The following is a 112,834-nucleotide window of genomic DNA, read 5'->3' on the forward strand; positions in this document are numbered from 1 at the left end:
GGCTGGAGGCTTCGTCTCCATGTCCAGCCAAAAGCTGCAGGTAAAGGCTCGACCCGCTGTTTCCGACACAAAGCGCAACTCTTGCAGTGTCTGCGTATCGAGCGTGGAAGAGCGCAGATTTCCCCGCTGATTTTTGTAAACGCACTGACCGTCAGAGTCGGCAATGGACAGGCCGAAAGGAGCCTGTTCCAGTATTGCCTCGATATCGAAGCCTGCCGGACGGGCCGGGTTTGTCGGCTTCATCGTGCCTACCTGCCCAGATATTCACGTCGCGCCAGTTGCAGGGCCTTTGAGATCTTGTCTTCTGCGGCTTCTGCGGGAGTGGGAGTGCGGCGTGGCGTGTGTGTCTCGGTGAGGATCGGAGCACTGGGTTCCGAGGGAGCGTCGGTCTGAGCCTGGCTCATGATTGAACCGCGCCAGCGTTCGACCACGGCATGGACGAACTCGCGTCGCGAGCCGGGGTTGATATCCTTGGGAAGCGCCGCCGCGGCCTCGCTTCTGGGGAGCAGTTCTTCAGACAGTCGGTTGAAGACGAACTGGACCGGGAGCGGCATGCCCTCGCCGAAGCCGATCACCTCGCCTGTACCGAGCGACGGTACGAAGTCCACCAGATTGGCCGTTGCGTCGGAGACAGCCGATTTCAGCAACGCCTGGTCCCGGTCATTCGCCATGCGCATCGCGAAGAGTGTGTTGCACTGCGAGATGATGGTTGCATCTAGCTCCGCCGGCCGCTGGGTCACCAGGCCGAGGTAAACTCCGTACTTGCGACCCTCCTTGGCGATGCGTGAAAGCGCATTCTTGCTCGGAAGGAAACCGACGCTCGGGTCGGCGGCAGCGAAACGGTGCGCCTCTTCACACACGAGCAGCAGCGGCATGGCGCCGTCGCTCCACATGCCGAAATCGAAGGCAAGCCGCGATATGACGCACACGACGGCGTCCACGACCTCTATCGGCAGACTGGCAAGCTGTATCACGGTTGCCGGTCGACCATTTGCCTCGAGGCGGAAAAGCTCGGTCAGGATCGTCACCATCGTGTCGCCGCCGGTTGTAGCGTTGGCAAACATGAAGGCGTAGCGTGGATCGTTCTTGAGCGTTTCGATACGGCCGATCAATCGGTGATGCGTCATGCGCGAAGAGCGGTTTTCCAACTTGCCCATACGCTCGTCGATCAGCGCCAGAAGGTCCTGCATCAGATAGGGAACCGGCGTGTCTGCGGTGAAACCCGACTGCCGCGGCTCGACTTTCCGCAATGCGCTCGTGCGCTCCATGCTGTGTCGGCGGTTGAGATACTGGGTTTTTGCGAGTGGTATGAGTTCCGACAGAATGTCCTGCTCTGCCGGAACGGGTGGCTTGCCCGCATAGAGAACGTCGGAGAACTCTTCGAAATTGAAAAGCCAGAAAGGCAGGCGCAGATTTTTTGCACCAACGAGATTTGCCTCGTTTCCGAACACGCTGCCATATTCATTATGGTGATCAAGGATCAGAACGCGCAGTTCGCGCCAGGTTTTGATGACCTGCCGAAGGATGACTGCAAGCCCACTGGATTTACCAACGCCGGTGGATCCGAGAACGGCAAAATGTTTGGTAACGAGATTTTCGACATCCACATAGGCCGGAACACTGGTGTCGTTGTGCAGACGACCGATCTCGGCGAACGTTGTCTTGTCGCCACGGAAAATCAGTCTCAGCTGTTCACTGCTGATAATGCGAGCCCGGTCGCGGATGGCGGGATAAGCGCCAACGCCTCTTCGAAAGCGCTGCCGGCCGGTTTCGTCCCGAGAGATTTCACCCACCAGATCGACGCGGGCGATGGCACGCGGATCGGGGCTGGAGCCCGCCTGCGGAGTTTTTAACGAGACTTCGGTCACCACTCCCAAGAGTTCGCGCGTGCCCGCGGCGATTGCCATGAATTTCCCGACCGTGGTGCGAAGCTCTTCCGTCGTTCCGATGATCGGAAGCTCGATATAGGCCTCCGACCCCTTGACCGAGCACACGTGGCAGCCCGATGCATTCTGTCCGGATGCCGCACTTGCGAAACCGTTTGAGTGCTCAACCATCGTGTCCTGTTCCTGCAACCTATCGGGATTTTGTTGTTTTGCAGTCGCGTAGGACGGGAGTTTGCCATGCATTTCATAATTATTGCGTTAAGACGCGACGGTTCTGACCGAAATCCTCGCAAAATGATGGAATAATTTTCCTGCCTCGCACGTCTCTTAGCTGAAGCATGCCGTCAGGCGTGTCAGCCAACCATTTTTGCCAGCGCAGAGGGAGGAACCACATGACGCGCATTGCCGAAACGACCAGAGCTCACAACGAGGCAGAGCCTGCCGAAGAGAAAACAGTCGGTGTGGTTCATTCAGGGCGCCGCAACTTCTTGAAGAACACCGGTCTTGCCACCATGGCAGCGATGGTCGGAGCCTCGATACCGTTTCACCGCAACATGCCTGCAGGACTGGTGCCAGCTGCGTTCGCCCAGGACAGCGACGTGCTGGCCGGAAAGGACGGACTCACGCTTCTCAACGATCGTCCGGTCAACGCCGAGACGCCGGCAGAACTTCTTGATGATGCAGTGACGCCCACAAGCCGGCATTTCATTCGCAACAACGGCATCCCCCCGCAGGATGTGGATCCGGAGAGCTGGACGCTGACAATCGACGGCTTCGTCGACAACGAGCTGAAGCTTTCCATCGCCGATCTGCGCGATCAGTTTGAAGTGGTGACGCTGCAATTGACACTGGAATGCGGCGGCAATGGCCGCAGCGCCTTTAACCCGCCAGCGAAGGGCAATCAGTGGACCTATGGCGCCGTTGCCTGCTCGGAATGGACGGGTGTTCGTCTTAAAGATGTGCTCGAAAAGGCGGGCGTTCAGTCGAACGTCGTTTACACTGCCCATTACGGCGCAGACGGCCATCTTTCGGGTAACCCAGACAAGCTGCCGATTTCGCGTGGCCTGCCCATCGAAAAGGCCATGACCGACAATATTCTCATCGCCTTCGAGATGAATGGCGAGGCACTGCACCCGATGAATGGTGCGCCGCTGCGCCTCGTGGTGCCGGGCTGGCCGGCCTCAACCGCCCAGAAATGGCTGACGCGGATCGAACTGCGCGACCAGGTACACGACGGCCCCAAGATGACCGGCACCTCCTATCGCGTGCCTGCCTACCCGGTGGCGCCCGGTCAGGACGTTCCGGAGGAGGACTTTGTCATCATCGAGCGCATGCCGGTGAAATCGCTGGTCACCTTCCCGGCCAACGGTTCTGACATCGGCATGGAAACGGATGTGCGCGGTCATGCATGGTCGGGCGATCGTTCCATCACCAAGCTCGACATTTCCATTGATTTCGGCACGACCTGGCAGACAGTGGAACTGGACGATCCGGCCAATGACGGTGCGTGGCAGAACTGGCGCACCAAGGTAAAATTCCCGCAGGCCGGCTACTATGAAATCTGGGCGCGGGCGACGGACAGCGAAGGCGACATGCAGCCTTTCGCGATCGCCTGGAACCCCAAGGGGTATCTGAACAACACCATGCACCGGGTGGGTGTGCGCGCCAGCTGATTGTACAGCGCCCGGCGCTAAACGTCCTGAAACCGTGAGGCGGCGGAGTGCCGCTTCACGCACAAATTTCCATGGAGATCTGAAGAATGAACTTTGCTCGCGTTCGGCTGGGCCTCGTCGCATTTGCTCTTCTTGCCACTGCACCCGCATCGGCGGATGTTCAGGCCAGGCTGGCCGATGCTGATATCGCAAAGGGTGAGAAACTCTTCAAACGCTGCGTTGCATGCCACACGATCGAGAAAGGTGGAAAGAACAAGGTCGGCCCCAATCTCTACGGCATCGTCGGAAAGCCGGTTGCGCAGGTCGAGGGCTATGCCTACTCACCGGCGATGAAGGCCTATGGCGGGGAGTGGACGATGGAAAGGCTGGACGCCTATCTGCTTCAGCCGCGCGCGGAGGTGAAGGGCACCAAAATGGCGTTTGCCGGCCTGAAGAAGGAAGAGGATCGCGTCAACCTGATCGCTTATCTAGGCACGTTCTCCGAAACGCCCGTTCAATCTGGAGCCGCAGTGGAAGAGGCCGCCCCGGCCGAGCAGACAGCGAGCGCGGAACCCGTGAAGGGGGACGCTCAGGAGATCGAAGGTGATTTCGGGCTTCTGAAGGTCGCGCCGGGGGTCGATACAACCTTTTATGCCTGCACGGCCTGCCATTCGGAGATGATTGTCGCGCAGCAGGGACTCACCCGTGAGGGCTGGGACGAGATGCTTGAATGGATGGTCGACGAGCAGGGCATGGACGATATTCCGGAGCCGGACCGCACCGAGATACTCGACTATCTGGCGACGCATTATAATGAGGACCGCCCCAACTTCCCCAGTCAAAACTAGGGGATTTTGTAGTCAGTCGGACTCGCCTGACTTCCGCATCATTGCGGAAAAACGAACAAATGGAACAGGGCCCTACGACCGCTTCACCCGCCCTGGATGAAGCGGTGCAATGGTTTGCGCTACCCGCAGGATGTGGCCCGCGCCGTTGCGTCCTTCAGGGCGATCACGGTGTGGGGCTTTGCCATTTTGCGTGTTGCCTGCTCCAGATAGGCAGTTATCGCGGCAAACTTTCCCGCATCCATGCCGGTGGCAACGATACGATAGCGGCGATTTGGCACTTCCCATGCCGCGCTTTGTAGCTCAGGGGCCGAAGCCGGCTCTGTCAGGGGGTCTTCACTCGAAAAGACTGTCAGCCGGCAACCCTCGCGCCCTGCGAAGTGGGCCGCCATGCCACTCGGCACTTTTCTGACAGCCACAAGCGTGAGATTGGCCGCGGAAAGATCGGGAAACGCCGCGAGCTGTTCGCCTGAAACGGTTTGGAAAACGCCTTCCTGTGAGACAAATTCCTGCGCGGTGAAAGTCTCGTGAACGGCGAGAGGGCCTTCTGACGTGCGCGTGTCCGGGCGATGGAACGGGTAAGCGATGGCGACGGCAAGCGCTATGGAAGCCGCCAGGGCCGGCCCGGCCCACCACATCCCCCATGAGCGTGCACCCCATGAGCGTGCAAACCTGCGTGCCGAACCGCGATCGTCGTTTCGGGCGGATGGATGCGTTACAGGCTGCGGCTTCAGGGCTTTCAGGCTGGTGGAGACTTCACGGATTTCGGCCAGCATGGCTTTCAGTTCCGGCTCGGTTTCGAGACGGTGCGCGAAAGCTGCACGGCCCTCGGTCATTTCGCCGTCGTGAAATTCGTTGACTTTGATGAAGTCCTCTTCCGTTATTTTGTTCATGGGGTCTGCTTTGTCTGCTCTTCATTCTGTCCGTCGCCATTCACGCGACGCAAAAGTTCCCTGCGAGCTCTGCTGACGCGGCTCATGACCGTACCGATTGGCACGCTCATCACCTCCGCCGCTTCTGCATATTTGAAGCCCATTATATCGATCAGAAACAGCACCTCCCGAATCTCGGGCGGCAATTTTTCGAATGCGAGACGGATCAAAACGTCGCGACCGTGGCTGCCTGTTCCGTCACTCTCATCCATAAGACGTTTTTGCACTGCGATATATTCACGGCGCACACGTCTTTTTCTGAGTTCGTCATATTGCAGGTTGCGGATGACGCGAAACATCCAGGGGCGTAACTCTTCCACGCGTGCAGGGCGTGTTTCGTGACGCAAGGCGCGTTCAACAGCATCCTGGACAAGGTCGTCCGCGCTTTCTGCGGGCCCGCAGATCGAGCGCGCATAGGCGCGTAGCTCTGGAAGAAGCAGTTCGATCTGCGAAATGTCGCCCATTTTCTGCTGGCCGCGTTCCCCTGATCTCCGGGTCCGTTCGCGGCGTGGAATGAGTGTCGCGATCCGAAGGTGTCTTCTTTGCAAACTAAACCCGTGCTTCTGTTTGTGGCAAGGTGAGGTGGGTTGACAGGGTGGTGAATATTATGAAACGATCCAAACATAATGTTTCTATCGTAACATATTGATCGGGTGCCCGCTCTGCGGGTGATTCCGAAACCACGGACGCTGCAATGATCGACGCTCTTGCCCGAAATACCGGCACGCAACTCAAACCCGAATGGTTCGAGGACGTGTCCGTCAACCGCACGGCGGCCGAACGCCGGGCGGGCACTCTGGCCGCGCGACGGTCGGTCAAGAAAGCCTATCAGGCGGCATGGCTTGTAAAGGCCATCACCTGTATCGACCTCACCACGCTTGCCGGCGATGACACGCCGGGCCGTGTTCGCCGGCTCTGCGCCAAGGCGCAGCGCCCTGTGCGCGAGGATATTCTTGAAGCTCTGGGCCTTGCCGATGCCGGCATCACGACCGGCGCCGTCTGTGTCTATCCGACCATGGTCGGCCATGCGGTCAAGGCGCTGGAAGGCAGCAACATTCCCGTTGCATCGGTGGCAACCGGGTTTCCCGCCGGTCTGATGCCACTGCCGCTGCGGCTTGCCGAAATCCGCTATGCGGTGGAAGAGGGCGCGCATGAGATCGACATCGTCATCACGCGAGAGCATGTGCTGACCCAGAACTGGAGCGCGCTTTATGACGAGATTGCCGCCATGCGCGAGGCCTGTGGCGCGGCGCATATGAAGGCCATTCTGGCGACCGGCGATCTGAGTACGCTCACCAATGTCTACCGCGCTTCGATGGTCGCCATGCAGGCGGGATCGGATTTCATCAAGACGTCGACCGGCAAGGAAGGCGTGAACGCCACACTGCCGGTGAGCCTGACCATGGTGCGGGCGCTGCGCGACTATCGCGAATATTCGGGTCAGATCGTCGGGTTCAAGCCGGCGGGCGGCCTCAAGACGGCCAAGGATGCTCTCGCCTGGCTCACGCTCATGAAAGAGGAATTGGGCAATCGCTGGCTGGAGCCGGACCTGTTCCGCATCGGCGCGAGCTCGCTTCTGGGCGACATCGAAAGGCAATTGGAGCACTTCGTGACCGGCCGCTATTCAAGCGCCAACCGTCACGCGGTCGCATGAGGATCAAAGACATGTCTTCCATCAAGGATATTCTGAGCACCATGGAATACGGCCCCTCTCCAGAAGCCAATGGCGATGTTGTTGCGTGGCTCGACACCCATGGCCGCTCCTTCGGCCATTTCATCGATGGGCGCTTTGTCAAACCGAAGGGCGCGCGCCAGATTGCTGTCTCCAATCCGTCGGATGGTTCGCAGCTGGCTGAGATCGCCTGCGGCACGGCAGAGGATGTGGACGCCGCCGTGAAAGCGGCGCGTGCAGCCTTCGGCAAATGGTCGAAGCTCTCCGGCCATGAACGCGCGAAATACCTCTACGCCATTGCCCGCCATGTGCAGAAGCGCTCGCGATTTCTGGCGGTGCTGGAAACCATGGACAATGGCAAGCCGGTGCGCGAGACGCGCGACATCGACATTCCGCTGGTCGCCCGCCACTTCTATCATCACGCCGGCTGGGCCGAGATGGTGGAGGACGAGTTTCGTGGCTTCTCGCCCGTGGGTGTGTGCGGGCAGGTGATCCCGTGGAATTTCCCGCTATTGATGCTCGCATGGAAGATCGCGCCGGCGCTGGCCGCCGGCAACACGGTGGTGCTGAAACCCGCCGACCTGACGCCGCTGACGGCTGTCGCCTTTGCGGAGATTTGCCATGAGGTGGGATTGCCCGCCGGTGTGGTGAACATCGTTCAGGGCGATGGCGAAACGGGTGCCGCCATCTGCGGCCATGAGGGCGTCGACAAGGTGGCGTTCACCGGTTCCACGCAGGTGGGCCGCGTCATCCGAGAACAGATCGCCGGTTCCGGCAAGAAGCTCTCGCTGGAGCTGGGCGGCAAGTCGCCGTTCATCGTGTTCGAGGACGCCGATATCGATGCGGCTGTCGAGGGCGTGGTGGATGCGATCTGGTTCAACCAGGGCGAAGTGTGCTGCGCCGGCTCGCGGCTGATCGTGCAGGAAGGCATCGCCGAACGCTTTCATGCCAGGCTGAAGGCGCGTCTTGAAACGCTGCGCGTCGGCGACCCGCTCGACAAATCCACCGATGTGGGTGCTATCGTTTCGCCGCTTCAGGTGGAGCGGATTTCCGCGCTGGTGGCAAAGGGTGTCGAGGAAGGCGGGCAGCTCTGGCAGGCTTCGGCCCCGCTGCCTGAAAAGGGCAATTATATTGCACCCGGTTTCTTCACCGATGTCGAGCCTGCCGCGACCGTCTGCCAGGTGGAGATATTTGGCCCGATCGCCGCCTCCATGACCTTCCGTACTCCGGACGAGGCCGCAGCACTCGCCAACAACAGCCGCTACGGGCTGGCCGCCTCCGTCTGGTCGGAAAACATCAATGTGGCGCTGGATCTCGCCGCGCGCGTGAAAGCCGGCGTGGTCTGGATCAACTGCACCAACATGCTCGATGCGGGCGCAGGGTTCGGCGGCTATCGCGAGAGCGGTTTCGGCCGCGAGGGCGCGCGCGAGGGGCTTTACGAATATCTCGCCGCCGACTGGGAGAAGAAGCTCTCCGCTCCCAGGGCATCGGAAGTTTTCATCCCCTCCGCGTCTCCGGCGGGTGAGGGCAAGGTTCTGGTCGAGGGCATCGACCGGACGATGAAGAACTATATCGGCGGCAAGCAGGCACGGCCCGATGGCGGCTATGTCTATTCTGTTGCCGGCAAGGGCGGTGTGCTGATCGGGCAGGCCGGCATCGGCAATCGCAAGGACATTCGCAACGCGGTCGAGGCGGCTTCCAAGGCCGCCGGCTGGGGCGGTGCGACAGGCCACAACCGTGCGCAGGTGCTCTACTATCTGGGTGAAAATCTGGAGGCGCGGCGCGAAGGCATGCAAGCGCTTCTGTGCGAGAGCACAGGCATGAGCGCGAAGAAGGCGACCGAGGAATTCGATACGGCATTGCGCCGCATCTTTTATTACGCCGCGCAGGCCGACAAGTTCGACGGCGCGGTTCACTCCACCCAGTCGCGCCATGTGACGCTTGCCATGAACGAACCCTTTGGCGTGATGGGCATTGCCTGCCCGGACGAGGCCCCGCTTCTGTCGCTGGTTTCGCTGGTGTTGCCGGCCATAGCCATGGGCAACCGGGTTGTGGTGGTGCCGTCTGCGCGTCACCCCTTGATTGCCGGCGATTTCTATCAGGTGCTCGACACGTCCGATGTGCCGGGTGGCGTCGTGAACATCGTCACCGGCGAGCGCGATCTTCTGGTGAAGACGCTTGCCGAGCACGACGAGGTGGCCGCGCTCTGGTATTTCGGCTCGGCGGAAGGAAGCGCCATGATCGAGAAGGCATCGGCCGGGAACCTGAAGTCGACCTGGGTCAACAATGGGCGCATGCCGAACTGGCTCGATGATGCCGAAGGCCGCGGACGCGACTATCTGCGCCGCGCCGTTCAGGTGAAGAACATCTGGGTTCCCTACGGCGCGTGACGCGCGCCTTACGTTCTACCAAGCGGCGTTCTGAAGGAATAAAATTCGCACCGGCCCCGCAGATTTGCCGATCCGGTGCGAACATTTTGCTCATTGTGGGATTCAAATGTCTCGCAGTCACCGTGTTTGCCGGTTAGATTAGCCACGAAACTGCGGGTTCATGGCCTCGGGTTCATGGCCGCGCGGGGTGGAATACGCAAAGGACAAGCAAGATGAGAGCATCCCTGAAAGAGACGGGCCTGGGTTTCCGCAGCCTGACGATAAGTGTGGCTTTCGCCATTGTTGGCGCGACCGGCGCCATGGCGCAGGACAACGCAGACCCTTCCGCCGTCATTCGTATCGGTTCGCTCTACGAGCCGCAAAACCTCGACAACACGGCAGGCGCCGGGCAGGGCATCAACGAAGCCTTCAACGGCAATGTCTATGAAGGGCTGTTTCAGCTCACCGACGATGGCGACGTGGTGGAAAAGCTCGTCTCCGATTTCGAAATGAGCGAGGACGGGCTCACCTACACCTTCACCCTGCAGCCGGATGTCACCTTCCACTCGGGTGACCCGCTGACGGCGGCCGATGTGAAACACAGCATCGAGCGCGTCACAGCCGAGACCTCGCAGAGCTCGCGCAAGCGCAGCCTGGCGAACATCGAGCGCGTGGAGGCAAAGGACGACAACACGGTTGTGGTCACCCTCAAGGAGCGCTCCATCTCGCTGCCTTACAATCTGACCTATGTGTGGATCGTCAACGATGCCGCCGAGGATCTCACCTCCAGCGAGGACGGCACCGGCCCCTACAAGCTCGACAACTGGCGTCGGGGCTCCAGCATCACGCTGTCGCCCTATGAAAACTACTGGGGCGAGAAGCCGAAGAATGGCGGCGTGACCTTCTCCTATTTCAAGGAGGCGACCGCCCTCAACAACGCGCTTCTGACCAATGCGGTGGACATCATCACCAGCGTGCAGAGCCCCGATTCCCTGATGCAGTTTCAGGACAATCCTTCCTTTGTGGTGACCGATGGCCAGTCCACCACCAAGGAAGTGCTCGCCTATAACGACCGCGTCGCCCCCTTCGACAATGTGAAGGTGCGCAAGGCCGTTGCCCGTGCCATTGACCGCGAGCGTCTGTTGAATTCCATCTGGGGCGATTACGGCACGCTGATCGGCTCCTTCGTACCGCCAACGGACCCGTGGTATGTGGATCTGAACGACGTGGACCCTTACGACCCGGAAAGCGCCAGGGCGCTGCTGGCGGAAGCGGGCTATGCGGATGGTTTCACTTTCACGCTCGACACGCCGAACTACGATCCGCATCCGATCGTCGCCCAGTTCCTGCAGAACGAACTGGCCAAGGTCGGCATCACAGTGGAGATCAATATCATTACGGCCAATGAGTGGTACACGAAGATCTATCAGGCGCATGATTTCCAGGCGACACTGCAGGAGCATGTGAACCACCGCGACATCGTGTTCTACGGCAATCCCAATTTCTACTGGGGCTACAACAACCCGGAAGTGGTCGAGCTGATTGCCTCTGCGGAAGCCAGCAGCACCGAAACCGAGCGTGATGAAAAGCTCACGCAGGCAAACCGCATCATCGCCGAGGATGCTGCCAGCGGATGGCTTTATCTCTATCCGCAGATTGTGGTATCGACCGCGTCGGTCAGCGGGTATCCGGTCAACGGCCTGAACTCGCAGTTCTTCGCATACGATATCGTCAAGCAGGCTCAGTAACCGATCCGGCGAGCAGCCATACGGTTCCACACTTGGTGGAATTGTCCTGAGGGAGGTTCCGATCCTCGTTTATATCGCCCGGCGGCTCGCCATTCTGTTCTTCTCGCTCCTGGCGGCCTGTGTCGTTCTGTTCATATTGCTCAGGCTCCTGCCTGGAGATCCCGCCAACGCGCTGATCTCGGTCGGCGCCGACGAAGCGCAGATCGCAGCAGCGCGGCGGCAGGTCGGTTCCGATCTGCCGCTTGCCCAGCAATTCATCCAGTTCATCACCAGCCTGGCGCGTTTCGATCTCGGCACGTCTTTCGTTAGCCGCACGCCGGTTCTGCCCGAGATCATGGACCGTCTGGCAGTCACGCTGCCGCTGACCGTGCTGTCGTTCCTGCTGGCGCTGGTGATCGCCGTGCCGCTCGGCATCCTCTCGGCGGTCAAGGCTGACCGCTGGTATGGCGCAGCCATCTCGGTCGTCTCGCAGCTAGGCATCGCCATCCCCGTCTTCTGGGTGGGCATTCTTTTCGTTACGCTGTTTGCCGTCAATCTGCGGCTCTTTCCTTCCGGCGGCTTTCCGCCGCGCGGCTGGGAAACGCCGGTCGAGGCGCTGCGCACGCTGTTTCTGCCGATCCTCACCATCGCCATCGTGATGTCCGCCTCGCTTCTGCGCTATGTGCGCTCGGCGACACAGGATGTGCTTGGAAGCGACTATCTGCGCACGGCGCGGGCGCTTGGCGCAGGCTTCTCCGAAGCGCTGGTGCGCCACGGCATCCGCAACGGCGCGGTGCCGGTCATGTCCATCCTCGGCATCGAGCTTGCCACGGCGCTGCTTGGTGCGGTGGTGGTCGAGCGGGTGTTCAACCTGCCGGGGCTTGGCTCCATGCTGCTGCTTGCCATTGAACAGCGCGATTTCCCCAACATTCAGGGCGTACTCTTCATCTCCACGCTGCTCGTTCTGTTGATCGGCTTCCTGGCCGATCTCGGCCAGCGGCTGGTCGATCCGAGACTGCGGGAAAGCCGGGGAGCGCGGTCATGAGCGGACAGGTTGAAACGGTCACGATGGCGTCGAGGCGTGGCTCGCTCACGCTCACCGTGGGGCTTGTTCTCGTCGGCCTGCATGTGGCGGTCGCGCTGCTGACGCTGGTGTGGACGCCCTACGACCCCACGGGCATGGCCGGCGGGCGGCTTGAAGCGCCGTCGCTTGCCCACTGGGCCGGCACGGATCGTCTCGGGCGCGATCTCTTCACGCAGATCATGATCGGCTCGCGCATCGCGCTGATCGTCGGCTTCGGTGCGGTGGCCATCGCGGCGACAATCGGCGTCACGCTTGGCGTTCTGTCGGCCTTCGCCACACGTTATCTCGATGACATTCTGGCAGCCGCCTTCGACATTCTGATCGCTTTCCCAACGCTGCTTCTGGCAATGCTGGTGGTCGCCGCCACCGAGAGCGCCAGCCTGTTTTCGGCCACGCTGGCGCTGGGCATCGCCATTTCGGCCATCGTCGCGCGGCTGACCCGCATTCTCGCCAAGCGCATCCTGTCGATGGATTACATCACCGCGGCGCGCACGGCGGGAGCCTCCTGGCCGAGCATCGTCTTCCGTCATCTCCTGCCCAACATCTGGCCGATGCTGGCGGTGAATTTCGCGTTGCAGTTCGGCCTCGCGGTCATCGCAGAGGCTTCGCTCTCCTATCTCGGTCTTGGCGCACCGCCGCCCAACGCCTCGTGGGGACGCCTGCTGCAGGAGGCGCAGGGCACCGTCTACACCGCGCCCTTCGGGGCCATTGCGCCGGGCATCGCGCTGGTCACGCTGGTGATCGGCATGAACCTGCTGGCCGATGGACTGCGCGATGCTGGCGATCCGACCCGGAGGGGCCGGCGATGAGCCTTCTCGATATTCGCGGCCTGACGCTGTCCACCGGCGGTCAGACGCTGGTTTCCGACGTGTCGTTTTCCATCTCGCCCGGTGAACGGCTTGGCCTGATCGGCGAATCCGGTTCCGGCAAGTCGCTTTCCGCACTTGCCGCCATCGGCCTCCTGCCGCCTGGCTTCCGGGTCGAGGGCTCCATCCGGCTCGACGGCCACGAGGTGGTGGGAGCATCCGAAAGCGCGATGATCGCCCTGCGTGGTGCGGCGGCGGCCACCGTGTTTCAGGAGCCGCTCACCGCGCTCAACCCCTTGATGAAGGTGGGCCGGCAGGTTGCAGAGCCGGTCATCCGCCGGCACCGTCGCGCGGGCGAAACGGTTGATCGCGCAGCCGTCGCCCGCGAGGTGCGGTCGCTGCTCGAGCGTGTTTCCCTGCCGGACATCGACCGGATCGTGAAGTCCTATCCTTACGAGATTTCCGGTGGACAGCGTCAACGCGTGGCCATTGCCATGGCGCTCGCCTGCCGCCCCAAACTGCTGATCGCGGACGAACCCACCACGGCACTTGACGTGACCACACAGGTGGAAATCCTTGATCTTCTGTCCGGTCTGGTGCGGGAAGAGGGCATGGCGCTTCTCTTCATCAGTCACGATCTGCCCGTGGTGGCGCGCGTGACGGAGACTGTCGTCGTGCTGCGGCGCGGAGAGGTCATCGAACGGGGTGAGGTTCACGCCGTGTTCGATGAGCCGAAACACGAATACACGAAGGCGCTGGTCGGCGCGGCGACCGCGTTCGACAAGGCGCTGGGGCCTGCACGATGAGCCTTATTTCACTCGAGAACGTCTCCTTCGGCTATTCACGCAAACAGCAGGTGCTGCACGATGTCTCGTTCAGCCTTCAGGCTGGCGTGAATGTCGGCCTGGTGGGTGAATCCGGCTCCGGAAAATCAACCATCCTGAAGCTTCTGCTCGGGCTGGCGCGTCCGACTGGCGGACAGATTCAGTTCGGCGACACCGAGCTCAACCCCGGCAATCGCGCCTTCATGCGCGATTATCGCAAGGCGGTTCAGGCGGTTTTCCAGGATCCCTATTCCTCGCTCGACCCGCGCCAGAAGGTGCAATCGATCATCGCCGAGCCATTGCGGGCGCTGCGTATCCCGGGCTCGCATCAGGAGGCGATTGAAAGGGCGATCCACGATGTGGGTCTGCCGGCAGACGCCATCGACCGCTATCCGCATGAGTTTTCCGGCGGTCAGCGCCAGCGCATCGCCATCGCGCGCGCCATCGTCGCGCGGCCGCAACTCATCCTTGCCGATGAGGCGGTGAGCGCGCTGGATCTCTCGACGCGGGCGCGCATCGTCGATCTTCTCAAGGCGCTTTCGGAAGAGATGACGATCCTGCTCGTTTCGCACGATCTGGCGGTTGTCGCGGCGCTTTGCGAGGAGATCGTCATTCTTGAGAACGGGCGGGTGGTCGAAAGCGGCAGGACTGCCGAGATTCTGGCAAATCCAAAACACCCCTATACGCAAAAGCTGCTTGCCAGCGTGCCGCGGATGCCGACCTGAGACCGGCACCCGCCAATCCTGACTTTAATCGTCGATTTCGACCCATAGCGGCTGATGGTCGGACCCCTGCGCGTCCATGTCGATCCATGCGCGCCTGACGCTCGCGGCCATGCTGCTGCTCACCACGCAATGGTCGATGCGCACGCCCGAACTGATGAAGCTCACGCCTTCGTCCTCGTCATTGCCGGCAGCCACCCATGCATCGGTGAAGCCGCCGTCCTGCACGAGGCGACCATGCTTCTCGGATCGGTCGCCGATCAGCAACGCATATTCCTCGCTGTCGGGCGTGAAATTGAAATCGCCCATTGCGATGGTGCTTTCGGGCACGGGCGGCGGCGGGATTTCATACCAGTCGCCCGCGATCTTTCCGCCCCATGCCGAACCACGATGGGAGGCGTTGAGGAGCAGGTCCATCGCATGATGCACCTGCGGCAGCCGCGTCTGCGGGCCGATATGATCGAAATGGACCGAGCAGAAGCGCAGCGGGCCGGCGTCCGTCACGATCACCGTTTCAATCATTGCGCGCTGCTGGTGATACTGGTTCGTCAGCGCCATCTTGGGCAGAAGATGGTTCATGGAGGAGAGGATCGGCCAGCGCGAAAGCACCATGTTGCCGACCTGCCGCCGGCGATGCGTGACCGTGCCGTCATCGGCGACGATCGAGGCGTCGATGTCGATGCCGGGACCATAGACCCAGTGATAATCGGGCAGGCGTGCGCCGATCTCCTGCGCCTGATGGACGAGGCCGGTGCGCGGGAAGTGGGTTTCCACTTCCTGCAGCGCGATCAGGTCCGCGCCCTCGAGTTCCGAGACGATGCGGTCGAGGTTGAACTGCTCGTCCTTACCTTTGGAATACTGGATGTTGTAGCTGACGAGCTTCATTGAATGGCTCCGGCAAAATGGGGTTGGCTGACTGCGGCGGGTTTGTCGGCACGTCCGGCTGCCGCCACGATGCGTTTTTCGGTCGAGGGGTCGAAGAGATGCACGCTTTCAGGCGCAATCGAAAGCGAGCAGGGTGTGCCCGGCTTCGGATGACTGCGCCCGGCGGAATGGAGCACGAAATCGCGCCCGGCGAGACGGCCGTGCATGAGCCGGCCGCTGCCCTGTTCTTCGGAGAAATCGAAGGCGACGGTCAGAAGGTGCGGGTCGTTGGCTTCCGGCACGATCTTCAGATCCTCGGGGCGCAGGCCCACGATCACCGACTGGCCGGCGATGCTCCTGCCGATGTTGGGATCTATCGAAAGACGGAAGCTGGTGTTGTCGATCACGGCGAAGGTTCCGTCTTCGGACACGCCGCAGGGCAGGAAATTCATGGCCGGCGAGCCGATGAAACCGCCGACATAGACGCTGGCAGGCGCGTGGTAGACCTCTTCGGGCGTGCCGACCTGCTCGATCCGGCCCCCGTTCATCACCACAAGACGGTCTGCGAGCGACATGGCTTCCACCTGATCATGCGTCACGAAGACGGAGGTGGCCTTCAGCGCGCGGTGCAGGCGGCGGATTTCAAGACGCATCTGCACGCGCAGCTTGGCGTCGAGGTTGGAAAGCGGCTCGTCGAACAGGAACACTTTCGGCTCGCGCACGATGGCGCGGCCCATGGCAACGCGCTGGCGCTGGCCGCCCGACAGCTGCGCCGGCTTGCGGTCGAGAAGCTGGTCGAGACCGAGGCTTTTTGCCGTGGCTTCCACCTTCTGCATGCGTTCGGCCTTGCGCATGCCGGCAACCTTCAGGGCATAGCCGATGTTCTGTGCCACGGTCATGTGCGGGTAGAGCGCGTAATTCTGGAACACCATGGCGCAACCGCGCTCACGCGGTTCCAGCCTGTTGACCACCGTGTTTTCGATGGCGATCTCGCCTGCGCTGATTTCCTCAAGCCCGGCGATCATGCGCAGAAGCGTGGACTTCCCGCAGCCCGAAGGGCCGAGAATGACGATGAACTCGCCATCGTGAATGTCGAGGTCGACACCGTGGACGACCTGGTTCTTGCCGTAGAATTTCTCGACTTTGCGAATGTTGATATCGGCCATGACGACAGCCTTTCTCCAGACTATTTTTCGGTGCTGATGAGGCCGCGCACGAACCAGCGTTGCATCAGGACAACGACGAGCAGCGGCGGCAGCATGACGATGAGTGTTCCGGCCATGGCGACGTTCCAGTCGGCAATGGCGTCGGGGCCGGGGATGAGACGGCGCAGCTCCATCACCACCGTGGAGTAGTTGGCCCGGTCGGTGATGATCAGCAGCGGCCACAGATACTGGTTCCACGCATAGACAAACATGATGGTGGCAAGAGCCGCGATGTTGGTGCGCGACAGCGGCAGCAGAACCTCGATGAAGAAGCGGAACGGGCCGGAGCCGTCCATCTTGGCCGCTTCCACCAGTTCGTCGGGAATGGTGAGGAAGAACTGGCGGTAGAGGAATGTGCCGGTCGCCGTCGCCACCAGCGGCAGGATCAGACCGGTGTAGGAGTTCAGCATGTTCCATTCGAGCGAGAGCTCCACACCGGAGATCTGCGCGATGAGCCAGCTTATGCCCGTTGCGTCGAGGATGGTCTGGAACGGGTAGAGCGCGTTGGCGGCCACCGAGTAGGTGGGCACGATGCGCACTTCCAGGGGCAGCATCAGCGTGATGAAGATGACCCAGAAAAACACCATGCGCAGGCGGTAGTTGAAGAACACGATGGAGAAGGCGCTGATGGCCGAGATGATCACCTTGCCGATCACGACGGCGATGGCGACGATCATCGAATTCATGAACTTCACGCCGAATTCTGCGCGGGTCCATGCGGCGGTGAGGTTGTTCCATAATTCGCCGCCCGGCAGGTAGTGCACATTGGGTGAGTTGACCTCGGCCACGGTCAGCGTGGCGGCAACGAATGCGAGCCAGATCGGAATGATCAGAAGCAGGGCGCCGGCGATGAGGATTACATGCGTGAGGATATTGAGGAGGGGGGTGCGTTCGATCATGGCTTGCTCCTCACGTGTAGTGCACGCGGCGTTCGATGAAGCGGAACTGGAAGAAGGTCATGAGGATGACGAGCCCCATGAGCACCAGCGATTGGGCCGCGGCACCGGAATAATCGAGCCCCTGAAAGCCATCGACATAGATCTTGTAGACCATGAGCTCGGTTGCCCTTGCGGGGCCGCCCTCGGTCAGAATGTCGACGATGCCGAAGGAGTCCGTGAAGGAATCCGTCATGTTGATGACCAGCAGGAAGAAGATGGTCGGCGCGAGGAGCGGAAGCTGCAGGTCGAGCATGCGGCGCATCACTCGCGCGCCGTCCATGGATCCTGCCTCGATCAGCGAGCGCGGAATGGACTGGAGACCTGCAAGGAAGAAGATGAAGGAGTAAGAGACCTGTTTCCATGCCTGGGTGATGATGATCGCCGTCATGGCGTCGACACCGGAGAGCGCCGGGTTCCACAGGCCGGGCGACAGCGTGTTCAGATAGGCAAAGACGCCGGATTGCGGATTGAAGAGAAAGCGGAACGCGAGCGCGGCGGCAGGAGCGGCGATGGCATAGGGCCAGATCATGCCGACGCGGAAGAAGCGATAGCCGCGCAACTGCCGGTCGGCGAAAAGCGCCAGCACCAGCGCGATTGACATGGCAAGCCCGGTCGAAAGCACGGCGAAGACGATGCTGCGCGAGATCGAGGCCCAGTAGGTTTCGTCGGAGAACACGGCCTTGAAATTGTCGAGCCCGACCCATTGATTGCCGCCGCCGAAGGGCTGCTCAAGAGTGAAGGCCCAATACATGGCCTGTGATGCCGGCCAGTAGAAGAACACGAAGATGATCAGCAACTGGGGGGCGATGAAGAGATAGGCCAGCCAGTTGGCCTTGAAATAAGCGCGCTTTTGCATGGACGTTCCGGGGGTTGCGGAGACAGGCGGAAAAGGAAGCGCCACGGCTCATCGAGCCGTGGCGCGCCGGATCTGGCCTGTGTCAGGGGAGCGTCTTGCCCGCGTAGGTGCGCTCGAATTTGCGCAGCATCGCGTTGGAGCGCTCAACGGCATCGTCCAGTGCCTCCTGCGGGGACTTCTGGCCGCTCAGAACAGCCTGCATCTGTGAGGTCCACTCGGCGCGGATCTGCACGAAGCTGCCGAGGCGGATACCGCGGGTCAGTGGAGTGACCGGCGAATAGGTTAGCGATTCAATGGCTTTCTCGCGGCCCTTGTAGGGGCGTTCGTCGTAAAAGCCTTTCTTGACCAGGTAGTCGAAGCCTTCATCGGTCACCGGAATATAGCCTGTCACCGTGCTCCAGAACTCGGCGGATTCGGGCTTGGCGAGGAATTTGAAATACTCGGCAGCGCCGCGATACTGCTCATCGGTCTTGCCGGACAGCGTCCAGAGCGATGCACCGCCTACAACCGAGTTCTTGCGCTCCGTGCCCTCATAGACCGGCAGCATGGCCACGTCCCAGAGGAAGCCCTCGCCGACCTGCTCGGTCACGGCCTGGTGGCTCGCGATGGAGCCGAAGTAATGCGCGCACTCGCCGGCGGCGAAGGCATCGCGGGTAGAGAGACCGGTTTCGCGGGTCTTGATGACCAGAAGCCCCTCGTCGATCCAGCGCTTGATGTCTTTCATGTGCTTGGCGTGAAGCGTGGTGTTGAACACCACTTCGGCGTCGAGACCGTCATAGCCATTGTTCTTCGTGGCGATCGGCTCGCCATGAACCATGGAAAACTGCTCCAGATCCACCCATGAGGATGGCGCGTAACCGGAGGGGCATGCGCTGCCAGATTCCTTCAGCTCGCGGAGAACCTGCTCATACTCTTCCCAGGTCTTCGGCGCCTCGTCGCGGCCGATGGATTTGTAGGCGTCGACGTTCCAGTACATCATTGCCGTTGAGGAGTTGAACGGCATGGACCAGAGGCGACCCTGCGAATCCGCATAATAGTTGGCGATGCCCGGGAAATAGGAGTCCCAGTCGATGTCGATGCCGTGGTCTTCCATCAGCTTGTAAGCCGGATAAACCTGACCGGAGAGCATCAGGTCGGGTGCGGAAACCTCGACACCCTGCACAATGGTCGGGTGCTTTTTGGCGCGGAAGGCGGCGATGGTGTTCTGCAGGGCCGTGGCATAGTCACCCTGGCTGACACAGCTGATCTCGTATTTGTCCTGCGAGGCGTTGAAACGATCGCAGGTGGCCTGAACCTGGTCACCGAGCTGTCCGGTCAGACCGTACCAGTATTCAAACTTCACCTTCTCGGCCATGGCGGATGTTGTCAGTGCTAACAACGCGAGCGTGCTTGCGATGAGTGTCTTTTGCATCTTGGTTCCCTCAGATGGAAAGAAGCGGTCACCGGCATCAGCACCGGTCGCGCCTTGGCCTATCGGTGCGCCTTGACAGTCGGGTGACCGCACAATGAAACTTATTTGACAGTGCCCGGCTATCTTATTAGCCGGCCACTTTTTCGCGTTCAGCACCGTCTTCCACATGTCTGCGGCGCTTGCCGAACAGGCCGTCGGCCATTTCCGCGTGGCGATGAATGTAGTCATGGAAATGCACGAGCGTGCTGTGCTCGTCCGCCAGAACCACGGCGTACTGAGCTGGACCATCGAGGCGCAATGGCTCACCCGGCATGCCCGGCAAATGGGCGTTGACGTCATAATGGTTGCCGGAGATCGTGGTCAGCGGGATGCCATGCCACAAGCCTGTCGTCTGCCGGTGCACATGTCCGGCAATCACCTGACGAATGTCGGGATGTGCCTTCAAAACGTCGAGAAACCGTTCCGATTGCTGCAGCTTGATCTGGTCCACGGGCATGTGGAGATCGTTTGCATGGTGATGCATGACGATGATGACAGGCCGATCCTTCGCTTCTTCAAGGCGCGCGGCGAGCCATGAAAGGCGCGTTTCGCAAAGCACGCCGCTGACAATTTCCGGCTCCGAGGTATCGATGACGATGACGCGGTAGCCCTTGGCGTCTATGGCCTTCTGGATATGACCGTTTTCATCGTCGTGCAGGGTGCCGAACACCTGCTTGAAACGATCACGGTGATCGTGATTTCCGAGCGTGAGCACGACCGGCATCTTGAGCTGGTCGATCATCCGGTCGAGTATCTCATAAGCGGGCACCTCGCCGCGGTCGGCGAGGTCACCAGCGAAAATGCAGAAATCCGCATCGCCGTGGTTGATGTTGGCGCTGTCGATGGCGGCCTGAAGGCGCCTGGTCGTGTCCAGCCCGTTTGTGGCGACCCCCTCCGGAGAAAGATGGATGTCGCTCATGACGATGAATTTCAGCATGACTGCCCCGCTGTCGCTTGTGTGATTATCCGGGCCTGATGGCCGTTGGACAGCGGGTAACATCGCCCTGTGTCGGGCGGCTGACAGATTTGTTGCGGCAGTATTACAATGCAGTGTCGGGTGCGGCTGAAGCGAGTGTCACGCTTCCGGTTTGATGGCGTATTTCTCGATCATGGTCTCGAGATAGCTGGCCGCTTCGTCACCCTTCAGGGCATCGCCCCACAGGCGTTCGGCGATGTCTTCATGCAGGGTCATGGCTTCGGGCGCCGAGGTGATAAGTGCCACACCAACACGGATATTTGGTTGCTCCCCGAGCCGGAACGGGCTGATCGCCAGAACCGAACGGTCCTGCTGGCGGAAGATCTGAAAACTGGTTGCAGGAACAGGCTCGCGCACGATGCCGATCTGAATACCGATGGGCTGCTCGCGCAGCATGGATAGGATGTATTCCGCTTCACGGCGGGCCTGCAGGCGGCGTTTGTCAACGACATCCGGGGGCAGGTCGTGCCGGCCGATCAGCCCGTGCAGCAGAAATCCCTCCAGATCGGCCGAGGCGATGAGGCTCACGATTAGCGGTCGGCGCAGACGAAAGGCCTTCTTGCGCGCGCGCAGAATGTCGATCAGCGCATCGACCACCTCTCCTGCGCTGTCGTCGGGATCGACCTCCGCCGGAACAGATTCACGCAGCACCTCTTGCAGGGCATCGTCGTAGGCATCCGAGGTCAGAAGATAAGAGACCGGGCTGAACAGACCGATCACCTGCTGGCAATCGTCTTCGAGTTGCCGCATGCGCTCGAAAAAGGCGATGGCGCTAGACACATACTCTACGCCAACACCCATGAGACTGGGTAGCGAGACGCCCAGAACGTCAGCGATGCTGGTCAACATCTCGATCTTGCGGATTTCGCCTTTTTCCGCGCGATAGAGCGCAGCGCGCGAGATGCCCAGCTTTTCGGCCAGTTCGTCAGGTGCGAGCCCTCTGCCGAGCCGGTAAGCACGCAGGCGGGCGCCAATGTCGCTGAATCTGATCAAGTCGCCCTGAGACGCGCTGTTTTGTGACACGCTTTTTTCTCGCAAGTTCCCGTGCCTTCCGTTATCGGGTGAGCTGTGCCGGCTTGTCAACGCATCTGCTCAAATTCACATCAGAAGCTCATAAATTGGACAAAAATGCAAATCGTCTCATTTTTGAGAATTTCCGTTGACAGGCTTTTTTGGGGCTCGTAGTCTGCTTGTTTAAAAAGCAAAGGAGAGGCGGAACAATGAAACATCTCATTCGCAAACTGGCTGCAACGACTGTTATGGGCGTGGCTGGCGCGGCATTCGCGACAGGCGTCTGGGCAGCGGATTTCGTGGCCAAGATCGGTCATCTGGAATCGGCGCAGCAATCGCGTCACGTTCATCTTGAGAAAGTGGCCAAGCTGGTCAATGAACGCACCGATGGCGCGGTTGAATTTCAGCTTTTCCCGCAGGGCCAGCTCGGCCAGCAGCGCGAAATGACCGAAGGCGTCCAGCTCGGTACGCTCGAGGCGACGGTGGCTCCTGCTGCCTTCCTTGGCGGCTTCAACCCCGCCGTTTCCATCATGGACATTCCTTTCCTGCTTCCCGACAATGACGAGACCGCTCAGAAGATCCGCGGTGGCGCGTTCGGCGAGGCGCTTTGCGACAGCTTCAATTCGCGCGGTGTGACCTGCATCGGCCTGTGGCCCAACGGCAAGAAGAACTTCACCTCTTCCAAGCCGCTCGCAAGCCTCGAGGACTTCGCCGGCCAGAAATTCCGCGTGATGGATTCCAACATCCTGATCGAGCAGTTCAACTCGCTTGGCGCTTCGGCCATCGCGTTGCCGTTCGGCGAGCTCTATACCGCGCTGCAGACGGGCGTTGTCGATGGCGAGGAAAACCCGCTCGACACGATCCAGCGCATGAAGTTCTACGAAGTGCAGAAGCACCTTGTCCTGTCCGACCACGGAGCGATGGAGGACGTGATCCTTTTCAACCCGGCCTGGTGGGCAAGCCTTCCCGAAGAGCATCAGAAGACCATTGTCGACGCCTTCAACGAAGTCATTCCCGAATTGATCACCCACAAGGCCGAGGCTGTCGCTGCAGCACTTGAGGAGATCAAGGCATCCGGCATCGACATCCGCGAGATGAGCGATGACGAGAAAGCTGCATTTCGCGACAAGATGTATCCCGCCGCACGCGCCGCCTATATCGAGCGTGCGGGCGAAGAAGGCGAGAAGCTGATCGCCATCTATGAGAAAGAGTATGAGGCGGCAGGCGCACAGTAAGCGCCGCCTCCAACCTGAACCGAAGCTTTGACGTTCACATGCCGGGCTCCGCGGAGAGCCCGGCAGCGGCTTCCTTTTTTCAAGAGCGCGGCTTCATTTGCAGGGATTGAGACGTTGAAAGCACTTGCCATCATCAGGACTGCAGAGCGCATTGCAGCGGTGTCCATCTTTTTGACCATGGTCGCGCTCTATTCTGCAAATGTGCTGGCCCGGCAGGTTGGCGGCACCTTTGCCTCCGAGTTCGCCTGGGTCGAGGAAGCCGTGCGGCTGATGAGCCTCTTCCTCGTTTTCCTCACGGTCGGCCTCGCGCTTGAAAAGGGGCGCCATGCCGGCGTTCACACCTGGCGCGACCGCATCGCGCGGGCGACGGGGCTGCCGCTCAGAAAATTCATCGATGCGGTCGGCTTCGTGTTCTGCATTTATCTCGTCTGGCTCGGCTACCAGATGACCGCCTTCGTTTACGGCATGGGCCAGAAGAGCCCGACGCTGAACATCCCGGTCTTCTGGATCTATCTCGCGCCCACCATCGGTTTTGCGCTCATGGCGCTGCGATTTGCACTCAGCTTCTTTGGCCGCATCGATCGTTTCGCCGGACAGGCGTCGGAGGAAGAATGATTCTTTTCGCACTCGTCATCATTGTTGCGGTCCTGCTGCTGGTCCTTGGTTTCGAGATGTTTCTCGTGCTGGGCGTGCCGGCGCTCATGATCAAGGAATTCTTCTACGGCAACCTGCCTGATCCGGTGGTCATTCAGAAGGTTCTCGGCGGCATCAACCACACGACGCTTCTGGCCATTCCCTTCTTCATCCTTGCGGCCGAGCTGATGGGCGAGGGGCAGATCGCCCGCCGCCTCACCGGGCTCGTCAAGGTGCTGGTCGGCCATCTGCGCGGTGGCATGGGCTACACCACAATCGGCGGCTCCATGGCGTTCGGTTCGGTCTCTGGCTCTGCGCCGGCCACCGTCGCTGCCATGGCGCGCATGGTCTATCCGGAGATGCGCAAGGCCGGGTTCAGCGACAGATTCTCGCTCGGTCTGATCGTTTCAAGCGCCGAGACGGCGTTGCTCATTCCACCGTCCATCACCTTCATCATCTATGGCTGGATGACGGGCACTTCTGTTGCCAAGCTGTTTGTCGGTGGTCTTGCCGTGGGTCTGGTGCTTGGTCTCGCCTTCGCCATCATGGCGGCAATCGAAGCGCGCCGCTCCGGCGTCGAGCGCGGCCCACGCACAAGCTGGAAGGAGCGTGTTATCGCAATCCGCGACGCCGGCTGGGCGCTCGGCATGCCGATCATCATTCTGGGCGGCATCTACAGCGGCTATTTCACACCCACCGAGGCCGCGGCGGCCAGCGTCGTCTACGCCATTTTCGTGGAAGGCGTGATCTTCCGCGAGCTGACCTTCCGCAAGCTTTTTGCCGTCACGGAGCGTGCGGCCATCTCCACCGCCATCATCTTCATCCTGCTGGCGATGGGCGGCCTGCTCTCCTACTTCATCACGCTGGCGCAGGTGCCTTCGGCGATCACCGCGTTTCTCGACGCAATCCATGCCGGGCCGGTCATGTTCCTGTTGATCGTGAACATCAGCTTCCTGATCGCCGGCATGTTCATCGATCCGAATTCGGCGCTCCTGATCCTCGTGCCGCCGCTTTATCCGGTGGCTCTGGCGCTCGGCATCGATCCTGTCCATTTCGGCATGATCGTCACGCTGAACATCTCCATCGGCATGATCACGCCGCCCTTCGGGCTCGACATTTTCGTGGCATCCTCGACGCTCTCCAAGCCGGTTCTCACGATCATTTCGGGCCTGTGGCCCTTCATCATCGCGAACCTCATCGTTCTGGCGATCATCACCTATGTGCCCGACATTTCCACCTTCCTGCCCAACCTCGTGTTCGGCTGACGGGAATGCCAGAAAGGATTGAAACGATGGACGACGTGCCGTCAATCAAGGCTTTCGAGCTACCGCTCTCGGTCAAGAGCAATGAACCGGTCAATGGCGAATATCGTCTTCTGGTTCTTGCGGCGCCACACGACATATTGAAGCGCTGCCGCGCAGGGCAGTTCTTTCATCTTCTGTGCCCGCAGGCGGGTGGCGAAACGCCCTATCTGCGCCGGCCCATGAGCATTTACGGCTTCTATCCCGAGAAGGGAGAACTGCATTTCCTCTATAAGGTGACGGGTGCCGGCACCCGTGCGCTGGCGTCACTGGCGCTGGGCGACAGGCTGAATGTTCTCGGTCCCCTCGGCGAGCCTTTCACCATTGCCGACGACTGGCAGGATCTTGTGCTGGTGGCGCGTGGTGTGGGCCTTGCCACGCTTGCCCCGCTGGCGCTGGAGGCCAACCGGCTTGGACGCAGGCTCACCGCAATCTGCAGCGCGCGCCACCCCGACTATCTGATGTCGACGGATTATTTTGCGTCGCTCGGAGCGGATGTCATCACGCTGACCGACGCGGAAGGCACGTCCGATCTCGACAATCTGGAACGGGTCATCGAGGGGCTGATCGCGGACGGACGCGCCAACGCGTTCTACACCTGCGGCTCCAACCGCATGCTCAGGCTGTTGCAGACCATCGGCGAACGCCACGGCATACCCGGCCAGATCGCGCTGGAGCAGCAGATGGCCTGCGGCATCGGCATGTGCCATTGCTGTGTTCGCCCGTTCAATCGCGGCGACCGACAGGTGCATCTCAGGGTATGCCGCGAAGGCCCCGTCTTCGACATGATGGAGGCGATCGCATGGTAGATCTTTCGGTCGATATCTCCGGGCTCAAACTCAAGAATCCGATCATGCCTGCATCCGGCACCTTTTCCGAGGATCTCGCGGAGGTGTTCGATCTCGACCGGCTTGGCGCGCATGTGACCAAGACCATCACCCGTGGCTGGCGCGACGGCAACCCGACACCGCGCGTCTGCGAGGTGAACGGCTCGATGCTCAACTCCATCGGGATTCCGAGCAAGGGCGTGGGTGCCTTCATCGAGAAGGTCGTGCCGTTTTACGCCCATTACGAGACGCCGCTGATCGTCTCCATCTCGGGCAACACGGCGGATGAATTCGCAACGCTGTGTTCCGAGGTGAGTGTGCCCGGCGTTGCGGCCATCGAGGTCAACATCTCGTGCCCGAACATCGAGGAAGACGGCAAGGCGTTCGCCATCCGCCCGTCCTCCACCCACGACGTGATGCGCAAACTGCGCGCGGCGACCGACCTGCCGCTCTGGGCAAAGCTCACACCCAATACGGGCGAGACCTCTGAAGTGGCGCGCGCTGCGGAAGAGGCTGGCGCCGATGCGCTGGTGGTGGCCAACACCATTCTGTCCATGGCCATCGACATCAACACGCGCCGGCCCAAGCTTGGCAATCTGATGGGGGGACTGTCGGGCCCGAGCCTCAAACCCATCGCGCTGCGCATGGCCTATCAGTGTGCGCGGGCGACCAACATTCCCGTCATCGGCTGCGGCGGCATTTCCACGGTGGAAGACGTGATCGAATATCTGATCGCCGGGGCAAGTGCCGTTCAGGTGGGCACGGCCACTTTCATTCACCCGACGATCATGCTGTCACTGATCGATGGTCTGGAAGACTGGCTTTCCAATCAGGGGCTTTCCTCGGTAAAAGACCTGATCGGCACCGTGATCGATGGCGAACAAGATGAGTCTGTCGTCTTCATGGAAGCAGCGCCATGAACGCCCAGCCCGCTCCTTTTGCCGATGTCCGGGCTCAGGATCACGCGCTCGCCGCGCGTCTTTTTGATGATGTGGCGCGCCTGTCTCCCGATGTGGAAGGCGTCAGCCGCCCGGCCTTTTCCGAGATCGAGACGCAGACGCTGAAATATCTCGAGGATGTTGCTAAGGCCGAGGGGCTGGCGGTCTGGTACGATGCAGGCTGCAACGCGCTTTTCTCGCTGCCAGAGGATCGCGATGCGGAGCGTGTCGTCGTCGTCGGCTCCCATGTGGACAGCGTGCCTTTCGGCGGCAATTTCGACGGGCTGGCCGGTGTTGTCGCAGGGCTCATCTGCCTGATCCGCGCCCGGCGCGAGGGACGTCGTTTTGCGAAACCGGTGCATGTGCTCGCCATGCGCGGCGAGGAAAGCGCCTGGTTCGGGCCGTGTTACATCGGCTCGAAAGTGCTGACCGGCACGCTTTCAAAGCGCGAGCTTGAAGAGACGCACAAGGGCGATGGCCGCACGCTGGAAGAGCACATGGCCGATATCGGCCTGCCGGTCGAAGATATCCGGGCGCAAAAGCCGCTCATGGATGTCAGCCGCATGGAGGCCTATCTCGAACTTCACATCGAGCAGGGGCCGCTGCTGATCGGCAAGAACATTCCGGCAGCCGCCGTCTCGGGAATTCGCGGCAATATCCGCTATCGCTCGATCACCTGCCATGGTGAGGCGGGCCATTCAGGCGCTGTGCCGAAAGCCTATCGGCGTGATCCCGTTCTGGCGATGGCGGATCTTCTGGTGCGGCTCGACGAGAGCTGGACGACGATCCTGAACAAGGGCGACGATCTTGTGCTCACCAGCGGCATCGTGGCGACCGATCCGGAAAAACACGCCATGTCGCGCATTCCCGACCGTGTGTCGTTCAGCCTCGACATCCGCAGCCAGAAGCCGGAAACGCTGGATGACATGCGCGCGCTCTTGCAGAGCGAGATCAAGGAGATCGAACGCGACCGCCGGGTGCGGTTCGAGCTTGGCGAAGAGCTTCGTGTCGAGCCGGCGCTTTGCGACAGGCGGCTCGTCGCAGGCCTCGAAGAGGCGATGCGTCAGGTAGGGCAGGAGCCCTTCGTCATGCCAAGTGGCGGCGGACACGACGCTGCCGTGTTCGCTGGCGCCGGCGTTCCTGCTGCCATGGTGTTCGTGCGCAACCGCAATGGCTCGCACAACCCGCAGGAAGCGATGGAGATCGACGATTTTCTTGCCGGCGTGGATATCCTCTCTGCTTTCCTTGCGAGGGCGGAGTGATGGTGCGTTTTCTACAGGAAACGAATCTCCTCATTGCCGGGCTGGCTCAGGCGGGAGATTGCTGTTAGCGAAAAGGCCCGAACAACGAACAGGACCACGACATGTTCTCCAACACCTTTCCCGACCGCACTGCCATTTCGCAGATGGTCGCCCGCATGCTTCTGGAGATCGAGGCGGTGCACTTTCGCGCCGAGCAGCCGTTCACCTTCACGTCTGGTCTTGCAAGTCCGGTCTATATCGACTGCCGTAAGCTGATCTCCTATCCGCGCGTTCGCGCCGCGATCATGGATTTCGCGGCCTCGGTCATCTTCCGCAATGTCGGCTTCGAGCAGTTTGACGCCGTGGCGGGCGGCGAGACGGCCGGCATTCCCTTTGCCGCCTGGCTTGCCGAACGCATGGGCCTGCCCATGCAATATGTGCGCAAGAAGCCAAAAGGCTTTGGCCGCGATGCGCAGATCGAGGGCGCATTGAGTGAAGGCGCGCGCGTGCTTTTGGTCGAGGATCTGACCACCGATGGCGGCAGCAAGATCAAGTTTGCCGAGGCCGTAGCCCGCACCGGCGCGCAGGTCACCGACACCTTTGCCGTGTTCTATTACGACATCTTCCCCGACACGCCGAAGCGGCTTGAAGCTGCCGGCATGCGGTTGCATCATCTGGCCACCTGGTGGGATGTGCTCGCTGTCTGCAAGGAAGAAAATCGCTTTTCGCCGGAAACGATCGCTGAGGTCGAAAAATTCCTGAATGCGCCGACCGAATGGTCGGCGAACCATGGCGGCATTTCAGAACTGCCGCAGTAAATCCCAAAGGACCTGGATCATGTTTGAGACGTTTTTGAAGGATCTGAACGAGCAGGGCGGAAGCGTTCGCGCCTATGAAGGCTGCGCGGTCAAGGCCCATGCCCGCATCACCAGCGAGCCGGAAAACGCCGCTGCCCTTCTGCTCATCGCCTATGCGGCGCAGCGTTTCGTGGAAGCCTATGACGACCAGCCGCTCACCATGACGGCTGCCGATGAGGAGCTCGAGCTCTTCACCGAGATCGTCAACACGCTGGATGCGGCTTTCAAAGACGGGTCCGAGGCCGACAGGCTTTCTGCCCTCAACAAGGTTTCGGCGCGTCTCGCCGCGACGATGAAGGCCGGTTAACAGGCGTCAAGGCATTGGCATGTTTCACGCTCGCCGGGTTTCTCCGGCGAGCGATTTCGTTGCGCGCCGGTCACGGGCAAATACCCGTTTCCTTTCCTCTACGCATGCGATAGCTTCGCGCCGAATTCGCATGGGAGCCGGGTTTGCATCTGTATCTGAGGTTTTGTGACGCGCTGGATCGTCTGGCATCGGCGCTCTGTGTTCTTGCCTGCCTGGCCTTGACGGCCAGCGTGCTTGCCATCGTGGTGATGCGCTATGGTTTTGGCATCGGCTTCATCGAGTTGCAGGATTTCGCCTCCTACACATTTGCCGTGCTCCTTATTTTCTCCGTACCGGTATGCCTGCGAAGAGGCGGGCATGTGCGCGTTGAGGTTCTTTCAGAGAACCTTCCGCCCGTTTACACGCGAATTGCGGACACGGTTGCGGTGTTTCTGTTTCTTGTGCCGGTTTTCGGGCTGATCATCTGGGCTGACTGGGCTGACCTTGCCTATTCCTGGTCCATCCGCGAGGCTTCGGTGGAAACGGGCGGCCTGCCGGGACTGTTCCTCGTCAAGACCGCTCTGCCGCTTGGGGCTGCAATGATGATCCTGCAGGGCATCGCCATGGTGTTGCAACCCGGCGCTGACCGACCCGCCGAAGACGAGCCGATCCTATGAACCCGTCCGACCTGTTTCTGTGCCTGATGCTGGTCGGGCTTTTCGCCGGCATCCTCAGCGGCATACCGGCCATGCTCGCCATTGCCGGAGTGCCCTTTGTCGTTGCGGTGATTGCCAGCCTTTTCGGCGCGTTTGATCTTTCCTTTCTGGATTTCTTTCCAAGCCGCGTCTGGGGCGTGATGAGCAACACGCTTCTGATGGCGGTGCCGCTTTTCATCCTCATGGGCGTGGTGCTCGAGCGATCACAGCTTGCCGAGCGCATGCTGGAAGTGCTGCGCGAAATGCTCGGTGCCTCGCCGCGCGGCCTTGCCCTTTCCGTTCTGCTCTTCAGCGCGCTCATTGCGGCCTCCACCGGCATTGTCGGCGCCACGGTCGTGATGCTCGGGCTTGTCAGCCTTCCGGCCATGCTGCAGGCGGGCGTTTCGCCGCGCGTGTCGAGCGGCATCATCTGTGCCAGTGGTACGCTGGGCCAGATCATCCCGCCTTCCATCCTGCTCGTGCTTCTGGGAGACCAGATCGGCAACACCTATCTGGAGGCGCAGCAGAAAGCCGGGAATTTCGCGCCCGACGCCGTGTCGGTGGGCGATCTTTTTGCCGGGGCCATCCTGCCGGGGCTGATGCTTGTTGGCCTCTATGGCGTTTACATCCTCTTCACACTGCGCGGTACACGCGGGGAGCCTCACAACGCCACCCGAAAACGGGTTCCGCTGAGCCGTATACTTGGCGTTTTCCTGCCGCCGCTCCTGCTCATTCTGGCAGTGCTGGGGTCGATTCTTGGTGGTGTTGCGACCACAACGGAAGCGGCCGGCCTTGGTGCCGTTGGCACGCTCCTGCTTGCTGGTTACACGCGCGGCGGTGTGGGCCGCGCGGGGCAGGGTGTCATCCTCTCCGCCGTTGTTGCGGGCGGTGTTCTGGTTCTTCTGCGCGCATCTGGGCTTGTGCCTCCGTCCGCGCTTGGCACGCCTGCCGGTTTCATTGCGCTCCTTTCTGCTGCGCTGATCGCCGCAGGCGTCGCCTTTTCCGGCTGGCGGCTGCTGCGGGCCGATATTCTCGTTCCCGCCGTCATCGATACGCTGCGCATTTCTGGCATGGTGTTCGGCATCGTCATCGCGGCCTCCATGCTGTCACTGGTGTTTCGCGGTTTCGGTGGCGACGAGCTGGTGGCCGGCTTTCTGGAGCAGGTTCCGGGCGGCAAATGGGGCGCGCTTGCCCTCGTCATGGTGGTTGTCTTCTTCCTCGGCTTCATTCTTGAAGCGGTGGAGATCATCTACATTGTCGTGCCGCTGCTCGGCGCGCCGATCCTGGCAACTGACTTCTCTCCCGTCTGGTTCGCAGTTCTGTTGGCGATGAACCTGCAGACCTCGTTTCTGACCCCGCCTTTCGGCTTCGCGCTGTTCTATTATCGCTCGGTTGCGCCCCGCAGCATCACGACCATGGAGATCTACCGATCAGTGATCCCGTTCGTGGCCATACAACTCGTGGCTCTGGCGCTTCTCATCACGTTCCCGGCTGTGGTTACATGGCTGCCGGACATGCTCTTCAGATAGTCGTCGTTCAGGAGGAAACCCGACATGAAACGCAGAACATTTCTTACGGCTGGTGCCGGTGCCACGGCTGTGGCACTCGCCACACCGGCCATCTCGCAGGGCAAGATCGAATGGAACCTGCCCACCAGCTTCCCCAAGAATGCGCCGGGCGTCGGCACCAACGTCACCAACTTCGCCGAGAAGGTCGCCGCCATGTCCGATGGCCGGTTGAGCTTCAAGGTCTTTGGCGGTGGCGAACTGGTGCCGCCGTTCGGTGTTGAAGATGCCGTGCAGCAGGGCAAGGCCCCGGTCGGCCACAACCCGCCCTATTATGCCGCGGGCAAGAATCCGTCGCTTCACTGGTTCACCGCCGTGCCTTTCGGCATGACGGCAGCCGAGCATTACGCGTGGCTGCGCTATGGCGGCGGTCAGGAGCTGTGGGACGACATCTACGCCCAGCGCAATCTCAAGCCGCTCTATTCCGGCAATTCCAACACGCAGAGCGCAGGCTGGTTCAAGTCAGAGATCAAGTCGCTGGAAGATCTCAAGGGCCTCAACATGCGCATTGCCGGCCTCGGTGGCGAGATGTACCGCAAGCTCGGCGTCAACGCCGTTCTCATGCCCCCGCCGGAAATCTTCCAGGCGCTGCAGTCAGGTGCGCTTGATGCGGCCGAATGGGTTGGCCCATTCCTCGATCAGGCGTTCGGTCTGCAGAAGATCACCAAGAACTGCTACCTGCCGGCCTATAACGAGCCGAGCGCGGCGCTCGCCATTGTCTTCAACAAGGACGCATGGGCCGAGCTTTCGCCCGACCTTCAGGCGATCTGTGAGGCGGCGGCTCTTGCTGCAAGCCAGGAAGCGCTGGCCCAGTTCGATTACCACAATGCCCGCGCCATGGCGGCGCTTGAAGCCGAAGGCGTTGTCTTCCGCGATCTGCCGGACGATGTGGCCGAAGGCCTCAAGAGCGCGTGGGAAGAAGTTCGTGACGAGCTGACTGCCCAGAGCGAGGACGTTGCCCGCGTGCGCGAGAGCTATGACACCTTCCTGGCCGAAAGTGTGAAATACGCCAACGCCATGAACATGCCGCTTCTCAAGCGGCGCTAAGAGAAGCAGCTTGCGCAGTGGGCGAATGTTTTCGCCCACTGCAATCCAGAGTGCAGCATTCGTCGCAGTGACACGTCTGCCGAAATGTGACACGAAGCTTCCATGAAACCGATGCGTGACATGCTGAAGGATCGCCTCGCGACTGGCCTGATCGCCGGTCTTCTGGCCTATTTCCTCATCATGCAGGGTTTTGCCGCCACCTTCGCCCAAGGGGCGATGGCAGGCAGCGGTGGCATTCCCGGTTTCATCATCTGCACACCGAGCGGCATTGGCCTTGCCCAGAGCGATGGGTCAACACCGGCACGCAGTCTGCATGATTGCTGCACAGCGCTCTGTCAGACAGGTTGTGCGGTGTCGCCGGCTCTGCCAGGTGAGCATGTCGGGCTCGACTGCACCTGCGATGACGTCTTCTCTGTTGCACGCCTGCCCGGTGCGCCTGTTCTGCACCCTGTCGCGCAGGGTCTTCTTGCCGAAGCACGCGCGCCACCGGCTTTCTCCATCTGACGCACTGAATTTTCAAAAACGACCACGAGCGACCGTGGCCGCTATTTGCGCTTATGGAGACAAGACATGCGCTTTATGACCCGTATCCTTGCGGCAGGAATGCTGTTCATTGCAGCCCCCGCATCCGCCGGCGATTACACGCTCGGCAAACTGGAGATCGCTCAACCCTGGACCCGCGCGACACCGCCCGGTGCCAAAGCCGCGGGCGGCTTCGTTACAATCGTCAATGGCGGTGAAGAGGACGACCGTCTGGTCAGCGCCGAGGCCGCTTTTGCGGGCCGCGTGGAACTGCACACAATGGACATGACCGATGGTGTCATGAAGATGCGTCATCTGCCCGATGGCATTCCGGTGCCGGCGGGCGAGACGGTCAGGCTTGCGCCGGGCGGTCTGCACGTGATGTTCATGGAGCTCAAGGAACCGATTGCCGAGGGCGCTCCGGTTCCCGTGACACTGACCTTCGAGAAGGCTGGCAAAATCGACGTGGAGATGTCCGTTGCGAAGCCTGGTGCGCCCGCTCCCGAAGGACACGGCCACATGCATGGCGAGAGCACGAACTGATGTCTCGCCGTTCGCTCTCGATTTTGGCCGGCGCGGTTCTCGCGCTGGTCCTCGCCATCATTGCGGTGGCGACAATGAACATCACCCCCGGCGGCAGGCCTGGCGGGGGGAGCGGCACTGCCGATATCGGCGGAGCGTTCACGCTCACCGGTGAGGATGGGGAAACCGTCACCGAGACCGACTTCCTCGGCAAGCCGACGGCGGTCTTCTTTGGCTTCACCTTCTGCCCGGATGTCTGTCCGACGACGCTTTTTGAGCTGTCAGGCCTGATCGAGGCGCTCGGCCCCGATGCGGACAGGCTGAACTACGCCTTCGTTTCCGTAGACTGGGAGCGCGACGGCCCGGAAGAGCTCGCCCGATACACCTCGAGCTTTGATGATCGGATCCGGGGGCTTTCCGGAACAAAGGAGCAGATCGAAGCCGTAACCCGGGCTTACCGCGTCTATTACAAGAAAGTCCCGACGGAAGGCGGCGAATACACGATCGATCATACTGCATCGGTCTATCTCATGGATGAGGACGGTGGTTTCGTTGGCACGCTTTCCTACGGGGAAGCGCACGATTCCATGCTTGAAAAACTGAAGCGCCTGGCAAGGGAAAGCTGAGGGGGGATCATGAGCAATATCGATACACAGGAGCGCTCCGCTTTGCCGACGCAGGATGCGACCGGCAAGACGCTGGCCCGTAAATTCTATCTGGCGGCATGGCGCTGGCATTTCTATGCCGGTCTCTATGTTGCGCCTTTCCTGGCGATGCTGGCCGTCACCGGGCTGATCATGCTCTGGGTGAGTGCCATTGATGGGCGTGACGGCGAGAAGATTGCCGTGACGCCGCGTGGTGAGCAGACCAGCATTCTTGCGCAGGCATCGGCGGCACAGACAGCGCTGCACGAAGGTCATCTGGTCGAGTATATCGCGCCCGCCGCCCCCGACCGCGCCGCCGTTTTCCGCGTGGAAAGCGGAGGTGAGGCGATGATGGTTGCCGTCGATCCCTACACGGCGGAGGTGCTCGAGATATGGAACCGACAGGCCGGCTGGTACGACTTTGCTTCCGACATTCACGGGACGTTGCTGATCGGCGATCTGGGCGACCGATTGATCGAGATAGCCGCCGGCTTTGGAATCGTCCTGATAGCCACTGGGCTGTATCTGTGGTGGCCACGTGACGGGCAAAGGCCTGGCAAGGCGCTTCAACCTGATTTCGGCGCGCGTGGCCGCGCGTTCTGGAAGTCGCTGCACAAGACCACCGGGCTCTATGCAGCGCTGCTTCTCGTGGTGTTCCTTCTCAGCGGCCTGTCCTGGGCCGGGATCTGGGGGGAGAAGTTCGTACAGGCATGGAGCACCTTCCCGGCAGAAAAATGGGACAACGTGCCCCTGTCCGACAAAAGCCATGCGTCCATGAACCAAGGCGCGACCAAGGATGTGCCATGGGCACTGGAGCAGACGCCGCTCCCGGCCTCCGGTTCCGACGCCGGTCGTGCCGGCGTGCCGGGCTCCGCTCCCTTCAACCTCAATCAGATGGTCGCGTTCGGGCGCAGCCTTGGCTATGAGGGGCGGTTCCGCGTTGCCACGCCGCGCGGCGATACCGGCGTGTGGACGCTGGCGCAGGATTCCATGAGCAACGATTCCACCAACCCCACCTCCGACAGGACGGTGCATATCGACCAGTACACCGGCAATGTTCTCGCAGATGTGGGCTTTGCCGACTATTCTCCCGCGGGCAAGGCGATGGCTGTCGGCATTGCTTTCCATGAGGGCGACATGGGGCTGTGGAACCTCGTTCTCAACACGGTGTTCTGCCTGTCCGTCGTCTTTCTGTCGGTCAGCGGGGTCGTCATGTGGTGGATGCGGCGGCCGGCGCGAGCAATGCGGCTGTCGGCACCGCCCCTGCCGGCGAACCTTCCCCTTTGGAAGGGCGCTGTGGTGGTGATGCTTCTGGTCTCGCTGCTCTTCCCATTGGTCGGCATCACGCTGCTGGCGCTTCTCGCGCTCGATATTCTGGTGATCCAGCGCGTCAAGCCGCTTGCACGCCTTCTTGCCTAGAATGCTGCGTGAAAGTGGTAGGGCCGGGCGGCGCTTTCCGATTGAGCGCCGTCCGCTCTCGTTCTATGATCGGCATGAATGGAGAGTGCGATGCATAGTGAAAAGCCCCCGAGAGTTTCATCTCTGATCAACAAGGTGCTGGCCAATGCGCCGCAGCCGAACGACATTCGTCTTCTCGCGCAACGATTGCATGATCATGCGTTGGAGCCCCGTTCGACGCCGGAGGAAACCAGAGCTCTTGTGGAAGACCTCGGCTACAAGACCATCTCGGCCTTCTGCGAGGCGGCCGGTCTTCCGGCGCACCTTGCCGATCGCTGGGAGCGTTTCGGCATTTCCGGCGAGATGCGTCAGGTGCTTCTGCTTCTGGCTGCCCAGCGGCGCGCCATGGTGGAAGCCGTGCGTGAATTCGAGACCATTACGCATGTTGGCCTCGACGATTTCATGCGCGAGCGCGGGCTGATCTGATCGTCTGCGGGGCGTTTAGAGCCCGTCCCCTTCCGCACGGTCGAGCAGCATTTGCGCTGTCGCTGCATCGGTGATGAGCGCGGCAGCCGACACCGTGCGCAAGGCGGCAAGAATGGCGGAGACCTTCTGTTCTCCGCCGGCGGCGAGAATGACATGCGGAATGCGCGCCACCACATCAAGGTCTATGGCCATGATGCGCTGGTTGACCTCGTGGTCGACCATTTGCCCCGCCGCATCGACGAAATAGCACAGGATGTTCGCCACCGCGCCTTTGTCGCGCAGCGGTCCGATCAGTGCTTTGGGCACAATGCCATGGCGGAAGATCGTCGCCTCGGGTGAAATCGCTCCGACGGTCAGAAGTGCCATGTCTGCCTTGGCGGCCCGCTCGCGCACGTCGCGCAGCGATGGTTGCTCCCAGAGACGTTCACGCAGATCGGGGTCGTCCACCACAACCGGTGCGCTGATCTGGTAGCTGTCCACCTTGAAGCGTTCGGCCACCTTGGTTGCGACGATGGATGGGTTGATCCACTGAGAATGCGGCAGGCTTCCCACGAGACCGATGACTGTGGAGCCGGTCAAGTCGCGCTGAGCCATGAAGCTCAGGCTCGAATGCAGCGTGGCGCCGCCGCCGATGGCCAGCGTCATGCCAGGCTTCATCTGCTCTTCGAGGTAGCGCGCCACGGCGTGCCCGATGGAGCGTTCCAGATTGTCTTCTTCCTCGGGGGCGGGCACTACAATCGCGCTTTTCAGGCCCCAGCGCCTTTCAAGCTTTCGCTCGAGCGCCACTTGATCGGCGGTCTCGGCATTGATCGTGGTCACCACCATGTGGCTTTCTGTGCTTGCGGCCAGCGCTCGCATGACCTTCATGCGGCTGACATTGAGCAGGCTGGCAATCTTTTCCTGCGTCAGACCTTCCACATGATAGAGCCACGCCATCTTCACATTGAGATCGGCGGAGGACAGCGTCGGCTCGTCTGCCGGCTTCTTTTTGCTTTTTCGCGGCACGGCGGTGATTCCCTCTCTCATCGCGCAATGGTTTTAGCACAAGGCAGTTTCGCTCGTGGTCCATTTGAGCGGCAAAAATGCGAAATTTTATTGCGTTCTTTTGTTATTGACGAAAAACATATGTTCATATTCAATATGGGGGCGCTTTTGTTACAAGCCTGTCATATTGCGCATGCAGGGGAGGAGCTCCGGTGCAAATGCCCGGAGATGCAAACAGAGGAGTTATCCCATGGGACGCCAGTCCACGATCCGTTCGGTTGCGCTCGCAGCCGCACTGCTCACATCCACAGCCGCTTTCGCCGACAACCTTGTTCTCTACACCTCGCAGCCTGATGCCGATGCTGCAGAGACCGTCGATGCTTTCAAGGCCGCCAATCCAGGCGTCGAGGTCGAGATCTTCCGGTCCGGCACCAGCGACCTGATGACCAAGCTCGCTGCGGAGTTCGCCGCTGGCAGCCCGCAGCCAGACGTGCTTCTGATCGCCGATGCAGTGAGCATGGAAACGCTCAAGAAGGACGGCCACCTGATGGCCTATCCCGAGGCCAATGTGGACGGTTTCGAGGAAGCCGCGTATGACGCCGAAAAAACCTATTTCGGCTCGAAGCTCATCACTACCGGCATTGCCTACAACACGGCAGCGGCTGAAAAGCCCGAGCATTGGTCTGATCTGACCGGCGAGGCCTACAAGGATCTCACCATCATGCCGAGCCCGCTTTATTCGGGTGCCGCAGCCTATCTTCTGTCAGCTTTCGTCAACCGCGACGATCTTGGCTGGGACTATTTCGAGAAGCTGAAGGAAAACGGCCATGTCGCCGTGCGCGGCAATGGTGCTGTTCTGAAATCCGTCGCAAGCGGTGAGAAAGCCTATGGCATGCTCGTCGACTTCATGGCCATGAACGCCAAGAAGGACGGCTCGCCCATCGAGTTCGTGTTCCCCGAGGAAGGCGTGACCGCTGTCACCGAGCCGGTTGCCATCATGTCAACCGCGAAGAACCCGGATGTGGCCAAGAAGTTCGTCGACTTCATTCTCTCCGACGATGGCCAGAAGCTGGCGCTGAAGCAGGGCTACCTGCCGGCAAAGCCTTCTGTCGGTTCGCCGGACTGGCTGCCCGAGGGCACCAAGATCAACGTCATGACCGTTGATGTGAAGAAGGTGGTCGATGAGATCGCCGGCAACAAGGAGAAATTCTCCTCCATGTTCGGTGGCTAAGGAAACACCTTAATGACCGCAATACGTAAGGAACGTCAGGGCCAGGATATGGCCCTGACAGCGGGGATCGTCGCGCTTATCGTCATCTTTTCGCTGTTGCCCATGGCGCGGCTTTTGCAGGAAATCATCCTGCCCGGCGGTCAGTTCTCGCTCGATATCATTCGCAACGGTCTGATCGACGATACGACCTGGCGCGCCACCTGGAACACGCTGGTGGTCGGCCTTGGCGGAACACTCTTTGCCCTGGTGCTCGGTGTGGCCGTTGCCATTCTGGTTTCGCTGTCGGATGTGCGCCAGCGTCAGGCTTTCGTCCTGTGCTTCGTCACGCCGCTCATGATTGCGCCGCAGGTGACCGCACTCGCCTGGCTGCAGCTCTTCGGCCCATCCAGTCCATTGCTCAACATGCTGGGCATGGCGCCTCCGCTGGGCACGCGCAATCCGCTCTATTCGCCTGAAGGCATCATCTTTCTGCTCGGTATCCAGTATGCGCCGCTCGTCTTTCTGATCGTGCGCGCCGGCATGCGCAAGCTGCCGCGTGAGCTGGTCGAGGCCGCGCAGTCTAGCGGGGCCGGCTGGGTTCGGGTGCTTGGCACCATTATCCTGCCGCTGATGACGCCCTCCATCGTGGGCGCGGCCGCACTCACCTTCGTTTCCTGTGTCGGCAATTTCGGCATTCCCGCCTTCCTGGGTATTCCGGCAAACTATCTTGTCCTGCCGACGCTCATCTATCAGCGTCTGGCCGGTGGCGGACCGGATGTGCTCTCCGAGGTGGCGTTCCTTTCGGTGCTCATCGGCGTGATCGCCATGGTCGGCATTGTCATGCAGGACCGCATCGCAAGCCGTCGCGATTTCCGCATCACCTCCACCTCGCTGCCTGCCGCGCCCTACCAGCTCGGCGTCTGGCGTGTGCCGGTGGAGTTCGGCATGTGGGCTTTAATCGCGCTCATTCTCGTGCTGCCGCTGGTGGGACTCATCCTCACATCGCTGGTGCGGGGCTACGGCGTGACACTGACGGCTGAAACGGCCACGCTGGAGAACTACTATTTCGTGATCTTCCAGCATGCAGCGGCAAGCCGCGCCTTTCTCAACAGTCTCTATCTATCGGCAGGAGCATCGATTTTCGCCGTCTTCGTTGCCATTCCGCTCGGCTATGTGATCGCCTGGGGCAACAAGCGCTGGATCAAGGCACTCAACCTCGCGATCGAGCTGCCCTATGCGCTGCCGGGCGTGGTGCTGGCGATCGCCTCGCTACTTCTGTTCCTGAAGCCCATGCCGATCACCGGCATTCAGATCTACAATACGGTCTGGATCATCCTCTATGCCTATCTCGCGCGCTTCCTGATCCTGGCCGTGCGGCCGACGATCACGGGCTATTTCCAGCTCGACCGGGCGCTCGAAGAGGCGGCACAGGTGGCCGGTGCGGGCCTGTTCACGCGGATGCGCACCATCATCTTCCCGCTCATCGCTCCGGCGGCCATTGCGGGCGGCCTGCTGATCTTCATGACAGCGCTGTGTGAGCTGACGGTGTCGGCACTTCTGTGGTCCTCAGGTTCGGAGACCATCGGCGTTGTCATCTTCTCCTTCGAACAGGGTGGCGATTCCAAATATGCGGCGGCGGTTTCCGCCATCATGGTCGCAACCACCTTCCTTCTGATGCTGCTCGCCAGCCTCTTTGCAAACAAACTACCGGACGGAGTTCTCCCATGGCGGGACTGAGCATTAAGAACGTCACCAAAACCTTCGGCGAGGCCAAGGCCCTCGACAATGTCTCCATTGATGTTGCGGATGGCGAGTTCCTCGCCGTTCTCGGGCCTTCGGGCTGCGGCAAGACCACGCTTCTGCGCATGATTGCCGGCTTTGAAACGGTCAGCGGCGGCAGTATCCACATCGGCGACCGGCAGGTCTCGTCGCCAGAGGCGAACATCCCGCCGGAAAAACGCCGCGTCGGCATCGTTTTCCAGAATTATGCGCTCTGGCCGCACATGACGGTGTCGGAAAATATCGGTTATGCGCTCAAGGTGGCGCGGGTTCCGAAGGCCGAGCGCGAGGAGCGGGTCAAAAACGCGCTGGCTCTCGTCAATATGGAGCAGTATGGCGACCGCCGTCCGGCCAATCTGTCGGGCGGTCAGCGGCAGCGCGTGGCGCTGGCGCGCTGCCTCGTGGCGGAGCCGCGGCTGGTGCTGTTCGACGAGCCGCTGGCCAATCTCGATGTGCATCTGCGCGCCTCGATGGAAGACGAGTTTGCCGACTTCCACAAGCGCACGGGCACGACCATTCTATACATCACCCACGACCAGGCCGAGGCCATGGCGCTGGCAGACCGCATCGCGGTCATGGATCATGGCCGTCTGATGCAGCTTGCCACGCCGCGCGAGCTTTATCATGAGCCGGCAAATGAGATGGTCGCTTCCTTTATCTCGCAGGGCATGGTCCTGCCGGCCAATGTTGAAACGGCAGAGGTTGACGGGCAATGCCGCGTCACCGTGCTGGGTCAGGAGCTGGTCGTGCGCTGCCGCAAGGGCGAGAAGCCGCGCAAGGACGCGCGCATTTGCTGCCGCGCTTCACAGATCCAGTCGGTTGGCACCAGCCAGCCGGGCTTCGAAGGCACCATCACGCGGGCGGTCTATCGCGGCGGTTCGGCGCGCATCGAGTTCGAGCCCGAGGCAGCCCCGCATCTCGGCCTGCATTTCGATCAGCCCGATCCGGTGTCTTTCGCGGCGGGAGAGCGCGCCAAGCTTGCCATCACATCGGGCTGGCTGATCCCGGCCGATGGGGCCGCCTGATGTTGCAGGTCGATCTTCAGGGCGGGTTCGGTGAGAAGGGGCGCACCAGCGTCGTCGTCAGCGACGGCAGCACGCGCGTCATGCTCGATGCCGGCATAAAGGTTGGGGCGACGGGGGATGAGTATTACCCTGTTCTCGCTCGCCCGGTGGCTGAGATCGACGCGCTTTTCATTTCCCATGCCCATGAAGATCACATCGGGGCGCTGTGCCATCTGCGCCGCCAGGGATATGCCGGCCCGATCTACATGACCGAGGAAACGCGTGCCGAGATGCCGGCGACACTCGCGCAATACGCGGACCCTGCAGATCTGGCGGAATACATGCCGCAGTCAGAGCAGATTCGCCTGTTCCGGCCAGGCGAGACACTAACCGTCGGTGCACTGAACGTGGAAACCGGCGCATCCGGCCATGTGGTTGGAGGCGTCTGGTTCTGTGTGGAGGGGGCGGGGCATCGCGTCGTTTATACCGCCGACATCGTGCCCGAGAGCGCGGTGTTCCCAATGCAACCCTTGCCCGCCTGTGACCTGCTCATTCTTGACGCCTCCTATGGCGCTGATCCTATCCCGGGGGCAGAGCGTGCGCGGCAGATCGGGGAATGGGTCGCCGGATATGCCGATGGCTGTCTCCTTCCCACGCCGCTTTCCGGTCGCTCACTCGAGTTGATGGCGGCCATCGGCGTGCCCTTCGCCATCGAGGCGGGCATGCGTGCGGCCCTGTCGGCGCAAATTCATGCACCGGACGCCGTTCATAAGGATCGGGTCAAGGTTCTGTCGGAGCGATTGGACGCCGCGCGCGACTGGAATGTCGGTGAACCCCTTCCAGCCTGCCCGCTTCTTGTTCATGACGGAATGGGCGTGGCGGGTCCTTCGCGCCCCGCGCTCGAAGCAGCGGAAAGTGCCGGCTTTCCCATTCTTCTGAGCGGCCATCTGCCAGCAGGCTCACCCGGTGCGCGGCTTGTCGATGAGGGCAGGGCCGCCTGGATCCGCATGCCGACGCACCCCACACTGCCCGAAAACACTGCCCTGTGGGAGGTGGCAGGCCGCCCGCGCCTGATCGGCCATTCCTGCGATGCAACCTCACTCGATGCGCTGCATCAGCACATCCCAGCTCTCATGGCCGGTGCCCGCACCGGCGACACACACCAGATCGACAAAGAGACGACACATGCGCATTCTGATTTCCAATGACGACGGCATTGAGGCTCCCGGCATTGCGCTGGCAGCACAGGCGGCATCCCGTCTGAGCGACGATGTCTGGGTCGTCGCCCCCGATGGCAAGCGCACGGCAGCAGGCCCTTCTCTTACCGTCGCGCGTCCGCTCACCATGCGCCGGCTCGCAGAGCGCCGCTATTCCTGCTCGGGCACGCCGGCGGACTGCATCGTCACCTCCATGGGTTGGCTCTTCAAGGATGATCAGAAACCGGATCTCGTGGTCGCCGGCGTCAATGACGGGCGCAATGTGGGTGAGGATCTCGCCTATTCCGGCACGCTTGGCGTTGCCCGAGAAGCCACCTTCTGGGGCATCCCCGCGATCGGCTTCTCCCGCGTGAAGGAGGCGAATGTGCGTGAAGGAGACGCGGCATGGCTGGCACGCTTCATTGAACGCCTCTGGCAGACACGCAACGAGTGGGCGATGGAAGGCCACTGGCTGAGCGTCAACCTTCCGGCAGATCTGCCGGCATCCGTCTCCCAGCCATCTATCGGGCGAGACAAGATCGCCCGCAAGGTGGAGGTTCTGCGTGAGGATGGCGACGAGATCGAGCTGGTCGTGCCGCGCGGGCGCGAGCATGCAAGCCGAAAGGGCGATGAGAACAGTCTCATCGCCGAGGGTTTCGCCACGGTGAACCGGCTGAACTGGTTCGGAGAAACCCAGCTTGCAGGCGCCTTCATGGAAGGGCTCAGATCAGCAACAAAATAGGTCGCTCAGGAAGGGGACCCTAGCGGTTGTTGGCCTGATACTCTTTCACCCACTCGTGGGTTCGCTGCTGTTTGGACTGTGATGTTCCCGTGACTGATGTTTCGTCATATCGGGTTCGGATCCTGTTTTCGCTTGCCCTGCGCTGCTCCTCCACCGGCCCTGGTTCGTCGATCTCCGGCAAATCCGGGTTCTGTGCCGTCTCCGGTGTGATTGCGTCCACCCAGTCCTGTGTGCGCTGATGCGCAGACTCGACAAAGCCGGGCGGGACCGAACGCGAAGCCGCGGTGTCGGCGCTGCCGACGTTCGCGCCTCCCCCGCCCGAATTGCCCCGCACCTCACGCTGCATCGCTCGAGAAGGCCCAGGCAGCGGCTCTTCAGCCGCCCGATCAACAGAAGGGATTGCCTCTACCCAGTCCTGCGTACGCCGTTGCCCGTGCCTGGATGTATCGAGTGATTTGAGGCTGTGGCCCGCCTCACTGGAAGCACTGGAACCTCTCGGCAGATCGGGTGGTGGGCTCGAGTCGAGCACCATGCGGCCCATCCGGTAATCTTCATAGACTTGAAGCGGTATGCCGTGGGTCGTGTTCACCGAGCGTGAGGCGGCAATCTCCGCTATGATTCTCCGGATATCCTCATCGGAGGAGTCCAGCAGATAGACATTCTCCGCAGGAGGTGGCGGAAAATGCACCTCGTCAAGAAATTCGTAGTCATAGCCTCCACCGTCGACAAAGGAGCCCACTCTGTCTCCTTCTGTAACAATGGCATACTGGTACATTATTCTTCCCTCCGAGCCGTACTGCCAGATATCCAGAACATTATTACTTGCGGCAAGCGAGGCACTACCGATTGTCGCGGGCCTTTCGATCAGGTTGACCACAGCTTCGAATTGCTGTGACGGACGGTATCGGCCAGCCGCGAGCAACTCTTCGGGCCTGAGGTCGTCCACACGGTAGACGAGGTGGTAGTCGCCGATCCGACCTTTTCTCTCAGCCTCGCGACCAAGGTCTTCGAGTTTGAACCTAAGGGCGTCGACACGTTCTTTCATCGCTTCGATCTCGTCGAAGGCGGCGCTCTCGTCCGGGTCTGCAATGACATAGTATCCACGCCTGTTCAGTGCCGCCCTGATTTCACTAGCGCGCTGACCCTCATAGGGCGGGCGATCCTGCACGCCACCATCGGCAGATATCCGCTTCCAGCCTCCGGCCCCGTCGTTGTGAAGGATAGCGACGGATTTTCGTCCTTTCGGATCGACGACGTTCACATAGCCATCACGCAGCTTGAAGTCGCTTCTTATCTCGTAGACGCGGGTAACACCCGTTTCGTCGCTAATGCGGATAAAATAGTGTTCACCTGATTGATAGATGCCTGCCCGATTGGGTGCGCGCCCCTCGATGAGCGAGGGGTCAACTTCAAAGCCGGATATGTCTCCAATTCGAAGTGGCTGCTCGTTAAGGACGGGGCGAACGGCGGAGACAGAGACCGTATCGCTGCCGCCTGCAGAAATCTGTTCTGCTTCCGATAGATTTCTCGCCACCGCACCAAGGGCAGCTCCAGCCAGCATGGTGCTTCCGGTGGTGATGGCGCCGAGAGCACCTGCTTTGCGCTCATCATAGGTGTCGCCCATGATCGCCTGGTCGGCTTCAAGGGCGAGTTCGCTACCCATGGTGATTGCCAGTGCGCCAAATTCCAGTTCTGGCGCCAGCATCATAATCGGCCAGAATATAGCGTTGAGTGTGCGAAAATTGTCGATCCAGAGGTCGCGAGTGATTTCGCTGTCTGAGGTAATCAACGTGTCGGCATCGGAGAAGCTGCGCTGCCGCATGCTTTCGGCAAGCTCGAAGAATAGGTTTTTAGAATAGAGGCGGCTCCCGGAATTGATGCCCGTGTTCCAGACTCCAGACCCGAGTTTCTCGAGCCCATTGGCAACCCCTGTGTACCAAAATCCATCCTGTAGATTATAGAGTGAAAAGTGGCGTGTGAGCCGCGCGCGCTCCTCCCGAGACGCTGCCATCTCCTTGACCCAGCGGTCGAGCGCCGTTTCGCTGCCGAACTCATGGAATGATGGTGTTTCGCCTGGAATGTAGAGCACCGTGTGCCGGTTTGAGCGAGTGAACCGGACGATGTCGCTGGAAGGGTAGCCATTTATGTCGAAGGCTGTGACCTTTATGTCGTCCACGTTTTCTGCTTCAGCGCCGATGCCGTTGGAGATCGCTGCCAGAAGCTGATCGGAGTTAGCTCCCGCGCCTTGCATCACCATTGTGGCACCGGAAAGGGAAAGGTCTGACGCATGAATGGCACGCATTGCGGATACGGCGAATTGAACTTTTGCCAAAAGCGCGATGTGATCCTGATGGTCCGCCCAGAAGTCGTTCAGGCTGGAGAGAACCTCTGACTGGAAGTCGGCCTTCCAGATCGCATCCCTCAAACTGGAAGCCAGAATTCTGAATTCGTTTGGGGTTCCATAGAAGCCAGCACCTGGGCCATCCGTGTAGACCCCTTCATAGGAATCCAGCGCCGCAGACTGGAGGGTCTGTCGATCCGCACTGAAATTTGCGAGCAGTAGATCTGTCAATGACGTGGACGAATTGGGCTCGCCTGTGTGTATGACGCCGGTAAAACTTGTTTGAGATGAGACCGCTGAACTGAATGCGTTCAAATAGAGCGCGTCAGGATTGGCATCCTGCCCGGTGAGCTCTTTGATGATGGCGCTCATCCTTGCTCGCGCCATAGATCGAATGTTGGGAAGCTCCTGATGGACGACGCGGGCAACCCTGGCGATCTCCGACAGTTGATCTTTTGTCAGCGTGCACTTGAGGACTTGCGCGAGGGACGGCATGAGAGAGGGATTCTCCCGCACGTCGACTTGCACCGGCTGTGAGCTGACGCTTGGCCTCGTCCCTTGAGATTTGGTAAGCGGCTTCCGCGCCTGGAGTGCTGAATTTATTTTTCTTGGATTGCTAATTATTCCGAATTCAGAATGTATCATTTCATATCTATCCAAAATATATAAATTATAATTATTCTATATGTATTTGGATTTTATATTAATATCTGATATTTAATCTGTCTATTTATTCTAGTTCACAAAATGAAATAGCCGACCCTGGTTTCCGCAGGGTCGGCTTCGATATCGTAATCGGCAGTGGATACGGCTTTCAGCTCGCTTTCAGCCGTGACCCGCTCAACAGCCCCCGTTCTTCAAGAACCGGATATGCGAATGTCGCCAGAAGTGAATTGATCTGCTTCAGGTCGCGGATCGTATCGAGGTGGATCGAGCTTGTTTCCACGCTCTGTTCCGTGCCCTGCCTCAACCTCTCAAAATGGCGCTGGCTGGTTTCTTTCTCCACATCGCGCAGGCGGTCCTTCTCCATCACCAGTTCGCGCGCGGTCTCGGTGTCCTGAGTGACAAGGAGGTTGAACGCCAAGCGGGCATTGGCAAGGACTGAAGCATGGAAGCCGGCAAGTTCCCGCCAGCCTTCGCTGGTGAATTCAACGCCACGCTCCATCTTTTTTTGAACATGCGCGAGCATGTTGCGCACGATGATGTCGCCCACCTGTTCGAGCTTGACGCACACGCCGAGCAGTTCATGGCAGCGCCGTGCATCCTCTTCCGTCATCTCGTGACGGGTGATGCGGGCAAGATAAAGCTTGATGGCGGCGTGGCGCCGGTCAACCGTGTCGTCGACGGCGGCGAGCGCAGCAATCGATTTCCGGTCCGCCTTCTCGTAGAGCTCGAGAATGCGGCACAGCATGAACTCTACCGTCTCGCACATGCGGACGGTTTCGCGCGTCACATTGGCCAACGCCTGATGGGGCGTATCAAGAGCCGTAACGTCAAGCGCGCTTGTTTCCGCCATTTGCGTTTCATCGGCCTCGTCGGCTTTGTCGTCTTCCGCGCCTGTTTGCAGCGAGACAAGTGCCTGCGTGACTTTGAGGATCAGACCGGAGAGCGGAATGCCGGCAATGAGGATCAGCACGTTGAAGGCGATATGCGCGTGAATGATGCGGTTCGCCGGATCGCTACCCAGAAACTCCAGGCCGGGATCAAAGAACACGTATCCCACGAGAAGGATGACGGAGCCCAGACCGCGCATCAGGAGATTGCCCAGGGGAACGATGCGGTAGCTTGGCGGCGAGCTCCGCGTAAGCATCGGCGCAATGAAGGAACTGCCAAGATTCACGCCCAGAACCATGACGATGCCGAGCTCGGGGGAAACGATCCCGCGCGCGGCGAAAGTGGTAAGGAGGAGCACGGCAGCAATGCTCGAATGAAAGAGGTAGGTGGTCACCGCAGCCAGCAGAAAAGCCGTGATCGGATCGTCGGACAGATAGCCAACGATCAGCGGCACGATCGTGCTTTGTCTGAGAGGCTCAGAGGCTTCACCCATCATTTCCAGTGAGAGAATAAGAAGGCCGACGCCGACAAGTATGCGCCCGAACTGCCGCCATTGCCGCCGTTCCGTCGCAAGAAAAATCACAGTGCCAGTGAGAATGCAGAGCGGCACGAGCAAAGTCAGGTCGAAGCTCAGGATCTTGACGACCAGTGCCGAACCGACCTCCGCGCCACGCACCGCCAGGATGCCCGACAGTCCGGTGACAATTCCGAGGCCTGCGAAGGAGCCGATCAAGAGCGTGACGGCTGTTGAACTTTGAAGGGCTATGGAAAGAGCAAGGCCAGTCAGGGCCGCCAGAATGGGATTGCCGAGCGTCTCCCGCAGGCGCTGGCGCAGTACATTGCCATAGGCGCGTTCGACGCCCGTTCGCACCATGCGGGTAGCCCAGAGCAGCAGTGCCACTGCTCCGGCCATATGCAAAAAGAACACGGAACCGCTCATATCGCCTCGAATAAGTCTAGCACAAATCTGGTTCTGCAGAGAGCCTGGAGAAAGTTCTGCCGCTAAGCCGGAAATTTCCTGTCAGGCCTGCCGAACAGGCCGAATGCGCATGTTACATTTGTAATTTCTATTTAGCAATTGTTCATTCCCGTAAAGCCCTTTGCCGCCGTGCCCAGAATCGCTGGGGCGTAAGGGGAACCGGTGAGAGAAAGCGGCTTGACGGCAAGAAGAAAATATACTCAATTTTATCTGCATCTTTGCTTTATTGATGTGAGTAAGATTGCAAATATTGTTATATTGATAAAGGAGTTTATTATGAATACTTCTATTAAGAATCGTAATGATATTCGTTCTCCATATAGTTATGGCGGGGGAGGCTCGTCCTTTGGCGCCATTGCAACCGGAGGCGGCTTTGGTCTTGCGCTCGGAAGCCCCATCGGAGCCGCCTTTGGCACCGCTGGCGGGGCTTTGGCTGGCGGTATCGCCGGCGGTGTTTTGGGCTCTATTGTCCCCATCGTCGGAACCTTCGGCGGTGCCGCAACCGGCACTGGTCTCGGTGCAACCATTGGTGCTGCGGTCGGCACGGCGGCTGGTGCTGCGCTTGGCGCTCTCGCGGGTGGCACGGCAGGCGCGATTACCGCACGATTATAAGCCTGGTTGATGGCGCGTGTTGCCTGGTTTGGCGACCTTGCCGCCAACCATTGAGGAAAAAGGAGTCCGGCGCTGTGCCGGGCTCCCCGGCACTGCCATACACGGCTGATCCGTGCAGCTGCCCACAAGCGCTAAATGATCCGCTTGCGTAGCCAGGCCGAGACAACTTCACCGAGCACCACCAGAGCGAGAATGGCCAGCAAGACCGTGGCGGCCTCCTGCCAGTTGAACGTGTCGATGGCGCCTTGCAGGATGATGCCTATGCCGCCTGCGCCAACCAGTCCCAGAACGGTGGATTCGCGCAGGTTGATGTCCCAGCGCAGGATGGCTACGGCCCAGAAGGTCGGCATCACCTGCGGCACAATCGCGTAGAGGATCACCTTGAAGCGTGACGCGCCGGTTGCTTCCAGCGCTTCCACCGGACGCCGGTCGATCTCCTCGATGGCTTCGCCGAGAAGCTTCCCGATGAAGCCGATGGAGCGGAACATGATGGCGATGATGCCGGCAACGATGCCGGGGCCGAATATGGCCACGAAAAGAAGCGCCCAGATGATCGTGTTGACCGAGCGGCTGGACACGAGGATGAAGCGCCCGAGCCACAGCGTCGCGGCGTTTGGCGTCGTGTTCTGCGCAGCGATATAGGCAACGGGCAGCGACACGAAGACAGCGATTGCCGTTGCGATGGTGGCGATGTTTACAGTCTCCACCAGCACCCACAAAATGCTGGGCAGGTTTGTGACATCCGGCGGCACCATGCGGCTGAACAGGTCGCCCATCTGCTGCGGTGCGTCAAACACCCAGGGCCAGATCACGTCGATGCTGGTCAGGGCCCAGACGATCGTGATCACGGCGAAGAGAAAGATCGCATAGCGTTGCATGCGCTCGCGCGGCGTATAGCGTGCCCAGTCTTCGAGGGACGTTTCCATGCTCACCATACCCGTTTCCTGATCTGACCGCTGATCGCCTCACTCAAAAGGATGACGGCGACGATCACGATGGTGATGGCCAGTGCAAAATCATAGTCATAGCGGCCGAAGGCGTTGGCCAGCGTGGAGCCGATGCCGCCGGCCCCGACAATGCCGACGACCGCCGAGGCACGCAGGTTGCTGTCGAGCTGATAGATGCTCAGACCGATCTGGCGCGGCATGATCTGCGGAAAAACCGCGTAGATGAGCGTCGGGAAATAGCCTGCACCCACCGCGCGCATGGCCTCCACCTGTCCCCAGTCGATCTCTTCGATGCGCTCGGCCAGCATCTTGGCCACGAAGCCGATGGAATAGACGATGAGGGTCAGGACACCGGCAAAGGGGCCAAAGCCCACGGCCTTCACGAAGATGATTGCGACGATCACAGGATGAAAGCTGCGCGCCACGATGATGAGTCCGCGGCCAAGCAGATAGACCGGTCGTGGCGCCAGGTTCTTGGCCGCCATGAATGCGATGGGGATCGACAGCAACACGCCGCCCACCGTCGCCAGAATGGCGATCTTCAGACTTTCCAGAAAACCGTCGATCAGTAGCCCGCTGCGTTCGAAGCTTGGCGGAAACGCGCCGCTGAAGATGCGCGCCGCGCGCGCCATGCCCTGTGAAATGCGTTCCCAGTCGACAGGCAGCATGACGAAAGCCCAGCCGATATAGATCACCACCGCCGCCAGCATTCCGTAGCGCAGCACGGGATTGGCAATCATTGGCGGCTTGCGCCAGGTGTCGGGCAGGGAAGTGTCGGGGAGGGAAGGGGTCTCGGCGCTCATGCCTTCTGGGCCCTCAGCGGTGTGACATTGCCTGCCTCGCCGCGCTCTTCGGCAGGCACGCCGGCATAGATCTCGTCCATGGCGTCCTTGTCGAGTGCATCGGGCTCGGCATCGAAGATGATGCGGCCATAGCGCATGCCGACAATGCGGTCGGTGTATTGCTTGGCCTCCGCCACATTGTGGATGTTGATGAGCACCGGTAGAGAAAATTCGCGCGAGAGCGCGCGCAGAAGTTCCATGATCTGTTCGGAGGTCTTTGGGTCGAGCGAGGCGGTGGGCTCATCCGCGAGCAGGATTTCCGGTTCCTGCATCAGGGCGCGCACCACGCCCACGCGCTGGCGTTCGCCGCCAGAGAGCTCATCGGCGCGCTTGTTGGCATAGTGGGCGATGCCCACACGCTCCATGAGTTCATAGGCGCGGCGAATGTCTTCCCTTGGGTAGCGCCGCATGGCCGCGCGCCACAGCGGCAAATAGCCGAGCCGGCCTGACTGCACGTTTTCCATGACCGTCAGCCGATCCACCAGATTGAAGCTCTGAAAGATCATGCCGATGCGGCGGCGCGCGGCGCGCAGCCTTGCGCCCTTCAGGTCGGTGAGCATGAGACCGTTCAACTCGATCGACCCGGAACTCGGCTCCACCAGCCGGTTGATGCAGCGCAGCAGCGTGCTCTTGCCCGCACCGGAGGCGCCGATGATGGACACCACACTGTCGCCGGGCACTTCCAGGTCCAGGCCTTTGAGCACCGGCGCGCCATTGCCATAGCGCTTCACCAGCTGCGAAATCTTCAGCATGCATCAACTCCGAAATTCAGTGAGCGATCGGAAAAAATCGGGCGCGAGACCAAATCCCGGCGTCTCGCGCCCGCAGGAGGATCACTCTTTCGCCAGACCCTGTGGCGTGTATTCCACGCCGTTCGCCTTCTGGATCTCGCGGATTACGGCCCAGTCCTTCTGGTAGGTGACGGGCACGAACTTGCTGACACCGGAAAACTCCTCGCCGAGTGCCGTTCCGGCAAAGTCGAACGAGAAGAAGGCTTCCTTGATCTTTTCCACCAGCGCAGGGTCAAGGTTATGTGCGTAGGTGTAGGAAGTGGTCGGGAACGGGTCCGATTCCCAGACGATCTTCACCTCTTCGGGATCGTAGAGATCGCGTTCCGCCATGCGGTCCACCACCTCGGATGCGACCGGCGCTGCGTCATAGTCGCCTGCCACGACGCCGAGCATGGACTGGTCGTGCGAGCCCGAATAGACCACTTCATAGTCCTGTTCCGGTACGACACCGAGCCCGGGAAAGAGCGCGCGCGGTGCAAGATTGCCGGAATTGGAGGTGGGCGAAGTGTGGGCGATGCGCTTGCCCTTCAGATCCGCCATCTCGTTGATGCCGGAATCCTTGCGCGTATAGACCTGCAGCTTGTAGCCGAAATTGCCGTCTTCCGATCCCATGATCGCAAAGGGCACCGCGCCGGCGAGATTAACGGCGAAGGGCGTCGGACCCGTCGAGAAACCGGCGATGTGCAGGCGCCCACTGCGCATGGCCTCCACCTCGGCGGAGTTCGACTGCACGGCGAAGAACTGAACGTCCTTGCCCGTTACTTCTTCCAGATGCTCGATGAAGGGCTCCCAGATGTCCTCATAGATCGCGGGGTCTTCGACAGGTGTATAGGCGAAAACCAGCGTGTCGGGATTGGAAAGCTTCGACGGATCGCTCGGCGTGTCGGCCACCAGATCACCATCAGCATCGCAATACATGGCGTCGAGCTGGCCGCGATTGGGGCAGTCCTGCGCCTGGGCGGTCGTGCCGGCCAGCAATGCGGAAATGCCGAAAAATGCCGCGGCGGCGCCTCCGGCAAGGCGGGTATCGATCAGAATAGACATGAACTCTCTCCTCCAGTGCGGGCCTGCGCCCGCTTCTCCCAAAAGAGTGCACGCAACGGCACCCATTTGCGGAAAGCGTATCGAAGTATTGTGGTAGTTTGCAATATTCAAATGTAAAAAATTTGGAATACCCTCGAAATGGTCGCCGAACAGGGCTACAAACTTGGCAGATCGCTCGGTGAGGGGGAGAAGCCTGTGGCAACAAATATGTCGGCAAACCGTGTTCCAGAAGAGGCCGTGGCACCGCGTCCTTTCGAAGAGATTGGTACGGAGCGACTTGCAGAGATCGATTTTGTGCTCACCGATATCGATGACACACTCACCACGTCCGGCCGCCTGCCTGCTCTTGCCTATCATGCTCTGGAAAGGCTGCATCAGGCAGGCATCGTTGTCATCCCGGTCACGGGCCGTCCTGCCGGATGGTGCGATATGATTGCCAGGCTTTGGCCTGTCGATGCAGTGGTGGGAGAAAACGGCGCGTTCTATTTCGCGTGTTCTGCACAGGGAGGCATGATCCGCGAATTCGCACAGCCAGCCGAACTGCGTCGCGAGGGCCGTCAGCGTCTCGACCGGTTGGCCGAAACAATTCTCACAACCGTGCCCGGTGCGCGGATCTCTGCCGACCAGTCATTCCGCGAAGCCGATCTCGCCATCGACTTCGCCGAAGATGGCCCCCGGTTGAGCGATGCAAAGATAGCCCGCATCGTCACGTGTTTTGAAGAGGCCGGGGCTGTCGCAAAAGTGTCGTCCATCCATGTCAATGGATGGTTTGGCCACTATGACAAGCTGGCCATGACACGTCGCCTGTTTGGCGAGCGGTATGGCCTGGAGCTGGAAAAAGCGGATCGGAGCGTGATTTTCGTCGGCGATTCCCCTAATGATGCGCCCATGTTCGGCTTTTTTCAGAACAGCGTTGGCGTCGCCAATTTCGCGGATTTTCTCAATGACACCGCGACACCACCCAATTGGATTACACGGCAGGCGGGCGGCGCCGGATTTGCTGAAGTCGCGGATGCCATACTTCGCGCAAAAGGGCGCACCAGAGGGGCCCCAGAGGGAACTAATGACGCGTCTTAGAAAAACCGCGCGCCGCGAGCAGATCATTCTTGAGCTGCAGCACCACCCCCATGTGCGCACGTCGGAACTGGCCGCGCGGTTCGGTGTCTCGACCGAGACCGTTCGCCGCGATGTCGAGGCGCTCAGCCAGGAAGGGCTGATCCGTCGCGCCTATGGTGGGGCATCCGCTGCACCCATGGGCGCACAACCGCCCTTTGGCGAGCGGGATCAGGCGCGCATCGAGGAGCGCGTGCAGATCGCCGCGCGGGCCGCTGCCCTTGTGCGTCCCGGTGAAGTCCTGATGATCGATGCCGGATCGACCACGCATCAGTTCGCGCTCAATCTGGCCGCGATGGCGCGCGACCTGACGGTGCTTACAAACAGCGTTGCCGTGGCCTCCGCGCTCGCCCAGAACGAAACGATCCAGGTGGTGATCTGCCCCGGTGATTTCATGGCGCGCGAGGTGGGAATCTACGGTGCGGAAACCATCGATTTCATCGCGCGGCACAACGCCAACCGCGCCTTCATCGGCGCGAGCGGGCTCACGGCCAATGGCATTACCGAGGCAAACCGCCTTGCGGTTGGCGTCAAGCGCGCCATGATCCGCCAGTCTCACGAGAGCTATCTTCTGGTCGACCACTCCAAGTTCGACGTCAATCTCGTCGCGACGGTCGAGCCGCTTTCCGCGCTCACGGCGATCATCACCAACGAGCAGCCCACGGGCCGTCTTGCAAAGGCATTGGCCGATGCGCATGTCGATGTGCATCTGGCGGGCTAAGAAACCAGCTCTTTCCATCTGGCGATGATGCATCGCCCGGCGGTCTGGTGCATAGTGCCGCCTCGTTTTACGAACCGGAGACTTGAAGCATGTCGAAAGCGGATATCGGCCTGATCGGCCTTGGCGTGATGGGAGCAAACCTTGCTCTGAACATTGCGGAAAAAGGCCACACGATCGCCGTCAACAACCGCTCCACCGCCAAAATCGATGCGTTCGTCGAGGCGGCGCAAGCTGAGGGCCTTGCCGAACGCGTCCTGCCTGAGGCCGATCTCGTAGCCTTCGTGCAATCGGTGAAGAAGCCGCGCTCGATCATCATCATGGTCAAGGCCGGCAAGCCGGTGGACGACATGATCGAGCAGCTTCTGCCTCTGCTCGATGAGGGCGACGCGATCCTTGAGTGCGGCAACTCGCTCTTCAGCGACACGCAGCGCCGCTTCGACTATCTGAAGCCCAAGGGCATCGGCTATCTCGGCGTCGGCGTTTCCGGCGGCGCGGAAGGCGCGCGCCATGGCCCCTCGATCATGGTGGGCGGCTCAAAGGCGCAATGGCATGATGCCGAACCCGTGCTCACCTCCATTGCCGCGAAGTTCAGGGGCGAACCCTGCGTCGCCTGGCTGGGCGAGGGCGGGGCCGGACATTTCGTCAAGACGATCCACAACGGTATCGAATATGGCGACATGCAGATGATCGCCGAGGTTTATGGCGTGATGCGCGACGGGCTCGGCATGGAGGCTGCGGCCTGCGCCGAGGTGTTCAAGCGATGGAATAAGGGCCCGCTCAATTCCTACCTGATCGAGATCACGGGCCATGTGCTGGAAGCCATGGACGATGAGAGCGGCAGGCCGCTTGTGGACATAATCCTCGACAGGGCAGGGCAGAAGGGCACCGGTGTGTGGTCAGTCATCGCCGCCCAACAGCTCGGCGTGCCGGCCACGGCCATCGAGGGTGCGGTCGCAGCCCGTTCCATCTCCTCGCGCAAGCAGGAGCGCATCGCGGCGGAAGCGCTCTATGGTAGGCGCCAGGGCAAGGTGGACATCACGATCGACGATCTGGAGCAGGCACTGCTGGCCGGCAAGATCGTTTCCTACACGCAGGGATTTTCCGTCATCGCCAGCGCGTCAGAAGAGCAGGGCTGGGGGCTTGAGCTCGCCACCATCGCCAGGATCTGGCGCGCCGGCTGCATCATCCGCTCCCGCTTTCTCGACCAGATGGCGAGCGCCTTTGCCGGCGATGCGGCCACCAATCTCCTGATGGTTCCCGATTTCGCCACCCTGATGAAAGAGGCCAGCCCCGCGCTTCGTCGCGTGGTTTCCGGCGGCGCGCTTGGCGAACTGCCACTGATCTGTCTGTCGTCTTCGCTTGCCTATTTCGACAGCTATAGGCAGGCGCGTGGTACCGCTAACCTCATTCAGGGCCAGCGTGATTTCTTCGGCTCGCACGGCTTCGAGATCGAGGGACGCGGCGCTGATCTGCATGGCGATTGGCCGTCCTTGGTCGAACAGGCTGCTGAATAAAGAAAAGGCCCGGACGGCGTCGCCATCCGGGCCTCTCAAATCAGGTTTCCTGAATGATCAGGCGGCCTGCGCCTCGCCCTTTTTCAGAGCGTCCAGGACGTTCTGCGGCGAGGAAACGCCATAAGGGTCGGTGTCGCAATTGTCGGAGAAGCCTTCCTCCTCAAACCACATTTCGATCTTGCCGTCATTGACCACGGCTGCATAGCGCCAGGAACGCATGCCGAAGCCCAGATTGTCCTTGGCGACCAGCATGCCCATCTTGCGGGTAAACTCGCCCGAGCCATCGGGAATGAGCTTGACGTTCTTAAGCCCCTGCGCCTTGCCCCAGGCGTTCATCACAAAAGCGTCGTTGACGGAGATGCAATAGATCTCGTCAATGCCCTCGGCCTGAAACTCGGGGTAGAGCTTCTCGAAGTCGGGAAGCTGGTAGGTCGAGCAGGTGGGGGTGAAGGCGCCGGGCAGAGAGAACAGGACCACACGCTTGCCGCCGAAGAAATCGGCAGTGGTCTTCTCTTCCCAGCGATACGGGTTCGGACCTTCGATCGATTCGTCGCGAACGCGCGTGCGGAAGGTTACGTTGGGAACTTTTCTCACGGTCATGGCTAATCCTCTGGCAAAAACAACGCCTTCCCGGCCAATGGCTGGGCGGCTTCGATCCTGAAATTTTGAACTCCGGCTGCCGGGAGGTGCGCCGGAAAAGACAGGGCGGAATAGAACATGTTGCAGGCGCGAAGTGAAGGCCTTGCGCTGCGGCAATCCGCAGCATTTTTGTTCAGCTGCGTGAAAGCGCCATGGTGCCACCTGACGCAATCAGAACCGCACCCACGAGCCGGTTCAGATGAACGAAGATGCGTTCGGATTTGAGCATCTTTCCAAGCACAACCCCGCCGACCACGTACAGCGCGACCGCTGCCACCTCCAGCGCCAGAAAGACACCGCCCATCGCCGCAAGCTGGCTCCATGCGGGCTGCGATGCGTCGATGAATTGCGGGAAGAAGGCCGTGAAAACGGCGATTGCCTTCGGATTGCTGATGGCAATCACGAAATCGCGGCGCATCAGTTTGCCAATGGCACAATCCAGCGAACTGGCGTTCGCCAGTGCACGCGCCTTGCGCCAGAACTGGATGCCCACATAAATAAGATAGGCCGCCCCCACCAGTTTGATGACGGTGAAGGCCGTGGCAGACGCCGCCAGCACCGCGCCGAGCCCCACAATCGTGACCCCGATCAACAGCATGAAGGCCGGCATGCGGCCGAGTCCGCCCAGAAGGGCAGGCACGAGGCCCAGCCGCGCGGCATTGGAAAAGGCCAGCATGTTGTTTGGGCCGGGCGCGCAGTTCAGCGCGAAACAGGCCGGTATGAAGATCGACCACGCGATCATGGTGTTCTCCTTGGCGGGATGCTTGCCGCGATCCTATGTTCACCGCGCATGGCCGCCAAGGCGTCAGATCGGCAAAACCGTTAAGCCATCTGGCGAGAACGCACCCCGTCTGCCAGCCCCTTCACAAGAGTTGCCACGGCCTCGGCGGGGTCTTCGATCCGTTTGCCGTTTGCGTCATGGCACTGGGCGATGGCCGCAACGATGGCGCTGCCGACCACAACACCGTCCGCCGCCTCGCCTATCGCCCTGGCCTGCCGCGCCGTCTTCACGCCGAAGCCGACGCAGATCGGCAGGTCCGTGTGCTCCTTGATGCGCGAAACCGCTTCCGAAACATTGTTCGTGTCAGGCAATGCCGATCCGGTCACACCCGTCATCGAGACGTAATAGACAAAGCCCGACGTGTTCTCCAGAACCTTTGGGAGACGCTCTTCATCCGTCGTCGGTGTGGCGAGACGAATGAAGTTCAGCCCCGCCTTGATCGCCGGAACACAAAGCTCCTGATCCATCTCCGGCGGCAGATCGACGATGATCAGCCCGTCAATTCCGGCTTCCTTCGCATCGGTCAGGAAGCGTTCCACGCCATAGATGTAGATCGGGTTGTAATAGCCCATCATCACGATGGGCGTGTCGTCGTCATCTTTGCGGAAGTCACGCGCCATCTGGAGCGTCTTTGAAAGCGTCTGCCCGCCCTTGAGCGCGCGCAGGCCAGCGGCCTGGATGGCCGGGCCGTCGGCCATGGGGTCGGAGAAGGGCATGCCCAGCTCGATCACGTCGCTGCCGGCCGCAGGCAGCGCCTTCATGATCGAGAGCGAGGTCTCATAGTCCGGATCCCCGCCCATGAAATAGGTCACGAGTGCCGGGCGGTTTTCTTCCTTCAGCCGCGCGAAGCGGCGGTCAATGCGGGTGGTCATGCGGATACTCTCTTCGAACAACGGGCTTCAGGCGGGCGATGTGGTTCACATCTCCATGCCGAGCATCTTTCCGACGGTGTGGACGTCCTTGTCCCCGCGTCCGGAGAAATTGACGATCATGATCTGGTCCCTGCCCATGGTGGGTGCAAGCTTGATCGCATGGGCAATCGCATGGGCCGATTCCAGCGCCGGGATGATGCCCTCAAGCCGCGTCGTCATCTGGAACGCCTCGATCGCCTCATCGTCCAGAACGGGCGAATAGATCACACGGCCCGTATCCTTCAGCCAGCTATGCTCCGGCCCAACACCGGGATAATCGAGCCCGGCAGAGACCGAATGCCCGTCGAGGATCTGCCCGTCTTCATTCTGCAGAAGATAGGTGCGGTTGCCATGCAGCACGCCCGGGCGGCCCGCCGTCATGGAGGCGCAGTGCTCGTCACCCGCAAGCCCGTGCCCACCGGCCTCCACGCCGTGGATTGCCACCTGGCGGTCGTCGAGGAAGGGATGGAACAGGCCGATGGCGTTCGAGCCGCCGCCCACGGCCGCCACGATGGCATCGGGCAGCCTGCCTTCCAGCTCCTTTATCTGCTCGCGCGCTTCCGTGCCGATCACCGACTGCAGCTCACGCACCAGCTCGGGATAGGGATGCGGGCCTGCCGCCGTGCCGATCAGATAATAGGTGTCCCCGACATTGGTCACCCAGTCGCGCAGCGCCTCGTTCATGGCGTCTTTCAGCGTGCCATGCCCGGAAGAAACCGGCTTCACCTCGGCGCCCAGAAGATGCATGCGGAAGACGTTCGGCTTCTGCCGCTCCACATCGGTCGCGCCCATATAGACCACGCAGGGCAGGCCGAAGCGGGCGGCCACGGTGGCAGACGCCACGCCATGCTGGCCGGCGCCGGTCTCGGCGATGATGCGGGTCTTGCCCATGCGCTTTGCGAGCAGGATCTGGCCAAGGCAATTGTTGATCTTGTGCGAGCCGGTGTGGTTCAGGTCTTCGCGCTTGAAGTAGATCTTCGCGCCGCCCAGATGTTCGGTCAGCCGTTCGGCGAAATAGAGCGGCGAGGGCCGGCCCGTATAGTGGCGGCCCAGATGCTCAAGCTCGGCCCGAAACGCCGGGTCGTTCTTCGCCTCATTCCAGTGTTTTTCCAGATCGAGGATCAGCGGCATCAGCGTCTCGGCCACAAACCGGCCGCCGAAGATCCCATACATGCCCTCGTCATCAGGGCCGATCCGGAAGGAATTGGGTTCCATGGGTGCAGTCATACGCGCAACGTCCCTTCTTCGCTTTTCCCGATTGAGGCACGGCCGGGCGGGACAAGTCAAACACCTGTCTCGAAAGTGAAGGTGAGTTAGTGGTCTGAAAATAAAGCAGAAAGTGGGAATGGCCTGTGCGAGATGAAAGGCGACTTGTTCCTTTCGCGACCCAGCTTTTTCTAGACAGGGTCCATCGTCCTGTTATCCTCGCTGCCATGGTGGTGGCGGATCTCATTGATGCATCGCAAAGGCTGGGGCGCGTGCCCGGCCTGCACTCGCTCGACATTGCCGAGGCCGAGGCCGCCATCGGCGCGCGCTACAGGCCGCATCGCCTGCTGATGCCATCCGGAGAAGCCGCGCTCGACTTTCGGCATCACGCCGTCGCAGGCGAAGGGGCCTCCCTTAATCTTCTGCGCTATGGCCCCGACATCGAGATCGAGGCCGGCATCTTCGACACGTTTTACATGCTGGAGTTCCCGCTCTCCGGCGGGGTGGACATTCTCTACGGGCGTGACCGTGTCGCTTCGCACCCCGGACGTGGCTTGATTCTCTCGCCCGGCCCCTTCGTGCGCTCCAACTGGCGGCCCGGCACCACGCAGGTCATGCTGCGGCTGGAACGCGATTTCGTGGAGCGCGCCTGGCAGCGTTACACGGGCGACCCGGTGCGCCGCTCGCCTTTCTTCAAGCCGCAGGTCGACCTCGACACGCCGGTCGGGCGGCGGCTGGCTCGTCTCTTCGGGCTCATGGTCGCGGAAGAAATCGAGGCCGCGGACAGCACGGCGCTATCGCCCATGCCGCTCGTCAATGCGGTTCTGGAAACACTCTTTGCCCATGTGCCTTGCCGGGAGGCAGAGCCTTCGGCGCTCGCCGCCGCCGGCCCGCTGCCGCGCTATGTCTTGCGCTTCAAGGCGCTGCTTGATGACCCTTCCGCACTGCCACTCACCGTATCAGCGCTGTGCGAGCGGCTAGATGTCTCCCAGCGCACGCTGACCACGGGCATGCGGCGGTTCACAGGGCTTTCCCCGCATGATTATCTCACCATGCGCCGGATGGAGCATGCCCGGCGTCTGCTTGAGCGGGACGGCCTTCCAGTCGCGGCAGTGGCCGCGCGCGTCGGTTACGCGCATGCTGGCCGCTTTGCCGCTGCCTTTCGTCGCCATTGCGGCCACAGCCCCGCAGTCACCCGCGCGACCTGACGCATTTTCGGAAGTCGCTGTCCCTTTCGGGAAACGAAATGGTGGTGCACCCTCCCTTCTTGTTGACAGGGCAGGTTTTCCGGCCAGCACTCGTGGATCACTGCGCGAAAAAGGGGAACGGACCTTGCAAAAAGGCCAGCGCGCGGCGACACGGTGGACATTGAATTCGTCCACCCCATGAGAGGGAGGTTGGTTTGAGCCGGACCGTTCTGGCCATTGATATCGGGTCTTCGGCCCTGAAGGCCGTGATGTTTTCTGAACATGGCGCGATGCTGGCCGCCCGGTCGGCTTCCATCGCCACTGTTTCAGGGGCAGACCGGTCGCAGACTCAGGATCCGGCAGACTGGTGGGCAGCAATTGTCTCCGCGCTGGCCAACATGCCCGACAGAGAAGATGTTGCTTCGCTCGTTTTCACCGGCTCCATGCAGAACCTGATTGTTCTGTCACCGGAGGGCGAAGCCCTTGCGCCGGCCGCGCTCTATTCCGACCGCCGCCTCGATGAAGACGAGATGGCCGAACTCCAAGCCCGCCTGCCGAATGATTACGCAGAGCGTGTCGGCAATCACCCGGACCCGGCCCACACGATTTTCAAACTCATGCGGCTTGACCGCTTCGCGCCGGACCTGCCTGATGAACATCGCTTCTTTTTCGGCGCGAAAGATGCCGTCACGTTCAGGTTGACCGGCCGCGCCGCAATCGATCCCACCGTAGCCTCCACCACAGGCCTGATGAACATTGCCGAGCGGTGCTGGGATGGTGAACTGCTCGCCACCGCGGGTGTCGAAGCGTCGCGCCTGCCTGAAATCCTCCCGGCCGACGAGATCCTTGGCCCGCTGCGCGCCCAGGCTGCGGCAGAACTTGGCCTGAGCGAAGGGATTCCCGTGTTCAATGGTGCGGGCGATGCGGCAGCGGCCACATGGGGTGCAGCCGCTGACGCGCCGGGCCGCGCCTATGCCTATCTCGGCACCACCGGCTGGGTTGCCGCCACACTCGATCTGGAGGATGCCGCGCCGCCACGCGCCATCTACACACTGGCTGATCCGGTGCATCCGGGCCGCGCCATCATTATCTCGCCCTTCCTGACGGCGGGCGCGGCGATGGACTGGCTCGCCGAAATCACGGGCGAAAGCGTCGAAGCGCTGCTCGTAGCGGCGGAGGCTGCTGAGGATGCGCGCGCCCTGCCGCTCTTTCTGCCCTACCTTTCTGGCGAACGTGCGCCTTTCGAGGATCAGCGCGTGCGCGGCGCATTCCTTGGCCTCGACCGCACCCATGGCAAGGGCGCAATGGCGCGCGCCGTGCTTGAAGGCGTGGCGTTCGCCATCCGGCACAATCTGGAAACCGCCGGCCTGCCACCATCGCCGCTCACCGTCATTGGCGGCGCGGCTCGCACGCCGCTGCAGCGGCAGATCCTTGCCGACGTGTTGAAGCGCGAAATCGCCTTTCCCGATGCAAGCCAGGAAATGACGGCGCGGGGCGCATTGCGCATGATCGCGGCAAAGGCCGGCTTATCGCCTGCCGCCGTCGATGCTTCGCCAGCGCACACACAGGGCACCACCCATGCCAAGCGCTGCGACAGCCGCTACCAGGCCTATCTCGCAGCCTCCCGCTTTGCGCGGGAACACGCCAATCTGATAATCTGACCCCGGAGGAAATGATGAAACGCATGCTCCTTGCCACGGCCGCACTGGCCGCTTTCGCCCAGATCTCCATGGCCCATGCCGAGGACATCGCCGTGCTAACACCCTATCTGAGCTCTGTTGCGACCAATGAGATGGTCGAGACCTTCAAGACCGATTCCGAGGCCAGGGGCTGGACGGTGAATGTGGTCGACACGCGCGGCGATTTCCAGCAGCTCGCAAGCCGTGTCGAGGACGTCACCAATGCGGGGGCGGACGCCATCGTGTTGGTCAGTGTCGATCCCAACCAGATCGCCGATCAGGTCGCCGCCGCAGCGGGCAAGGACATCCCCGTTTTCGTGCTCGACGGTGCGCTTGCCGATGGCGTGACCGCCAACATCACCACCGACAATTTTGCCCTTGGCACCATCCTCTCCGATTACCTGTTCGAGGCGCTGGGCGGTGAAGGCAACATCGTCAAGTTCTTCCATTCCGCACATCCTGGCGTCCGTCAGCGTGAGCTGGCGCTGGATGAGGCGCTTGGGAAGAACGATGCCGTCAAGGTGATCGCCGAGCATTATGTGCAGGTGCCCGGGCCCATCGACAATGCGCGGCAGGCCATGGAAACCTTCATCCGCCAGCATGGCGACAAGATTGACGGTGTGTGGGCCGCGTGGGACGAGCCGGCCATTGGCGCGCTGCTCGCCATCCAGAGCGACATGCCCGATGCGGATATCGTGATTGCGGGCATTGATGGCAATCCGCAGGCGGTGGACCTGATCAGGCAGTGCACCAATCTCGCCGCCACCGTGCGGCAGGATTTTCCGGGCATTGCGAGCGCCGCAGTCGGTGAAATCGAGACGGTGCTCGGCGGCGGCGAGCCTTCCTCGCGCGAGATCTTCGTGGAGGCCAAGGTGGTTGACCGCGAAACACTCGGCGCAAGCTGCGAGTAAAACCCGCACCGATGCTTGAGATCGAAGGGCTCACGAAACGGTTTGGCGGCGTCACGGCGCTCGATGGCGTGCGCCTCGACGTTGCCGCCGGGCGGGTCCATGCCCTTCTGGGGGAGAACGGGGCGGGTAAATCCACCCTGCTCAAGTGCCTTTCCGGCGTGCACCGGGCCGATGCCGGAACGATGCATCTTTCCGGCAGGGCGTATCAGCCGGCAGATCCACGCGCGGCGGAAGCAGCCGGTCTGCGCACCGTGCATCAGGAGCTCAATCTCGTTCCGGGCTTCACGGCCTATGAGAATGCCTATGTGGGCCGGGCCTATCCGCGCCACCTCGGTCGCGTCGACTGGAAGGCAATGCGCGCGCGCTTTGCCGCCCTGCGGGACCGCTACCGGCTCGATCTCGATATCGACCTGCCGGTGGGGCGCCTCTCGGTCGCCAAGTGCCAGATTGTCGAAATCCTGCGCGCGCTGATGGACGATGCGCGGGTGTTGATCCTCGACGAACCCACCGCCTCGCTCAGCGAGGAGGAAGCGACCGTCCTGCGCCGCATCGTGCGCGATCTGGCCGATCAGGGCTGCGCCATCATCTTTGTGTCGCACCGGCTCGACGAGGTGTTTGCGCTGGCCGATGATTACACGGTGCTGCGCAATGGCCAATCCGTCGGCAGCGGGCAGATCGCGGAAACATCGCGCGACGAGATCGTCGCGCTCATGGCGGGCGAGGCGTTTCGCCACGAGCGCCATGGCGATGCGCGCGCTCCGGGCGATCCCGTTCTGGAGCTTTCGGGTTTCCGTGTGAGCCCGGTCCGCGCCCCCATCGATCTGACGGTGCGCGCCGGTGAAATCGTGGGTCTTTATGGCGTGGTCGGCAGTGGCCGCTCCAGTCTCCTGAAAGCCGTCTGGGGTGCAAGCGGTGTGGCTGAGGGCGACATCGCGCTTGAAGGTGCGCCGCTCCCGGCCCCGGGCATCGAAAGCCGCAAACGCGCCGGCGTCGCCTATGTCTGCGAAGACCGGCGCAACACCGGTCTCGTCATGCATCACTCCATTCTCGACAATGCCGTCCTGCCGCATCTGGAGCGCCATCGCGCCGTCGGTTCCCTGCCCGTTGTCTCGTGGCGGCGGGCGCGGGCTGGTGTTCGCGCCGCGCTCGAAGGGCTCAGCGTCAAATATGGCCGCCTCGGCGACCCCATCTCCACCCTGTCGGGCGGCAATCAGCAGAAGATCATGATCGGCCGCTGGTTCGATCCGTCGCTGAAACTCTTCCTGCTCGATGAGCCGACGCGCGGCGTGGATGTGCGCTCCAAGGCGGAAATCCACGCGCTGTGCAATCGCCTTGCAGGCGAGGGCGCGGCCGTTCTCTTCGCCACCAGCGATCTTGAAGAGCTCCTGATGCTCGCAAGCCGCGTCGTGGTCATGGCGCAGGGGGCCGTCACGCTCGATGCGCCCAACAGCGCCGTCACGCGCCAGTCCGTCATCGACGCCACATTCCACGCCTCGCCGCCGCAGCCATCAAAGCCGGAGATACGAATTTGAGCTTTTCCGCCCGCTACGGAACCCTGATCGGCCTTTTGGCCATCATCACGCTCTTTGCGGTGCTCTCGCCGGGGGCTTTCGCCCAGAGCTCGAATCTCATCAACATCACCCAGCAGATGTCGCTGCTCGCCATTGTCGCGCTGGGGGCCACCTTCGTCATGTCGCTGTCGGAGTTCGATCTTTCAGTTGGCGCGGTGGTTTCCATGGCGGGCATCGTTTCCGTCACGCTGTTCGGCGCCGGCTGGGGCATCGTGCCGGTCATGCTGGTCACGCTCCTTGCAGGCTTTGCCGTCGGCGCGGTCAGCGGGCTTGCGATTGCCACCTATCGCATGCCGAGCTTCATCGTCACGCTTGCCATGGGCACCATTGTCGGCGGTATCACCTACTGGATAAGCGATGGCGCAACGCTCTTCGGAAACATTCTGGTGGGCTTCCGCGATTTGGGGCGCGGCTATCTCGCCGGCATTCCCGTTCTCACGCTCTGGGCGCTCGCGGCGACGCTGTTTGCAGCTTTCATCCTCGACCACACGGAGCTTGGCCGCCGCATTCTCGCCATTGGCGGCAACCGGGAGGCGGCACGGCTCACCGGCGTGCGCATCGTGCCCAATAGTGTCTGGGCCTTCGGCCTTTGCACGCTGCTTGCCGCCCTCGCGGGCCTGCTTCTCACCGCGCGCCTCGGCAGCGCCCATCCGACCGGCGGCAACGGTTTCCTGCTTCAGGCCTATGCGGCCGTCTTCCTCGGCATGACCGCCTTCCGCGACGGGCAGGCCAATGCGCTGGGCACGCTTCTGGGAGCGGCGATCATCGCCGTGGTTGCCAACGGTCTCACCATTCTCGGCGTGCCGAACTATCTGCAGGACATCTTCACCGGCCTCATCATCATCGGCGCGGTGCTGGTGCGAAACATCGGCGGCAGGGCGGCCTGACGCATGGCTGCGGATCACGCCTATCAGCGTCTCGCCAACAGGCTCATCCGCGAGCTAACAGGCGGCTTGTGGCGCAATGGTGATCCGCTACCCTCCGAACATGCACTGGCCACGGCCTACGCGGTTTCGCGACGCACCCTCAGGCAGGCGCTCGAACTGCTCCAGCGGGAAGGTTTCGTTTCCAAGGGGCAGGGGCGAAGCACCGTCTATCGTGAACGCGCCATCGGGCGCAGCGGCGAAAAGCTGGTGGATTTCCCCACAGCAGCGCGCGAGGCCGGCTTCCGCCCGTCAACGCGGCTTGTTTCCACGGGGCTTATCGAGGCAGGGCTCTCCATCGCCCACGCGCTCTCACTGCCACTTGGAACCCAGGTTTTCGAGATCCGCCGGGTGCGACTTCTGGAGGGCCGTCCCGTCGTTCACCAGACCTCGCTTCTCCCCGCTGCCCTGGCTGAGAAGCTTGACGTGTCCAGCCTCGCGGAGACGTCGCTTTACACCATGTTGCGGGCTGCTCTGGGTGGCGAGATCTTCCTTGCGCGCGAGCACGTCTCGCTTCTGTCGGCTTCCGAAGAAGAGGCAGAGGCATTGTCCATCCCGAAGGCCTCGCCGCTGCTCAGGGTCCAGCGTGTGGTGGTGGATGCGAAGGGCCGGCCCGTCGAGTATTCCAACTCGGCCCTGCAGGATTCCTTCTTCCGATTCTAGCGGCTGATCCTAAAGCCGTTCCACCAGCTTGACCTGAAACGTGTGCATCTGACCCTGCCGGGAGATCGAGATATACTCGCCCTGCCGAAATCGTTCTTCACCGAGGCGGAAGCCGATCTCATCGTCGCGGTCGCCTTCTTCGTAGTCGAAATACCATTGCCCGCCGGGCTTGCGGCGCAAACGACCGATCTTGTCTTCCGTATTGGGCTCGAAGCGCCGCACGCGACATTGCGCTTGGTGCTTCTTCCATTCCGCTGCATCGAGATGCCCTTCCGTGTCGAGCGGAACCAGCAGGTCATAGCCCTCGTCATGATCGCCCAGGGGGTGGCCCTTCTCGCGGGCCAGTTCCAGGCGCACATGGCGGAATTTCGGGGAGAGATCAGAAGCTGAGGTCATGCCGGATCCTTTCGTTCTCCACCACCCTATGGGTGTGATTCTGGTCCTGCTTTGACAAAGATCAAGCAGAGAAATCGCCATTTCTTCTGATGCGGTCAGATCCGGTCACTGGCTGGCGCGGCGGTGAGAGGTCCCGTGAACGCTCCTATACCGTTACACGCTGCCCCTCGCGCGCAGAAACAGCGATGGCGTGAATGACTTTTTCGAACTCCAGCGCCTCTGCGAAATCGGGACCTACCTTCTCACCGCCGGCGATTTCTCGCAGGAATGCACCTGCCTCCAGAACCTTCAGGTCGTTGAAACCCAGCTGATGACCCGGCGCGGGACAGAAAGCCCCATAAGCGCCATGGGCCGGACCAGTGAGTATTGTCCGAAACCCCTGCTCGGCCGCTGGACCCTCGTTCCGGTAGAGTTGAAGCTCGTTCATGCGCTCCTGTTCAAAGGCTATCATGCCCTTGGTTCCATGCACCTCGAAACCCAACCGGTTCTTGCGCCCCCAGGCAGAGCGGGAGGTGGCCAGTATGCCCTGCGCCCCGCTCGCGAAGCGCACCAGCGCGGAAGCAACGTCTTCATTCTCCACCTTGCCGCGCCCATTTCCGTCGGGCATGGGGCGTGTTTGATGGATGGTCTGCATATCGGCGATCAGGGTTTCAATTGGCCCCATCAGCCCGTACGCCATGGAAACCAGGTGACAACCAAGATCCCCCAGGGCGCCGAGCCCGGCGTCCTCCATGCGCGCGCGCCATGTCCAGGCGAGTTCCGGATCGGCCTGGTAATCCTCGTCGACAAAGCCGCGAAAATGCACCGGCCTGCCGATGGTGCCTTTGGCAATCAGTTCTCGGGCATGTTCGAATGCCGGGTTCTTGATGTAGTTGTAGCCGACCATGGTTTTTACCCCGGCCCTGCCCGCCGCGTCTGCCATGGCGCGGGCGTCATCAAGGGTCAGGCCCATCGGTTTCTCGCAATAAACATGTTTGCCGGCTTCAATGGCTGCCAGCGCCATCTCGCGATGCATACGGTTTGGCGTGGTGATGGAAACAATGTCCACGGCGGGGTCATTCACCAGTGCGCGCCAGTCTTCCGTGGCGCGTGCAAAACCGAATTGCACAGCCATCTGTTCGGCGCGCGTGGCGGGCGTGTCGCACAAAACCTCCAGCCGCGCTTCCGGCAAATCGGCGAGCACGGCCCTTGCTGCGCGGAAAGCCAGAGCATGAGTCTTTCCCATGAAACCCGTCCCGATCAGGCCGACGCCGATTTCGCGCATGGAAATTCTCCTCCACTATTGGAATTTTTATTCCAATTGCGTAAGATCATCGCAGCCACGCTGTCAAGCGAAAGACCAGAGCATACAAAAGAAAGAGAGCCGGGCATGACAGAGCCTTCCGCACCCCAGACCATCGAGGAACTGCTCGATCGCATGCTTGAAGTGTCCGACGGCCTGCCCAAGCGATTGAAACAGTGTGCTGATTACGTGGCCGCAAATCCGGATCGCATCGCGGTGTCCACCGTTGCCGAAATGGCGGAAGGCGCCGGGGTGAAACCATCGGCTTTCATGCGGTTTTGTCAGGTGCTCGGTTTCTCCGGTTTCTCCCAGATGCAGCGACTTTTCCGGGATTCCTATGTACAAAACTGGCCCGATTATCCGACGCGGCTCGAAAAGCTGAGAGAAAGTGGCGCGGGAAGTGCCTCAGCACTTCTGGCCGAGTTCATCGAGGCGGGGCGTCTGTCGCTTGAAAGCCTTGCCAAAACCATTGACCCGGAGACGCTCGACGCAGCCATCAAAACGCTGTCCCAGGCGAATATGGTGCACATCGTCGGGTTGCGTCGCGCATTTTCGGTGGCGGCCTATTTCGCTTACGCCTTCGAGAAGATGAACGTGCCGACCATGATTCACGACCACGTCGGCAGGCTCGATAATCGTCATGCAATTCGCAAGGGTGATGCTGTGATAGCGATCACTTTCGCACCCTACACCGCTGAAACTGTCGAACTGGCCGAAGCAGCGCGCGCTGCCGGGGCCGACGTGATCGCGATTACCGACGCCATTGCCAGTCCGTTGCGGCCCATCACACCTCTTATGCTCACCGTATCCGAAGCCGATTTCGGTGCTTTCCGGTCGCTCTCCGCCACGCTGTCACTTGCAGTGGCGCTTGTGGTCGCCGTGGGCGCCAACACCCAGTGAAATGGAATTCTGATGTTGATTTTGCCATTAAAATAGAACATATCTTCCATAAATGTGATCGATGGAACGCCGATGCCGGCACACCATCGCCCTCTGCCGTTCAGCGGATGTAAACGCGGCAGAAATGTATGGAGGAGACAAGGATGAAGTCCCTCGACCTCATCACCATCGGCCGTTCTTCGGTCGATCTTTACGGCGCGCAAGTTGGCGGGCGGCTGGAGGACATGGGCTCCTTCAACAAATATATCGGCGGATCCCCCACCAACATCGCTGCTGGCACGGCGCGTCTCGGTCTGAAATCGGCATTGATCACGCGCGTGGGCGATGAACATATGGGCCGCTTCATCCGCGAGGAGCTGGAGCGCGAGGGCGTCGACACCCGCGGTGTGGTGACCGACCCCGAACGCCTGACCGCGCTGGTCCTGCTCGGCATCCGCGACCAGGAACAGTTTCCGTTGATCTTCTATCGCGAAAACTGCGCCGACATGGCCCTTGGCGAAGAAGACATCGACCCGGATTTCATCGCCGAGGCCCGCTGTGTGTGCGCGACCGGCACACATCTCTCTCATCCGCGCACCGAGGCCGCGGTTCTGAAGGCGTTGCGGCTTGCCCGCGAGCATGGCGCGCTGACGGCACTCGACATAGATTACCGCCCCAATCTCTGGGGGCTTGCCGGGCATGGTGCCGGCGAGAGCCGCTTCATCGAATCCGAACGCGTCACCGCCAAGCTCCAGTCCACCCTGCCGCTGTTCGACCTGATTGTCGGCACGGAAGAGGAGTTCCATATCGCCGGCGGATCCACCGACACGATCGAAGCGCTGAGAAACGTGCGTGGGCTGTCAGATGCCGTCCTCGTCTGCAAGCGGGGACCGATGGGTGCCTCCGCCTTTGCAGGCGCGATCCCCGACACGCTCGATGAGGGCGAGGCGGGTGAGGGGTTCCCGATCGAGGTGTTCAACGTGCTTGGCGCGGGCGACGGTTTCATGTCGGGGCTTCTGAAAGGCTGGCTCTCGGGAGAGGACTGGCCGACAGCGCTGAAGTACGCCAATGCGTGCGGTGCTTTCGCGGTCTCCCGTCACGGCTGTGCGCCGGCCTATCCTTCGCTTGAGGAGCTGGAGTATTTTTTTCGTACTGGCATTCGCGAGAATGCACTGCGCAAGGATGCCGCGCTTGAGCAGGTGCACTGGGCGACGACACGGCATGGCGACTGGTCGCAGATGCGTGTCTTCGCCTTCGACCACCGCATGCAGCTGGAGGCCATGGCCGATGAGGCGGGTGTCTCCCACGAGCGCATCGGCGACTTCAAGAAACTCTGCCTTGAGGCGGCAAAGACCGTCGCCGGCGGACGTCATGGATATGGGATCCTGTGCGATGGCCGGCTCGGGCAGGGTGCCCTCTACGCTGCCTCGGGCTCCGGACTGTGGATAGGTCGCCCGGTCGAATGGCCTGGCTCGCGCCCGCTCACGCTGGAACCGGCCATCGGCCCGGATTGCGGTGGGCTCGATGAGTGGCCCCTGGAGAACGTGGTCAAGGTTCTGTGTTTCTATCACCCGGATGATGAGCCGGGGATGAGAGAAGAGCAGGAAGAAACCGTCAAACGTCTCTTTGCCGCGAGCCGCCGCAATCGGCTGGAAATGCTGCTCGAAATCATCCCGTCCAGGGTCGGCAAATGCGACGATGAGACTGCAGCGCGCGTCATCGAGCGATTCTACGAGATCGGGGTCTATCCCGACTGGTGGAAGCTCGAACCGATGACATCGCGTGCCGCATGGCAGAAGGCCTGCGATGCGATCAAACGCAACGATCCGCACACGCGGGGCATTGTCGTGCTCGGGCTCGATGCGCCGGCCAGAGAGCTGGAGGAGAGTTTTGCGGTCGCTGCCTCCTTCGACCTGGTCAAGGGTTTTGCCGTCGGCCGCACAATCTTCGCCGATGCGGCGCGGCATTGGCTTTCCGGCGCAATCGACGACAAAACGGCTATCGCTGAGATGGCGGAAAACTATGCAAATCTCTGCGCTGTCTGGGATCGGGCGCGGGCACGGGCGCAAAAGGGAGAGGCGGCATGAAGACAATCCGGCTGACGGCAGCGCAGGCGGCCATCCGCTATATCGCTGCCCAGAAGAACGAGGAGGGCGAGCCCTTCATCGCCGGCATGTGGGCTATTTTTGGCCATGGCAATGTGGCGGGCCTTGGCGAAGCGCTTTATGCGGCGCGCGAAACGCTCACCACCTATCGCGGACACAATGAGCAATCCATGGCCCATGCGGCGATTGCCTATACAAAACAGCTTGGCCGGCGGCGGGCCATGGCCGTCACATCGTCCATCGGCCCCGGCGCGACAAACATGGTGACCGCGGCCGCGCTCGCTCATGTGAACCGTCTGCCGGTGCTTCTCATACCGGGCGATGTCTTTGCCAATCGCGGCCCCGACCCCGTCTTGCAGCAAGTGGAGGATTTCGGTGACGGCACGGTAAGCGCCAATGACTGTTTCCGCCCCGTCTCACGCTATTTCGATCGCATCACCCGGCCCGAACAGCTTTTGACTGCGCTGCCGCGCGCCTTTCGCGTGATGACCGACCCCGCCGATTGCGGGCCGGTGACGCTTGCCTTCTGCCAGGATGTGCAGGCGGAAGCTTATGACTGGCCGGAGAATTTTTTCGACGAGCGCATCTGGCGCCGCCGCAGGCCGCAGCCCGATGAAGCCGAACTGGCCGACGCCATCGAAACCATTCGCGCCGCAAGCCGTCCGGTGATCGTTGCCGGTGGTGGCGTTCACTATGCCGGTGCCTGCGCCACTCTGAAAGCCTTTGCGGAAAAGCACGCCATTCCGGTGGTGGAAACGCAGGCGGGCAAGTCCGCGCTCCCCTGGGATCACCCGTTCAATCTCGGCCCGGTCGGGGTCACGGGTTCGGCAAGCGCCAATGCGGTCTGCGAAGAGGCGGACCTGGTTATCGGTGTCGGGACGCGATTTCAGGATTTCACCACCGGATCCTGGGCGCTGTTCAGGAAAAGGCCGGGAATTCTGGCGCTGAACGTCCAGCCCCATGATGGCAGCAAGCATGATGCGCAGGCACTGATTGCCGATGCCGATGTCGGCCTCGGGCTTCTGTCCGAAGGGCTCGGTGGATGGAAGGCGCAGGCACCCGACCCGGGGCTCAAGGAAACGTGGTTCAAAGCGGCTGACGCCGTGACGGCAGCACCCACAGTCGATGACAACGCACTTCCCACCGACATGCAGGTGATCGGCGCGGTACAGCGTGCGGCGCGTGAAAACACGGTTGTGATGTGTGCGGCCGGAACCATGCCCGGCGAGTTGCACAAGCTGTGGAAGGCCGGGCGGCCCGGCTCCTATCACATGGAATATGGCTATTCGTGCATGGGCTATGAGATCGCCGGCGGGCTGGGCATCAAGATGGCCGAGCCCGACCGCGATGTGGTCGTGATGCTGGGCGACGGCTCCTACATGATGATGAATTCGGAACTGGCCACTGCCGTTTCCATGGGCATCAAGATCACCGTGGTCATCACCGACAATCGCGGGTTCGGCTGCATCAACCGGCTGCAGATGGGCACCGGCGGCGCCGAGTTCAACAACCTGCTCGATCATGCGCACCATGTGAATCCGTCGCGGATCGACTTCGTCGCCCACGCGGCCTCAATGGGAGCGGAGGCGCGCAAGGCCGGCTCCATTGCCGAGCTGGAGGCCGCACTTGCCGAAGCGCGCTCCGCCAAGGGACCTTTCGTCGTGGTGATCGATACGGACCCCTACCCCTCGACGGAGGCCGGCGGCTACTGGTGGGATGTGGCGGTGCCCGAGGTTTCGGAGCGGCGGGAAGTCAATACTGCTCGCAGGGCCTACGAAAAGGCGTTGAAAGAAAGACACTGAATGATCCGTTTCGGCACCAATCCCATTGCCTGGTCGAATGATGACGACCAGACCATAGGCGCGCACATTCCGCTTGAACAATGCCTGACCGAGGCGGCGGCCATCGGCTTTGACGGCATCGAGAAAGGGCACAAGATGCCCGCGGAGGGCGAGGCGCTGAAAGCGCTTCTTGCCGGGCACGGCCTTGTCTTCGTTTCCGGCTGGCACTCGCTCAACCTGCTGGTCAACGACATCGAAACGGAAAAGAAGGCGATCCAGCCGCATCTCGACATGCTGAAGGCCAACGGCTGCAAGGTGTGCATCGTTTGCGAGACGTCCAACGCCATTCACGGCAACGATGCCGTGGCGCTCGCAGACCGCCCCCGCCTTGAAAAGGCGCAGTGGCCGGCCTTCTGTGCCGGGGTTGAGGCGATTGCCGGATATTGCGCGGCGCAGGGCATTGCGCTGGTCTATCATCACCATATGGGCACCGTTGTTGAAAACCGCGAGGAGATCGGGCACCTGATGGATGGCACAGGCCCCGCCACCCGCCTTCTGCTCGACACCGGACATGCCTGGTTTGGCGGATCCGACCCGGTGGAGCTGGCCGAAACCTATGGCGATCGGGTCGCCCATTTCCACGCCAAGAATGTGCGCCCTGCCATTCGCAGCGAAGTGGAGCAGGAGAAGCTTTCCTTCCTCGAAGGCGTGCGTCGCGGCGTCTTCACCGTGCCGGGAGACCCGGAAGGGGGCATCGCGTTCGAGCCTGTGCTGAGCGTGCTCGCGAAGAAGGGCTATGATGGATGGCTCGTGATCGAGGCCGAGCAGGACCCGCTCAAGGCCGACCCGGTCAAATATCAGTCCATGGGCTTGAAAGCGCTCCGGCAGGCGGCGCATGCTTCCGGCCTCACCCGGAATCACACAGAATGAATTTTCTCGATCCACGTCATCCCTTTTTCCGGCCGCTCTGGCGACGGGTGGCCGTGGTGGCCGTATGTTTTGGCTGGGGACTATTCGAGTTTCTCTCCGGCGCGCCGTTCTGGGGAATTCTGTTTACCGCTGCAGGCGTCTATGCGGCCTGGTCGCTGCTCTACACATTCAGGCCCGACGATACTGAAAACGAATAAGGTAGGAAGCATGCCCGATCTTCTGGTCAAACCCGCAGGCACCGCCGGCAAGGTGCACGACATAACACCGGCATCGGCAGGCTGGGGCTATGTCGGCTTCGGTCTTTATCGTCTGAAAGCCGGCGAGATGGCGTCCGAGGCGACAGGAGACCGCGAGGTCATTCTTGTGCTGGTCGAGGGGAAGGCGGAGATTTCGGGCGCGGGCAAGGCTTTTGGCGAATTGGGTGAGCGCATGAATGTGTTCGAGCGCCTGCCACCACATGCGGTCTACATTCCCGGTGGCACTGAATGGCAGGCCCGAGCCACCACGGACTGCACGCTCGCCGTCTGCACGGCACCGGGCAAAGGTGGGCATGAAGCGCAGGTGATCGGCCCCGCAGGCATCAGCCTCGAAGAGCGCGGCAAGGGCGCCAACACGCGCTACATCCACAACATCGCCATGGAAGGCCGCGACGTCGCCGACAGCCTGCTTGTCACTGAGGTCTATACCCCCCAGGGCAACTGGTCGTCCTATCCGCCGCACCGGCATGACGAGGACGATTTCCCGGACATGACCTATCTGGAAGAAACCTATTATCACCGGTTGAATCCCGCGCAGGGTTTCGGCTTCCAGCGGGTTTTCACCGAGGATGCCGAACTCGACGAAACCATGACGGTGAAAGACCATGATGTGGTTCTGGTTCCGAAAGGGCATCACCCCTGCGGCGCACCCTATGGCTATGAAATGTATTATCTCAACGTTATGGCCGGCCCGTTGCGCAAATGGCGCTTCAGGAACCACCCGGATCACGACTGGATCTTCCAGCGTGATGCGAAAGCCGGCTGAACGCGCCGTCGCCGGTGGCCCGGGTTGATGCCATACTGCCCGGGAATTCAGTGAGTCGCACCGGCATCACCGAGGGCGGTGCGCAAACGGCAGGCGGGGCATCTTTATGGACTACACCGATCTGACAAGGGTGTTCGGCGCGTTCTTCGCCATCATGAACCCGTTTGTGAACCTGCCGATATTTCTGGCGCTGACGGCAGGTTTCACGGTTGAGCAGCAGCGTGTTCTGGCATTCAGAATTGCAATTTTCTCGGCCATCATGTGCGCTGTCATATTGTTTGCTGGCCAGGCAATCATCGGGTTCTTCGGTATTACAGTGGATGAATTTCGCGTCGCCGGCGGTATCGTTCTTGCACACATTGCCTGGTCGATGCTGAACGGAAACGGCTTCTCGTCCCACCATGGAACCGAGAGCGAACAGGACCATATGAGCGATCTTTCCGGGCTCGCCTTCTATCCGATCACCTTTCCGATGATTGTGGGGCCCGGCACCATTGCAACACTGATCATCTATGCGGGGCATGCCGGCGGATTTAAGGCGACATTGGCCGTAGGCTCCGTTGTCGCCATCATTCTGGCGATCCTCTTTGTCGTTCTTTTCTTTGCATCATTCATCGGACGCGTGCTGAGCGAAACCATACGCGTGATCACCACCCGGCTCATGGGCATGATCCTGCTCGCCATCGCCATGGAGATGATTGTTGCCGGTGTGAAAGCCGTGTTGCCGGGCCTCGCCTGACGGGCGACTAGGCCTGACCGCGCAGCCCCTTCACCAGCCGAATGGAGCGCCGCAGTGCGGTCAGAGCTGCGCCGATGGCCACGATCCAGAGTGCCATGGTAAACACCTCGCCACGCCCATTCCACAAGGGTTCGAACAATGAAAGCGCCGCGGCCAGCGTGATCGCAGCCATGCGATGCGGCTTCGCCATGGGCCCCGAAAAATCCGCCTCCTGGCCGCAGGCGCGTCCCAGCTCGCGCACATAGGCCGTGAGAACCGCTAAGCCGCCTGCCGCCCAGCCGAGCGCCGGCGCATCGATCCCATAACCCACACCGACGAGGATCGCGATGTCGGCAACCCGGTCGGGCAACTCGTTCCAGAAGGCGCCGTCCGGTGATCCTTTGCCCGCTTCCACGGCCACCATGCCGTCGAAGAGATTGCAAAGCAGTCGGCATTGCACGAACAGGCCGGCAAGAACAAGAAGCAGAAGCCGCACGGGGCCATCCGTCTCACCAGCCTGCCAGAAAGCCAGCCCGGCAAGCGCTGCGAACCCCATGCTGGCCACGGAAATCTGATTGGGTGTGATGGATGTGTCGGCAAGCCGGCGGGCCACGGCTTTGGCCCATCCCGTGTCGCGGCTGGCCAGAGGGCGACGATTCTCAGTCTTGTTCATGTGAGCGACCACCAGTAGCGCACGAGGTGAAAGAAGATGGGGGCGGAGAAAATCACCGAATCCAGCCGATCGATGAAGCCACCATGGCCAGCGATCAGGTGCCCCCAGTCCTTCACGCCGCGGTCGCGCTTGATGGCGGACATGACGAGCCCGCCGAAAAAGCCCATGAGCACGATGACGAAGGACAGAAGCCCCGCCTGGAGAGGCGTAAAGGGTGTCATCCAGAACAGGGCCGCGCCGACAAGCGTGGCGCTCAGCGCACCGCCGATGAAGCCTTCAACCGTTTTGGAGGGAGAGAGTTTTGGCGCAATCTTCGTGCGCCCAAGCAGTTTGCCCCAGACATATTGCAGCACGTCGCTCGACTGCACCACCACCACCAGGAAAGCGATTAGCAGCAGGTTGCGCCCCTCATAGCCGGGCATCTCCAGTGTCAGGAGGGCCGGCACATGGGAAACGCAGAAGACGCAGATCATCAGCGCCCATTGCACCTCTGCCACCCGCACGAGGAAATGATCCGTGTCGCCGCGCAGGGCCGAGACAATGGGCATCAGCAGAAACGCATAGACCGGAACAAGGATCGAATAGAGCCCGTACCAGTCGATATAAACCAGATAATACTGAACCGGCAGCACGACAAAGAATGCGGAGGCAAGCGCCCAGTGATCTCCGCGCCGCGTGTCCGTCAGCGTCACGAACTCGCGCAGGGCGGCAAAGGAGGCGAAGCCAAACAGAAGAATGGCGCCGAGCCGGCCGAAGAGCAGCGCGCCACCCATGAGGATGATCATCACCCACCAGGCATTCACCCGGTCGTTCAGGTTTTCGATGGCAGCATTGGAGCCGTCGGGCGAGAGCCTGCGTTGGAGAAGATGACCCACAAGCGAAGCCAGAACGAGCACGGCGGCCAGGCCGCCAAGCAGTTTCAGAAGGTCAATCTGGTGGACGGTCATCATGCGCTGCCCTCGTCAGCCCCGGAGATGGACAAGAGCGCAGCACGCGCCCGTTTCACGAACGCTTCTTTGGTCTCCGCAGGTTCCACACGCAACGGTGCACCGAAGGTAACTGTGCATATCAGCGGTACAGGCACAAATTCACCCTTCGGCATGACTCGGTTCAGATTGTCGATCCAGACGGGCACAAGATCGATGTCGGGGCGTGCTGTCGCCAGATGATAGATTCCGCTCTTGAAGGGCAGAAGAGGATTGTCGGTTTCATTGCGCGTGCCTTCGGGAAAGATAATGAGCGAGGCGCCGCCATCCAGCGCATCAGCCATCTGCCTGATCGGATCGTCGGCACGCGTCTTTCGGTCGCGATCGATGAGCACTGCGTTGAACACATCACGGCCGATAAACCGGCGGAGGGGCGACTTGAGCCAGTAGTCCGCGCCCGCCACCGGGCGGGTCTGCTCGCGCATGCGCGGAGGCAGGACCGCCCACAGAAGAATGAAATCGCCATGGCTTACGTGATTGGCAAAGTAGATGCGCTGCCGGGGAACAGGCTCTATGCCATCCCAAACGGCCCGCACGGCCGTGATAAAGCGCGCGAAAAGCGTGATTGCACCAGCCGCGAGCCGCGCCAGGAAACCCATTTTGCCCTCAGACCCAGAAATCGATTCGACCCTGCACCTTGTATAGGATGGCGATAGCCTAGGCCAATCGCATGACCGGCGCATTTCAGCATGAAATTTCTATACTGGAAAAGGTATAGACAATGTATTCTACAGATGCTGTCATCCAACGGTAACATAAGCCGACCAATAGAGACCGGTTAACCGGCGATCGGCGCTACAGGGAGATACACAATGAGATTTCGCGCAATGTTTTCCGCAGCCACGGCTCTGACCGTGGTGCTTCCGGTAACGGTCGGCGCCGCACAGGCGCAGACTGAGGTACAGTTCTGGCATGCCTTTTCCGGCCGTCTTGGCGAATTGCTGGAAAAACAGGTTTCCGATTTCAATGCCAGTCAGGACGAGTATGAGGTTGTCGCGACCCTCAAGGGCAATTACTCCGAGGCCCTGAATGCCGGCATTGCCGCTTTCCGCGCCGGCGAGCAACCGCATATCCTGCAGGTTTTCGAGGTCGGCACCGCCACGATGATGGCTGCCAAGGGCGCCATCAAACCGGTCTATGAAGTGATGGCCGAGGCAGAGGCCGAGTTCGATCCGAACGCCTATCTTGCACCGGTTGCCGGCTACTACACCAACACCGACGGCGAAATGCTGTCACTGCCCTACAACTCCTCGACGCCGGTGCTCTACATCAACAAGAAGGCGCTCGAGGAAGCGGGTCTTGACCCCGAGACGAAGCCTGCCACCTGGCCGGAAGTCGAGGAAATCCTCGTCAAGCTCAAGGAAGCCGGTTCTGCATGCCCGCTGACGACGGCATGGCAGTCCTGGATTCATCTCGAGAATCTGAGCGCCTATCACAATGTGCCCTTCGCAACGCAAGCAAACGGCTTTGCCGGCACCGACACCGAACTCGCCTTCAATGGCGATCTGCAGGTGCAGCACATCGACAAGATGGGCGAATGGGCCAAGGGAGGCCTCTTCAGCTATTCGGGCCGGCGCAATGAGGGCGGTGCGCGCTTCCGCTCGGGCGAGTGCGCCATGTTCACCGAATCATCAGCCGGCTATGCCGGTGTGAAGGCCGAGGCCGACTTCCCCTTCACAGTGACCAATCTGCCTTACTGGCCGGATGCGGAAGGCGCACCCTACAACACGATCATCGGCGGTGCTTCGCTGTGGGTCATGTCGGGCCACGAGGCGGAGGAATATGCAGGTGTTGCCGCATTCCTGAACTATCTCTCCAGCGCCGAGGTGCAGGCCCAGTGGCATCAGGACACCGGTTATCTGCCGATCACCACCGCCGCTTATGACCTGACCAAGGAGCAGGGCTTCTATGAAGAGAATCCCGGCACCGACATTGCCATCCTGCAAATGACCGGCAAGGCTCCGACGGAAAACTCCAAGGGCATCCGTCTTGGCAATTTCGACCAGATCCGCGCCATCATCGACGAGGAACTGGAAGCCGTCTGGCAGGGCCAGAAGGACGCCAGGACAGCGCTCGACGAAGCCGTGAACCGCGGCAACGAGCTGCTGCGCCGTTTCGAGCAGTCGACGCGATAATCCTTTGAAATCGGTGGGACCGGCATGGCATGTGCCGGTCCCACATCATCTGGTCGGCCCATGGAAAAGCGCGTTACCTTCGACAACCGGTTGCTGCCCTATCTGCTGCTCGCGCCGCAGCTTGCAGTGACGATCGTATTTTTCTTCTGGCCAGCCGGTCAGGCTCTTTACCAGTCTCTGCTACTGCCCGATCCGTTTGGTCTGGGCGCGCGCTTCGTCTGGTTCTCCAATTTCGAGTATCTCTTCAACGACCGGTATTATCTTCAGTCCTTCGTCACCACGACCGTCTTCACCTTTTTCGTGACGCTGGTTTCCATGTCGGTCGCGCTGCTTTTCGCGGTGATGGCCGATCAGGTGATCAAGGGAGCGGGGGCTTACAAGACATTGCTCATATGGCCCTATGCCGTGGCGCCTGCCGTTGCCGGTGTGATGTGGCTTTTTATGTTCCAGCCCTCAATCGGCGTGATCGCCTTCTACATGAAAGCCATGGGGATTAACTGGAACCCCGTTCTCAATGGGGGGCAGGCCATGACGCTGGTCATTCTCGCCGCCGCATGGAAGCAGATCAGTTACAATTTCCTGTTCTTCCTCGCCGGCCTTCAGGCGATCCCAAAAAGCCTGATCGAGGCGGCGGCCATTGATGGCGCGGGCAAATGGCATCGTTTCCGCACCATCATCTTCCCGCTTCTGTCGCCCACCACCTTCTTCCTGCTTGTGGTCAACATCGTCTACGCATTCTTCGAGACCTTCGGCATCATCCACACCATGACAGCGGGCGGGCCTGGCCAGTCCACCACGATCCTCGTCTACAAGGTCTATTCCGACGGTTTCGTCGGGCAGGATCTCGGTTCTTCCGCTGCCCAGTCGGTCATCCTGATGGTCGTCGTGGGCATACTGACGGTCATCCAGTTCCGCTTCATCGAGCGGCGCGTGCATTACTGAGGGGGCGGGGCATGGTTGAAAAACAGGGCTTTGGTACGATCCTGATGCATGCGGTACTGATCATCGGCATCGCCATTGTCTGCTTCCCGATCTACCTCACTTTTGTCGGCTCGACGCTGACGCATTTCGAGATCATCCGCCCGCCCATGCCGCTGGTGCCGGGACCGCATTTCATCGAAAATTACAGCGAAGCGCTCACCTCGGGCATCACCGCGCCGGTGGGGCGCATGCTGTTCAACTCCTTCATCATGGCCATGGGCATCGCCATCGGCAAGATCGCCATCTCGATCCTGTCGGCCTATGCGATCGTCTATTTCCGCTTTCCGTTTCGCATGTTCGCCTTCTGGGCGATCTTCATGACGCTGATGCTGCCGGTTGAAGTGCGCATCGTGCCGACCTATGAGGTTGTCGCCTCGCTCGGCATGCTCAATTCCTATACCGGCCTGATCCTGCCGCTGATCGCTTCTGCCACGGCCACATTCCTCTTTCGCCAGTTTTTCATGACCGTGCCGGATGAGCTGGTGGAGGCTGCCCGCGTGGACGGTGCGGGGCCCCTGCGCTTTTTCAAGGACATTCTCCTGCCGCTCTCGGTAACCAACATCGCAGCCCTTTTCGTGATCCTGTTCATCTATGGGTGGAACCAGTTCCTCTGGCCGCTTCTAATTACGACCAAGCCGGAAATGAACACCATCGTGATGGGTCTGAAACAGATGATGCCCACTGCCGACGACTACGGCAACTGGCCCGTGACCATGGCGGCGGCGACGCTGGCCGTTCTGCCGCCGGTGGCAGTGGTGATCTTCATGCAGCGCCTTTTCGTCAAGGGCCTCGTCGAGACAGAGAAATAGAAGGACCGGAATCGGCATGGCGACGATTTCCATACGCGACGTTCGCAAATCCTACGGCAAGACCGAGGTCATCCATGGTGTGAGCCTGGATGTGGCCGATGGCGAATTCATCGTCATTGTCGGCCCATCCGGCTGCGGCAAGTCCACGCTCCTGCGCATGGTGGCCGGGCTTGAGCGCATCACCGCCGGCACGATGGAAATCGGCGGGCGGGTGGTCAACGATCTGGAGCCGCGCGAGCGCGACATCGCCATGGTGTTCCAGAACTATGCGCTCTATCCGCATATGTCGGTCTTCGACAACATGGCCTATGGTCTGAAGATCGCCGGCAAGACGAAGGACGAAATCCGCCAGCGGGTCGATCAGGCCGCCGCCATGCTGCAGCTCGAACCCTATCTCGACCGCAAGCCGCGCGCGCTTTCCGGCGGGCAGCGCCAGCGTGTCGCCATGGGCCGCGCGCTCGTGCGCAACCCGGCCGTGTTCCTGTTCGACGAGCCGCTCTCCAATCTCGATGCGAAGCTGCGCGTGCAGATGCGGCTTGAGATCAAGCAGATGCAGCGCTCGGTCGGCACCACCGCGCTTTACGTGACGCATGATCAGGTGGAGGCGATGACGCTCGCCGACCGTCTCGTGGTCATGAATGCCGGCATCGCCGAGCAGATCGACACGCCGATGGCCGTCTATGAACGCCCCGCGACACGTTTCGTTGCGGGCTTTATCGGATCTCCGGCCATGAACATCCTGAAGGGAAGCGTTTCAGGCTCCGACTTCGTGCTGGAAGGAGGCGGAAAACTCGCGCTCGACACGAAGCCGGCCGAGACCGGCCGGCCGCTACTCTTCGGCGTGCGTCCCGAGCACCTGCAGATTGCCACGGCGAAAGAGGCGACGCTCAATCTTTCCGTCACGGCGGTGGAGACGCTGGGTGCCGACACACTGGCCCACGGGACACTTTCAGGCGCCAATGGTGCCGGCGGTGAGCTGATCGCCCGGCTTCCCGGCAGCACAAAGGTCGCGCCCGGCGACACACTGCCGCTCACCGTTCAGGAGAACATGACCCATCTCTTCGATGCCGAGACGGGCAGGCGCGTTGAGTGATCAGCCGCAAAGCGGGTGCGGCATATAGCCGACGAAGCCGGTGATCTTCCAGCGCCCCTCGATCCTGGCGCAGAAATAGAGCGTCTGCCAGTTCAGCCGGTCGACGCTGCCATCTGCCTTCGCGACATTGCCATTGAACTTCTTGTGCAGCACGGCGCGGTCGCCATCGATGTCGATGTCGCGCATGTTTGTCACGCGGAAAAGTGCCTCGCGCAGCGGCTCGGCAAACTCCGTTGCCGCCGTTTCCCTGCCCTGACGCAGCCATTCGTCGCGATAGGTTTTCACATCGGGAAACTGTAATCGCCAGGAATCCGCGTCGTTGAGGAAATGCGCATGCATGCCGAAGAACCGGTCCTCGGCAAAATCCCCTTCCACCATCGACCAGTCCTGCGCCAGAAACGCGTCGATGTCGCGCCGCACCAGCATTTCCCAGAGATAGTGACGGTCCGCGTCGCCTTTGGGAAAGGGGTTCGTGTCGTAGGTCATATATGTCTTCCTCGCAGTAACTGGTCTCAGGTCAGGCGGCCGCGGGCGGCAACGACCAGTGTCTCGGTCACGTGGTCGCCATCGACGAGGTTCACCTCGTCGTAAAGGTTCGACACCGGGCAGACATGGTTGGGGATGACCCGCACCTTGTCGCCGATCTCGGGTTTCACCGCACAGTTCGAAAGGTCCACAATGCCGTGCTCTTCGCTGAGCGAAGCGATCATCGCATCGGGATACTCCACGATGTGCCCATGGCCGGGAACGGGTGCGGTGTCGGCGGCAAGCGCCTTGGAGCCGGCATCGATGATCGCGCGGTTCTCGGTCGGCCGGCTCACCACCGTGGCAAGTACGGTGAACGCGCAGTCTTCCAGCGTGCCATGACCGAAGGCCATCTGCATGCGATCGGAATAGATATAAGTGCCAGGCCGATGCTCCGTCGCGCTGGTGATTTTCTGGGCCTGATAGAAATCGGGCGATCCGCCATTGGAGACCGTGTTGACCGCCAGCCCGCTCTCCTTGAGCGCGGCGATGGCATCCGCCAGCCAGCGCTCCACCTTCTCCGCCTCGCCGCGCGGCGGATAGGTCATCAGCCCTTCGAAGCGCAGGCCCGGTGCTGCATCAATCTGTTTCGCCAGCGTAACGACCTCTTCGATCGTCTGCACGCCGCAACGGCCCATGCCCGTATCGCATTCCACGAGCACGGGGAGGGGATGATCGGGATCGGTGAAATGTCCGGCATAGCCGGCAATCGTCACCGCGCTGTCCGCCGTCACAGAAAGCGTCACACGTTTGTGCAGGGTCAGAAGCCGGTCGAGCCTGGCAGCACCCAGAATGTTGTAGGGAATGAAGATGTCGGTAAGCCCCGCATCGGCCATCACCTCGGCCTCGCCCACCTTCTGACAGGTGATGCCCACTGCCCCCATTTCGCACTGCATTTGTGCGAACTTGGGGAGTTTGTGGGTCTTGATGTGCGGGCGCAGTTTCAGCCCATGGGCGTCTGCATGGGCCTGCGCGCGGGCAAGGTTGGCGCGAACCTTCGCAAGGTCGATCACCACGGCGGGCGTTTCAAGGTCGAGAATGCGCAAGGCATCAGTCTCCGATGGGAAGATTGGGGTTCTTGATGTTCTGGCTGGCCAGGCTGTGACGCACCCGCCTGAGCGGCTCGAGCACCTTCTTGCCGAGTGTGAGCGCGGTCGCCATGGCGATGATATCCACAGCCGAGAGCAGCGCATAGCGCATGGAAGACGGCTTGTAGAGATTGCCGTCCTCCTTGAAGGTGAGGGGCAGAATGTCGTCGCCCGCCGCTGCCAGCGGCGAGTTGGGTGTGGTCACCACAAAGGCGCGCGCGCCATATTGCCGGGCAATCGTCACCGCATCCATCACCGAGGCGGCCTGCCCGGAAACGGAAAAGCCGATCACCACCGCCTTGGGCTCCAGCACGGAGGCGCTCATGCGCTGAAGCTGCGGGTCGGTGTGAGCGGTCACGTGCAGCCCGAGCCGGAAGAGCCGGTTCTGCAGTTCCACCGCCGCGAAGGAGGAGCTGCCACCCGTACCATAGACGAGAATCTGGCTCGCGCGGCTGATCTCTTTCGCCATGGGCTCAAGATCAATGTCTGCGAGCGCCATCGACATGAGGTCGAGCGCGGCATGCGCGCCGGAGGCAACCTTGGCGATAACCTGGCCGGAGAGCGGCAGTTCCTCCACCGGTGCGCTCGGCTCGCGCAGATAGGCTCCGCCGATGGCCAGCGCCTGCGCCAGATGAAACCGCATCTCCCGCGTGCCGGGAAACCCGAGCGCCCGCGCCAGCCGCGTGATGGTCGGCTCGCTCACACCCGCGCGCTCGGCGATTTGCGCGATGGGCGCGTGGGCGGCAAACTGCGGATCGGCCAGAATACTCTCCACCAGGCGGATTTCCGCGCCGCGCCCGCGCTCAAGACGATCCTGCAACCGGGCGATGATATCGACCGTGCGTTCGCTGTCGTCGGGCACGCGCTTGTCCATGATCAGTGGGTCTCCAGCCTTTGTCCGCCATCGCTGTCAAACAGATGCACATGTTCGACCGGTACGGAAAGCGCAAGCGTCTCGCCCGGTTTGGGCAACTCCCTGTCACGCAGCACGACGCGCACGTCCTCTCCGGCAATGGTGCCGAACACATGGATCTCCGGGCCGGTCGGCTCCACGACCTCGACATGGAGTTTCAGCGGTCCTTCCGGGTCTCTTTGATAGGATTCGGGGCGAATGCCAACTGTCACAGTCTCATGGCCGAACCCCTGCGCGATGGGGAGGCTCGTCCCATCCTGAAGAACTGCCACGGGCGTGCCTTCAACCATGCCCGTTTCAGCTTGCAGAAAGCTCATCGCCGGCGAGCCGATGAAGCCGGCAACGAAGGTGTTGGCGGGCCGGTCGTAGAGTTCCAGCGGCGTGCCCACCTGTTCGATATCGCCGCCATTCATGACCACAATCCGGTCGGCCATGGTCATGGCCTCGATCTGGTCATGCGTCACATAGACAATTGTCGTGCCAAGCTTCTGGTGCAGCGCCTTGATCTCGGTGCGCATCTGGATGCGCAGCTTGGCGTCGAGGTTCGACAGCGGCTCGTCGAAGAGAAATACTTTCGGATCGCGCACGATGGCCCGGCCCATGGCGACGCGCTGGCGCTGGCCGCCGGAAAGCTGGCCTGGCTTGCGGTCGAGATAGGCACCGAGATTGAGGATTTCGGCCGCCTTCTCGATGCGCTGCTCGGTCTCGTCTTTCGGCTCGCCCCGCACACGGGGGCCGAAGCTGATGTTTTCCCGAACACTCATATGCGGAAAGAGCGCGTAGGACTGGAACACCATGGAGGTGTCGCGCTTCTGGGGCGGAATGTCGTTGGCGCGTGTGCCACCAATGAAGAGGTCTCCACCGGTGATGGGCTCCAGCCCCGCGATCATGCGCAACAATGTGGATTTGCCGCAGCCGGACGGCCCGACCAGAACCACGAACTCGCCATCGTCGATCGCCAGTGAGAGTTTCTCGATCACGGTCAGCGAACCGTAGCGCTTGGAAATGTCGTGAAGTTTCAGCTCTGCCATGAAGCGCTCCTCAGTCGGATATCTGTTGGAGGAAGGGCAGGTTGCCAGCGGAAATCCCGGCATCCACGGGAAGGACCGTGCCAGTAATGCCGCTTGCCAGCGGTGAGGCGAGAAAGGCGGCGGCGCGCGCCACTTCCGCGGGCTCAACCATGCGTCCCAGCGGATAGAGCTGCCGCACCTTTGCCAATATGCCCGGATCGCGCTCAATCCGGTGGTCCCATGCCATGGTGCGCACCGAACCCGGCGTGATCGCATTGGCGCGGATGCCATGCCGGCCCTCCTCCGTGGCGATGGCGCGCATCCAGGCGATCAGCCCGGCCTTGGCTGCCGCATAGGCGGGGTTGCCATAGTGCGACAGCGCATTGATGGAGGAAATGAACACGAAAGCGGCTTCCTTCTCGCTTGCGCGCATCGATGGCAGGAAGGCCTGCGAAAGCCTTGCGGCGCTGCGCAGGTTCAGGTCCAGCTCATGCGAGAGCGCCTGCGGTGTCACATCGTCCAGCGTCTCGGCGCGCGTCCAGCCGGCGTTGGAGATCACGGCATCCGGAACGCCCCCGTCGCAGATGCGGCTTGCCGCCGCTTCAACCGCACCATCGTCCAGAAGGTCAAAGCGCTGTGCTTCTCCAACCCCGTCAAACGACAGATCGGCCTCCTCCAGATCGCAGGCGACCACAAACGCGCCGAACCCCGAAAGGACATCCACCATGGCCCGGCCAATGCCGCCGGCTGCCCCCGTCACGACAATCCTGTGACCATTGAGATCGATCATTGCGCTCCCGTTCTTCCCCTGGGTTTGCCCGCTTTCGTGGGGTCTCTTCGTTCTTTCCGGGCAATCTGACGCTGCCTGAAACACAGGCCGGCAGCCAAAGATTTGCCGATAAATCGTAATTTAGCAACATGAATGTGTGATTTCACTTGCTTATTTCCAATTTCTGTAAAAAAATTACACAAAAGATCGCTGCTCGCGCCGTGTGGCAATCCGCAAGAACAGTTAAGGCGCAGGTGCCCTTCACCGGGCGCGCATCAGGAACCCGAGAGAGGAACAGGGAGACAGGAATGAACAGGACCGCATTGAAAGCCACCGTCGCCGGTGCCGCGCTTCTATCCATGGCTGGGTGGGCGCAGGCAGAGACCGTGCGCGTGACCGTGGCTGAATACAGCTCCAAGACCGGCCCCTATTTCGAGGAAGCCGCCAAGGCATTCGAAGAGGCCAATCCCGGCTCCGATATCCAGATCGAGGTGGTGCCGTGGGATGTGCTTCTGCAGAAACTGACCACCGACATTTCCGGCGGCGCCAATGCCGACCTGTCGATCATCGGCACACGCTGGCTGATCGACTTTGTCGATCAGGGCATCGCCGCGCCGCTGGACGATTACATGACGCAGGACTTCAGGGACCGGTTCTTCCCGGTCTTCCTTGAGCCTTCCGTGATGCAGGAAAAGACCTACGGTCTGCCCATCGCCGCATCGGCCCGCGCCATGTATTACAACAAGGCGCTGTTCGAGCAGGCCGGCATCAGCGAGGTTCCGGACACCTGGGACGAGCTTGCCGAAGCCGCCAAGAAGATTAGCGCGCTGGGCGACGACATTGCCGGCTTCGGACTTCAGGGCAAGGAGATCGAGACCGACGTCTATTTTTACTATGCCTTCTGGGCCTATGGCGGTCAGCTTGTCGAGGAAGACGGCACATCCGGCCTCGACACGGATGCCGGCTACAAGGCTGCGGAGATGTACAAATCGCTGATCGATGCTGGCGCGACCCAGCCCGGTGTCACCTCCTACAGCCGCGAGGATGTGCAGAACCTGTTCAAGCAAGGCAAGGTCGGCATGATGATCACCGCGCCCTTCCTCTCGAACCAGATCAAGGAAGAAGCACCCGACCTCGAATACGGCGTGGCCGCCATTCCGGCCGGCCCCGAAGGTGATCGCGGCACCTATGGTGTGACCGATTCCATCATCATGTTCGAAAATTCCCAGAACAAGGATCTGGCCTGGAAATTCCTCGATCAGCTCTTCACCACCGAGTGGCGCGCAAAGTTCACTTCGGGTGAGGGCTTCCTGCCGGTCAATCCGGAAGTCGCGGCGCAGCCGGCTTTTGCCGACAATGCGGACCTGAAGGCGTTTACAGCGCTTCTGCCGGACGCACGTTTTGCGCCCGTCATCGCCGGCTGGGAGGAAATAGCGGCCGCCACGTCGGATGCGGTGCAGACGATCTATCTGGGCAATGGCGAGCCCAAGGCCACGCTGGATGCTGCTGCCGGGGAGATCAACGGCATTCTCGGGCAATAGCAAATTCATTGAAACAGGCATGCGCGGCTGTGTCCGCGCATGCCGCTTCTACCCCCGCTTGAAATCCTGCGAAAACTGACGGCGCCATGATCCGCTCGCCCCTGACAAATCCCTATCTGTTGATCCTGCCGGGGTTTCTGCTCGCCGCGTTCATCATCCTGTGGCCGCTTTACCAGCTCGGCACGATTTCACTCAACGACGTCAATCGTTTCGGCCAGTTGCGCGGGCTCAACGGCGTTGAAAACTATGTGAACGTCTTCACCGACCCGGATTTTCTCGGCGCGCTGTGGCGCACCTTCATCTGGACTGGCGGCATCGTGTTCGGGACACTCGTCATTTCGGTGCCAGTCGCCATGATCCTCAACGAGGATTTTTATGGCCGCTCGCTTGCACGCGTCATCATCATGCTGCCCTGGGCCGTGTCGCTCACCATGACCGCCATCGTGTGGCGCTGGGCGCTGAATGGCGAGAGCGGCATGCTCAATTCGGGCCTGCAGAACATCGGCCTGATCGATCAGAACATCCAGTGGCTTGCCCGCGCTTCAACCGCCTTCCCGGTGCAGATCATGATCGGCATTCTGGTCACGATCCCATTCACGACGACCATCTTTCTCGGCGGTCTCTCGTCCATTCCCGACGATCTCTATGAGGCGGCCAAGCTTGAAGGCGCATCGCGCTGGCAGACTTTCCGCGAGATCACCCTGCCGCTGATGAAGCCGTTTTTGAACATCTCGATCGTGCTCAACATGATCTATGTGTTCAATTCATTCCCGATCATCTGGGCGACCACGCAGGGCGGGCCGGCCAACTCGACCGATATTCTTGTTACCTATCTCTACAAGCTCGGTTTCCGCTTCGGCAAACTGGGCGAGGCGTCCGCCCTGTCGGTGATGATGTTCGCGCTGCTTCTGGCCTTCACCATCCTCTATGTCGCGCTGGCCATGCGCAGGGAGCGGACATGAGCCCCAAGCTGAAGAAATCGCTTCTCTACTGGGCGCTGCTTTCACCGCTCATCGTGCTGATCCTGTTTCCGTTTGCCGTGATGTTCATCACCGCCATCAAGCCGGCCAACGAGGTGCTGTCGCCAACCTGGTGGCCGCGTGAGGCGGCATGGCGCAATTTCATCGACATGTGGGCCGCGACCAATTTCGGCACCGCGCTCTGGAACTCCGTCTATGTCTCGGTGCTGTCGACCGTTCTGGCGCTTGCGGTTTCCATACCCGCAGCCTACGCCATGAGCCGTTTCCGGTTCAGGGGGCAGGGCTTTTTCCGCCAGTTCCTGCTCGTCACGCAGATGCTCTCGCCCATCGTGCTAGTCATCGGCCTGTTCCGGCTGGTGGTGTGGCTCGGCCTGCTCGACAATGTGAACTCCATCGTCTTTGTCTATGGCGCGTTCAATGTCGCTTTCACCGTGTGGATGCTGCAGAGCTATTTCTCCACCATTCCGAAAGATCTGGAGGAAGCCGCGTGGATCGAGGGCGCGAGCCCGGCAAAGGCGCTGATCATGGTGTTCCTGCCGCTCGCCCTTCCGGCGATGACGGTCACGGCCATCTTCTCCTTCATCAATGCGTGGAACGAGTTCGTCATTGCGCTCACCATGCTGCGGCGTCAGGAAAGCTACACGCTGCCGATCCAGATTTTCTCACTTGTCGCTGGCCGTTACACGGTCGAGTGGCATCACGTCATGGCGGCAACCTTTGTCGCCACCATCCCCGTCGCCGTCATCTTTGCATGGTTGCAGCGCTATCTGGTGCGCGGCCTGGCCATCGGTGCGGTGAAATAAAGCAATTCCAGGAACGGAGTATATTCATGACCAAGCAGTGCTTCGGCACCTCCCATGTGCCACTTTCCCCCGCTGTGCGTGCCGGCGATTTCGTCTACATCTCCGGCCAGGTTCCGGTGGGAGCCGATGGCGTTGTCGTCAAGGGCGGCATCACCGAGCAGACCGGGCAGGTGATGGAAAACGTCAAGGCGGCATTGGCGCTCGCCGGCTGCACACTCGATGATGTGGTCAAGACAACCGTCTGGCTGGAAGATGCGCGCGATTTCGGCCCGTTCAATGCGGTGTACGGCAAGTACTTTCCCAAGAACCCGCCGGCGCGCACCACGGTTGAATCGCGGCTGATGATCGACATCAAGATCGAAGTTGAGGCCGTCGCCTACAAGCCGCTCTGATCCGTAAAGCCAGGACCTTATCGCATGCGTGTCTTTACCGCGTCGCTCGCCACCGAAACCAACACCTTCTCGCCGATCCCGACCGATCGCGGGGATTTCGAGATGGCGTTTTACGCCGGGCCGGGGGAGCACCCCGAGACTCCGACGCTCTGTTCGGCGCCCATCCCCGTCTTGCGGCGGCGGGCGCGGGAAGAGGGTTTCACCCTGATCGAGGGGACCGCCACCTGGGCGGAACCGGGCGGCTATGTCCGGCTCGATGTCTATGAGGCGCTGCGCGATGAGATTCTGGATCAGTTGCGTGACGCCATGCCGGTGGACTGTGTGGTGCTTGGCCTGCACGGCGCAATGGTCGCGCGTGGGCTCGACGATTGCGAGGGCGACCTTCTCGCCCGTGTGCGCGGGATCGTTGGCCCGGACGTGATCGTCGCCGCAGAGCTGGACCCGCACAGCCATCTGACGGCTAAGCGCGTTGCGGCGGCAAACATCCTCGCTGCCTTTCTGGAATTCCCCCACACGGATTTTCTGGAGCGTGCCGAGCACGTGGTGGATCTGGCGCTGCGCGCCACGCGTGGCGAAATCCGCCCGGTGATCTCGACCTTCGACTGCCGCATGATCGACGTGTTCCCGACAAGCCGCGAGCCCATGCGCTCTTTCGTGGACCGCATGAAGGCACTGCAGGGCAGGGAGGGCATCCTCTCCGTCTCGCTCATCCACGGCTTCATGGCGGGTGATGTGCCCGAGCTCGGGACCCAGGTCATGGTCGTCACCGACAATGTGCCGGAGAAAGGTGCGGAGCTGGCCGAAAAGCTTGGGCAGGAGGTGCGCGGCATGCGCGGCATGACTGCAATGGAAAGCCTCTCAGTCGATGACGCAATCGCCAGGGCGAAGGCCGGCGGTGCAGGCGGCAGGCCGGTCGTCATCGCCGACATGTGGGACAATCCCGGTGGCGGCACGGCGGGCGACAACACCGTTCTCCTGCATGCGCTCGTTCAAAGTGGCATCAGCCGCGCGGGTGTTGCCACCATCTGGGACCCGCAGGCGGTCGGATTCGCTCATGGCGCGGGCGAGGGCACCGTTCTCGACATGCGCATCGGCGGAAAGGCAAACGCGGCCAGCGGCACACCGTTCGATGGGGCATTCGAGATTCGCAAACTGGCGCAGGAGGGCTGGCAGACATTTGGCACCAGCCGCGTCACGCTTGGCCCTGCAGCAGTGGTGCGGCTTGTCGGCACCGAGGTCGACATCGTGCTGAACACAAACCGTACGCAGACCTTCGAGCCTGACATCTTCTCCAATCTTGGCGTCGACCCGCTCGAGAAGCAGGTGCTGCTCATCAAGTCGACCAACCATTTCCACGCCGGCTTCGCTCCCATCGCGGAGAAGATCATCTATGCAGCTGTGGAAGGCTGCTACCCCAACAACCCGAAAACCGCCGGCTACAAAAAGCTCGCGCGGCCGATCTGGCCCATTGACGAGAACGCGTTCGACGAGCAGGTGCGATAGGACAGGGCAAGGGGCGCCGTTCTCAAGCTGATGTCATGACATCAGAGGCTTCCATCTCGAGACCGAGCAAGCCCGTAAGGGATTGCCGATTGGTCACAAGATCAGCCAGTGTATAGCGATCGAACACGGCGAGATAAGCATCCAGCGCCTCGGCCACGATGCCTTTTAGCCGGCAGGCCGGCGTCAGCACACAGGCGCTTTCTCCTGCGCCCATGCACTCGACCAGGGCGAGGCTTTCCTCAATGCCCCGAACGATGGCACCCAGCCCGATGTTTTCGGGTTCCTTCGCAAGCGTGATCCCGCCTGCGCGTCCGCGCAGCGTCGTGACCGCGCCAAGTTGTCCGAGCCTGCGTGCGACCTTCAGGAGGTGGTTGTGCGAAAGCCCATAGGCCTCTGCGACATCGCTCACAGTGCAGGGGGCTTCAGGCCGCACTGCCAGAAAGATCAGCATGCGCAGTGCATAGTCAGTCTGAAGCGTCATGCGCATGGGTCATTCCCGGACACGCGCACGTGCTGCATCAGGCCCAAGCGCAGCAGGCAGGCGGAAGAACATGGCAAGTTTCAGGCTTTTTGCGATGCGCTCCGCCCGTTCCAAGAACACCGCAGCAACTGGTGGCGCGCAAAGCTCCTCGACGGTCTGACGGAACAGGCCCAGCCAGATGTCGAAGTCGGCTTCCACGACCGTCTTTAACTTGAGGTGAGCCGGTACCGGCCTGCCGTGATAGCTGCCGTCCTTCAGAATCACGGCGCACCAGAAATCGGTCATCTTCTCCAGATGCGGCTCCCAGTCGTCCCTGATCTCGCCGGCAAAGATCGGGCCAAGCCGCGTGTCGCTTCGAACCCGCGCATAAAACTCACGCACCAGCCGCCCGATAAACTCCCTGTCCACGGCAGGATCTTTGAGAGCTTCTTCCGGTTGAGGTCTTGGCCGGGCGATGAAGGTGCTGCTCATGAAGCTCTCCAAAACTGGTATCTTTTATGCCACTTTATCATTCCCTCACTTCTGCACAACTGACGCGATGTCGCAGGCTCATCCATTGGAATGAAATTTTGACGGGTATTCTCTGTGGGCTTTGGGGCGGGAGCAGTGGTAGCGCATACCGGATATCAGGAAAGCGGCCGCGCATCGCGCCGCCGAGATCGAGAGCTGTATGGAGAAGGAGGGGCTCACGCCCGCGGGCACCTGGATGTTCATCTCTCCGTACCCAATGCGGGAATGCCTCGAATCCTGCCATAACCGGTGTGGCCCGGGCACCGCATATCAGAGTACCGAAATTCAGTTCGGCCTGTCACGGTAAAGCCACAGGACAGCGCCTGGGTCGCGCCGGAAGAAGTGGTGCTCACCAGTTCTCCCGCGGGGCCGATGAACTATTCCGTACCCCGTCTCCAGATCGGCATGCCGAGTGCAATCGCCGTGCAGGCAAAACCGATATGCGCCGGCGCGCCTTCCTGACGATATTTCGCGACTGTCGTTCTGGATATCTGCAGTATTCTGGCTGCATGCCGTTCGCTGAAATCGACATGTTTCAGCCAGGCGCAAAATTCCTCTGCCGGCATGGACGCAAGCCGGGGTTTTCTGGCTGTTTTTTTAGTGTGTTGCCGTTTCGGATCGTCTAAAGCGAGAGTGTCCACCCGTTTCCTGCCGCCAAAGAGTTGATAATATGGCTGTCGCACAAGTTGAAATAGACTACGCTGGATTGCATAATGCAACCTAAGGGTACTGTTTTCCCACAACCGAAGCGTTTGCCTGGATGCGACAAAGGGCAAGGCCCTGATAGCCTGGTCCGGGACCCCGCTGCCCCACAAGGGACCCGATGGCCAGCCTGGGACCCGATGGCCAGCTTGGGACCCGATGGCCAGCTTGGGACCATGACTACCCGCTCGACGGGCCGTTGCACAACCCCTTTGTCGAAAACTACGGGCACCCGGAAGAGTGAAATGCTTCGAATCAGAATTCAGACCACTTAAACAGTGAGATCCAACACGAGCTCATTCCCCGCGAGGCTTATCGTCTAGAGCAGCTTGTAGAATTTTTCGAACGCCAGATAGGTCGATTTGACATGCTGGCGCGCAACCAGCTCGGCTTCCGCTGGATCTCGAGCTGCGATTGCGTCGGCGATCAGCTCGTGCTGCTGCTGAAAAAGCGCAGCCTCTTCCCGCGATACGAATTGCGCGAAACGGTGCGCGAAATAGTACTGCATGTTTTTCCTGATAGCACTCACCAGGCGTTCATTGCCCGACGCAGCGAAAATCAGTCCGTGCAGCTCCCGGTTCGAGGTAAGACGATCCGAGATGTTGTCAAAATCGAGTTCTGAGCGGGCGGTGGTTGCAGCCACGATCGATGCCACCTCTTCTTCGCTTGCACGAATGGCAGCCTGCGCAGTGGCGAAACCTTCAAGCGCCATCCGGACTTCGTAGGACTCCCGTATCTGGACGAGATCCAGCTTCCGCACTTCCCAGCCGCGCTTGCGCCGCGACAGGAGACCATCGGCAGAAAGCCGCTGCATTGCTTCGCGCACCGGGGTGCGACTGACAGCAAGCGCGTCCCCGATCTCGGCTTCGATCAGAGGTGTGCCGGTAGCAAGCGCACCGGTGCGAATTGCGATCCGCAGCATCTCATAGACGATATCGACAAAGGGGACAGCTTGCGCGGCGGTTTTCGACGGGTCTTCTGGTTGCGTTTTGTCCTGCCGCAACTCCTCGGCGAGCCGCCAGAAATCGCCGCCGGCGATGACGCGCTCTTCCAGGTGCCGCAACCAGGGCGGCGATGCCTGGCTGGCAGGTGTCATGCGGTCGCGCGGCAGCGGTCCGTCGATGACCCAGGCTTCGTTCTTGCAATGCTGCTCTCGAGACTTGCTCATACGGCTCAAACTGCTCCTCAACCAGCCTGTGGAATCCGGCCTGCCACTTCGGAATGAATATTCCACAAACCGTTCGGCCTTCAAACCCATATTTGCATCCCTTGACGTATTCGAATTTGGATGCTTCTTTGCATACAAACTTTGTAACTATTAAGCGGCGCAACAATCAATGACAATCTGGACGCTCGACGAAACGCATGATCCCGATACGGAAAGCTGGGTTTCCAGCGCCAATCGGGTTTCCTGTGCGTTCGGCCTGCAGAACCTGCCCTATGGTGTTGCTGCGGCGGGCAATGCGGCTGAACCGGTGATCGTCGTTGCGATAGGCGACCAGGCTCTCAATCTCTCGACCTGCGCCGCAGCGGGGCTTCTCGATGAAATCTTCGGTGCAGATGCGCGTACCATTCTGTGCCGCGGCGATCTGAATGCGCTGATGGCGCGTTCGCCGGCAGAATGGCGCGCGCTGCGTCTGTGGCTGCACCGCGCCCTGCGCGCCGGCTCTGACATGCAGTCGAGCATCGAGGGTTTCCTCCTGCCGATTGAAAGCCTTGAGATGCGCGTGCCGGCGCAGATCGGCGACTACACTGACTTTTACTGTTCGGTCGAACACGCGACCAATGTCGGCAAGCTGTTCCGGCCGGACAATCCGCTGCTGCCCAACTTCAAGAGTCTGCCGGTCGGCTATCACGGGCGCGCGTCGTCCATCGTCGTGTCGAATACACCGGTGCGCCGCCCAAATGGTCAGATCCGCGTGGATGGCGGCATCGTCTTCGCGCCGAGCCGCATGCTCGATTACGAGCTGGAGCTGGGTGCTTTCATTGGCGGCGGAAAAAACGACAGCGACGTGCATCGTCTGCCGGAAGCGCGCGAACGGCTTTTTGGGGTGTGTCTCGTCAATGACTGGAGCGCGCGCGACATTCAGGCCTGGGAATACCAGCCGCTTGGTCCGTTCCTCTCCAAGAGCTTTGCGACAACCATCTCACCCTGGGTGGTGACGATGGATGCGCTGGCTCCTTTCCGGGTGGCCGCGCGCCGTCGGCTGCCAGACGATCCGGCGCTGCTCGACTATCTCGCCGATCAGGACGAGGCCGCGGGCGGTGCCCTGAACATCGAACTCACGGTGCGACTTGAAAGCGCGGCAATGCGCGAGCGTGGCGATGCGCCACTCACCGTGACGCGCGCCAATGCGGCGGGGCTCTACTGGACCTTCGCGCAGATGATCACCCATCACATGTCCAATGGCTGCCCGATGATGCCGGGCGACATGATCGCCAGTGGCACGATCTCCGGCGAAACGCCGGGCTCGCAGGGTTGTCTGCTTGAGCTGACGTGCCGCGGTGCGGAGTCGCTGGATCTGGGCAATGGAGAGAGCCGCAGTTTTCTGCAGGACGGAGATGAAATCGTACTCGAAGGCCGATGCGAACGGGAGGGTTTCCGGGCAATTGGCTTTGGCGAGTGCCGTGGAGCCGTGCTCCCGGCATCTGACTGGTCGTAGGCAAAACAGGGAGGACCGAATGTTTAACGACTGCAAGACAATGGCACAGAAGGCATCGCGCTGGATGCGCCACATGGGCGTGGCGGCTGCCGCGCTGGCAATCACCGGCGGGGTCGCGATGGCCCAGGAGCTGAAGCAGGTCACGGTGGTTCTGCCGGGCTCTTCCGCGATGGCCTGGTATCCGATGATCGTCGCGCAGCAGCGCGGGTTCTTCAAGGAAGAAGGCCTTGAAGTCACGATCAAGAGCCTGGATGGATCGGGCGCCGTTCTTCAGGCCATGGAAGCCGGCCGTGCCGAATTCGGCGCGCCTGGACCGGGCCCGGTGCTCAATGCCGTTGCGCGCGGCGCTGACGTGAAATTCTTCTACAATCTGTTCTCGCGCGGCCTGTTCGTGCTTGCCGGTGACCGTAATGACGGCATCGACAGCGCAGAAGGTCTGCGTGGCAAGCAGATCGGCGTGTCCACGGCCGACGGTGCCGAGGTTTCGTTCGCCCGCAGCGCGCTCGCATCCGTGGGCGTCCAGCCCGACGAGTACAAATTCGTGACCATCGGCCAGGAAGGCATGGCCGTGACGGCGTTCGATCGCGACACGATCCACGCTTTTGCGGCATCCTTCACCGGTATCGCGGTGCTGAAGGACCGTGGCGTCGACGTGGTCGACCTCACGCCCGAGGGGCTTGACCTGTTCGGCAACGGTCTGGCTGTTCGTGGCGAGATCTACCGTGATAACCCGGAGATGGTGGCCGGCTTCGCCAAGGCGATCCACAAGGCAACCAAATGGGGCATGGAGAACCCTGAAGGCGTTCTCGAAGACGGCGAAACCTACAACCCTCAGGAAGTGGAGCGTCGTGAATATGCACGCGCGCTCCTCGACACGGTGAACCAGCAATACGCGCCCATCGGCAATAACACGCTCGGCTACCTGCCGGAGAGCGGCTGGAATGCATGGCACAAGAGCCTGCTCGACACGGGAGAGCTCGATAAGGCGATCGAAGATCTGTCGGTTGTTTACACCAACGAGTTCGTCGAAAACCTGGAGGCCAAGTGATGCATGATGTGCGGTCGGACGGGGACGCGATCCTTCGTCTTGATAATGTGAACAAGCATTACCGCCGCGCACGATCAGGCCAGGCTGACATCATCCATGCCGCCAAGGATGTGTCGTTTGAGCTGGAGAGGGGCCAAATGGCCTCTCTCGTCGGCGCGAGTGGGTGTGGCAAGTCAACAGTTCTGAAGATGATTGCCGGCCTGATCCCCCCGACGGGCGGAGAAATCACGCTCAGAGGCGAGGCTCTGACCGGGCCGAATGAGCATATCGGCATCATGTTCCAGCAGCCCACGCTTCTGCCCTGGCGCAGCGTGATGGAAAACGTGCTGCTTCCCATCGAAATCCGCGAGGGGCGAAGAGCAGCGAACGCTGCGCGCGAACGCGCGACGCAGCTTCTCGAGATGGCGGGGCTTGCCGAGTTCGCCAATGCGGTGCCATCGGAGCTTTCCGGCGGCATGGCGCAGCGCGCGGCCATTTGCCGAATGCTGGTGACCCAGCCGGAAATCCTGCTCCTGGACGAACCGTTCGGCGCTCTCGATGAATTCACCCGCGAGCAGATGAATGTCGAGTTCGAGCGGATCTGTCGTTCGCGCGAGGCCACGGCCATAATCGTCACCCACTCCATCCAGGAAGCGATCTTCCTGGCGGATTCCGTGTTCGTGATGTCGCCGCGACCGGGCCGGATCGTCAGGCGCATCGACATCGATCTGCCGCGTCCGCGCACGCCCGACATGATCACCGGCAACCGCTTCAACGAATATGTCCGCGAAATTCACGACCTGTTGTTTGGAAGCGGAGAGGGGGCCAGCCATGACTGACAAGGAAACCGTCGATCCCGAGGTGCTGATCGCGCTTGCCGAGAATGAACGCAAGACGCTGATCGAGCGCACGCCGCAATGGCTGCTCGTCTTGCTGTTCGGCGCGGCCGTTGTCACTGTGTGGCACCTGGCTGTCACCTATAGTGGCATCTCGCAGCTGGTTCTGCCGGGGCCATATCAGGTTCTGCAGGATCTCATCTTCACGCTCAACAACCTGTTTACCGGCGGTTATGTGGCCCATGCCACATGGATCACGCTGGTCGAGGTTGTCTTTGGCTTTCTGCTGGCTTCAGCGATCGGCCTCACGCTTGGCATGATCATCGGCGCGACCACGTTCGGCCGCAAGGCGATCATGCCTTATGTGGTTGCGATCAACACCATGCCGAAGGTCGCCTTCGCGCCGCTGTTCGTGGCGTGGTTCGGCTTCGGCATTGAATCGAAGATCATGATGGCCGCCTTCATCTCGTTCTTCCCGGTGACGATCAACACGGCGGCGGGTCTGGCGGCGACCGACAGCAACATGTCGATGCTGTTCAAGTCTCTCGAGGCAAACCGCTGGCAGACGCTCATCAAGCTGCAGATGCCCTATGCAACGCCCTATATCTTTGCCGGCCTCAAACTGGCAGCGGTGTGGAGCGTGATCGGCGTTGTCGTCGGTGAGTATATGGGTGGTGGCGAAGGGCTGGGCGAGCTGGTCCGTGTCGCGGCGAGCCAGCTGCGCGTCGGCCGTGTTTTCGCACAGATCCTTCTGCTTAGTCTGATGGGGCTCTCGGTGTTTGGCTTCGTCACACTGCTCGAGCGCTATTTCGTGCGCTGGAGACGCTAGGGCCTCTTCGTCAGGTCTCGGTCCCTGAGACCGCCCGCATCCGTTTCAGCGCGGATGCGGGTGGTTCTGTCAGTGAAAACCTTTAGCAGGCCCCGGCGCCGGAAATCGCCAAAAGCCATCCGGTGTCACGTTCGCAAATATTCGAGTGTCCGCATCACGCCGCGCAGCTCGGCCAGCCCTTTCAGCCTGCCAATGCCCGAATAGCCGGGGTTCACCCGTTTGCCGAGATCGTCCAGTATCGCGTGCCCATGGTCGGGGCGCATGGGGATCTGCCCGCCACGTCGCCTCTCTTCATCCATCAGAGCAGCCACCACGGCAATCATGTCCGTGTCGCCTTCCAGATGCTCGGCCTCATGGAAAGAGCCGCACGGCTCCCGCTTCACGTTGCGCAGATGCGCGAAGTGAATGTGCGGTCCGAGAGCCTTCGCCATGGCGGGTAGGTCGTTTGCGGGGTTGGCACCGAGCGAGCCGGTGCAGAAGGTCAGTCCGTTTGCCTCTGAGGGGACAGCCGCGAGCAATGCCTTCAGGTCGTCATGCGTTGAAACGATACGCGGCAGGCCGAACAGCGGGAACGGTGGATCGTCGGGGTGGATCGCCATCACCACACCTTCCTCCTCCGCCACCGGCATGATCTCCCGGTGGAACTCGGCCAGGTTTTCGCGCAGGCCATCGGTTGAGATGTCGCGATAGGTATCCAGCATGCGACGAAAGCTCTCGCGGTCATAAACGAATTCGCGGGCCGGAACCCATTCGATGAGATTGCGCTCGAGACGTGCCAGATCGCTCTCGCTCATCGTCTTCAGGCGCTCGCGCGCAGCCTCCACCCGCTCGGCGGGGTGGTCAGCCTCGGCGCCCGGACGCGCCAGGATGAAGACATCGTAGACGCAGAACTCGATCGCATCGAAGCGCAGCGCCGTCCCGCCATGGGGCATCGGATAGTCGAGATCCGTCCGCGTCCAGTCGGTGATGGCCATGAAGTTGTAGCAGATGGTGCGCACCCCGGCGCGGGCGACATTGCGGATCGAGGTCTTGTAATTTTCGATCAGGGCGCGGAAATCGCCGCTGCGCGTTTTCACATGCTCATGCACGATGACGCTTTCAACGACCGACCATTCGAGGCCGGCCTGCTCGATTTCGTGCCTGCGTTTGTCGATCTCGTCCTGCGGCCAGGCGCGGCCGTCATTGAGATGATGCAGGGCGGTGACGATGCCCGTCGCACCCGCCTGCCGCACATGGGCGAGCGTCACCGGATCGTCCGGACCGAACCAGCGCCAGGTCTCTTTCATTGGGTGATGTCTCCTCGAGCGTAAAGGGCAAGCGTCGCCGAAACGCCATCATCCGCGATGCGTTGACAGGCTTCGAGGACGGCAGGCAGGTATCGGTCGACCCTGTCGAAACGGGCAGCCTGAAGAACAGCAGCGACGGTGTCAGCGGGACTGGTCGTCTTCGCGATGGCCGCTTTCAGCGCCCCATCCAGCGGATCGGTGAAGGCCGGCGGCTCGCTCCTGTCTGCGAGCGCTGCAATCCAGAGTGCAACGCCGGCTGCGAGATGCGGTGCGTCTTCGCCTGCATCCAGCCGCTCCAGCAGCGGATTGATGAAGCGCTGCGGCAGTTTCTGCGAACCGTCATTGGCAATCTGCGCCGTGCGATGGCGCAGCGCCGGGTTGGCGAAACGGTCTGCAAGCCGGGCCATGTATTCGTCCGGCTTCAAGCCGGCCTCTCCCGAGAGAGTCTGAGCGGATTCCCGCCACAGCCCTTTTACGAAACCTTGGATCAGTGGATCGGCAAACGCGTCCGCCACGGTTTCGCACCCGAGTAGCTGTCCCGCATAGGCGAGAGCTGAGTGCGCGCCGTTCAGAAGCCGAAGCTTCATCTCCTCGAAAGGAGCGACATCGGCCACCATCTCGACGCCATGGCGTTCCCAGGCGGGCCTGCCCATCGGGAAATTGTCTTCCACCACCCATTGCATGAAGGGCTCTGTCACGACGGGCCATGCATCTTCAACGCCGAGCGTCTGAGCGACACGTTCGCGGTCGGCATCGGTGGTTGCCGGAACAATGCGATCCACCATGCTCGAAGGGAAAGCAACATTCTGCTCGATGTAGTGGGCTAACTCGGGATCGCGCATGGTCGCAAACTCGGTCACGAGGCGGCGCAGCGTTTTCCCGTTAGCTGGCAGGTTATCGCATGAAAGGACAGTGAAGGGCGGCGTGCCATCAGCCTGTCTCCGGGCAAGGGCTTCCGTCAGAAAGCCCAGTATGCCGGTTGGCCGGTCGGGATTGGCGAGGTCCGCCGCCACTGTCCGATCCTGCGCATCCAGCGTGCCGTCCGAATTCCGCGGATAGGCCTTCTCCGTCACGGTCAGCGTCACAATCCGCGTCTGTGGATCGCTCATCGCGGCCAGAACGGCCTGCGGGTCCTCCGGCGCGACCAGCACCTTCATCACGGACCCGATGACCTTCAGTGTTTCACCGGAACCGTCTTTCTCGGCGAGTGTATAGAGACAGTCCTGCGGGGCGAGGGCGTCGCGCGTGGCTGAGCTGCGGAGGGAGACGCCGACAATGCCCCAACTGGCATCTCCCTCCGCAAGACAGGCATCCACATAGGCGGCCTGGTGAGCGCGGTGAAACGCTCCGATGCCGATATGCACGATGCCCGCGACCAATTGGGTTGGATCGTAAGCCGGACCCTGAACGGTGCCGGCCAGTTTTGGAAGACTGGAGCGGTTGAGACGCTGCGTCATGACGGATCAGCCAAGCCTCTGGCTGGTCTCCGCGTCGAAGAGATGGGCCTTGGCCGCCTGAACGCCAAGGCGCACCGTGTCGCCCGCGCGAATGTGGACGCGATCACGAAGCTGCGCCGAGACGATCTGTTCTCCGACTCGAACCTGAACGAGGGTTTCAGACCCTGTCGGCTCGACATTGGTCGCAACGGCCTCGAACCCTTCGCCATCAGCTGCCAGGTGCAGATGCTCTGGACGGATGCCGTAGATCACCTTGCCGGCGGCAGGTGATGTGCCTTCAAGCGGCAGTTCCGCGCCACTTTCAACACGGACGCTCTTGCCACCATTGGTAAGGAGGCCCGGCAGAAGGTTCATTGAGGGAGAGCCGATGAAGCTTGCTACAAAGGTGTTGTTCGGTCGGTCGTAAAGGTCAAGTGGCGCGCCAACCTGCTCCACGATACCGTCGCGCATGACAACGATGCGGTCGGCCATGGTCATGGCCTCGATCTGGTCATGCGTGACATAGACCGTGGTGGTCTTCAGCCGCGCGTGAATGTCCTTCAGTTCGGCACGCATCTGCACACGCAGCTTCGCGTCGAGGTTGGAAAGCGGCTCGTCGAAGAGAAAGACCTGCGGATTGCGCACGATGGCGCGCCCCATGGCGACGCGCTGGCGTTGACCGCCGGAGAGCTGGCGCGGGTAGCGGTCGAGATAGTCTGACAGGCCGAGAATGCCGGCGGCCTCGCGCACCCGCTGGTCGATCTCGTCTTTCGGCCGCTTGGCGAGCCTGAGCGAGAAGCCCATGTTCTCGGCAATCGTCATGTGCGGATAGAGCGCGTAGTTCTGGAACACCATGGCGATGTCGCGGTGCTTGGGCTCCACATCGTTGATGACGCGCCCGCCAATGCTGATTGTGCCGTCGGAAATATCCTCAAGCCCGGCGATCATGCGCAACAGGGTGGACTTGCCGCAGCCGGAAGGGCCGACCAGAACCACGAACGCGCCATCCGGCACGTCGACGGTTACGCCCTTGATGGTTTCGAGCTGTCCGTAGAATTTGCGGACATCCTGGATATCGACTGAAGCCATGGTTACCTCGAGGCGTAAGCGGGGTGAGACGTTGAAAGAGCCTCCGCAACGCGGACCGCAGCAAGGAGGCTCAGACCGGTGTGATATCCGGGGTCGAGATCGGGCGTGGCGGGCACATAGTCCGTTGGGCCATCCGCCGTGCGGGTCTGGTAGGCGATGGCCGGCGCACCGCGCCAGTAATGGTCAAAGAATGCGCTGTCCGCCTCTTGCCAGACCGCCAGGCTGTCGGCGCTGCCGGTCAGCTGGTGGCAGAGCGCGGCGGTGCGGATCGTTTCCGGCAATGACCACCAGGGCCGGTAGGGGCTGAGCTTTTCGCCGGACGAAACCGAGACGGTGAGATGCAGACCGCATTCGGCAAAGCTCGCCCGGAAGGAAGAGATCAGAATGCGCTCCAGCGTGGCCACCAGCGGCGGGTTCCTGCGAACCGGCGCGTGGTCTAGCGCAAAGCCTGCAAACTCGATGCCGTGCCCGACATTGCACTCATCGCCCCCTGGCACATTGCGCAGCAATCCGGTTTTCTCGTCCAGATGGTTCTCGATGACATAATCGATGAAACGCTGCGCATAGGCGGTGTGATCTGAAAGGCCACAGCGTTCCACCATGCCGGCAGCGCCGAGCAGGATCATGCGCGGGCCAAAATCGTCCGGTTCGCTGGCGAGCGCTTCGCCCCCCAGAGGCTTCTCCTCGCTCATCTGGAAGCGGCCATCCTCGATTGCGGCAATCACATCGGCGAGATAGCGCAGATACCCGGGCAGTTCTTCAGGCGCATAGCGTGCGGCTGCCGCCACCAGCCCCTTGGCGGCGAAAGCATCGGAATAGGTGAACACGTCTCCTGCCGGCTCCTGAGCAGTCACCGCGCCATCGCGGTCCGCGCGAACAGGGCAAAGCCCGGCATCATAGCGGAAATAGACATGGCCATCGCGCGCCTGTAGTTCCTTGATGCGCGCGAAGAGCGAGCGCCCGGCCTCATCGAGCCGCCGAGACAGCGCCGCATCGCGCGTCTCGAAGAAAGCCGCATGGCTGACCAGCGCTTCGAGTCCACGCCCCTGAATCCAGCCATAGGTGTAGTCGGGCCCGCGCAGACCGTCGGCCTCGCCATAATCGGCAAGCGTCAGGCTGTTGACCTTGGTGTTCAGGAAGCCCGCCCCAAGCAGGGGACGATCCAGCATCCACCGGAGCGTGCCGGCATTTGTCGATGCATAGCGGTCGGCGGCCTCTGGAAAGAAGGCGTTATCAGCGGTCATTCCTTCATCCCCGTGCTGGCGACGCCCTGCACAAAATTGCGGCGCAGGATCACGAACAGCGTGATGGACGGCACGAGCACGGCCGCAGACGCTGCGCTCAACCGGCCAAGATCGACCGTGAATCCGGTCTGGAAGAGGGCTAGACCAACCTCGATCGTGTAGCTGTCGCGTGTGGTCATCACGATCATCGGCCAGGCAAACGACGTCCACGCCTGGAAGAAGGCGAGAACGGCGAGCGCGCCGAGCGCGCCGCGCAAGAGCGGCAGGACGATCTTCCAGAAGATCCAGAACTCTCCCGCCCCGTCGATGCGCGCGGCCTCGAGCAGTTCGTCTGGAATGGAATGCATCACGTTCTGACGGATCAGGAAGATGCCGAAACTCATGACCAGATAGCCAAGCAGCAGGCCCCAGAGGGAATTGAGCACACCCAGCGCCTGGGCCTGGAAATAGAGCGGGATCATATAGACCTCGAACGGCACGATGGCCGTGGCGAGGATCAGGATGAAGATGATGTTGAGCGAGCGAAACGGAAACTTGGCCAGCACATAACCGGCGATTGCCGAGGTCATGACAATCGCCACCATGGAAAGGGTGGAGAACGCGACGCTGTTGAAAATCCACAGCGGCAGAGGCGTGTCTGCCAGCACCGAGCGGAAATTTTCGAGCGTCGGATCGGTGGGGATGATGCGTGGCGGCCAGGCGACGATCTCCTCAGGCGTCTTGAAGGCGTTCGAGACGAGAAACACCAGCGGTAGGATCATCAGGATCGAGAAGCAGAAAAGGAACACATCGATGGCGAAATCGATGAGTTTGCCCCGCGTTTTCATGCGCCCGCCGGCTTTCGGGCGTGGTGTGGAAGCGGCTATCGTCTGTGTCATTTCCGCCCCTTTTCCCGAAGAATACCGAACTGGATGAGAGTCAGCACGAGAACAATGGCCAGAAGCACCACGGCTTCGGAGGCCGCATAGCCGACACGGTAGTTGCGGAAGCTGTTTTCGAGCATGTCGAGCACCAGAACCCGAACCTGTCTGCCGGGTGCGCCCTGCGAATCCGATGCAAGCACGAAGGCCTGCGCATAGACATTGAAGCCCGAGATCAGCGTGACAACTGAAACATAGAGCGTAATCGGCTTCAGCATCGGCACCGAGACATGCCAGAAACGCTGCACGCCGGACGCGCCATCAAGCTTGGCAGCCTCGAAGAGAGAGACCGGAAGGTTCTTGAAGCCGACAAGATAGATCAGAACGGCATAACCGAGCGCCTGCCAGGAACACAGAACGATAATGCAGATCACCGAAAGAACGGGATCGAAAAGCCATGCCTGCGCCGGGATGCCGAAGAATTCCAGCAGGGCGTTGAGTGGGCCGAGCTTGGCGTCGAAAATCCATTTCCAGGCCATCGCCGCCGGCACCAGTGAGACGACATGCGGGATGAAGACCGAAGTTTCGTAGAACCCGGAAAAACGCGAATGCGTGCGGTGGTGGATGAGCCCGGCGATCACCATGGCGGTGGGCACCGTGAGAATGACCACGCCGAAAGCAATGATCGACGTGTTTGTCAGGGCGTTCAGGAAGAGCTGGTCCTGAAACAGCTCGCGGAAATTCGCCAGGCCGATGAACGGTTTGTTCTTCGACAGGATGTTCCACTGATGCAGGCTCAGCCGCAGTGTCTCGACGATCGGGTACATGCGCACCCAGGCAAAGATCGCCAGCGTCGGTAGGATCGCCAGAATGGCAAAGCGCCATCGCTTTTGTTGCAGCATTTTGTTCCCGTCCGCCTGAAGTCACTGGCCGGAAACGGCGCGGGCGCCGTTTCCGGATGAGGGTATCGATGAAACGCCTACTCGGCGAGGAGGCCTTCGCGTTTCAGGATGTTGTTGGTCTCTTCGGCAGCCTTTGCGAGCATCGCATCGATCGCGGCGTCGTCTTCGGCCAGCGCGGCGTCACCATAGGCGTTGGTGAGCTGGGCGGCGAGCCGCGTCAGCACCTCTTCGATCGGCCCGATGGCCGGCAGGGTGAAGAACTTGTAGCCGTCCGGATAGTCGACGAATGCGCCATAGGCGGGAACCTTTTCCGTGACGACGCTGTAGTCGACGCCAGAACGGTTGGGCAGCCAGCCGACATTGTCCAGAAGCCAGACCAGGTTCTCCGGTTCGTTGGCGGCCTGCACATAGGCCCATGCGGCCTCTGCATCTTCACCCTCGACGGAGTTCACATAGAGGTTGGCCGGCAGGGCGATGGAGCCGACCGGCAGCGGTGCGGTTGCATAGTTCAGGTCGGGCGCCTTGGCAGCGATGTCGGCGATAACCCAGGATTCGCGAATGAACATGGCCGTCTGGCCGCGCTCGAAAGCCTCGGCGTCTGCCGGCATTTCAGGCGTTACGGTCTTCAGGACATGCACGTTCTCCAGATACTGCTTGAGGGCCTTGCGACCGGCCTCATTGGCGTAGTTTGCCTTCCATTTGCCCTCACTCACCTCTTCGATGACCGAGCCGCCATACTGGAACAGGTTGATCCAGAACTTTTCTGCAATACCCTGACCACCGCCCGAAAGGCGCAGGCTCCAGCCCGAGACAGTCGCCTTGCCGTCAGCGTCGCGCTGGGTCAGCTTCTCGGCATAATCCGTATAGGCTTCCATGGTCTGGGGCGGTTCTTTGAGCCCCGCGGCCTCGAACATGTCGACATTGTAGAAAAGCGCGCCCTGACCACGGAAAAGCGGAACGCCATAAACGGTGCCGTTCTTGGAAGCAGCATCGACGAAGAATTCGCCGAAATTATCGCTGTTGGTGACGAAATTCGCTACGGCTTCCGGCGCTGCCGGGAGCAGGTCGTTTTCAATGTAGCGGCTGGCTGTGGAGCCCGCGAGCTCGATCACAGTCACGCCGGCGGAGCCGGAGGTGAGGCCGAGCGCAATGCGCTTCTCATGTTCGCGCAGGGCAATCGCTTCAACATTGACCTTGAGGTCGGGATATTTTTCCTTCAGCCCTTCCGCCACATGTTCATAGAATGGCGCCATTTCGGGGTAGCCGCTCCAGACATTGATGGTCTGGGCGAATGCGGAGCCGGAGATCGCGGTGATCGCGGCCCCCAGTGACAGCGCCGCCACCCGAGCCGTGAAGCTCGAGCTGCCGGATTTTGTGTTGCTGGACCTGTACGCTCTCATCTTTCGTTCTCCCTTTCGACGTGAGCAGACTGCAATTTCGTTCCCAATGAAAAACTGCCATGCAACCGGTTGCGCGTCAAGCCGGCATCCTTCTGCACTGGTATGGCCGCCCCGCATTTCGCGAAGGCGTCGCCTGGTCTCCCTCTATTCCCTGCCGGGCTTCGTTTTTTTGAGAAGCGCAACACCAGCCGCAGTGAGTGCCTCTGCGCAACCGGGTGCGAAACTCGCCGGCTGGCCGTAATAGCGGTGCGCTTCATCCACCTCATATCCGCCGAAAGCAAATTCCTCTGACGGCGGAATATAGCCGGGATTGTCCTCCGCAAACCCGGCGATGAAGGCCGGGCGCTCGCCGCATGCAGCCCGCAGGCTGAGCGCGGTCGCCGCAAAGATCTCTCCGGGCAGGCCAAAGATTGGCAATCCGCCCCAGTCGAGCAGGGAGACACGGCCCGACAGAGCGTTGGCTGGCTCAAGCGCAATGGTCTCGGCCCAGTGAATCCAGGCCTCGAGCAGCGCTGCCTGCGCGGGTTCAGCCCCTGCGCGCTCAGCGCGCCACCGCGCTGCCAGTTCCGCCGGCGTCTCCGTCTCACGGCGCTTGAATGGTAGGGCAACCTCAGCTTCCAGCGCCGTCACATCCCCGCCAAGTGGCAGCTCCGGTGCATCCATTGCCGCTTTTGCGATTTTCTCGCCAATCCGCTTGGCGGCGGCAAAGCTGCGGTCCGGGTTTGCGGCAAGACTGACCGACGCATGGGCGCTGTGACCCGTGTTCACGTCGCCCACGCATCCGGTAACAAACAGGGCGGTGGCGCCAAGATGCGCGGTCTCAAGCGCCCGGCGCACATAATGCGGGTAGTCGGCGGTCCACAGCCTGTTGTCTGCACCGAGCACCACGGGGTGGCAGGCATAGCCCGTCATCAAGGCGATCATGCCGCCATTCTCGTCGCGCACACGCAAGAGCGGCAGGGTGCGGTCCACCGGACCGTCCGGGTGGCGGCGATTGCGCGCAATGTCCGGGTCGGATCCGAGCCCGACCGAGAGCGTTGCAGGCCTTTGCGCGGCGACCGCCTGATCGATGGCTTCGACACAGGCATCTTCCAGTCTTTGCAGATAGGCCTCGTCGGTCTCAATCGTCAGGCGTCCGGCCATGGAAACGGGGCCGCCATGATTGTGCAGGGCGCTGATGATGACATTGGTCTCGGGGAGGGCGCAGCGGCGGCGGATGCGTGCGCTCATGTCTCCGTGCAGGCCGATCACATCGGCAACCACCATCGCCGTATCGTTGACAGCCAGCGCACGCACCGTCAGCGGGTCATGTGCGCCAGTGGCCGGCAGGGTGCGGGCGGCAAAGCCGGAAAGCGGCAAGCCCGCGGGCGGGGTGATGTCTACCGTGGCGACGCCTGCGCGGATCATGCGGAAAACACCTCTTCGCCGTGAACAAGCGTGGTCTTCAGCTCAAAGGAGCCGGTTTTCCCGTCAATTGAAAACCGGATGAGATCGGCCGGCGCATCCAGCTTCATCACGCCCCGCCCATCGACAAACGCGCCGGGATTGGCCGTGGCGAGCCTTAGCGCCTGCGCCAGCGAAAGCCCGGCCATGCGCATGGCAATCGCAACGTTCTCAATCAGGGGCAGGCCGGCTCCGGCCAGATAAGGTGTCCCGGCAATGCCCACGCGCCCGTCGGCGCACACTTCGACATCGCCGCCAATCGGCTGCCGGTAGATGCCGGGCTCCATGCCGGCCAGCGCCACGCTATCGGAAACCAAAAGGGCGCGTTCCAGCCCCTTGGCGCGCAGCATGGTCTTGAACGTGTCGTCCGGCAGGTGATGGCCGTCGGCGATGAGCGTGGCCGTCAGCCGGTCATCGGCGAGCTGCGCCCAGATCAGGTTCGGGTGGCGCGGCAGCAGTGCGGCAGCGCCATTGCCCAGATGTGTCGAGAGCCGTGCGCCGGCCTCGGTAGCGGCATGCACCTGCTCGGGCGTGGCAGAGGAATGCCCAATGGCGACATGAACGCCTTGCGCCGTCACCGCACGGATGAAGGCGGGCGCTTCCTCATATTCAGGCGCAAGGGTCACGAGGCGCACAAGATTGCCGCTTGTCTTTTGCCACGCCTCGAATTCTTCGAGGGAAGGCGGCCTCACATGCTCCGCCGGATGCGCGCCGCGAGGCCCGTCCTCGGGCGCGATGCTCGGCCCTTCCATGTGGACGCCGGGGATCATGCGTGCGCAGAGAGGATCTTCGCGCCGCGCCGTAGCGATGGCGTCAAGCCCATCGAGCAGCCGCTCGCGCGAGCCTGTCACGAGCGTTGGAAGATACGTGGTCACGCCGAGCCCGGTCATGATGCGGGTGAGTTCGCAAACGCGCTTCGGCGTCAGTGCGCCGTCATTCAGGTCGAGGCCTGCATAGCCGTTGACCTGAAGGTCGACCAGACCGGGTGTGAGAAAGGCGCCGTCGTGCGAATCCGTCTCGGTAATGGCCGCGATCCGCCCGTCACGGATCGTGATGGCGATGCCGCCTCCGGTGACGGGATCGCGCCCGGCTATGGTTTTCTCCGTGCTCACAGCGCGCGAACCCGGTCGCGGAAACGGGCCAGAAAACGGGCGTTTGCCTCATCGCCACCCGGTGCATTTCCGCTGCGCCAGACGGGCGGCTCGACACCGCGGTCGAGCAGTTTCGCAACGGTGCGGATCACCAGGCAGTTGAGCGCGAACGCATTGGCAAAAGTGGAGATGGCGGAGATGTTTTCCGTCATGCCCGGCAGGCTGACCACTGCATCGCCGATCGGGACTTTGGTGTCGATGGCGATGTCGACCACGTCATGCAGGTTCTTCTTTTCCGGGTGACGTGCCGGGTGGTCCGGGCTCGTGCTTTCGGCATGTTCGCGCGAGCTGACGCCGATGAGAAATGCCCCACGAGACTTCGCCTCCAGCGCAGCGTCTATCAGAGCTGCATTGATGCCATAGGCGTTTGCGAGGATCAGAACGTCGCCTTCGCCAAGGCGGGCATCGGCAATGACAACGCGGCCATAACCCGGCGTGCGTTCGATTGCCATGGAACGCAAAGCACCGTTGGAAAGCAGCGTGCCTTCATCGAGAATGGCGCTCATATGCATCAGGCCGCCGGCCCGGAAAAACACTTCCTGGCTGGCGAGATTTGAGTGCCCGCCGGGGCCGAAAATGTGCACAAGCCGGTCCGCCTCGATCTGGGAGGCGAGGCATTCGGCGGCCTTGTCCAGCGTGTTACGCTCTTCATCGAGAATGCGCTGCATGAGCGCATGGCTCGTGACCAGATAGTCTGCGCAGATCGCGTCGGCGTTGATCTCAGGCATCGGGGTCGGCCTCTTTGTCCAGATAAAGCGTGCAGTTCTTGTGCTCGCGCAGAATGCTTGCCGGGCAAGCGGTTGTCCGCTCCCCGTGCAGCGTTCCGCGCACAGCGTCCCGCTTGTGAGCACCCGGCACGATGCAGAACAGGCGGTCCGCGCGCAACAGCCTTGGTATGGTGAGCGTCAGTGCGGTGCGCGGCACTGCCTCAAGGCTCTCGAAGCCGCCATCGTCATATTGCTGCTGGCGGCACACGGCGTCGAGTTCGACAAGTTTGACGTCCAGCGGATCCTCAAAATCGGCGATGGGCGGATCGTTGAACGCAATATGGCCGTTGACGCCGATGCCGAGGCACACAAAGTCGATGGGCGCTTCGCTAAGCAGCGCCGCGTAGCGTTGCGCTTCTCTCTCCGGGGCTGCGCCGGGATCGATCCGGTGTGCGGCAGCCAGCGGAAGCGCATCGAAAATATGCCGGTTCAGCCAGTGCGCGAAGCGCTGGGGCGCATCCGGCGCAAGGCCGATGAACTCATCCATGTGAAAGGCGGTCACGCGCGACCAGTCGATGTCGGGTATGGCCCGAAGTTGCTCGATCATCGAAGCCTGGCTGGGCGCGGACGCGAAAATGACGCGCACATTCTCCTGGCTGGCCAGCCGGTCGCGTAGCGCTTCTGCAATATCGGCAGCAGCGGCTGCACCCATCGCATCGCGGTCTGCAAAGGTTTTTACGGTGAGCCTGTCGATCTTGCGGTCAACAAGCGGGGTGGGCTGGAGCGCGGCTTGGCTGTGCTGCAAATCATGTCTCCCAAGAGTGCGCCCGCGAATGGCAGGGCCTTGCGGCAGAGTAGAACAAGAATGCGCGCACTATGCTGTGCAACCGGTTGCATGTCAACCGGTTGCCTGACGCCTCGCGGCGGTGCATCTTGTGGCAAGCAAGCACAGGGTTCGAGGGCAGGCAGTGGCAGCGGAACGCAAGGGCGGCGTCACGATCAGTCAGGTGGCGAAGGAGGCCGGGGTGGCGCGTTCGAGCGTGTCCCGCGCCTACACACGACCCGATATGCTGAGCCCGGAGACCGTTGAACGGATCAAGGCCGCCGCCGGCAAACTGGGTTATGTACCCAATCACACGGCGCGGGCGCTCAGCACCGGGCGCTATGGCAATGTGGCGCTGATCGTGCCGGATGTCGCAAACCCGTTTTTTCCGCCCATGATCCGCGCTGCACAGGTTGAGGCGGATCGCTCCGATTTCTGCGTGTTTCTCGGCAACTCCGACGAAGACCCGGAAAAAGAGGATCAGCTTCTTGGCCGATTCTCAGGGCAGGTGGAGGGAATAATCCTGGCCTCGCCCCGGTTATCGGATGAGCGCATTGCAGCTCATGCGCTTCTGCGCCCTCTGGTTCTGATCAACCGCGATGTGAAGGGCATCCCGAAAGTGCTGATCGACAGTGGCACCGGCATTGCCGAGGCGACGCAGCATCTGGCGGATTTCGGGCACCGCAACATCGTCTATGTCAGCGGCCCATCCACATCCTGGTCAAACAAGCAGCGCCGCGCTGCCGTTCGACAGGCGTCCAAAAACCTTGGTCTCGATCTGAGCTTCGTCTCGGCCAGTGTGCCGAGTTTCGAGGCCGGTTTGCAGGCGGTCGATGCCATCCTCGCAAAGGGCGCGACGGCGGCCATTGCGTTCGACGATGTTACGGCGCAGGGCATTCTGGCCGGCCTCGGGGAGAGAGGCGTCAGTGTGCCTGACGAGTTCTCGGTGGTCGGCTGCGACGATGCGCTGGGGCCGTTGACGGTGCCAAGCCTGACGACCGTCTCGAGCCGGTCCGTAGAAGCCGGGAAACTGGCTGTGTCTCTGCTGATGGAGGTGCTTGGGTCACAGGCGGTGCGAGATGCTTCCTATGTTCTGGAGACGCATCTGATCGTTCGTTCTACCACCGGTCCCGCTCCCGAGCGTGGACGAGGGCAAGGCTGACGTATGATGGTACATGGGCTGGTGTCCAGCAGGAAAAACCTGTGGCGCAGGCCCGGGAACGTTCCCGTGTTCTTCTCTGGAGATGGCATCTCCCATTGAGCCTTCTCGCCACTTGGGCTGTGAATACTGCTCCAGCGTTTGCTGCAGTGGTGTACGCTATGAGGAGCGGCGGGCGCGATGGGGCAGGGGCTGCAGCACCCCGATCAGCCCGTCCATGGTCGGCTGCGATTGCCGGTCGTTGTTGTGCAGGAGGACGGCAAAGCGGCTGACCCGCTCGACCGGTGACGTGACATTGGCCTTGCCGAGGTTCTTGCGGAACTGGGTCAGATCGCATTCCCAATGGCCGAATTGCCTGCGTGCCGCCACCAGATCAGGGCGCTGCAGAATGTTCAACTCCGGGCGCGACGCTCCGGCAGATGCCGCCACAGTTTGATCGCTTGACCGTCGGCCGAGTAGGCGAACTTGTAGATCGTCTCGTGGCTGACCGAGAGCGGTTGACGTTCCAGCCGCATCCTGCCGGCGATCTGTTGCGGCGACCAACCGGCGATGATCCGCTCGATCACGGACTGCCTCAAATGGGCGAAGCGCACGAGCTTGCGCAGCTTGGCGCGACGTTCGCGCGCCGTGTCATGGGCCGCGACGCAATAATAGCGGTTGAGATCAGGAATCTGCGGATCGACGAAGATGTTCCGCCGGACCTCGCGGAAAATCGTTGAACGAAGCTGGCCGAGTTTCGCGGCAATGTGGTCAACGCTAATGCCGGCCATCCGCCAGCGGGCGTTCTTGCGGCTTTTATCCACGGCAATTTGGGAGTAGGTGCGTTTCATGCGTTGTTACCTCTCGCAAGCCGCCCTTCAAACTTGAACCCACCACCCTAAACAGTTGAGTCAGATAATATACATTATGGAACATAAACGGCCTTTGTTGGCTCGCGTTGGGCGATTTCGTCTGATTACAAAATGCAATAGGATTCATCGCAATCCTTTGGGAAGCCACCGGTTGATGTTGCGGGGGGAGCCACCGTGCAGTTGCGATTTCTGGAAACCTTCATTCACCTTGCGAAAGTGCGGAATTTTCGCAAGGTTGCCGATCTTCTGCACACCACCCA

Annotated in this window: 109 protein-coding genes and 1 pseudogene (2 of these 110 only partly in view); 62 read left to right on the top strand and 48 right to left on the bottom strand. The window is 61.3% G+C overall.

Translation table 11 applies throughout. From position 1 onward, the window contains the following. Positions 1–243: the 5' portion of a putative bifunctional diguanylate cyclase/phosphodiesterase gene (locus P2W41_RS19595; protein WP_404935220.1), read on the bottom strand. It extends 1,374 nt beyond the left edge of the window; the window shows 243 of its 1,617 coding nt (coding positions 1–243); the start codon lies at positions 241–243; the stop codon falls past the left edge of the window. 5 nt (positions 244–248) lie between these two features. After that, positions 249–2,057 carry an ATP-binding protein gene (locus tag P2W41_RS19600; protein ID WP_404935221.1) on the bottom strand — a complete coding sequence of 603 codons (1,809 nt, stop codon included), beginning with the start codon at positions 2,055–2,057 and terminating at the stop codon, positions 249–251. A 221-nt stretch (positions 2,058–2,278) separates the two neighbouring features. Here P2W41_RS19600 and P2W41_RS19605 point away from each other — a divergent pair, with 221 nt between their 5' ends. Beyond that, positions 2,279–3,559 carry a sulfite oxidase gene (locus tag P2W41_RS19605; RefSeq protein WP_404935222.1) on the top strand — a complete coding sequence of 427 codons (1,281 nt, stop codon included), beginning with the start codon at positions 2,279–2,281 and terminating at the stop codon, positions 3,557–3,559. Between the two features lie 86 nt (positions 3,560–3,645). After that, positions 3,646–4,386, top strand: coding sequence for a c-type cytochrome (locus tag P2W41_RS19610; protein WP_404935223.1), 741 nt, complete (start codon positions 3,646–3,648; stop codon positions 4,384–4,386). Positions 4,387–4,505: 119 nt separating this feature from the next. Here P2W41_RS19610 and P2W41_RS19615 read toward each other — a convergent pair whose 3' ends face one another. Both P2W41_RS19615 and P2W41_RS19620 read right to left on the bottom strand, forming a co-directional pair. Then, positions 4,506–5,276, bottom strand: a complete 771-nt coding sequence (locus tag P2W41_RS19615; protein ID WP_404935224.1) for a hypothetical protein — start codon at positions 5,274–5,276, stop codon at positions 4,506–4,508. Next, a complete protein-coding gene (locus P2W41_RS19620) occupies positions 5,273–5,779 on the bottom strand; it encodes an RNA polymerase sigma factor (protein WP_404935225.1) in 507 nt (168 codons plus the stop codon). Before P2W41_RS19620 ends, P2W41_RS19615 begins: the two co-directional genes overlap by 4 nt. Before the next feature lie 230 nt (positions 5,780–6,009). On the opposite strand from P2W41_RS19620, the gene deoC reads away from it, so the two are divergent. From deoC to P2W41_RS19655, 7 genes are all read left to right on the top strand, one after another. Then, on the top strand, positions 6,010–6,969 hold the full coding sequence (deoC, locus tag P2W41_RS19625) for a deoxyribose-phosphate aldolase (RefSeq protein WP_404935226.1): 960 nt from the start codon (positions 6,010–6,012) through the stop codon (positions 6,967–6,969). A gap of 11 nt (positions 6,970–6,980) precedes the next feature. Beyond that, complete coding sequence (locus P2W41_RS19630) at positions 6,981–9,377, top strand: aldehyde dehydrogenase family protein (RefSeq protein ID WP_404935227.1); 2,397 nt, start codon at positions 6,981–6,983, stop codon at positions 9,375–9,377. Between the two features lie 212 nt (positions 9,378–9,589). Continuing rightward, positions 9,590–11,104, top strand: coding sequence for an ABC transporter substrate-binding protein (locus P2W41_RS19635; protein ID WP_404935228.1), 1,515 nt, complete (start codon positions 9,590–9,592; stop codon positions 11,102–11,104). 73 nt (positions 11,105–11,177) lie between these two features. After that, positions 11,178–12,128 carry an ABC transporter permease gene (locus P2W41_RS19640; protein ID WP_404935296.1) on the top strand — a complete coding sequence of 317 codons (951 nt, stop codon included), beginning with the start codon at positions 11,178–11,180 and terminating at the stop codon, positions 12,126–12,128. After that, entirely contained in the window at positions 12,125–12,976 is an 852-nt protein-coding gene (locus tag P2W41_RS19645) for an ABC transporter permease (RefSeq protein ID WP_404935229.1), read from the top strand. The genes P2W41_RS19640 and P2W41_RS19645 overlap by 4 nt, the downstream gene beginning before the upstream one ends. Beyond that, entirely contained in the window at positions 12,973–13,779 is an 807-nt protein-coding gene (locus tag P2W41_RS19650) for an ATP-binding cassette domain-containing protein (RefSeq protein ID WP_404935230.1), read from the top strand. The genes P2W41_RS19645 and P2W41_RS19650 overlap by 4 nt, the downstream gene beginning before the upstream one ends. Further along, positions 13,776–14,522 (top strand): ABC transporter ATP-binding protein, encoded by a 747-nt coding sequence (locus P2W41_RS19655; protein ID WP_404935231.1) that lies wholly within the window; start codon positions 13,776–13,778, stop codon positions 14,520–14,522. Before P2W41_RS19650 ends, P2W41_RS19655 begins: the two co-directional genes overlap by 4 nt. 24 nt (positions 14,523–14,546) lie before the next feature. On the opposite strand, the gene P2W41_RS19660 is transcribed toward P2W41_RS19655, so the two are convergent. The 7 genes from P2W41_RS19660 to P2W41_RS19690 all read right to left on the bottom strand — a co-directional run bounded on the left by P2W41_RS19660 (position 14,547) and on the right by P2W41_RS19690 (position 21,801). After that, positions 14,547–15,404: an endonuclease/exonuclease/phosphatase family protein gene (locus tag P2W41_RS19660; protein ID WP_404935232.1), complete on the bottom strand. Its 858-nt coding sequence runs from the start codon at positions 15,402–15,404 to the stop codon at positions 14,547–14,549. Beyond that, the gene (locus tag P2W41_RS19665) at positions 15,401–16,549 is read right to left on the bottom strand and encodes an ABC transporter ATP-binding protein (protein WP_404935233.1); all 1,149 of its coding nucleotides are present in this window, start codon (positions 16,547–16,549) and stop codon (positions 15,401–15,403) included. The genes P2W41_RS19660 and P2W41_RS19665 overlap by 4 nt, the downstream gene beginning before the upstream one ends. Positions 16,550–16,569: 20 nt before the next feature. Continuing rightward, the gene (locus tag P2W41_RS19670) at positions 16,570–17,487 is read right to left on the bottom strand and encodes an ABC transporter permease subunit (protein WP_336071191.1); all 918 of its coding nucleotides are present in this window, start codon (positions 17,485–17,487) and stop codon (positions 16,570–16,572) included. Positions 17,488–17,497: 10 nt separating this feature from the next. Next, positions 17,498–18,382 carry an ABC transporter permease subunit gene (locus P2W41_RS19675; RefSeq protein WP_404935234.1) on the bottom strand — a complete coding sequence of 295 codons (885 nt, stop codon included), beginning with the start codon at positions 18,380–18,382 and terminating at the stop codon, positions 17,498–17,500. An 82-nt stretch (positions 18,383–18,464) separates the two neighbouring features. Then, entirely contained in the window at positions 18,465–19,793 is a 1,329-nt protein-coding gene (locus P2W41_RS19680) for an extracellular solute-binding protein (protein ID WP_404935235.1), read from the bottom strand. Positions 19,794–19,920: 127 nt separating this feature from the next. Further along, positions 19,921–20,751, bottom strand: a complete 831-nt coding sequence (locus tag P2W41_RS19685; RefSeq protein ID WP_404935236.1) for a phosphodiesterase — start codon at positions 20,749–20,751, stop codon at positions 19,921–19,923. A 156-nt stretch (positions 20,752–20,907) separates the two neighbouring features. After that, a complete protein-coding gene (locus tag P2W41_RS19690; protein ID WP_404935237.1) occupies positions 20,908–21,801 on the bottom strand; it encodes a helix-turn-helix domain-containing protein in 894 nt (297 codons plus the stop codon). A 227-nt stretch (positions 21,802–22,028) separates the two neighbouring features. Here P2W41_RS19690 and P2W41_RS19695 point away from each other — a divergent pair, with 227 nt between their 5' ends. The 16 genes from P2W41_RS19695 to P2W41_RS19770 all read left to right on the top strand — a co-directional run bounded on the left by P2W41_RS19695 (position 22,029) and on the right by P2W41_RS19770 (position 36,016). Continuing rightward, positions 22,029–23,054: a TRAP transporter substrate-binding protein gene (locus P2W41_RS19695; RefSeq protein ID WP_404935239.1), complete on the top strand. Its 1,026-nt coding sequence runs from the start codon at positions 22,029–22,031 to the stop codon at positions 23,052–23,054. 114 nt (positions 23,055–23,168) lie between these two features. After that, entirely contained in the window at positions 23,169–23,669 is a 501-nt protein-coding gene (locus P2W41_RS19700) for a TRAP transporter small permease (RefSeq protein WP_404935240.1), read from the top strand. Continuing rightward, positions 23,666–24,952 (top strand): TRAP transporter large permease, encoded by a 1,287-nt coding sequence (locus P2W41_RS19705; RefSeq protein ID WP_404935241.1) that lies wholly within the window; start codon positions 23,666–23,668, stop codon positions 24,950–24,952. The genes P2W41_RS19700 and P2W41_RS19705 overlap by 4 nt, the downstream gene beginning before the upstream one ends. A 26-nt stretch (positions 24,953–24,978) precedes the next feature. Then, entirely contained in the window at positions 24,979–25,797 is an 819-nt protein-coding gene (locus P2W41_RS19710) for a dihydroorotate dehydrogenase electron transfer subunit (RefSeq protein WP_404935242.1), read from the top strand. After that, positions 25,791–26,735, top strand: coding sequence for a dihydroorotate dehydrogenase (locus tag P2W41_RS19715; RefSeq protein WP_404935243.1), 945 nt, complete (start codon positions 25,791–25,793; stop codon positions 26,733–26,735). The genes P2W41_RS19710 and P2W41_RS19715 overlap by 7 nt, the downstream gene beginning before the upstream one ends. Next, positions 26,732–28,015, top strand: a complete 1,284-nt coding sequence (locus P2W41_RS19720) for a Zn-dependent hydrolase (protein WP_404935244.1) — start codon at positions 26,732–26,734, stop codon at positions 28,013–28,015. The genes P2W41_RS19715 and P2W41_RS19720 overlap by 4 nt, the downstream gene beginning before the upstream one ends. A 101-nt stretch (positions 28,016–28,116) precedes the next feature. Further along, entirely contained in the window at positions 28,117–28,812 is a 696-nt protein-coding gene (locus tag P2W41_RS19725) for an orotate phosphoribosyltransferase (RefSeq protein ID WP_065817806.1), read from the top strand. Between the two features lie 19 nt (positions 28,813–28,831). Next, positions 28,832–29,158: a hypothetical protein gene (locus P2W41_RS19730; RefSeq protein WP_404935245.1), complete on the top strand. Its 327-nt coding sequence runs from the start codon at positions 28,832–28,834 to the stop codon at positions 29,156–29,158. Between the two features lie 143 nt (positions 29,159–29,301). After that, positions 29,302–29,814, top strand: a complete 513-nt coding sequence (locus P2W41_RS19735) for a TRAP transporter small permease subunit (RefSeq protein WP_404935246.1) — start codon at positions 29,302–29,304, stop codon at positions 29,812–29,814. Then, positions 29,811–31,361 carry a TRAP transporter large permease subunit gene (locus P2W41_RS19740; protein ID WP_404935247.1) on the top strand — a complete coding sequence of 517 codons (1,551 nt, stop codon included), beginning with the start codon at positions 29,811–29,813 and terminating at the stop codon, positions 31,359–31,361. Before P2W41_RS19735 ends, P2W41_RS19740 begins: the two co-directional genes overlap by 4 nt. A gap of 24 nt (positions 31,362–31,385) precedes the next feature. Beyond that, entirely contained in the window at positions 31,386–32,444 is a 1,059-nt protein-coding gene (locus P2W41_RS19745) for a TRAP transporter substrate-binding protein (RefSeq protein ID WP_404935249.1), read from the top strand. A gap of 102 nt (positions 32,445–32,546) precedes the next feature. Next, positions 32,547–32,948, top strand: coding sequence for a hypothetical protein (locus P2W41_RS19750; protein ID WP_404935250.1), 402 nt, complete (start codon positions 32,547–32,549; stop codon positions 32,946–32,948). 66 nt (positions 32,949–33,014) lie between these two features. Beyond that, positions 33,015–33,509: a copper chaperone PCu(A)C gene (locus tag P2W41_RS19755; protein WP_404935251.1), complete on the top strand. Its 495-nt coding sequence runs from the start codon at positions 33,015–33,017 to the stop codon at positions 33,507–33,509. Then, a complete protein-coding gene (locus P2W41_RS19760; RefSeq protein WP_404935252.1) occupies positions 33,509–34,114 on the top strand; it encodes an SCO family protein in 606 nt (201 codons plus the stop codon). Before P2W41_RS19755 ends, P2W41_RS19760 begins: the two co-directional genes overlap by 1 nt. A 9-nt stretch (positions 34,115–34,123) precedes the next feature. Continuing rightward, entirely contained in the window at positions 34,124–35,551 is a 1,428-nt protein-coding gene (locus tag P2W41_RS19765) for a PepSY-associated TM helix domain-containing protein (RefSeq protein ID WP_404935253.1), read from the top strand. Positions 35,552–35,641: 90 nt separating this feature from the next. Continuing rightward, positions 35,642–36,016: a hypothetical protein gene (locus P2W41_RS19770; protein WP_404935254.1), complete on the top strand. Its 375-nt coding sequence runs from the start codon at positions 35,642–35,644 to the stop codon at positions 36,014–36,016. Positions 36,017–36,031: 15 nt separating this feature from the next. On the opposite strand, the gene P2W41_RS19775 is transcribed toward P2W41_RS19770, so the two are convergent. Continuing rightward, on the bottom strand, positions 36,032–37,042 hold the full coding sequence (locus tag P2W41_RS19775; RefSeq protein WP_404935255.1) for a sugar-binding transcriptional regulator: 1,011 nt from the start codon (positions 37,040–37,042) through the stop codon (positions 36,032–36,034). Positions 37,043–37,250: 208 nt separating this feature from the next. Between P2W41_RS19775 and P2W41_RS19780 the strand changes: the two genes are divergently transcribed. Genes P2W41_RS19780 through P2W41_RS19800 form a run of 5 tightly spaced genes read left to right on the top strand, consistent with a single transcriptional unit; the run spans position 37,251 to position 42,931 of the window. Beyond that, positions 37,251–38,231, top strand: coding sequence for an ABC transporter substrate-binding protein (locus P2W41_RS19780; protein WP_404935256.1), 981 nt, complete (start codon positions 37,251–37,253; stop codon positions 38,229–38,231). A gap of 12 nt (positions 38,232–38,243) precedes the next feature. Continuing rightward, positions 38,244–39,947, top strand: coding sequence for an ABC transporter permease (locus P2W41_RS19785; protein ID WP_404935257.1), 1,704 nt, complete (start codon positions 38,244–38,246; stop codon positions 39,945–39,947). Beyond that, positions 39,935–41,014, top strand: coding sequence for an ABC transporter ATP-binding protein (locus P2W41_RS19790; RefSeq protein WP_404935258.1), 1,080 nt, complete (start codon positions 39,935–39,937; stop codon positions 41,012–41,014). Before P2W41_RS19785 ends, P2W41_RS19790 begins: the two co-directional genes overlap by 13 nt. Beyond that, positions 41,014–42,201, top strand: a complete 1,188-nt coding sequence (locus tag P2W41_RS19795) for an MBL fold metallo-hydrolase (RefSeq protein ID WP_404935259.1) — start codon at positions 41,014–41,016, stop codon at positions 42,199–42,201. The genes P2W41_RS19790 and P2W41_RS19795 overlap by 1 nt, the downstream gene beginning before the upstream one ends. Beyond that, complete coding sequence (locus P2W41_RS19800; protein ID WP_404935260.1) at positions 42,179–42,931, top strand: 5'/3'-nucleotidase SurE; 753 nt, start codon at positions 42,179–42,181, stop codon at positions 42,929–42,931. Before P2W41_RS19795 ends, P2W41_RS19800 begins: the two co-directional genes overlap by 23 nt. Before the next feature lie 19 nt (positions 42,932–42,950). On the opposite strand, the gene P2W41_RS19805 is transcribed toward P2W41_RS19800, so the two are convergent. Further along, on the bottom strand, positions 42,951–45,917 hold the full coding sequence (locus tag P2W41_RS19805; RefSeq protein ID WP_404935261.1) for a dermonecrotic toxin domain-containing protein: 2,967 nt from the start codon (positions 45,915–45,917) through the stop codon (positions 42,951–42,953). A gap of 169 nt (positions 45,918–46,086) precedes the next feature. Then, on the bottom strand, positions 46,087–47,766 hold the full coding sequence (locus P2W41_RS19810; protein WP_404935262.1) for a Na/Pi cotransporter family protein: 1,680 nt from the start codon (positions 47,764–47,766) through the stop codon (positions 46,087–46,089). 216 nt (positions 47,767–47,982) lie between these two features. On the opposite strand from P2W41_RS19810, the gene P2W41_RS19815 reads away from it, so the two are divergent. Continuing rightward, positions 47,983–48,417, top strand: a complete 435-nt coding sequence (locus P2W41_RS19815) for a hypothetical protein (RefSeq protein ID WP_404935263.1) — start codon at positions 47,983–47,985, stop codon at positions 48,415–48,417. A 131-nt stretch (positions 48,418–48,548) separates the two neighbouring features. Here P2W41_RS19815 and phnE (P2W41_RS19820) read toward each other — a convergent pair whose 3' ends face one another. From phnE (P2W41_RS19820) to phnD, 4 genes are all read right to left on the bottom strand, one after another. Then, entirely contained in the window at positions 48,549–49,352 is an 804-nt protein-coding gene (gene phnE / locus P2W41_RS19820; RefSeq protein ID WP_404935264.1) for a phosphonate ABC transporter, permease protein PhnE, read from the bottom strand. Then, positions 49,346–50,167 carry a phosphonate ABC transporter, permease protein PhnE gene (gene phnE, locus P2W41_RS19825; RefSeq protein WP_404935265.1) on the bottom strand — a complete coding sequence of 274 codons (822 nt, stop codon included), beginning with the start codon at positions 50,165–50,167 and terminating at the stop codon, positions 49,346–49,348. Before phnE (P2W41_RS19825) ends, phnE (P2W41_RS19820) begins: the two co-directional genes overlap by 7 nt. Then, the gene (gene phnC, locus P2W41_RS19830; RefSeq protein WP_404935266.1) at positions 50,164–50,958 is read right to left on the bottom strand and encodes a phosphonate ABC transporter ATP-binding protein; all 795 of its coding nucleotides are present in this window, start codon (positions 50,956–50,958) and stop codon (positions 50,164–50,166) included. The genes phnE (P2W41_RS19825) and phnC overlap by 4 nt, the downstream gene beginning before the upstream one ends. 81 nt (positions 50,959–51,039) lie before the next feature. Continuing rightward, on the bottom strand, positions 51,040–52,041 hold the full coding sequence (gene phnD, locus P2W41_RS19835; protein WP_404935267.1) for a phosphate/phosphite/phosphonate ABC transporter substrate-binding protein: 1,002 nt from the start codon (positions 52,039–52,041) through the stop codon (positions 51,040–51,042). A gap of 207 nt (positions 52,042–52,248) precedes the next feature. On the opposite strand from phnD, the gene P2W41_RS19840 reads away from it, so the two are divergent. The 3 genes from P2W41_RS19840 (at position 52,249) to gndA (ending at position 55,389) form a co-directional block, all read left to right on the top strand. Beyond that, entirely contained in the window at positions 52,249–53,118 is an 870-nt protein-coding gene (locus P2W41_RS19840) for an HAD-IIB family hydrolase (RefSeq protein ID WP_404935297.1), read from the top strand. Beyond that, positions 53,105–53,875, top strand: coding sequence for a DeoR/GlpR family DNA-binding transcription regulator (locus P2W41_RS19845; protein WP_404935268.1), 771 nt, complete (start codon positions 53,105–53,107; stop codon positions 53,873–53,875). Before P2W41_RS19840 ends, P2W41_RS19845 begins: the two co-directional genes overlap by 14 nt. Positions 53,876–53,964: 89 nt before the next feature. Then, entirely contained in the window at positions 53,965–55,389 is a 1,425-nt protein-coding gene (gene gndA, locus P2W41_RS19850) for an NADP-dependent phosphogluconate dehydrogenase (RefSeq protein ID WP_404935269.1), read from the top strand. Between the two features lie 57 nt (positions 55,390–55,446). On the opposite strand, the gene P2W41_RS19855 is transcribed toward gndA, so the two are convergent. The 4 genes from P2W41_RS19855 to trpB all read right to left on the bottom strand — a co-directional run bounded on the left by P2W41_RS19855 (position 55,447) and on the right by trpB (position 58,947). Then, the gene (locus P2W41_RS19855) at positions 55,447–55,989 is read right to left on the bottom strand and encodes a peroxiredoxin (protein ID WP_404935270.1); all 543 of its coding nucleotides are present in this window, start codon (positions 55,987–55,989) and stop codon (positions 55,447–55,449) included. Between the two features lie 172 nt (positions 55,990–56,161). Next, positions 56,162–56,770 (bottom strand): LysE family translocator, encoded by a 609-nt coding sequence (locus P2W41_RS19860; RefSeq protein WP_404935271.1) that lies wholly within the window; start codon positions 56,768–56,770, stop codon positions 56,162–56,164. A gap of 80 nt (positions 56,771–56,850) precedes the next feature. After that, positions 56,851–57,681, bottom strand: a complete 831-nt coding sequence (gene trpA, locus P2W41_RS19865; RefSeq protein WP_404935272.1) for a tryptophan synthase subunit alpha — start codon at positions 57,679–57,681, stop codon at positions 56,851–56,853. A gap of 45 nt (positions 57,682–57,726) precedes the next feature. Beyond that, complete coding sequence (gene trpB / locus P2W41_RS19870) at positions 57,727–58,947, bottom strand: tryptophan synthase subunit beta (RefSeq protein WP_404935273.1); 1,221 nt, start codon at positions 58,945–58,947, stop codon at positions 57,727–57,729. Positions 58,948–59,072: 125 nt separating this feature from the next. On the opposite strand from trpB, the gene P2W41_RS19875 reads away from it, so the two are divergent. From P2W41_RS19875 to P2W41_RS19900, 6 genes are all read left to right on the top strand, one after another. Beyond that, positions 59,073–60,134: an AraC family transcriptional regulator gene (locus P2W41_RS19875; RefSeq protein ID WP_404935274.1), complete on the top strand. Its 1,062-nt coding sequence runs from the start codon at positions 59,073–59,075 to the stop codon at positions 60,132–60,134. Positions 60,135–60,328: 194 nt separating this feature from the next. After that, positions 60,329–61,774, top strand: coding sequence for an FGGY-family carbohydrate kinase (locus P2W41_RS19880; RefSeq protein ID WP_404935275.1), 1,446 nt, complete (start codon positions 60,329–60,331; stop codon positions 61,772–61,774). A gap of 14 nt (positions 61,775–61,788) precedes the next feature. Further along, a complete protein-coding gene (locus P2W41_RS19885) occupies positions 61,789–62,703 on the top strand; it encodes a sugar ABC transporter substrate-binding protein (RefSeq protein WP_404935276.1) in 915 nt (304 codons plus the stop codon). An 11-nt stretch (positions 62,704–62,714) separates the two neighbouring features. Next, on the top strand, positions 62,715–64,235 hold the full coding sequence (locus P2W41_RS19890; RefSeq protein WP_404935277.1) for a sugar ABC transporter ATP-binding protein: 1,521 nt from the start codon (positions 62,715–62,717) through the stop codon (positions 64,233–64,235). Beyond that, on the top strand, positions 64,232–65,161 hold the full coding sequence (locus tag P2W41_RS19895; protein WP_404935278.1) for an ABC transporter permease: 930 nt from the start codon (positions 64,232–64,234) through the stop codon (positions 65,159–65,161). Before P2W41_RS19890 ends, P2W41_RS19895 begins: the two co-directional genes overlap by 4 nt. Positions 65,162–65,164: 3 nt before the next feature. Then, positions 65,165–65,860, top strand: a complete 696-nt coding sequence (locus P2W41_RS19900; protein WP_404935279.1) for a GntR family transcriptional regulator — start codon at positions 65,165–65,167, stop codon at positions 65,858–65,860. A gap of 9 nt (positions 65,861–65,869) precedes the next feature. Here the strand turns inward: P2W41_RS19900 and P2W41_RS19905 are convergent, their stop codons facing one another. Further along, positions 65,870–66,256, bottom strand: coding sequence for a hypothetical protein (locus tag P2W41_RS19905; RefSeq protein ID WP_404935280.1), 387 nt, complete (start codon positions 66,254–66,256; stop codon positions 65,870–65,872). A 145-nt stretch (positions 66,257–66,401) separates the two neighbouring features. Continuing rightward, complete coding sequence (locus tag P2W41_RS19910; RefSeq protein WP_404935281.1) at positions 66,402–67,520, bottom strand: Gfo/Idh/MocA family protein; 1,119 nt, start codon at positions 67,518–67,520, stop codon at positions 66,402–66,404. 105 nt (positions 67,521–67,625) lie between these two features. Here P2W41_RS19910 and P2W41_RS19915 point away from each other — a divergent pair, with 105 nt between their 5' ends. The 7 genes from P2W41_RS19915 (at position 67,626) to P2W41_RS19945 (ending at position 74,995) form a co-directional block, all read left to right on the top strand. Beyond that, positions 67,626–68,438, top strand: a complete 813-nt coding sequence (locus tag P2W41_RS19915) for a MurR/RpiR family transcriptional regulator (protein WP_404935282.1) — start codon at positions 67,626–67,628, stop codon at positions 68,436–68,438. A gap of 143 nt (positions 68,439–68,581) precedes the next feature. After that, the gene (gene iolC / locus P2W41_RS19920) at positions 68,582–70,504 is read left to right on the top strand and encodes a 5-dehydro-2-deoxygluconokinase (RefSeq protein WP_404935283.1); all 1,923 of its coding nucleotides are present in this window, start codon (positions 68,582–68,584) and stop codon (positions 70,502–70,504) included. Continuing rightward, on the top strand, positions 70,501–72,324 hold the full coding sequence (gene iolD, locus P2W41_RS19925) for a 3D-(3,5/4)-trihydroxycyclohexane-1,2-dione acylhydrolase (decyclizing) (protein WP_404935284.1): 1,824 nt from the start codon (positions 70,501–70,503) through the stop codon (positions 72,322–72,324). The genes iolC and iolD overlap by 4 nt, the downstream gene beginning before the upstream one ends. Beyond that, positions 72,325–73,233, top strand: a complete 909-nt coding sequence (iolE, locus tag P2W41_RS19930; RefSeq protein WP_404935285.1) for a myo-inosose-2 dehydratase — start codon at positions 72,325–72,327, stop codon at positions 73,231–73,233. Then, positions 73,230–73,430 carry a DUF3329 domain-containing protein gene (locus P2W41_RS19935; RefSeq protein WP_404935286.1) on the top strand — a complete coding sequence of 67 codons (201 nt, stop codon included), beginning with the start codon at positions 73,230–73,232 and terminating at the stop codon, positions 73,428–73,430. The genes iolE and P2W41_RS19935 overlap by 4 nt, the downstream gene beginning before the upstream one ends. Positions 73,431–73,440: 10 nt before the next feature. Then, entirely contained in the window at positions 73,441–74,256 is an 816-nt protein-coding gene (gene iolB / locus P2W41_RS19940; RefSeq protein WP_404935287.1) for a 5-deoxy-glucuronate isomerase, read from the top strand. 106 nt (positions 74,257–74,362) lie between these two features. Beyond that, positions 74,363–74,995, top strand: a complete 633-nt coding sequence (locus P2W41_RS19945; protein WP_404935288.1) for a MarC family protein — start codon at positions 74,363–74,365, stop codon at positions 74,993–74,995. A 7-nt stretch (positions 74,996–75,002) separates the two neighbouring features. Here P2W41_RS19945 and P2W41_RS19950 read toward each other — a convergent pair whose 3' ends face one another. The 3 genes from P2W41_RS19950 to P2W41_RS19960 are packed head-to-tail and all read right to left on the bottom strand — an operon-like array spanning position 75,003 to position 77,232. Next, positions 75,003–75,647, bottom strand: a complete 645-nt coding sequence (locus P2W41_RS19950; protein ID WP_404935289.1) for a CDP-alcohol phosphatidyltransferase family protein — start codon at positions 75,645–75,647, stop codon at positions 75,003–75,005. Further along, on the bottom strand, positions 75,644–76,594 hold the full coding sequence (locus tag P2W41_RS19955) for a phosphatidate cytidylyltransferase (protein ID WP_404935298.1): 951 nt from the start codon (positions 76,592–76,594) through the stop codon (positions 75,644–75,646). Before P2W41_RS19955 ends, P2W41_RS19950 begins: the two co-directional genes overlap by 4 nt. Next, positions 76,594–77,232, bottom strand: coding sequence for a lysophospholipid acyltransferase family protein (locus P2W41_RS19960; protein ID WP_404935290.1), 639 nt, complete (start codon positions 77,230–77,232; stop codon positions 76,594–76,596). Before P2W41_RS19960 ends, P2W41_RS19955 begins: the two co-directional genes overlap by 1 nt. Before the next feature lie 213 nt (positions 77,233–77,445). On the opposite strand from P2W41_RS19960, the gene ugpB reads away from it, so the two are divergent. Genes ugpB through P2W41_RS19980 form a run of 4 tightly spaced genes read left to right on the top strand, consistent with a single transcriptional unit; the run spans position 77,446 to position 81,651 of the window. Then, on the top strand, positions 77,446–78,768 hold the full coding sequence (gene ugpB, locus P2W41_RS19965; protein WP_404935291.1) for a sn-glycerol-3-phosphate ABC transporter substrate-binding protein UgpB: 1,323 nt from the start codon (positions 77,446–77,448) through the stop codon (positions 78,766–78,768). Between the two features lie 60 nt (positions 78,769–78,828). After that, complete coding sequence (ugpA, locus tag P2W41_RS19970) at positions 78,829–79,710, top strand: sn-glycerol-3-phosphate ABC transporter permease UgpA (RefSeq protein WP_404935292.1); 882 nt, start codon at positions 78,829–78,831, stop codon at positions 79,708–79,710. 11 nt (positions 79,711–79,721) lie between these two features. Beyond that, positions 79,722–80,558: a sn-glycerol-3-phosphate ABC transporter permease UgpE gene (ugpE, locus tag P2W41_RS19975; RefSeq protein ID WP_404935293.1), complete on the top strand. Its 837-nt coding sequence runs from the start codon at positions 79,722–79,724 to the stop codon at positions 80,556–80,558. Positions 80,559–80,574: 16 nt separating this feature from the next. Beyond that, positions 80,575–81,651 carry a sn-glycerol-3-phosphate import ATP-binding protein UgpC gene (locus P2W41_RS19980; RefSeq protein WP_404935294.1) on the top strand — a complete coding sequence of 359 codons (1,077 nt, stop codon included), beginning with the start codon at positions 80,575–80,577 and terminating at the stop codon, positions 81,649–81,651. On the opposite strand, the gene P2W41_RS19985 is transcribed toward P2W41_RS19980, so the two are convergent. From P2W41_RS19985 to P2W41_RS20005, 5 genes are read right to left on the bottom strand one after another with little or no spacing between them, the layout of a single operon-like run. Further along, entirely contained in the window at positions 81,652–82,137 is a 486-nt protein-coding gene (locus P2W41_RS19985) for a hypothetical protein (protein ID WP_404935295.1), read from the bottom strand. A 26-nt stretch (positions 82,138–82,163) separates the two neighbouring features. Further along, positions 82,164–83,222, bottom strand: coding sequence for a D-TA family PLP-dependent enzyme (locus P2W41_RS19990; RefSeq protein ID WP_404935047.1), 1,059 nt, complete (start codon positions 83,220–83,222; stop codon positions 82,164–82,166). Between the two features lie 4 nt (positions 83,223–83,226). Beyond that, entirely contained in the window at positions 83,227–84,138 is a 912-nt protein-coding gene (locus P2W41_RS19995; RefSeq protein ID WP_404935048.1) for a MurR/RpiR family transcriptional regulator, read from the bottom strand. A 2-nt stretch (positions 84,139–84,140) separates the two neighbouring features. Continuing rightward, positions 84,141–85,208, bottom strand: coding sequence for an ABC transporter ATP-binding protein (locus P2W41_RS20000; RefSeq protein WP_404935049.1), 1,068 nt, complete (start codon positions 85,206–85,208; stop codon positions 84,141–84,143). A gap of 10 nt (positions 85,209–85,218) precedes the next feature. Beyond that, entirely contained in the window at positions 85,219–85,977 is a 759-nt protein-coding gene (locus tag P2W41_RS20005; RefSeq protein WP_404935050.1) for an SDR family NAD(P)-dependent oxidoreductase, read from the bottom strand. A 287-nt stretch (positions 85,978–86,264) separates the two neighbouring features. Between P2W41_RS20005 and P2W41_RS20010 the strand changes: the two genes are divergently transcribed. The 5 genes from P2W41_RS20010 to P2W41_RS20030 all read left to right on the top strand — a co-directional run bounded on the left by P2W41_RS20010 (position 86,265) and on the right by P2W41_RS20030 (position 91,175). After that, complete coding sequence (locus P2W41_RS20010; protein ID WP_404935051.1) at positions 86,265–87,497, top strand: ABC transporter substrate-binding protein; 1,233 nt, start codon at positions 86,265–86,267, stop codon at positions 87,495–87,497. 86 nt (positions 87,498–87,583) lie between these two features. Next, entirely contained in the window at positions 87,584–88,459 is an 876-nt protein-coding gene (locus tag P2W41_RS20015) for a carbohydrate ABC transporter permease (RefSeq protein ID WP_404935052.1), read from the top strand. Beyond that, positions 88,456–89,280 carry a carbohydrate ABC transporter permease gene (locus P2W41_RS20020; RefSeq protein ID WP_404935053.1) on the top strand — a complete coding sequence of 275 codons (825 nt, stop codon included), beginning with the start codon at positions 88,456–88,458 and terminating at the stop codon, positions 89,278–89,280. The genes P2W41_RS20015 and P2W41_RS20020 overlap by 4 nt, the downstream gene beginning before the upstream one ends. 26 nt (positions 89,281–89,306) lie before the next feature. Then, positions 89,307–89,672: a RidA family protein gene (locus P2W41_RS20025; protein WP_007007194.1), complete on the top strand. Its 366-nt coding sequence runs from the start codon at positions 89,307–89,309 to the stop codon at positions 89,670–89,672. A gap of 24 nt (positions 89,673–89,696) precedes the next feature. Further along, entirely contained in the window at positions 89,697–91,175 is a 1,479-nt protein-coding gene (locus P2W41_RS20030; protein ID WP_404935054.1) for a M81 family metallopeptidase, read from the top strand. Positions 91,176–91,197: 22 nt separating this feature from the next. On the opposite strand, the gene P2W41_RS20035 is transcribed toward P2W41_RS20030, so the two are convergent. The 4 genes from P2W41_RS20035 to P2W41_RS20050 all read right to left on the bottom strand — a co-directional run bounded on the left by P2W41_RS20035 (position 91,198) and on the right by P2W41_RS20050 (position 94,036). Then, the gene (locus P2W41_RS20035; protein WP_404935055.1) at positions 91,198–91,656 is read right to left on the bottom strand and encodes an Rrf2 family transcriptional regulator; all 459 of its coding nucleotides are present in this window, start codon (positions 91,654–91,656) and stop codon (positions 91,198–91,200) included. 9 nt (positions 91,657–91,665) lie between these two features. Further along, the gene (locus P2W41_RS20040; RefSeq protein WP_404935056.1) at positions 91,666–92,127 is read right to left on the bottom strand and encodes a group III truncated hemoglobin; all 462 of its coding nucleotides are present in this window, start codon (positions 92,125–92,127) and stop codon (positions 91,666–91,668) included. Positions 92,128–92,543: 416 nt separating this feature from the next. Then, a complete protein-coding gene (locus tag P2W41_RS20045) occupies positions 92,544–92,732 on the bottom strand; it encodes a hypothetical protein (protein WP_404935057.1) in 189 nt (62 codons plus the stop codon). 455 nt (positions 92,733–93,187) lie between these two features. Next, positions 93,188–94,036 carry a GntR family transcriptional regulator gene (locus P2W41_RS20050; RefSeq protein WP_404935058.1) on the bottom strand — a complete coding sequence of 283 codons (849 nt, stop codon included), beginning with the start codon at positions 94,034–94,036 and terminating at the stop codon, positions 93,188–93,190. A 169-nt stretch (positions 94,037–94,205) separates the two neighbouring features. Here P2W41_RS20050 and fahA point away from each other — a divergent pair, with 169 nt between their 5' ends. From fahA to P2W41_RS20070, 4 genes are read left to right on the top strand one after another with little or no spacing between them, the layout of a single operon-like run. Then, the gene (gene fahA, locus P2W41_RS20055; RefSeq protein WP_404935059.1) at positions 94,206–95,531 is read left to right on the top strand and encodes a fumarylacetoacetase; all 1,326 of its coding nucleotides are present in this window, start codon (positions 94,206–94,208) and stop codon (positions 95,529–95,531) included. A gap of 19 nt (positions 95,532–95,550) precedes the next feature. Then, positions 95,551–96,579 carry an ABC transporter substrate-binding protein gene (locus P2W41_RS20060; RefSeq protein ID WP_404935060.1) on the top strand — a complete coding sequence of 343 codons (1,029 nt, stop codon included), beginning with the start codon at positions 95,551–95,553 and terminating at the stop codon, positions 96,577–96,579. Next, the gene (locus P2W41_RS20065; protein ID WP_404935061.1) at positions 96,579–97,397 is read left to right on the top strand and encodes an ABC transporter ATP-binding protein; all 819 of its coding nucleotides are present in this window, start codon (positions 96,579–96,581) and stop codon (positions 97,395–97,397) included. The genes P2W41_RS20060 and P2W41_RS20065 overlap by 1 nt, the downstream gene beginning before the upstream one ends. Further along, entirely contained in the window at positions 97,390–98,223 is an 834-nt protein-coding gene (locus tag P2W41_RS20070) for an ABC transporter permease (RefSeq protein WP_336071363.1), read from the top strand. The genes P2W41_RS20065 and P2W41_RS20070 overlap by 8 nt, the downstream gene beginning before the upstream one ends. Before the next feature lie 125 nt (positions 98,224–98,348). On the opposite strand, the gene uxuA is transcribed toward P2W41_RS20070, so the two are convergent. The 11 genes from uxuA to P2W41_RS20125 all read right to left on the bottom strand — a co-directional run bounded on the left by uxuA (position 98,349) and on the right by P2W41_RS20125 (position 110,453). Then, positions 98,349–99,509, bottom strand: a complete 1,161-nt coding sequence (uxuA, locus tag P2W41_RS20075) for a mannonate dehydratase (protein ID WP_404935062.1) — start codon at positions 99,507–99,509, stop codon at positions 98,349–98,351. After that, positions 99,506–100,966: a mannitol dehydrogenase family protein gene (locus P2W41_RS20080; RefSeq protein ID WP_404935063.1), complete on the bottom strand. Its 1,461-nt coding sequence runs from the start codon at positions 100,964–100,966 to the stop codon at positions 99,506–99,508. Before P2W41_RS20080 ends, uxuA begins: the two co-directional genes overlap by 4 nt. A 6-nt stretch (positions 100,967–100,972) precedes the next feature. Next, positions 100,973–102,034, bottom strand: a complete 1,062-nt coding sequence (locus tag P2W41_RS20085) for an ABC transporter ATP-binding protein (RefSeq protein ID WP_404935064.1) — start codon at positions 102,032–102,034, stop codon at positions 100,973–100,975. A gap of 2 nt (positions 102,035–102,036) precedes the next feature. After that, on the bottom strand, positions 102,037–103,278 hold the full coding sequence (locus P2W41_RS20090) for a hypothetical protein (protein ID WP_404935065.1): 1,242 nt from the start codon (positions 103,276–103,278) through the stop codon (positions 102,037–102,039). Next, positions 103,275–104,105 (bottom strand): carbohydrate ABC transporter permease, encoded by an 831-nt coding sequence (locus P2W41_RS20095; protein ID WP_404935299.1) that lies wholly within the window; start codon positions 104,103–104,105, stop codon positions 103,275–103,277. Before P2W41_RS20095 ends, P2W41_RS20090 begins: the two co-directional genes overlap by 4 nt. Positions 104,106–104,152: 47 nt before the next feature. After that, a complete protein-coding gene (locus tag P2W41_RS20100) occupies positions 104,153–105,040 on the bottom strand; it encodes a carbohydrate ABC transporter permease (RefSeq protein ID WP_404935066.1) in 888 nt (295 codons plus the stop codon). Positions 105,041–105,117: 77 nt separating this feature from the next. After that, positions 105,118–106,440, bottom strand: a complete 1,323-nt coding sequence (locus P2W41_RS20105) for an ABC transporter substrate-binding protein (protein ID WP_404935067.1) — start codon at positions 106,438–106,440, stop codon at positions 105,118–105,120. A gap of 144 nt (positions 106,441–106,584) precedes the next feature. Continuing rightward, positions 106,585–107,847, bottom strand: a complete 1,263-nt coding sequence (locus tag P2W41_RS20110; protein WP_404935068.1) for a neutral/alkaline non-lysosomal ceramidase N-terminal domain-containing protein — start codon at positions 107,845–107,847, stop codon at positions 106,585–106,587. Then, on the bottom strand, positions 107,844–108,995 hold the full coding sequence (locus P2W41_RS20115) for an N-acetylglucosamine-6-phosphate deacetylase (protein WP_404935069.1): 1,152 nt from the start codon (positions 108,993–108,995) through the stop codon (positions 107,844–107,846). The genes P2W41_RS20110 and P2W41_RS20115 overlap by 4 nt, the downstream gene beginning before the upstream one ends. Then, the gene (locus tag P2W41_RS20120) at positions 108,992–109,762 is read right to left on the bottom strand and encodes a sugar isomerase domain-containing protein (protein ID WP_404935070.1); all 771 of its coding nucleotides are present in this window, start codon (positions 109,760–109,762) and stop codon (positions 108,992–108,994) included. The genes P2W41_RS20115 and P2W41_RS20120 overlap by 4 nt, the downstream gene beginning before the upstream one ends. Further along, positions 109,755–110,453, bottom strand: coding sequence for a 6-phosphogluconolactonase (locus tag P2W41_RS20125; RefSeq protein WP_404935300.1), 699 nt, complete (start codon positions 110,451–110,453; stop codon positions 109,755–109,757). Before P2W41_RS20125 ends, P2W41_RS20120 begins: the two co-directional genes overlap by 8 nt. A 256-nt stretch (positions 110,454–110,709) precedes the next feature. On the opposite strand from P2W41_RS20125, the gene P2W41_RS20130 reads away from it, so the two are divergent. Then, entirely contained in the window at positions 110,710–111,726 is a 1,017-nt protein-coding gene (locus P2W41_RS20130) for a LacI family DNA-binding transcriptional regulator (protein ID WP_404935071.1), read from the top strand. Between the two features lie 162 nt (positions 111,727–111,888). Here P2W41_RS20130 and P2W41_RS20135 read toward each other — a convergent pair. Next, positions 111,889–112,553, bottom strand: a pseudogene (locus tag P2W41_RS20135) (IS30 family transposase); the annotation flags it as partial. Positions 112,554–112,748: 195 nt separating this feature from the next. Here P2W41_RS20135 and P2W41_RS20140 point away from each other — a divergent pair. After that, positions 112,749–112,834: the start of a LysR family transcriptional regulator gene (locus tag P2W41_RS20140; protein WP_404935072.1), read on the top strand. 832 nt of this gene lie beyond the right edge of the window; 86 of the gene's 918 nt are visible here — the first part of the coding sequence; its start codon is at positions 112,749–112,751; the stop codon falls past the right edge of the window.

The organism is Nitratireductor sp. L15S-10, from assembly GCF_045011005.1.
In the GTDB taxonomy this organism is placed as follows: domain Bacteria; phylum Pseudomonadota; class Alphaproteobacteria; order Rhizobiales; family Rhizobiaceae; genus Nitratireductor.

Excerpts from the sequence above, each read along its gene's own strand:
- P2W41_RS20125 (WP_404935300.1), bottom strand. The coding sequence starts at position 110,453 with ATGGGTGCAGCCGCTGCTGCCGATATTGCAGAAGCGCTACGCGACCGG.
- P2W41_RS19710 (WP_404935242.1), top strand. The coding sequence starts at position 24,979 with ATGGACGACGTGCCGTCAATCAAGGCTTTCGAGCTACCGCTCTCGGTC.
- P2W41_RS19810 (WP_404935262.1), bottom strand. The coding sequence starts at position 47,766 with ATGAGCGGTTCCGTGTTCTTTTTGCATATGGCCGGAGCAGTGGCACTG.
- P2W41_RS19725 (WP_065817806.1), top strand. The coding sequence starts at position 28,117 with ATGTTCTCCAACACCTTTCCCGACCGCACTGCCATTTCGCAGATGGTC.
- P2W41_RS19755 (WP_404935251.1), top strand. The coding sequence starts at position 33,015 with ATGCGCTTTATGACCCGTATCCTTGCGGCAGGAATGCTGTTCATTGCA.
- P2W41_RS20095 (WP_404935299.1), bottom strand. The coding sequence starts at position 104,105 with ATGAAAACGCGGGGCAAACTCATCGATTTCGCCATCGATGTGTTCCTT.
- P2W41_RS20045 (WP_404935057.1), bottom strand. The coding sequence starts at position 92,732 with ATGCCGGCAGAGGAATTTTGCGCCTGGCTGAAACATGTCGATTTCAGC.
- P2W41_RS19740 (WP_404935247.1), top strand. The coding sequence starts at position 29,811 with ATGAACCCGTCCGACCTGTTTCTGTGCCTGATGCTGGTCGGGCTTTTC.
- P2W41_RS19890 (WP_404935277.1), top strand. The coding sequence starts at position 62,715 with ATGCTTGAGATCGAAGGGCTCACGAAACGGTTTGGCGGCGTCACGGCG.
- P2W41_RS19760 (WP_404935252.1), top strand. The coding sequence starts at position 33,509 with ATGTCTCGCCGTTCGCTCTCGATTTTGGCCGGCGCGGTTCTCGCGCTG.
- P2W41_RS20010 (WP_404935051.1), top strand. The coding sequence starts at position 86,265 with ATGAACAGGACCGCATTGAAAGCCACCGTCGCCGGTGCCGCGCTTCTA.
- P2W41_RS20085 (WP_404935064.1), bottom strand. The coding sequence starts at position 102,034 with ATGGCTTCAGTCGATATCCAGGATGTCCGCAAATTCTACGGACAGCTC.
- P2W41_RS20090 (WP_404935065.1), bottom strand. The coding sequence starts at position 103,278 with ATGACCGCTGATAACGCCTTCTTTCCAGAGGCCGCCGACCGCTATGCA.
- P2W41_RS20020 (WP_404935053.1), top strand. The coding sequence starts at position 88,456 with ATGAGCCCCAAGCTGAAGAAATCGCTTCTCTACTGGGCGCTGCTTTCA.
- P2W41_RS19900 (WP_404935279.1), top strand. The coding sequence starts at position 65,165 with ATGGCTGCGGATCACGCCTATCAGCGTCTCGCCAACAGGCTCATCCGC.
- P2W41_RS19605 (WP_404935222.1), top strand. The coding sequence starts at position 2,279 with ATGACGCGCATTGCCGAAACGACCAGAGCTCACAACGAGGCAGAGCCT.
- P2W41_RS19960 (WP_404935290.1), bottom strand. The coding sequence starts at position 77,232 with ATGGGTTTCCTGGCGCGGCTCGCGGCTGGTGCAATCACGCTTTTCGCG.
- P2W41_RS19635 (WP_404935228.1), top strand. The coding sequence starts at position 9,590 with ATGAGAGCATCCCTGAAAGAGACGGGCCTGGGTTTCCGCAGCCTGACG.
- P2W41_RS19780 (WP_404935256.1), top strand. The coding sequence starts at position 37,251 with ATGGGACGCCAGTCCACGATCCGTTCGGTTGCGCTCGCAGCCGCACTG.
- P2W41_RS19630 (WP_404935227.1), top strand. The coding sequence starts at position 6,981 with ATGTCTTCCATCAAGGATATTCTGAGCACCATGGAATACGGCCCCTCT.
- P2W41_RS19665 (WP_404935233.1), bottom strand. The coding sequence starts at position 16,549 with ATGGCCGATATCAACATTCGCAAAGTCGAGAAATTCTACGGCAAGAAC.
- iolB (WP_404935287.1), top strand. The coding sequence starts at position 73,441 with ATGCCCGATCTTCTGGTCAAACCCGCAGGCACCGCCGGCAAGGTGCAC.
- P2W41_RS19795 (WP_404935259.1), top strand. The coding sequence starts at position 41,014 with ATGTTGCAGGTCGATCTTCAGGGCGGGTTCGGTGAGAAGGGGCGCACC.
- uxuA (WP_404935062.1), bottom strand. The coding sequence starts at position 99,509 with ATGAAAGAGACCTGGCGCTGGTTCGGTCCGGACGATCCGGTGACGCTC.
- iolC (WP_404935283.1), top strand. The coding sequence starts at position 68,582 with ATGAAGTCCCTCGACCTCATCACCATCGGCCGTTCTTCGGTCGATCTT.
- P2W41_RS19770 (WP_404935254.1), top strand. The coding sequence starts at position 35,642 with ATGCATAGTGAAAAGCCCCCGAGAGTTTCATCTCTGATCAACAAGGTG.
- P2W41_RS19855 (WP_404935270.1), bottom strand. The coding sequence starts at position 55,989 with ATGACCGTGAGAAAAGTTCCCAACGTAACCTTCCGCACGCGCGTTCGC.
- P2W41_RS20100 (WP_404935066.1), bottom strand. The coding sequence starts at position 105,040 with ATGCTGCAACAAAAGCGATGGCGCTTTGCCATTCTGGCGATCCTACCG.
- fahA (WP_404935059.1), top strand. The coding sequence starts at position 94,206 with ATGACAATCTGGACGCTCGACGAAACGCATGATCCCGATACGGAAAGC.
- P2W41_RS20120 (WP_404935070.1), bottom strand. The coding sequence starts at position 109,762 with ATGCCTGAGATCAACGCCGACGCGATCTGCGCAGACTATCTGGTCACG.
- iolE (WP_404935285.1), top strand. The coding sequence starts at position 72,325 with ATGATCCGTTTCGGCACCAATCCCATTGCCTGGTCGAATGATGACGAC.
- P2W41_RS19600 (WP_404935221.1), bottom strand. The coding sequence starts at position 2,057 with ATGGTTGAGCACTCAAACGGTTTCGCAAGTGCGGCATCCGGACAGAAT.
- P2W41_RS19675 (WP_404935234.1), bottom strand. The coding sequence starts at position 18,382 with ATGCAAAAGCGCGCTTATTTCAAGGCCAACTGGCTGGCCTATCTCTTC.
- P2W41_RS19685 (WP_404935236.1), bottom strand. The coding sequence starts at position 20,751 with ATGAGCGACATCCATCTTTCTCCGGAGGGGGTCGCCACAAACGGGCTG.
- P2W41_RS19670 (WP_336071191.1), bottom strand. The coding sequence starts at position 17,487 with ATGATCGAACGCACCCCCCTCCTCAATATCCTCACGCATGTAATCCTC.
- ugpB (WP_404935291.1), top strand. The coding sequence starts at position 77,446 with ATGAGATTTCGCGCAATGTTTTCCGCAGCCACGGCTCTGACCGTGGTG.
- trpA (WP_404935272.1), bottom strand. The coding sequence starts at position 57,681 with ATGACCACCCGCATTGACCGCCGCTTCGCGCGGCTGAAGGAAGAAAAC.
- P2W41_RS20035 (WP_404935055.1), bottom strand. The coding sequence starts at position 91,656 with ATGACGCTTCAGACTGACTATGCACTGCGCATGCTGATCTTTCTGGCA.
- P2W41_RS19750 (WP_404935250.1), top strand. The coding sequence starts at position 32,547 with ATGAAACCGATGCGTGACATGCTGAAGGATCGCCTCGCGACTGGCCTG.
- P2W41_RS20025 (WP_007007194.1), top strand. The coding sequence starts at position 89,307 with ATGACCAAGCAGTGCTTCGGCACCTCCCATGTGCCACTTTCCCCCGCT.
- P2W41_RS19615 (WP_404935224.1), bottom strand. The coding sequence starts at position 5,276 with ATGAACAAAATAACGGAAGAGGACTTCATCAAAGTCAACGAATTTCAC.
- P2W41_RS19790 (WP_404935258.1), top strand. The coding sequence starts at position 39,935 with ATGGCGGGACTGAGCATTAAGAACGTCACCAAAACCTTCGGCGAGGCC.
- P2W41_RS19775 (WP_404935255.1), bottom strand. The coding sequence starts at position 37,042 with ATGAGAGAGGGAATCACCGCCGTGCCGCGAAAAAGCAAAAAGAAGCCG.
- P2W41_RS20105 (WP_404935067.1), bottom strand. The coding sequence starts at position 106,440 with ATGAGAGCGTACAGGTCCAGCAACACAAAATCCGGCAGCTCGAGCTTC.
- P2W41_RS19905 (WP_404935280.1), bottom strand. The coding sequence starts at position 66,256 with ATGACCTCAGCTTCTGATCTCTCCCCGAAATTCCGCCATGTGCGCCTG.
- P2W41_RS19950 (WP_404935289.1), bottom strand. The coding sequence starts at position 75,647 with ATGAACAAGACTGAGAATCGTCGCCCTCTGGCCAGCCGCGACACGGGA.
- P2W41_RS19610 (WP_404935223.1), top strand. The coding sequence starts at position 3,646 with ATGAACTTTGCTCGCGTTCGGCTGGGCCTCGTCGCATTTGCTCTTCTT.
- ugpA (WP_404935292.1), top strand. The coding sequence starts at position 78,829 with ATGGAAAAGCGCGTTACCTTCGACAACCGGTTGCTGCCCTATCTGCTG.
- gndA (WP_404935269.1), top strand. The coding sequence starts at position 53,965 with ATGTCGAAAGCGGATATCGGCCTGATCGGCCTTGGCGTGATGGGAGCA.
- P2W41_RS19715 (WP_404935243.1), top strand. The coding sequence starts at position 25,791 with ATGGTAGATCTTTCGGTCGATATCTCCGGGCTCAAACTCAAGAATCCG.
- P2W41_RS19995 (WP_404935048.1), bottom strand. The coding sequence starts at position 84,138 with ATGGACAAGCGCGTGCCCGACGACAGCGAACGCACGGTCGATATCATC.
- ugpE (WP_404935293.1), top strand. The coding sequence starts at position 79,722 with ATGGTTGAAAAACAGGGCTTTGGTACGATCCTGATGCATGCGGTACTG.
- P2W41_RS19955 (WP_404935298.1), bottom strand. The coding sequence starts at position 76,594 with ATGACCGTCCACCAGATTGACCTTCTGAAACTGCTTGGCGGCCTGGCC.
- P2W41_RS19785 (WP_404935257.1), top strand. The coding sequence starts at position 38,244 with ATGACCGCAATACGTAAGGAACGTCAGGGCCAGGATATGGCCCTGACA.
- P2W41_RS19980 (WP_404935294.1), top strand. The coding sequence starts at position 80,575 with ATGGCGACGATTTCCATACGCGACGTTCGCAAATCCTACGGCAAGACC.
- P2W41_RS20060 (WP_404935060.1), top strand. The coding sequence starts at position 95,551 with ATGTTTAACGACTGCAAGACAATGGCACAGAAGGCATCGCGCTGGATG.
- P2W41_RS20015 (WP_404935052.1), top strand. The coding sequence starts at position 87,584 with ATGATCCGCTCGCCCCTGACAAATCCCTATCTGTTGATCCTGCCGGGG.
- P2W41_RS19915 (WP_404935282.1), top strand. The coding sequence starts at position 67,626 with ATGACAGAGCCTTCCGCACCCCAGACCATCGAGGAACTGCTCGATCGC.
- P2W41_RS19985 (WP_404935295.1), bottom strand. The coding sequence starts at position 82,137 with ATGACCTACGACACGAACCCCTTTCCCAAAGGCGACGCGGACCGTCAC.
- P2W41_RS19620 (WP_404935225.1), bottom strand. The coding sequence starts at position 5,779 with ATGGGCGACATTTCGCAGATCGAACTGCTTCTTCCAGAGCTACGCGCC.
- P2W41_RS19800 (WP_404935260.1), top strand. The coding sequence starts at position 42,179 with ATGCGCATTCTGATTTCCAATGACGACGGCATTGAGGCTCCCGGCATT.
- P2W41_RS20040 (WP_404935056.1), bottom strand. The coding sequence starts at position 92,127 with ATGAGCAGCACCTTCATCGCCCGGCCAAGACCTCAACCGGAAGAAGCT.
- phnD (WP_404935267.1), bottom strand. The coding sequence starts at position 52,041 with ATGTCTATTCTGATCGATACCCGCCTTGCCGGAGGCGCCGCCGCGGCA.
- P2W41_RS19655 (WP_404935231.1), top strand. The coding sequence starts at position 13,776 with ATGAGCCTTATTTCACTCGAGAACGTCTCCTTCGGCTATTCACGCAAA.
- deoC (WP_404935226.1), top strand. The coding sequence starts at position 6,010 with ATGATCGACGCTCTTGCCCGAAATACCGGCACGCAACTCAAACCCGAA.
- P2W41_RS19860 (WP_404935271.1), bottom strand. The coding sequence starts at position 56,770 with ATGATCGCGTGGTCGATCTTCATACCGGCCTGTTTCGCGCTGAACTGC.
- P2W41_RS19885 (WP_404935276.1), top strand. The coding sequence starts at position 61,789 with ATGAAACGCATGCTCCTTGCCACGGCCGCACTGGCCGCTTTCGCCCAG.
- P2W41_RS20005 (WP_404935050.1), bottom strand. The coding sequence starts at position 85,977 with ATGATCGATCTCAATGGTCACAGGATTGTCGTGACGGGGGCAGCCGGC.
- P2W41_RS20030 (WP_404935054.1), top strand. The coding sequence starts at position 89,697 with ATGCGTGTCTTTACCGCGTCGCTCGCCACCGAAACCAACACCTTCTCG.
- P2W41_RS20000 (WP_404935049.1), bottom strand. The coding sequence starts at position 85,208 with ATGGCAGAGCTGAAACTTCACGACATTTCCAAGCGCTACGGTTCGCTG.
- P2W41_RS19765 (WP_404935253.1), top strand. The coding sequence starts at position 34,124 with ATGAGCAATATCGATACACAGGAGCGCTCCGCTTTGCCGACGCAGGAT.
- P2W41_RS19645 (WP_404935229.1), top strand. The coding sequence starts at position 12,125 with ATGAGCGGACAGGTTGAAACGGTCACGATGGCGTCGAGGCGTGGCTCG.
- iolD (WP_404935284.1), top strand. The coding sequence starts at position 70,501 with ATGAAGACAATCCGGCTGACGGCAGCGCAGGCGGCCATCCGCTATATC.
- P2W41_RS19660 (WP_404935232.1), bottom strand. The coding sequence starts at position 15,404 with ATGAAGCTCGTCAGCTACAACATCCAGTATTCCAAAGGTAAGGACGAG.
- P2W41_RS19695 (WP_404935239.1), top strand. The coding sequence starts at position 22,029 with ATGAAACATCTCATTCGCAAACTGGCTGCAACGACTGTTATGGGCGTG.
- P2W41_RS19705 (WP_404935241.1), top strand. The coding sequence starts at position 23,666 with ATGATTCTTTTCGCACTCGTCATCATTGTTGCGGTCCTGCTGCTGGTC.
- phnE (WP_404935265.1), bottom strand. The coding sequence starts at position 50,167 with ATGAGCGCCGAGACCCCTTCCCTCCCCGACACTTCCCTGCCCGACACC.
- P2W41_RS19730 (WP_404935245.1), top strand. The coding sequence starts at position 28,832 with ATGTTTGAGACGTTTTTGAAGGATCTGAACGAGCAGGGCGGAAGCGTT.
- P2W41_RS19945 (WP_404935288.1), top strand. The coding sequence starts at position 74,363 with ATGGACTACACCGATCTGACAAGGGTGTTCGGCGCGTTCTTCGCCATC.
- P2W41_RS19845 (WP_404935268.1), top strand. The coding sequence starts at position 53,105 with ATGACGCGTCTTAGAAAAACCGCGCGCCGCGAGCAGATCATTCTTGAG.
- P2W41_RS20065 (WP_404935061.1), top strand. The coding sequence starts at position 96,579 with ATGCATGATGTGCGGTCGGACGGGGACGCGATCCTTCGTCTTGATAAT.
- P2W41_RS20050 (WP_404935058.1), bottom strand. The coding sequence starts at position 94,036 with ATGAGCAAGTCTCGAGAGCAGCATTGCAAGAACGAAGCCTGGGTCATC.
- P2W41_RS19910 (WP_404935281.1), bottom strand. The coding sequence starts at position 67,520 with ATGCGCGAAATCGGCGTCGGCCTGATCGGGACGGGTTTCATGGGAAAG.
- P2W41_RS19805 (WP_404935261.1), bottom strand. The coding sequence starts at position 45,917 with ATGATACATTCTGAATTCGGAATAATTAGCAATCCAAGAAAAATAAAT.
- P2W41_RS19650 (WP_404935230.1), top strand. The coding sequence starts at position 12,973 with ATGAGCCTTCTCGATATTCGCGGCCTGACGCTGTCCACCGGCGGTCAG.
- phnE (WP_404935264.1), bottom strand. The coding sequence starts at position 49,352 with ATGGTGAGCATGGAAACGTCCCTCGAAGACTGGGCACGCTATACGCCG.
- P2W41_RS20110 (WP_404935068.1), bottom strand. The coding sequence starts at position 107,847 with ATGATCCGCGCAGGCGTCGCCACGGTAGACATCACCCCGCCCGCGGGC.
- P2W41_RS20070 (WP_336071363.1), top strand. The coding sequence starts at position 97,390 with ATGACTGACAAGGAAACCGTCGATCCCGAGGTGCTGATCGCGCTTGCC.
- P2W41_RS20080 (WP_404935063.1), bottom strand. The coding sequence starts at position 100,966 with ATGACGCAGCGTCTCAACCGCTCCAGTCTTCCAAAACTGGCCGGCACC.
- P2W41_RS19935 (WP_404935286.1), top strand. The coding sequence starts at position 73,230 with ATGAATTTTCTCGATCCACGTCATCCCTTTTTCCGGCCGCTCTGGCGA.
- phnC (WP_404935266.1), bottom strand. The coding sequence starts at position 50,958 with ATGCTGAAGATTTCGCAGCTGGTGAAGCGCTATGGCAATGGCGCGCCG.
- P2W41_RS19745 (WP_404935249.1), top strand. The coding sequence starts at position 31,386 with ATGAAACGCAGAACATTTCTTACGGCTGGTGCCGGTGCCACGGCTGTG.
- P2W41_RS19680 (WP_404935235.1), bottom strand. The coding sequence starts at position 19,793 with ATGCAAAAGACACTCATCGCAAGCACGCTCGCGTTGTTAGCACTGACA.
- P2W41_RS19720 (WP_404935244.1), top strand. The coding sequence starts at position 26,732 with ATGAACGCCCAGCCCGCTCCTTTTGCCGATGTCCGGGCTCAGGATCAC.
- trpB (WP_404935273.1), bottom strand. The coding sequence starts at position 58,947 with ATGACTGCACCCATGGAACCCAATTCCTTCCGGATCGGCCCTGATGAC.
- P2W41_RS19840 (WP_404935297.1), top strand. The coding sequence starts at position 52,249 with ATGTCGGCAAACCGTGTTCCAGAAGAGGCCGTGGCACCGCGTCCTTTC.